At 42.7% G+C, this 112,827-nt stretch carries 126 protein-coding genes, 7 tRNA genes, 3 rRNA genes, 2 pseudogenes, 1 riboswitch and 2 other annotated features (1 of these 141 cut by a window edge); of the genes and pseudogenes, 117 read left to right on the forward strand and 21 right to left on the reverse strand.

Translation table 11 applies throughout. The features are described from left to right. The 63 genes and pseudogenes from gltX to NSU11_RS00925 form a co-directional block, all read left to right on the forward strand. Positions 1-595, forward strand: the end of a protein-coding gene (gene gltX, locus NSU11_RS00615) for a glutamate--tRNA ligase (RefSeq protein WP_342493749.1). It extends 857 nt beyond the left edge of the window; the window shows 595 of its 1,452 coding nt (coding positions 858-1,452); the start codon falls outside the window, past its left edge; its stop codon occupies positions 593-595. Continuing rightward, positions 595-825 (forward strand) — a binding site (T-box leader). Its footprint overlaps the gene before it by 1 nt. An 81-nt stretch (positions 826-906) precedes the next feature. Continuing rightward, the gene (gene cysE, locus NSU11_RS00620) at positions 907-1,560 is read left to right on the forward strand and encodes a serine O-acetyltransferase (RefSeq protein ID WP_024425585.1); all 654 of its coding nucleotides are present in this window, start codon (positions 907-909) and stop codon (positions 1,558-1,560) included. Further along, positions 1,557-2,957 (forward strand): cysteine--tRNA ligase, encoded by a 1,401-nt coding sequence (cysS, locus tag NSU11_RS00625; RefSeq protein WP_149126069.1) that lies wholly within the window; start codon positions 1,557-1,559, stop codon positions 2,955-2,957. The genes cysE and cysS overlap by 4 nt, the downstream gene beginning before the upstream one ends. 3 nt (positions 2,958-2,960) lie before the next feature. Next, positions 2,961-3,392: a Mini-ribonuclease 3 gene (locus tag NSU11_RS00630; protein WP_024425587.1), complete on the forward strand. Its 432-nt coding sequence runs from the start codon at positions 2,961-2,963 to the stop codon at positions 3,390-3,392. Then, positions 3,376-4,125 carry a 23S rRNA (guanosine(2251)-2'-O)-methyltransferase RlmB gene (gene rlmB / locus NSU11_RS00635; protein WP_024425588.1) on the forward strand — a complete coding sequence of 250 codons (750 nt, stop codon included), beginning with the start codon at positions 3,376-3,378 and terminating at the stop codon, positions 4,123-4,125. The genes NSU11_RS00630 and rlmB overlap by 17 nt, the downstream gene beginning before the upstream one ends. Positions 4,126-4,127: 2 nt before the next feature. Next, entirely contained in the window at positions 4,128-4,640 is a 513-nt protein-coding gene (rae1, locus tag NSU11_RS00640) for a ribosome-dependent mRNA decay endonuclease Rae1/YacP (RefSeq protein WP_024425589.1), read from the forward strand. 63 nt (positions 4,641-4,703) lie between these two features. Further along, positions 4,704-5,360 (forward strand): RNA polymerase sporulation sigma factor SigH, encoded by a 657-nt coding sequence (gene sigH / locus NSU11_RS00645; protein WP_008345424.1) that lies wholly within the window; start codon positions 4,704-4,706, stop codon positions 5,358-5,360. Between the two features lie 76 nt (positions 5,361-5,436). Next, a complete protein-coding gene (rpmG, locus tag NSU11_RS00650) occupies positions 5,437-5,586 on the forward strand; it encodes a 50S ribosomal protein L33 (protein WP_008356502.1) in 150 nt (49 codons plus the stop codon). A 34-nt stretch (positions 5,587-5,620) separates the two neighbouring features. Further along, entirely contained in the window at positions 5,621-5,797 is a 177-nt protein-coding gene (gene secE, locus NSU11_RS00655; protein ID WP_008345422.1) for a preprotein translocase subunit SecE, read from the forward strand. Positions 5,798-5,968: 171 nt separating this feature from the next. Further along, complete coding sequence (nusG, locus tag NSU11_RS00660; protein ID WP_003217197.1) at positions 5,969-6,502, forward strand: transcription termination/antitermination protein NusG; 534 nt, start codon at positions 5,969-5,971, stop codon at positions 6,500-6,502. Positions 6,503-6,673: 171 nt separating this feature from the next. Beyond that, positions 6,674-7,099 (forward strand): 50S ribosomal protein L11, encoded by a 426-nt coding sequence (gene rplK, locus NSU11_RS00665; RefSeq protein WP_003216956.1) that lies wholly within the window; start codon positions 6,674-6,676, stop codon positions 7,097-7,099. 99 nt (positions 7,100-7,198) lie between these two features. After that, entirely contained in the window at positions 7,199-7,897 is a 699-nt protein-coding gene (rplA, locus tag NSU11_RS00670; protein WP_017359164.1) for a 50S ribosomal protein L1, read from the forward strand. A gap of 49 nt (positions 7,898-7,946) precedes the next feature. Continuing rightward, positions 7,947-8,087 (forward strand) — a sequence feature (ribosomal protein L10 leader region). A gap of 69 nt (positions 8,088-8,156) precedes the next feature. Further along, complete coding sequence (gene rplJ / locus NSU11_RS00675) at positions 8,157-8,657, forward strand: 50S ribosomal protein L10 (protein WP_024425590.1); 501 nt, start codon at positions 8,157-8,159, stop codon at positions 8,655-8,657. A 48-nt stretch (positions 8,658-8,705) separates the two neighbouring features. After that, positions 8,706-9,071, forward strand: coding sequence for a 50S ribosomal protein L7/L12 (gene rplL / locus NSU11_RS00680; RefSeq protein WP_008345418.1), 366 nt, complete (start codon positions 8,706-8,708; stop codon positions 9,069-9,071). A 96-nt stretch (positions 9,072-9,167) separates the two neighbouring features. Further along, positions 9,168-9,773, forward strand: a complete 606-nt coding sequence (locus tag NSU11_RS00685) for a class I SAM-dependent methyltransferase (RefSeq protein WP_024425591.1) — start codon at positions 9,168-9,170, stop codon at positions 9,771-9,773. Positions 9,774-10,028: 255 nt separating this feature from the next. Continuing rightward, positions 10,029-13,610, forward strand: coding sequence for a DNA-directed RNA polymerase subunit beta (gene rpoB, locus NSU11_RS00690; protein ID WP_024425866.1), 3,582 nt, complete (start codon positions 10,029-10,031; stop codon positions 13,608-13,610). 61 nt (positions 13,611-13,671) lie between these two features. Then, on the forward strand, positions 13,672-17,271 hold the full coding sequence (gene rpoC / locus NSU11_RS00695) for a DNA-directed RNA polymerase subunit beta' (protein ID WP_024425592.1): 3,600 nt from the start codon (positions 13,672-13,674) through the stop codon (positions 17,269-17,271). 144 nt (positions 17,272-17,415) lie between these two features. Beyond that, positions 17,416-17,664, forward strand: a complete 249-nt coding sequence (locus NSU11_RS00700) for a 50S ribosomal protein L7ae-like protein (RefSeq protein WP_024425593.1) — start codon at positions 17,416-17,418, stop codon at positions 17,662-17,664. 113 nt (positions 17,665-17,777) lie between these two features. Then, complete coding sequence (gene rpsL / locus NSU11_RS00705) at positions 17,778-18,197, forward strand: 30S ribosomal protein S12 (protein ID WP_008356518.1); 420 nt, start codon at positions 17,778-17,780, stop codon at positions 18,195-18,197. A 121-nt stretch (positions 18,198-18,318) separates the two neighbouring features. Then, complete coding sequence (gene rpsG, locus NSU11_RS00710; RefSeq protein ID WP_008356520.1) at positions 18,319-18,789, forward strand: 30S ribosomal protein S7; 471 nt, start codon at positions 18,319-18,321, stop codon at positions 18,787-18,789. A gap of 54 nt (positions 18,790-18,843) precedes the next feature. Beyond that, the gene (gene fusA / locus NSU11_RS00715) at positions 18,844-20,922 is read left to right on the forward strand and encodes an elongation factor G (protein WP_024425594.1); all 2,079 of its coding nucleotides are present in this window, start codon (positions 18,844-18,846) and stop codon (positions 20,920-20,922) included. A gap of 118 nt (positions 20,923-21,040) precedes the next feature. Continuing rightward, positions 21,041-22,231 carry an elongation factor Tu gene (gene tuf, locus NSU11_RS00720; protein ID WP_024425595.1) on the forward strand — a complete coding sequence of 397 codons (1,191 nt, stop codon included), beginning with the start codon at positions 21,041-21,043 and terminating at the stop codon, positions 22,229-22,231. A 109-nt stretch (positions 22,232-22,340) separates the two neighbouring features. Then, positions 22,341-23,300 (forward strand): alpha/beta hydrolase, encoded by a 960-nt coding sequence (locus NSU11_RS00725; RefSeq protein ID WP_024425596.1) that lies wholly within the window; start codon positions 22,341-22,343, stop codon positions 23,298-23,300. 218 nt (positions 23,301-23,518) lie between these two features. Further along, entirely contained in the window at positions 23,519-23,827 is a 309-nt protein-coding gene (gene rpsJ / locus NSU11_RS00730; RefSeq protein WP_003156464.1) for a 30S ribosomal protein S10, read from the forward strand. A gap of 37 nt (positions 23,828-23,864) precedes the next feature. Next, positions 23,865-24,494, forward strand: a complete 630-nt coding sequence (rplC, locus tag NSU11_RS00735) for a 50S ribosomal protein L3 (protein ID WP_342493750.1) — start codon at positions 23,865-23,867, stop codon at positions 24,492-24,494. A 27-nt stretch (positions 24,495-24,521) separates the two neighbouring features. After that, positions 24,522-25,145, forward strand: a complete 624-nt coding sequence (rplD, locus tag NSU11_RS00740) for a 50S ribosomal protein L4 (protein WP_024425598.1) — start codon at positions 24,522-24,524, stop codon at positions 25,143-25,145. After that, positions 25,145-25,432 (forward strand): 50S ribosomal protein L23, encoded by a 288-nt coding sequence (rplW, locus tag NSU11_RS00745; protein ID WP_003217016.1) that lies wholly within the window; start codon positions 25,145-25,147, stop codon positions 25,430-25,432. Before rplD ends, rplW begins: the two co-directional genes overlap by 1 nt. A 28-nt stretch (positions 25,433-25,460) precedes the next feature. Further along, a complete protein-coding gene (gene rplB, locus NSU11_RS00750; protein WP_024425599.1) occupies positions 25,461-26,294 on the forward strand; it encodes a 50S ribosomal protein L2 in 834 nt (277 codons plus the stop codon). Between the two features lie 57 nt (positions 26,295-26,351). Next, positions 26,352-26,630, forward strand: a complete 279-nt coding sequence (gene rpsS, locus NSU11_RS00755) for a 30S ribosomal protein S19 (protein ID WP_003216920.1) — start codon at positions 26,352-26,354, stop codon at positions 26,628-26,630. 17 nt (positions 26,631-26,647) lie between these two features. Further along, positions 26,648-26,989 carry a 50S ribosomal protein L22 gene (rplV, locus tag NSU11_RS00760; RefSeq protein ID WP_007496316.1) on the forward strand — a complete coding sequence of 114 codons (342 nt, stop codon included), beginning with the start codon at positions 26,648-26,650 and terminating at the stop codon, positions 26,987-26,989. Between the two features lie 3 nt (positions 26,990-26,992). Further along, positions 26,993-27,649, forward strand: coding sequence for a 30S ribosomal protein S3 (rpsC, locus tag NSU11_RS00765; RefSeq protein ID WP_003217241.1), 657 nt, complete (start codon positions 26,993-26,995; stop codon positions 27,647-27,649). A gap of 1 nt (position 27,650) precedes the next feature. Next, a complete protein-coding gene (gene rplP / locus NSU11_RS00770; protein WP_003156478.1) occupies positions 27,651-28,085 on the forward strand; it encodes a 50S ribosomal protein L16 in 435 nt (144 codons plus the stop codon). Further along, positions 28,075-28,275: a 50S ribosomal protein L29 gene (rpmC, locus tag NSU11_RS00775; RefSeq protein WP_003217155.1), complete on the forward strand. Its 201-nt coding sequence runs from the start codon at positions 28,075-28,077 to the stop codon at positions 28,273-28,275. Before rplP ends, rpmC begins: the two co-directional genes overlap by 11 nt. Before the next feature lie 25 nt (positions 28,276-28,300). Then, positions 28,301-28,564: a 30S ribosomal protein S17 gene (rpsQ, locus tag NSU11_RS00780; protein ID WP_003216906.1), complete on the forward strand. Its 264-nt coding sequence runs from the start codon at positions 28,301-28,303 to the stop codon at positions 28,562-28,564. Between the two features lie 39 nt (positions 28,565-28,603). Continuing rightward, positions 28,604-28,972: a 50S ribosomal protein L14 gene (gene rplN / locus NSU11_RS00785; protein WP_003216882.1), complete on the forward strand. Its 369-nt coding sequence runs from the start codon at positions 28,604-28,606 to the stop codon at positions 28,970-28,972. Between the two features lie 35 nt (positions 28,973-29,007). Further along, positions 29,008-29,319, forward strand: a complete 312-nt coding sequence (rplX, locus tag NSU11_RS00790; RefSeq protein ID WP_008356538.1) for a 50S ribosomal protein L24 — start codon at positions 29,008-29,010, stop codon at positions 29,317-29,319. A gap of 25 nt (positions 29,320-29,344) precedes the next feature. Further along, positions 29,345-29,884, forward strand: a complete 540-nt coding sequence (gene rplE / locus NSU11_RS00795) for a 50S ribosomal protein L5 (protein WP_024425600.1) — start codon at positions 29,345-29,347, stop codon at positions 29,882-29,884. A gap of 22 nt (positions 29,885-29,906) precedes the next feature. Then, the gene (gene rpsN / locus NSU11_RS00800; protein WP_008356542.1) at positions 29,907-30,092 is read left to right on the forward strand and encodes a 30S ribosomal protein S14; all 186 of its coding nucleotides are present in this window, start codon (positions 29,907-29,909) and stop codon (positions 30,090-30,092) included. Between the two features lie 31 nt (positions 30,093-30,123). Further along, positions 30,124-30,522 (forward strand): 30S ribosomal protein S8, encoded by a 399-nt coding sequence (rpsH, locus tag NSU11_RS00805; protein ID WP_007496327.1) that lies wholly within the window; start codon positions 30,124-30,126, stop codon positions 30,520-30,522. A 31-nt stretch (positions 30,523-30,553) separates the two neighbouring features. Beyond that, positions 30,554-31,090 carry a 50S ribosomal protein L6 gene (gene rplF, locus NSU11_RS00810; RefSeq protein WP_024425602.1) on the forward strand — a complete coding sequence of 179 codons (537 nt, stop codon included), beginning with the start codon at positions 30,554-30,556 and terminating at the stop codon, positions 31,088-31,090. 32 nt (positions 31,091-31,122) lie between these two features. Further along, positions 31,123-31,485, forward strand: a complete 363-nt coding sequence (gene rplR / locus NSU11_RS00815; protein WP_008356544.1) for a 50S ribosomal protein L18 — start codon at positions 31,123-31,125, stop codon at positions 31,483-31,485. A 24-nt stretch (positions 31,486-31,509) separates the two neighbouring features. After that, positions 31,510-32,010 carry a 30S ribosomal protein S5 gene (gene rpsE / locus NSU11_RS00820; protein WP_007496332.1) on the forward strand — a complete coding sequence of 167 codons (501 nt, stop codon included), beginning with the start codon at positions 31,510-31,512 and terminating at the stop codon, positions 32,008-32,010. A gap of 13 nt (positions 32,011-32,023) precedes the next feature. Next, on the forward strand, positions 32,024-32,206 hold the full coding sequence (gene rpmD / locus NSU11_RS00825; RefSeq protein WP_003217067.1) for a 50S ribosomal protein L30: 183 nt from the start codon (positions 32,024-32,026) through the stop codon (positions 32,204-32,206). 30 nt (positions 32,207-32,236) lie between these two features. After that, positions 32,237-32,677, forward strand: coding sequence for a 50S ribosomal protein L15 (gene rplO / locus NSU11_RS00830; protein WP_003216888.1), 441 nt, complete (start codon positions 32,237-32,239; stop codon positions 32,675-32,677). A gap of 1 nt (position 32,678) precedes the next feature. Beyond that, complete coding sequence (gene secY, locus NSU11_RS00835) at positions 32,679-33,971, forward strand: preprotein translocase subunit SecY (protein ID WP_024425603.1); 1,293 nt, start codon at positions 32,679-32,681, stop codon at positions 33,969-33,971. A gap of 55 nt (positions 33,972-34,026) precedes the next feature. Further along, entirely contained in the window at positions 34,027-34,680 is a 654-nt protein-coding gene (locus tag NSU11_RS00840; RefSeq protein WP_024425604.1) for an adenylate kinase, read from the forward strand. Beyond that, the gene (map, locus tag NSU11_RS00845) at positions 34,677-35,423 is read left to right on the forward strand and encodes a type I methionyl aminopeptidase (RefSeq protein WP_003217210.1); all 747 of its coding nucleotides are present in this window, start codon (positions 34,677-34,679) and stop codon (positions 35,421-35,423) included. The genes NSU11_RS00840 and map overlap by 4 nt, the downstream gene beginning before the upstream one ends. A 45-nt stretch (positions 35,424-35,468) precedes the next feature. Further along, positions 35,469-35,757: pseudogene (locus NSU11_RS00850) on the forward strand (RNA-binding protein). Beyond that, entirely contained in the window at positions 35,735-35,953 is a 219-nt protein-coding gene (gene infA / locus NSU11_RS00855) for a translation initiation factor IF-1 (protein ID WP_003217190.1), read from the forward strand. The pseudogene NSU11_RS00850 and the gene infA overlap by 23 nt, the downstream one beginning before the upstream one ends. A 31-nt stretch (positions 35,954-35,984) precedes the next feature. Beyond that, on the forward strand, positions 35,985-36,098 hold the full coding sequence (rpmJ, locus tag NSU11_RS00860; protein ID WP_003156543.1) for a 50S ribosomal protein L36: 114 nt from the start codon (positions 35,985-35,987) through the stop codon (positions 36,096-36,098). A gap of 21 nt (positions 36,099-36,119) precedes the next feature. Then, positions 36,120-36,485, forward strand: coding sequence for a 30S ribosomal protein S13 (gene rpsM, locus NSU11_RS00865; RefSeq protein ID WP_003217023.1), 366 nt, complete (start codon positions 36,120-36,122; stop codon positions 36,483-36,485). 20 nt (positions 36,486-36,505) lie between these two features. After that, a complete protein-coding gene (gene rpsK, locus NSU11_RS00870) occupies positions 36,506-36,901 on the forward strand; it encodes a 30S ribosomal protein S11 (protein WP_003217231.1) in 396 nt (131 codons plus the stop codon). 175 nt (positions 36,902-37,076) lie between these two features. Next, positions 37,077-38,021 (forward strand): DNA-directed RNA polymerase subunit alpha, encoded by a 945-nt coding sequence (locus NSU11_RS00875; protein WP_003217009.1) that lies wholly within the window; start codon positions 37,077-37,079, stop codon positions 38,019-38,021. Between the two features lie 75 nt (positions 38,022-38,096). Beyond that, positions 38,097-38,459 carry a 50S ribosomal protein L17 gene (rplQ, locus tag NSU11_RS00880; protein ID WP_003216944.1) on the forward strand — a complete coding sequence of 121 codons (363 nt, stop codon included), beginning with the start codon at positions 38,097-38,099 and terminating at the stop codon, positions 38,457-38,459. Positions 38,460-38,585: 126 nt separating this feature from the next. After that, positions 38,586-39,428 carry an energy-coupling factor ABC transporter ATP-binding protein gene (locus tag NSU11_RS00885; RefSeq protein ID WP_024425605.1) on the forward strand — a complete coding sequence of 281 codons (843 nt, stop codon included), beginning with the start codon at positions 38,586-38,588 and terminating at the stop codon, positions 39,426-39,428. After that, positions 39,404-40,273 (forward strand): energy-coupling factor ABC transporter ATP-binding protein, encoded by an 870-nt coding sequence (locus NSU11_RS00890; protein WP_151863339.1) that lies wholly within the window; start codon positions 39,404-39,406, stop codon positions 40,271-40,273. Before NSU11_RS00885 ends, NSU11_RS00890 begins: the two co-directional genes overlap by 25 nt. Then, on the forward strand, positions 40,270-41,067 hold the full coding sequence (locus NSU11_RS00895; protein ID WP_024425607.1) for an energy-coupling factor transporter transmembrane protein EcfT: 798 nt from the start codon (positions 40,270-40,272) through the stop codon (positions 41,065-41,067). Before NSU11_RS00890 ends, NSU11_RS00895 begins: the two co-directional genes overlap by 4 nt. Positions 41,068-41,078: 11 nt before the next feature. Beyond that, positions 41,079-41,822 (forward strand): tRNA pseudouridine(38-40) synthase TruA, encoded by a 744-nt coding sequence (gene truA / locus NSU11_RS00900; protein WP_151863340.1) that lies wholly within the window; start codon positions 41,079-41,081, stop codon positions 41,820-41,822. Positions 41,823-41,987: 165 nt separating this feature from the next. After that, on the forward strand, positions 41,988-42,425 hold the full coding sequence (rplM, locus tag NSU11_RS00905; protein WP_003217042.1) for a 50S ribosomal protein L13: 438 nt from the start codon (positions 41,988-41,990) through the stop codon (positions 42,423-42,425). Positions 42,426-42,445: 20 nt separating this feature from the next. After that, positions 42,446-42,838, forward strand: coding sequence for a 30S ribosomal protein S9 (gene rpsI / locus NSU11_RS00910; protein ID WP_007496354.1), 393 nt, complete (start codon positions 42,446-42,448; stop codon positions 42,836-42,838). Between the two features lie 177 nt (positions 42,839-43,015). After that, complete coding sequence (locus tag NSU11_RS00915) at positions 43,016-43,540, forward strand: GNAT family N-acetyltransferase (protein ID WP_197172546.1); 525 nt, start codon at positions 43,016-43,018, stop codon at positions 43,538-43,540. A 126-nt stretch (positions 43,541-43,666) separates the two neighbouring features. Further along, positions 43,667-44,140, forward strand: a complete 474-nt coding sequence (locus tag NSU11_RS00920; RefSeq protein WP_151863347.1) for a GNAT family N-acetyltransferase — start codon at positions 43,667-43,669, stop codon at positions 44,138-44,140. A gap of 108 nt (positions 44,141-44,248) precedes the next feature. Beyond that, positions 44,249-45,328 carry a serine hydrolase gene (locus tag NSU11_RS00925; RefSeq protein WP_234107526.1) on the forward strand — a complete coding sequence of 360 codons (1,080 nt, stop codon included), beginning with the start codon at positions 44,249-44,251 and terminating at the stop codon, positions 45,326-45,328. Between the two features lie 37 nt (positions 45,329-45,365). On the opposite strand, the gene NSU11_RS00930 is transcribed toward NSU11_RS00925, so the two are convergent. Further along, positions 45,366-45,935, reverse strand: a complete 570-nt coding sequence (locus tag NSU11_RS00930) for a DUF4825 domain-containing protein (protein ID WP_151863348.1) — start codon at positions 45,933-45,935, stop codon at positions 45,366-45,368. A gap of 152 nt (positions 45,936-46,087) precedes the next feature. On the opposite strand from NSU11_RS00930, the gene NSU11_RS00935 reads away from it, so the two are divergent. From NSU11_RS00935 to NSU11_RS00945, 3 genes are all read left to right on the forward strand, one after another. Continuing rightward, a complete protein-coding gene (locus NSU11_RS00935) occupies positions 46,088-46,531 on the forward strand; it encodes a DUF2521 family protein (RefSeq protein ID WP_197172543.1) in 444 nt (147 codons plus the stop codon). 58 nt (positions 46,532-46,589) lie between these two features. Beyond that, a complete protein-coding gene (cwlD, locus tag NSU11_RS00940) occupies positions 46,590-47,303 on the forward strand; it encodes an N-acetylmuramoyl-L-alanine amidase CwlD (protein ID WP_311164987.1) in 714 nt (237 codons plus the stop codon). A gap of 103 nt (positions 47,304-47,406) precedes the next feature. Then, positions 47,407-48,465, forward strand: coding sequence for an Mrp/NBP35 family ATP-binding protein (locus tag NSU11_RS00945; protein WP_024425873.1), 1,059 nt, complete (start codon positions 47,407-47,409; stop codon positions 48,463-48,465). Between the two features lie 37 nt (positions 48,466-48,502). On the opposite strand, the gene gerD is transcribed toward NSU11_RS00945, so the two are convergent. Continuing rightward, positions 48,503-49,090 (reverse strand): spore germination lipoprotein GerD, encoded by a 588-nt coding sequence (gene gerD / locus NSU11_RS00950; protein ID WP_087975190.1) that lies wholly within the window; start codon positions 49,088-49,090, stop codon positions 48,503-48,505. A gap of 90 nt (positions 49,091-49,180) precedes the next feature. On the opposite strand from gerD, the gene NSU11_RS00955 reads away from it, so the two are divergent. Continuing rightward, on the forward strand, positions 49,181-49,783 hold the full coding sequence (locus NSU11_RS00955) for a KinB-signaling pathway activation protein (protein ID WP_125587474.1): 603 nt from the start codon (positions 49,181-49,183) through the stop codon (positions 49,781-49,783). On the opposite strand, the gene pdaB is transcribed toward NSU11_RS00955, so the two are convergent. After that, positions 49,776-50,540 carry a polysaccharide deacetylase family sporulation protein PdaB gene (pdaB, locus tag NSU11_RS00960; protein WP_024425619.1) on the reverse strand — a complete coding sequence of 255 codons (765 nt, stop codon included), beginning with the start codon at positions 50,538-50,540 and terminating at the stop codon, positions 49,776-49,778. The two genes, NSU11_RS00955 and pdaB, sit on opposite strands and share 8 nt — an antisense overlap. A 375-nt stretch (positions 50,541-50,915) precedes the next feature. On the opposite strand from pdaB, the gene NSU11_RS00965 reads away from it, so the two are divergent. The 7 genes from NSU11_RS00965 (at position 50,916) to NSU11_RS00995 (ending at position 58,770) form a co-directional block, all read left to right on the forward strand. Continuing rightward, a 16S ribosomal RNA gene (locus NSU11_RS00965) occupies positions 50,916-52,464 on the forward strand. 182 nt (positions 52,465-52,646) lie between these two features. After that, positions 52,647-55,577: ribosomal RNA gene (locus NSU11_RS00970) — 23S ribosomal RNA — on the forward strand. Between the two features lie 61 nt (positions 55,578-55,638). Beyond that, a 5S ribosomal RNA gene (rrf, locus tag NSU11_RS00975) occupies positions 55,639-55,754 on the forward strand. Together the 16S, 23S and 5S rRNA genes with 2 tRNA genes alongside form the textbook arrangement of a ribosomal RNA operon. 42 nt (positions 55,755-55,796) lie before the next feature. Next, positions 55,797-55,871, forward strand: a tRNA-Asn gene (locus tag NSU11_RS00980). Position 55,872: 1 nt separating this feature from the next. After that, positions 55,873-55,945 (forward strand) — tRNA-Thr (locus NSU11_RS00985). 357 nt (positions 55,946-56,302) lie between these two features. Then, on the forward strand, positions 56,303-57,742 hold the full coding sequence (locus tag NSU11_RS00990) for a SulP family inorganic anion transporter (protein ID WP_149126068.1): 1,440 nt from the start codon (positions 56,303-56,305) through the stop codon (positions 57,740-57,742). A 62-nt stretch (positions 57,743-57,804) separates the two neighbouring features. Beyond that, on the forward strand, positions 57,805-58,770 hold the full coding sequence (locus NSU11_RS00995) for a bile acid:sodium symporter family protein (RefSeq protein ID WP_024424456.1): 966 nt from the start codon (positions 57,805-57,807) through the stop codon (positions 58,768-58,770). Positions 58,771-58,813: 43 nt separating this feature from the next. On the opposite strand, the gene NSU11_RS01000 is transcribed toward NSU11_RS00995, so the two are convergent. From NSU11_RS01000 to murQ, 6 genes are read right to left on the reverse strand one after another with little or no spacing between them, the layout of a single operon-like run. Next, the gene (locus tag NSU11_RS01000; RefSeq protein WP_149126067.1) at positions 58,814-60,058 is read right to left on the reverse strand and encodes a DUF1343 domain-containing protein; all 1,245 of its coding nucleotides are present in this window, start codon (positions 60,056-60,058) and stop codon (positions 58,814-58,816) included. An 11-nt stretch (positions 60,059-60,069) separates the two neighbouring features. Continuing rightward, complete coding sequence (locus NSU11_RS01005; protein ID WP_197172526.1) at positions 60,070-61,989, reverse strand: glycoside hydrolase family 3 protein; 1,920 nt, start codon at positions 61,987-61,989, stop codon at positions 60,070-60,072. A gap of 13 nt (positions 61,990-62,002) precedes the next feature. Next, positions 62,003-63,358 carry a penicillin binding protein PBP4B gene (gene pbp4b, locus NSU11_RS01010; RefSeq protein WP_311164989.1) on the reverse strand — a complete coding sequence of 452 codons (1,356 nt, stop codon included), beginning with the start codon at positions 63,356-63,358 and terminating at the stop codon, positions 62,003-62,005. Positions 63,359-63,371: 13 nt separating this feature from the next. After that, entirely contained in the window at positions 63,372-64,751 is a 1,380-nt protein-coding gene (locus NSU11_RS01015) for a PTS transporter subunit EIIC (RefSeq protein WP_024424453.1), read from the reverse strand. Further along, positions 64,748-65,617: a MurR/RpiR family transcriptional regulator gene (locus NSU11_RS01020; protein ID WP_025093532.1), complete on the reverse strand. Its 870-nt coding sequence runs from the start codon at positions 65,615-65,617 to the stop codon at positions 64,748-64,750. Before NSU11_RS01020 ends, NSU11_RS01015 begins: the two co-directional genes overlap by 4 nt. A gap of 14 nt (positions 65,618-65,631) precedes the next feature. Further along, the gene (murQ, locus tag NSU11_RS01025; RefSeq protein ID WP_024424451.1) at positions 65,632-66,543 is read right to left on the reverse strand and encodes an N-acetylmuramic acid 6-phosphate etherase; all 912 of its coding nucleotides are present in this window, start codon (positions 66,541-66,543) and stop codon (positions 65,632-65,634) included. A 220-nt stretch (positions 66,544-66,763) separates the two neighbouring features. Here murQ and NSU11_RS01030 point away from each other — a divergent pair. The 26 genes from NSU11_RS01030 to NSU11_RS01155 all read left to right on the forward strand — a co-directional run bounded on the left by NSU11_RS01030 (position 66,764) and on the right by NSU11_RS01155 (position 87,186). After that, a tRNA-Glu gene (locus NSU11_RS01030) sits at positions 66,764-66,838 on the forward strand. A 6-nt stretch (positions 66,839-66,844) separates the two neighbouring features. Further along, positions 66,845-66,920 (forward strand) — tRNA-Val (locus tag NSU11_RS01035). 3 nt (positions 66,921-66,923) lie between these two features. Continuing rightward, positions 66,924-66,996, forward strand: a tRNA-Thr gene (locus tag NSU11_RS01040). Between the two features lie 28 nt (positions 66,997-67,024). After that, positions 67,025-67,109 (forward strand) — tRNA-Tyr (locus NSU11_RS01045). 4 nt (positions 67,110-67,113) lie between these two features. Next, positions 67,114-67,185, forward strand: a tRNA-Gln gene (locus tag NSU11_RS01050). Between the two features lie 137 nt (positions 67,186-67,322). Further along, the gene (gene rocF, locus NSU11_RS01055; RefSeq protein ID WP_024424450.1) at positions 67,323-68,234 is read left to right on the forward strand and encodes an arginase; all 912 of its coding nucleotides are present in this window, start codon (positions 67,323-67,325) and stop codon (positions 68,232-68,234) included. A 188-nt stretch (positions 68,235-68,422) separates the two neighbouring features. After that, positions 68,423-68,986, forward strand: a complete 564-nt coding sequence (gene sigW / locus NSU11_RS01060; RefSeq protein WP_024424449.1) for an RNA polymerase sigma factor SigW — start codon at positions 68,423-68,425, stop codon at positions 68,984-68,986. Between the two features lie 14 nt (positions 68,987-69,000). Further along, entirely contained in the window at positions 69,001-69,627 is a 627-nt protein-coding gene (gene rsiW, locus NSU11_RS01065) for an anti-sigma-W factor RsiW (protein ID WP_024424448.1), read from the forward strand. A gap of 217 nt (positions 69,628-69,844) precedes the next feature. Beyond that, positions 69,845-70,666 (forward strand): diadenylate cyclase CdaA, encoded by an 822-nt coding sequence (gene cdaA / locus NSU11_RS01070; RefSeq protein WP_342493751.1) that lies wholly within the window; start codon positions 69,845-69,847, stop codon positions 70,664-70,666. After that, a complete protein-coding gene (locus tag NSU11_RS01075; protein WP_197172518.1) occupies positions 70,659-72,086 on the forward strand; it encodes a YbbR-like domain-containing protein in 1,428 nt (475 codons plus the stop codon). The genes cdaA and NSU11_RS01075 overlap by 8 nt, the downstream gene beginning before the upstream one ends. A 25-nt stretch (positions 72,087-72,111) precedes the next feature. Beyond that, on the forward strand, positions 72,112-73,458 hold the full coding sequence (gene glmM / locus NSU11_RS01080; protein WP_034284242.1) for a phosphoglucosamine mutase: 1,347 nt from the start codon (positions 72,112-72,114) through the stop codon (positions 73,456-73,458). A gap of 575 nt (positions 73,459-74,033) precedes the next feature. Beyond that, positions 74,034-75,836, forward strand: a complete 1,803-nt coding sequence (gene glmS / locus NSU11_RS01085; RefSeq protein WP_024424445.1) for a glutamine--fructose-6-phosphate transaminase (isomerizing) — start codon at positions 74,034-74,036, stop codon at positions 75,834-75,836. Positions 75,837-76,053: 217 nt separating this feature from the next. Further along, the gene (locus NSU11_RS01090) at positions 76,054-76,410 is read left to right on the forward strand and encodes a DUF2200 domain-containing protein (RefSeq protein WP_024424444.1); all 357 of its coding nucleotides are present in this window, start codon (positions 76,054-76,056) and stop codon (positions 76,408-76,410) included. A gap of 161 nt (positions 76,411-76,571) precedes the next feature. Beyond that, entirely contained in the window at positions 76,572-76,763 is a 192-nt protein-coding gene (locus NSU11_RS01095; RefSeq protein ID WP_024424443.1) for a PLD nuclease N-terminal domain-containing protein, read from the forward strand. 15 nt (positions 76,764-76,778) lie between these two features. Further along, positions 76,779-77,696 (forward strand): ABC transporter ATP-binding protein, encoded by a 918-nt coding sequence (locus tag NSU11_RS01100; RefSeq protein WP_024424442.1) that lies wholly within the window; start codon positions 76,779-76,781, stop codon positions 77,694-77,696. Beyond that, positions 77,693-78,457 (forward strand): ABC transporter permease subunit, encoded by a 765-nt coding sequence (locus NSU11_RS01105; RefSeq protein WP_024424441.1) that lies wholly within the window; start codon positions 77,693-77,695, stop codon positions 78,455-78,457. Before NSU11_RS01100 ends, NSU11_RS01105 begins: the two co-directional genes overlap by 4 nt. Positions 78,458-78,572: 115 nt before the next feature. Further along, positions 78,573-78,965: a RidA family protein gene (locus NSU11_RS01110; protein WP_342493752.1), complete on the forward strand. Its 393-nt coding sequence runs from the start codon at positions 78,573-78,575 to the stop codon at positions 78,963-78,965. Positions 78,966-79,196: 231 nt separating this feature from the next. Then, positions 79,197-79,919 (forward strand): ABC transporter ATP-binding protein, encoded by a 723-nt coding sequence (locus NSU11_RS01115; RefSeq protein WP_024424439.1) that lies wholly within the window; start codon positions 79,197-79,199, stop codon positions 79,917-79,919. Beyond that, positions 79,912-81,333: a sporulation killing factor system integral membrane protein gene (skfF, locus tag NSU11_RS01120; protein ID WP_024424438.1), complete on the forward strand. Its 1,422-nt coding sequence runs from the start codon at positions 79,912-79,914 to the stop codon at positions 81,331-81,333. Before NSU11_RS01115 ends, skfF begins: the two co-directional genes overlap by 8 nt. 19 nt (positions 81,334-81,352) lie before the next feature. Further along, positions 81,353-81,868 carry a HEAT repeat domain-containing protein gene (locus tag NSU11_RS01125; RefSeq protein WP_024424437.1) on the forward strand — a complete coding sequence of 172 codons (516 nt, stop codon included), beginning with the start codon at positions 81,353-81,355 and terminating at the stop codon, positions 81,866-81,868. 154 nt (positions 81,869-82,022) lie between these two features. Then, the gene (locus tag NSU11_RS01130; protein ID WP_247721734.1) at positions 82,023-82,220 is read left to right on the forward strand and encodes a hypothetical protein; all 198 of its coding nucleotides are present in this window, start codon (positions 82,023-82,025) and stop codon (positions 82,218-82,220) included. 153 nt (positions 82,221-82,373) lie between these two features. After that, positions 82,374-83,501 (forward strand): DUF418 domain-containing protein, encoded by a 1,128-nt coding sequence (locus NSU11_RS01135; protein ID WP_024424435.1) that lies wholly within the window; start codon positions 82,374-82,376, stop codon positions 83,499-83,501. Between the two features lie 168 nt (positions 83,502-83,669). Next, on the forward strand, positions 83,670-84,041 hold the full coding sequence (locus NSU11_RS01140) for a GntR family transcriptional regulator (protein WP_003217079.1): 372 nt from the start codon (positions 83,670-83,672) through the stop codon (positions 84,039-84,041). A 5-nt stretch (positions 84,042-84,046) separates the two neighbouring features. Beyond that, complete coding sequence (locus tag NSU11_RS01145; RefSeq protein WP_306654691.1) at positions 84,047-84,922, forward strand: ABC transporter ATP-binding protein; 876 nt, start codon at positions 84,047-84,049, stop codon at positions 84,920-84,922. Further along, positions 84,906-85,511, forward strand: coding sequence for an ABC-2 transporter permease (locus tag NSU11_RS01150; RefSeq protein ID WP_149126059.1), 606 nt, complete (start codon positions 84,906-84,908; stop codon positions 85,509-85,511). The genes NSU11_RS01145 and NSU11_RS01150 overlap by 17 nt, the downstream gene beginning before the upstream one ends. A gap of 286 nt (positions 85,512-85,797) precedes the next feature. Next, the gene (locus NSU11_RS01155; RefSeq protein WP_034621697.1) at positions 85,798-87,186 is read left to right on the forward strand and encodes an amino acid permease; all 1,389 of its coding nucleotides are present in this window, start codon (positions 85,798-85,800) and stop codon (positions 87,184-87,186) included. A gap of 39 nt (positions 87,187-87,225) precedes the next feature. On the opposite strand, the gene NSU11_RS01160 is transcribed toward NSU11_RS01155, so the two are convergent. The 6 genes from NSU11_RS01160 to NSU11_RS01185 all read right to left on the reverse strand — a co-directional run bounded on the left by NSU11_RS01160 (position 87,226) and on the right by NSU11_RS01185 (position 93,813). Next, complete coding sequence (locus tag NSU11_RS01160; protein WP_311164990.1) at positions 87,226-88,107, reverse strand: glycerophosphodiester phosphodiesterase; 882 nt, start codon at positions 88,105-88,107, stop codon at positions 87,226-87,228. 92 nt (positions 88,108-88,199) lie between these two features. Further along, positions 88,200-89,534, reverse strand: a complete 1,335-nt coding sequence (glpT, locus tag NSU11_RS01165; RefSeq protein WP_024424430.1) for a glycerol-3-phosphate transporter — start codon at positions 89,532-89,534, stop codon at positions 88,200-88,202. A 224-nt stretch (positions 89,535-89,758) separates the two neighbouring features. Beyond that, positions 89,759-90,529, reverse strand: coding sequence for a SurA N-terminal domain-containing protein (locus NSU11_RS01170; protein WP_197172507.1), 771 nt, complete (start codon positions 90,527-90,529; stop codon positions 89,759-89,761). A 152-nt stretch (positions 90,530-90,681) separates the two neighbouring features. Next, positions 90,682-92,565, reverse strand: a complete 1,884-nt coding sequence (locus NSU11_RS01175) for a thioredoxin domain-containing protein (protein ID WP_197172504.1) — start codon at positions 92,563-92,565, stop codon at positions 90,682-90,684. A 29-nt stretch (positions 92,566-92,594) separates the two neighbouring features. Further along, entirely contained in the window at positions 92,595-92,756 is a 162-nt protein-coding gene (locus NSU11_RS01180) for a DUF255 domain-containing protein (RefSeq protein ID WP_082580814.1), read from the reverse strand. Between the two features lie 145 nt (positions 92,757-92,901). After that, positions 92,902-93,813 (reverse strand): EamA family transporter, encoded by a 912-nt coding sequence (locus NSU11_RS01185; RefSeq protein ID WP_197172501.1) that lies wholly within the window; start codon positions 93,811-93,813, stop codon positions 92,902-92,904. 135 nt (positions 93,814-93,948) lie between these two features. Between NSU11_RS01185 and NSU11_RS01190 the strand changes: the two genes are divergently transcribed. Further along, the gene (locus NSU11_RS01190; RefSeq protein ID WP_197172497.1) at positions 93,949-95,397 is read left to right on the forward strand and encodes a PLP-dependent aminotransferase family protein; all 1,449 of its coding nucleotides are present in this window, start codon (positions 93,949-93,951) and stop codon (positions 95,395-95,397) included. A 24-nt stretch (positions 95,398-95,421) separates the two neighbouring features. On the opposite strand, the pseudogene NSU11_RS01195 reads toward NSU11_RS01190, so the two are convergent. Next, positions 95,422-95,589, reverse strand: a pseudogene (locus NSU11_RS01195) (DUF255 domain-containing protein); the annotation flags it as partial. A gap of 139 nt (positions 95,590-95,728) precedes the next feature. Further along, positions 95,729-96,961 (reverse strand): beta-ketoacyl-ACP synthase II, encoded by a 1,233-nt coding sequence (gene fabF / locus NSU11_RS01200; protein WP_125587492.1) that lies wholly within the window; start codon positions 96,959-96,961, stop codon positions 95,729-95,731. Positions 96,962-97,064: 103 nt separating this feature from the next. On the opposite strand from fabF, the gene NSU11_RS01205 reads away from it, so the two are divergent. The 8 genes from NSU11_RS01205 to NSU11_RS01240 all read left to right on the forward strand — a co-directional run bounded on the left by NSU11_RS01205 (position 97,065) and on the right by NSU11_RS01240 (position 102,144). Continuing rightward, entirely contained in the window at positions 97,065-97,901 is an 837-nt protein-coding gene (locus NSU11_RS01205; RefSeq protein WP_254806270.1) for a helix-turn-helix transcriptional regulator, read from the forward strand. A 167-nt stretch (positions 97,902-98,068) separates the two neighbouring features. Then, entirely contained in the window at positions 98,069-98,329 is a 261-nt protein-coding gene (locus tag NSU11_RS01210; protein ID WP_003217059.1) for a metal-sensitive transcriptional regulator, read from the forward strand. A 123-nt stretch (positions 98,330-98,452) separates the two neighbouring features. Next, entirely contained in the window at positions 98,453-98,935 is a 483-nt protein-coding gene (locus NSU11_RS01215) for a DsrE/DsrF/DrsH-like family protein (protein WP_311164992.1), read from the forward strand. A 12-nt stretch (positions 98,936-98,947) separates the two neighbouring features. After that, a complete protein-coding gene (locus NSU11_RS01220) occupies positions 98,948-99,301 on the forward strand; it encodes a rhodanese-like domain-containing protein (RefSeq protein ID WP_311164993.1) in 354 nt (117 codons plus the stop codon). 47 nt (positions 99,302-99,348) lie between these two features. After that, positions 99,349-99,903: a sulfurtransferase TusA family protein gene (locus tag NSU11_RS01225; RefSeq protein ID WP_024424423.1), complete on the forward strand. Its 555-nt coding sequence runs from the start codon at positions 99,349-99,351 to the stop codon at positions 99,901-99,903. A gap of 14 nt (positions 99,904-99,917) precedes the next feature. Further along, the gene (locus NSU11_RS01230; RefSeq protein WP_311164994.1) at positions 99,918-101,045 is read left to right on the forward strand and encodes an MBL fold metallo-hydrolase; all 1,128 of its coding nucleotides are present in this window, start codon (positions 99,918-99,920) and stop codon (positions 101,043-101,045) included. Positions 101,046-101,078: 33 nt separating this feature from the next. Further along, on the forward strand, positions 101,079-101,309 hold the full coding sequence (locus NSU11_RS01235; protein WP_041106141.1) for a sulfurtransferase TusA family protein: 231 nt from the start codon (positions 101,079-101,081) through the stop codon (positions 101,307-101,309). A gap of 58 nt (positions 101,310-101,367) precedes the next feature. Then, positions 101,368-102,144, forward strand: a complete 777-nt coding sequence (locus NSU11_RS01240) for a sulfite exporter TauE/SafE family protein (RefSeq protein ID WP_133744691.1) — start codon at positions 101,368-101,370, stop codon at positions 102,142-102,144. 35 nt (positions 102,145-102,179) lie between these two features. Here the strand turns inward: NSU11_RS01240 and NSU11_RS01245 are convergent, their stop codons facing one another. Both NSU11_RS01245 and proS read right to left on the reverse strand, forming a co-directional pair. After that, positions 102,180-102,356: a hypothetical protein gene (locus NSU11_RS01245; RefSeq protein ID WP_162860209.1), complete on the reverse strand. Its 177-nt coding sequence runs from the start codon at positions 102,354-102,356 to the stop codon at positions 102,180-102,182. A gap of 144 nt (positions 102,357-102,500) precedes the next feature. Next, positions 102,501-103,934 carry a proline--tRNA ligase gene (proS, locus tag NSU11_RS01250; RefSeq protein ID WP_135033019.1) on the reverse strand — a complete coding sequence of 478 codons (1,434 nt, stop codon included), beginning with the start codon at positions 103,932-103,934 and terminating at the stop codon, positions 102,501-102,503. Positions 103,935-104,321: 387 nt separating this feature from the next. Then, a riboswitch (purine riboswitch) is annotated at positions 104,322-104,421 on the forward strand. A gap of 77 nt (positions 104,422-104,498) precedes the next feature. Between proS and NSU11_RS01255 the strand changes: the two genes are divergently transcribed. Beyond that, positions 104,499-105,686: an MFS transporter gene (locus NSU11_RS01255; RefSeq protein WP_197202809.1), complete on the forward strand. Its 1,188-nt coding sequence runs from the start codon at positions 104,499-104,501 to the stop codon at positions 105,684-105,686. A gap of 96 nt (positions 105,687-105,782) precedes the next feature. On the opposite strand, the gene NSU11_RS01260 is transcribed toward NSU11_RS01255, so the two are convergent. Continuing rightward, complete coding sequence (locus NSU11_RS01260; RefSeq protein WP_197202808.1) at positions 105,783-106,550, reverse strand: GNAT family N-acetyltransferase; 768 nt, start codon at positions 106,548-106,550, stop codon at positions 105,783-105,785. A 201-nt stretch (positions 106,551-106,751) separates the two neighbouring features. Here NSU11_RS01260 and NSU11_RS01265 point away from each other — a divergent pair, with 201 nt between their 5' ends. From NSU11_RS01265 to NSU11_RS01295, 7 genes are all read left to right on the forward strand, one after another. Then, positions 106,752-107,210: a MarR family transcriptional regulator gene (locus NSU11_RS01265; protein ID WP_197202807.1), complete on the forward strand. Its 459-nt coding sequence runs from the start codon at positions 106,752-106,754 to the stop codon at positions 107,208-107,210. Positions 107,211-107,320: 110 nt separating this feature from the next. Continuing rightward, positions 107,321-107,551 carry a hypothetical protein gene (locus NSU11_RS01270; protein WP_125587565.1) on the forward strand — a complete coding sequence of 77 codons (231 nt, stop codon included), beginning with the start codon at positions 107,321-107,323 and terminating at the stop codon, positions 107,549-107,551. Beyond that, positions 107,548-108,009, forward strand: coding sequence for a DUF523 domain-containing protein (locus NSU11_RS01275; protein ID WP_197202806.1), 462 nt, complete (start codon positions 107,548-107,550; stop codon positions 108,007-108,009). Before NSU11_RS01270 ends, NSU11_RS01275 begins: the two co-directional genes overlap by 4 nt. A gap of 29 nt (positions 108,010-108,038) precedes the next feature. Then, on the forward strand, positions 108,039-108,455 hold the full coding sequence (locus NSU11_RS01280) for a DUF5301 domain-containing protein (RefSeq protein ID WP_048238212.1): 417 nt from the start codon (positions 108,039-108,041) through the stop codon (positions 108,453-108,455). A gap of 81 nt (positions 108,456-108,536) precedes the next feature. After that, a complete protein-coding gene (locus tag NSU11_RS01285; RefSeq protein WP_024424414.1) occupies positions 108,537-109,364 on the forward strand; it encodes an aldo/keto reductase in 828 nt (275 codons plus the stop codon). Between the two features lie 248 nt (positions 109,365-109,612). Next, positions 109,613-110,581, forward strand: coding sequence for a rhodanese-related sulfurtransferase (locus NSU11_RS01290; RefSeq protein ID WP_024424412.1), 969 nt, complete (start codon positions 109,613-109,615; stop codon positions 110,579-110,581). 342 nt (positions 110,582-110,923) lie between these two features. Continuing rightward, positions 110,924-112,543 (forward strand): APC family permease, encoded by a 1,620-nt coding sequence (locus NSU11_RS01295; protein WP_342493753.1) that lies wholly within the window; start codon positions 110,924-110,926, stop codon positions 112,541-112,543. A gap of 35 nt (positions 112,544-112,578) precedes the next feature. Here the strand turns inward: NSU11_RS01295 and NSU11_RS01300 are convergent, their stop codons facing one another. Further along, on the reverse strand, positions 112,579-112,779 hold the full coding sequence (locus tag NSU11_RS01300) for a hypothetical protein (protein ID WP_024424410.1): 201 nt from the start codon (positions 112,777-112,779) through the stop codon (positions 112,579-112,581). Positions 112,780-112,827 lie beyond the last annotated feature (48 nt).

Consider the following 112,827-nt stretch of genomic DNA (forward strand, 5'->3'; position numbering starts at 1 on the left):
GTCTCCAGTGGGCGAAGAAGAACTGTTTACAAAAGAGCAATTCATCGACATTTTCGATGTGAATCGACTTTCTAAGTCACCAGCTCTATTTGATATGCATAAACTAAAATGGGTGAACAACCAATACGTGAAAGCACTTGATCTTGATCAGGTTGTGGCACTAACACTTCCGCATCTTCAAAAAGCAGGCAAGGTAAGTGAGCAGCTGACAGAAGAAGAAAACACATGGGTACGCAAGCTTATTTCTCTGTATCACGAACAATTAAGCTACGGAGCAGAAATTGTTGAGTTAACAGAGTTGTTCTTTAAGGAGCAAATTGAGTATAATCAAGAGGCAAAGGAAGTTCTAGCAGAGGAGCAAGTACCAGAAGTGATGGCATCTTTTGCAGGTCAGCTTGAACAGCTTGAGTCTTTCACACCTGATGAAATCAAGGCTGCCATTAAAGCGGTACAAAAAGAAACAGGGCATAAAGGCAAGAAACTATTCATGCCGATTCGTGTGGCTGTCACAGGACAAATGCATGGCCCAGAACTTCCGCAAAGTATTGAATTACTAGGTAAAGAAACGGTATTAAACCGCATTAAACAAATATAAGGAAATCGTTGCGAGGGAGAAGTACAATGTACTCGTCCATCACAGAAAGAGTCTCCACCGGCTGAAAGAGACTTATGGGCAGACATTGGAAATGCACCCTCAAGACCCTTGAGGAACACGTACGTTAGTATGCAAGGGCGGTACCCTCCGTTATGGGATTAAGTTGAGAAGGCTGAAAGATAAGTAGCTTTCTAAACAGAGTGGAACCGCGTTTTCAAAACGTCTCTGTCATTTAGCAGAGGCGTTTTTTATTTGTCCAAAAAAAGAGAGCAAGTCCTAAGAGAGATTCATGGGGGAAGAGGGGGGAGCATGTGTTTTTCAAAATGCTGAAAGAAGATATTGATACTGTGTTTGATCAAGATCCTGCTGCTAGAAGCTATATTGAAGTAGTGCTAACCTATTCAGGGCTTCATGCGATTTGGGCTCACCGTATTGCGCACGCATTTTATAAGCGGAAGCTGTATTTTATTGCGCGGATCATTTCTCAGGTCAGCCGCTTTTTCACAGGGGTGGAAATTCATCCGGCGGCAACCATTGGCAGGCGGTTCTTCATTGATCACGGCATGGGCGTCGTGATCGGGGAAACATGTGAAATTGGAGACAACGTCACTGTTTTCCAAGGCGTGACATTAGGGGGAACAGGGAAAGAAAAGGGAAAGCGGCATCCGACCATTTTAGATGATGCCCTCATTGCGACAGGTGCCAAGGTGCTTGGTTCTATCACGGTTGGAAAAGGGTCCAAGATTGGTGCAGGGTCGGTCGTGTTAAAAGACGTCCCAGACCATTCCACTGTTGTAGGTATACCTGGGCGAGTGGTCGTTCAAAATGGAAAGAAAATCAATCGTGATCTCAACCATCAAGATTTGCCAGATCCAGTTTCCGATCGTTTTAAAGAATTGGAACGAGAAATGGAAAAGCTAAAAGGTGAGCTGGCTTCATTGAGCAGAAAGGAAGAACAATCATGACAATCAATATTTATAATACATTGACACGTAAGAAGGAAGAATTTGTCCCGCTTGAGCCAGGAAAGGTCAAGATGTATGTGTGCGGACCAACCGTTTATAACTACATTCATATCGGAAATGCTAGACCTGCTATTGTTTATGACACTGTACGTAAGTATTTAGAATACAGCGGTTACGATGTGAACTTTGTATCAAACTTTACAGATGTGGATGATAAACTCATCAAGGCAGCCAATGAACTCGGAGAAGATGTGCCGACAATTGCTGATCGTTTTATCCAAGCCTACTTTGAAGACGTCAGTGCGCTCGGCTGCAAAAAAGCAGACCTTCACCCGCGAGTGACGGAAAACATGGATGATATCATTGCGTTTATTGCGACATTGATTGAAAAAGGCTACGCCTATGAAGCAGATGGTGACGTGTATTACAGCACACGCTCATTTGAAGGTTATGGAAAGCTTTCTCACCAATCAATTGATGAACTGAAGACGGGTGCTCGTATTCGTGTAGGTGAAAAGAAACGAGATGCGCTGGACTTTGCCCTTTGGAAGGCTGCAAAGGATCAGGAAATCTCTTGGGATAGCCCGTGGGGCAAAGGACGCCCAGGCTGGCACATCGAATGCTCGGCAATGGTCAAAAAATATTTAGGTGATACGATCGACATTCATGCTGGTGGACAGGATTTAACATTCCCTCACCATGAGAATGAAATTGCCCAATCTGAGGCTTTGACAGGGAAGCCTTTTGCGAAATATTGGATGCATAACGGGTATATTAATATTGATAATGAAAAAATGTCAAAATCACTTGGCAACTTTGTGCTCGTGCATGACATTGTGAAAGAACAAGATCCTGATGTGCTCCGCTTCTTTATGTTGTCGGTTCACTATCGCCACCCAATTAACTACTCAATGGATTTATTAGAAAGTACAAAGAGTGCGTTTAACCGACTCAAGACATCGTATGCGAATTTACATCACCGTCTTGAGAGCAGTACGAATATCACGGAAGACAATGCTGAATGGCTGGAAAAAATTGAAGAGCAGCGTGCGACATTTATTTCTGAAATGAATGATGACTTCAATACGGCAAATGCGATCTCTGTTTTATTCGAATTAGCGAAACAGGCGAATTATTATATGGAAAATGATCATACTTCGGAGGAAGTGATCAAGGCATTTATCGGCTTGTTCCAAGAAATTACGTCTGTTCTCGGCTTCTCATTAGAAGAAAAGCACACGCTTGACGAAGAGGTAGAAGCGTTAATTGAAAAACGCAATGAAGCTAGAAGAAATCGTGACTTTGCCCTATCTGATCAAATTCGTGATCAATTAAAGAACATGAATATTGTGTTGGAGGACACTCCTCAAGGTACTCGTTGGAAAAGAGGAGATTAGGCAATGTTGAATTTTGAAAAGCTGAAAGACGGTAAACAGCTGAACGGACTTGCGCTGGCTTATATGGGTGATGCCATTTTTGAAGTTTATGTGAGGCATCACCTCCTCCAAACGGGGGCGACAAAACCAAATGAGCTGCACAAACGAGCAAGCAAAATTGTTTCAGCTAAATCACAGGCTGCTATTTTATTTACGCTTCAGCAGCAAGGCTTTTTCACTGAAGCAGAAGAAGCGGTGCTGAAAAGAGGAAGAAACGCAAAATCAGGCACAGTGCCTAAAAACACAGACGTTCAAACGTATCGTTATAGTACAGCGTTTGAAGCGCTCATGGGGTATTTATTTATCGAAAAGCAGGACGAACGCTTAGAAGAGCTGATTGGTCAGGCGATTGAAATCGGAACGTCAGGGAGGAAGACAAATGAGTCAGCAACATGATTATGTCATTGGGAAAAATGCAGTGATTGAAACACTGAAGTCAGATCGGGAGTTATACAAGCTCTGGATGGCGGAAAACACTGTAAAAGGACAAGCCCAGCAGGTCATTGAACTCGCTAAAAAGCAAAATATCACCATTCAGTATGTTCCGAGGAAAAAGCTTGATCAAATGGTTACAGGTCAGCACCAGGGAATCGTTGCACAAGTAGCAGCATATGAATATGCAGAATTGGACGATCTGTATCAAATCGCTGAAAAGCGGAATGAACAGCCTTTCTTTCTGATTTTAGATGAAATTGAAGACCCGCATAATTTAGGATCTATTATGCGTACGGCAGATGCTGTAGGTGCACATGGGATTGTCATTCCGAAAAGGAGAGCGGTCGGTCTAACAACAACAGTTGCTAAGGCATCCACTGGAGCAATTGAGCATATTCCTGTTGCAAAAGTGACCAATCTTTCAAGAGCCCTTGATGAAATGAAAGAAAGAGGAATCTGGGTTGCGGGAACAGATGCGTCTGCTAAACAGGATTACAGACAATTTGATGGCACAATGCCGCTGGCTCTTGTGATTGGCAGTGAAGGAAAAGGAATTGGCCGATTGATTAAAGAAAAGTGTGATTTTCTGATTAAACTGCCTATGGCCGGGAAGGTTACTTCGTTAAACGCATCAGTTGCGGCTGGTCTATTGATGTATGAAGTGTATCGAAAACGTTATCCGTTAGGAGAATAGAGATGGATATCCTCTTAGTCGATGGATACAACATGATAGGTGCATGGCCTCAGCTGCAGCACTTAAAGGAAAACAGCTTTGAAGAAGCCAGAGACGTGCTGATTCAACATTTAGCAGAATATCAAGCCTACACAGGGTATCGAGTCATTGTCGTATTCGATGCCCATATGGTCAAAGGAATTGAAAAAAAGCGGACTAACCACCGAGTAGAGGTCATCTTTACGAGAGAGAATGAAACGGCGGATGAGCGGATTGAAAAGCTGGCGCAGGATTTGAATAATATCCGGACGCAAATTCATGTGGCAACCTCAGATTTTACGGAACAATGGGCTATTTTTGGACAAGGAGCTCTTCGGAAGTCGGCTCGTGAGCTTTTAAGAGAGATTGAAGTGATAGAACGAAAGATTGAAACGAGGGTCAAAAAGATTACTTCTGATAAACCGGCATCTAAGATTGAATTGTCAGAAGATGTATTGAAAACGTTTGAAAAATGGCGGCGCGGGAATCTGGAATAGCTTGACGATATTTCAACCATTAATGTATAATATTTCTATCTAGGTGCGGTCGGGGGGATCGAAGTGAATCTAAACAACAGCAAGGGTAAGTCCATCAGAGAGCAATTTTGCCAGTTGGAAGATGAACAAGTCATTGAAAGGGTTCATGTCGGAGATAGTGATGCGCTAGATTATTTAATAACGAAATACCGCAATTTTGTACGTGCGAAAGCAAGATCTTATTTCTTGATAGGAGCGGATCGAGAGGACATTGTCCAAGAGGGAATGATCGGACTTTATAAGTCTATCCGCGATTTCAGAGAGGACAAGCTTACTTCATTTAAGGCTTTTGCAGAATTATGTATTACCCGCCAAATTATCACCGCAATTAAAACAGCTACTCGCCAAAAACATATCCCGTTAAATTCCTATGTATCATTAGACAAGCCGATCTACGATGAAGAATCGGACAGAACATTATTGGATGTCATTTCCGGTGCTAAAGCGCTTAACCCAGAAGACTTAATCATTAGCAAAGAAGAATTTGATGATATCGAAATGAAGATGGGTGAACTGCTAAGCGAGCTGGAAAGAAAGGTACTTGTGCTGTATCTTGATGGCAGATCCTATCAGGAGATTTCGGAAGATTTAAACCGTCATGTGAAATCAATTGATAACGCACTCCAAAGAGTAAAGAGAAAATTAGAGAAATATTTAGAGCTTCGCGAGATTAGTCTCTAATCAAACCTATATTGACAGCTTTTTCGACACTGTGATAAGGTACTAATGAAATGATGTCGAGAAAATAGGTGTAAATATGAGGAAAAAGATTACTCTAGCCTGTAAAGACTGCGGAAGCCGCAATTATACGACAATGAAAAGTGTTGCTTCAGCAGCTGAAAGATTAGAAGTTAAGAAATATTGCAAGACTTGTAATTCACATAAAACACATTTAGAAACGAAGTAAGATTTGCGTTCTTTAATCTGTGGAGGTCTTTTACATGCGTATTATCAGTTTCTTAAAAAGTGTCGGAAAAGAAATGAAAAAGGTCAGCTGGCCAAAGAAGAACGAAATGGTCCGCTACACAATCACTGTTATTTTAACAGTCGTATTCTTTGCCATCTTTTTCTCTTTTCTTGATATAGGAATCTCACAATTAATCGAATTAATTCATTAATACTTGAATAATGGTCTGCTGAACGTGCTATAATAGATCATAATATGACTTGCCAAAAAACCCGTTTTACGGGTTTTTTCAATTGCTTGAAAATATTTACCGTTACTCGAGATTCGTCAAATAGACATTATGAAATGTGGGGAGGGAAGGACTAAATAGTCCTGAACGAAAATGGAAAAGAATTGGTATGTTGTGCATACGTACTCTGGCTATGAAAACAAAGTAAAAGCGAATTTGGAAAAGCGTGTTGAATCAATGGGCATGCAGGATAAAATCTTCCGCGTCGTCGTACCAGAAGAAGAAGAAACGGATATTAAAAATGGTAAGAAAAAAGTCGTCAAAAAGAAAGTATTCCCTGGCTATGTCCTAGTGGAAATCGTGATGACTGACGACTCTTGGTATGTTGTTCGTAATACACCAGGTGTCACTGGATTCGTTGGATCAGCTGGATCAGGCTCAAAGCCGACTGCACTGCTGCCAGGCGAAGCCGAAACCATTCTGAAGAGAATGGGACTTGAAGAACGCAAAACAGAAATCGACTTTGAACTGAAAGAAACAGTTAAGGTCATCGATGGACCATTTGCTAACTTCACTGGATCGATTGAAGAAATTGATTACGATAAAAGCAAAGTCAAAGTATTCGTTAATATGTTTGGTAGAGAAACACCTGTTGAACTTGAGTTCACGCAGATCGATAAATTGTAATTTAAAAGAGCTTGAAATGAGTGTATAGAAGTGGTAATATAGCAAAGGTACGTCTTGAGTTCACTCAAGATCGCTAGCTAGTTATTTCGTCATTCATATAAAGAATGAAGTTGTTGAGTGGGAGGGGGATTCCCCTATTACCACATCACGGACTTTAAGGAGGTGTGTCTCGTGGCTAAAAAAGTAGTTAAAGTTGTTAAATTGCAAATTCCTGCTGGAAAAGCTAACCCAGCTCCACCAGTTGGACCTGCACTAGGTCAAGCCGGTGTTAATATCATGGGATTCTGTAAGGAGTTTAACGCTCGTACAGCTGACCAAGCTGGTCTTATCATTCCTGTTGAAATTTCGGTTTTTGAAGACCGTTCATTTACATTTATTACTAAAACTCCACCTGCTGCAGTTTTACTTAAAAAAGCAGCTGGTATTGAGTCTGGTTCTGGTGAACCTAACCGTAATAAAGTGGCAACTGTTAAGCGTGATAAAGTACGCGAAATCGCGGAAACAAAAATGCCTGACTTAAACGCTGCTAGCGTTGAATCAGCTATGCGCATGGTTGAAGGTACTGCACGCAGTATGGGTATTGTCATCGAAGATTAATTTTTTGTCTTGTTGGGTTGCGAGTTTGGTTTTGACAAGTTCGCAACCCTTATTCGTGGGAGGTTATTCCGCTAAAACCACATAAGGAGGATTTTTATAATGGCTAAAAAAGGTAAAAAGTATGTAGAAGCTGCTAAGCTGATCGATCGTACAAAAGCGTATGATGTAGCTGAAGCTGTTTCTCTTACAAAAAAAGCAAATACAGCTAAATTTGATGCGACTGTAGAAGTTGCTTTTCGTTTGGGCGTAGACCCTCGTAAAAACGATCAACAAATCCGCGGTGCAGTTGTACTTCCTAACGGAACTGGTAAAACTCAACGCGTTCTTGTGTTCGCTAAAGGCGAAAAAGCAAAAGAAGCAGAAGCTGCTGGAGCAGACTACGTTGGAGATTCTGATTACATCACTAAAATCCAACAAGGCTGGTTCGAATTCGATGTAATCGTTGCGACACCTGACATGATGGGTGAAGTGGGTAAGATCGGTCGTGTACTTGGACCAAAAGGTCTTATGCCAAACCCTAAAACAGGAACTGTAACGTTCGAAGTTGAAAAAGCAATCAATGAAATCAAAGCTGGTAAAGTAGAATACCGCGTTGATAAAGCTGGTAACATCCACGCGCCAATCGGAAAGGTTTCTTTCGAGGACGAAAAGCTTGTTGAGAACTTTGCAACAATCTATGACACAATCCTTAAAGCAAAACCTGCAGCGGCTAAAGGTGTATACGTGAAAAACGTTTCTGTTACATCTACTATGGGCCCTGGCGTGAAAGTGGATCCATCTTCTTTCTCTGCAAAATAATTCTTGACTTATGACAACCATTTTGATAATATCAAAATGTTGTAAAATAGAATAATGTCCATTTATACCGTAGACAGCAGGGGCCTTATGGCTTAATTAACCCGCCGAGGTGTATATGTCACAGTCTTACGTTAACGTATGCTTGTATATACAGCCTCCATGTCTTAATGGAGGCTTTTTATATGGAGAACCGTTCGTTAGGAACGTGATGGCCTGATCGGTATAAGTGTTACACAAAGAATGTACAGGAGGTGTAACCATGAGCAATGCAATCGATACTAAAAAAGTTGTCGTTGATGAAATTACTTCTAAATTTAAAGATAGTATGTCTACTGTCATTGTAGATTACCGCGGTCTTTCAGTTTCTGAAGTGACTGAACTTCGTAAACAGCTTCGTGAAGCTGGCGTAGAATTCAAAGTTTACAAAAACACTTTGACTCGCCGTGCAGTTGAACAAGTTGAACTAACGGGTTTAAACGATTTCTTAACAGGTCCAAACGCTATCGCATTCAGTAACGAAGATGTTATCGCACCTGCGAAAATCATCAACGAATTTGCGAAAAGCCACGAAGCTTTAGAAATCAAAGCTGGTGTCATCGAAGGAAACGTAGCGACTGTAGAAGAAGTGAAGGCTCTTGCGGAACTTCCGTCTCGCGAAGGCTTACTTTCTATGTTGCTTAGCGTTCTTCAAGCTCCAGTTCGTAATCTTGCTCTTGCTACTAAAGCAGTTGCAGATCAAAAAGAAGAACAAGGCGCTTAATGCGTACTTTACGTTTACGTAAAAAAACTTAAAATGGAGGAATTACAAATGGCTTTAAATATCGAAGAAATCATTGCTTCAGTTAAAGAAGCAACTGTACTTGAGTTAAACGACTTAGTAAAAGCAATCGAAGAAGAATTTGGCGTAACTGCTGCTGCTCCTGTAGCTGTAGCTGCTGGTGGCGGTGCTGCTGCTGAAGAAAAAACTGATTTTGATCTAGTACTTGCTGGTGCTGGAGACCAAAAAATCAAAGTTATCAAAGTGGTTCGTGAAATCACTGGTCTTGGCTTGAAAGAAGCTAAAGAACTTGTTGACAACACTCCAAAACCACTTAAAGAAGGTATTGCTAAAGAAGAAGCTGAAGAACTTAAAGCTAAGCTTGAAGAAGTTGGCGCTTCTGTAGAAGTTAAGTAATCTTCGCCTAATCTTTTGGGAAAGCTCGCTTTTACTGGCGGGCTTTTTCTTTTCTAATCTCCTGAAACGATTGAATCCAGAGGAGGTCCATTCACCATGAGTGACCACTATTATACGGAAAAGCCATCAGTGAAAAGCAATAAACAGACATGGGACTTCACCTTGAGAAACCGTACCTTTACTTTTACAAGTGACAGTGGAGTGTTTTCTAAGAAAGAAGTCGACTTTGGTTCAAGGCTTTTAATTGAAGCTTTCGAAGAACCTGACTTGGATGGCGATGTCTTAGATGTCGGTTGCGGTTATGGACCGATCGGCTTATCGTTAGCAAACGAAATGACTAGCCGTACCATTCATATGATTGATGTGAACGAAAGAGCAGTCGAACTTTCAAAGGAAAACGCTAAACATAATCGCATTGATAATGTTCGCATCTATCAAAGTGATTTGTTCTCGAATGTTCATTCCTCAGCTGCTTTTGCCTCTATACTGACCAATCCCCCAATACGGGCAGGGAAGAAAGTTGTACATGCGATCTTTGAAAAAAGTGCTGATCATTTATTGCCGGAAGGTGAGTTGTGGGTGGTTATTCAGAAAAAGCAAGGTGGGCCATCTGCGATTGAAAAATTAGAGCAGCTCTTTGGAGAAGTCGAGGTTGTGCTGAAAAAAAAGGGCTACTATATCATCAAAGCTAAAAAAGTTTGACGCAGTTTCCTAGCTGTGTTAACATTATAAAATGCCAATGTGTATATTTTGCTTGATAGGCTTAAAAAACAACTATTTTGTATAAATTATGCATACTTGGGAAAACTAATAAAATCGGTATTTGTTTTTGGATGTGGTTTTCTTATTTTAGAAACCCTTTTTTCTTTTGTCTTGTAAAAGTATTTCTTTACTGACATTTGAAAGACAGAAATACTTTTTACACATATAATACGCATGATTTGAGGGGTGAATCAGTTGACAGGTCAACTAGTTCAGTATGGACGACACCGCCAGCGCAGAAGCTACGCACGCATAAGCGAAGTGTTAGAATTACCAAATCTCATTGAAATTCAAACCTCTTCTTATCAGTGGTTTCTTGATGAGGGTCTTAGAGAGATGTTTCAAGATATATCCCCAATTGAGGATTTTACTGGTAACCTTTCTCTTGAATTCATTGATTACAGCCTAGGGGATCCTAAGTATCCTGTAGCAGAATCAAAAGAACGTGATGTAACTTACTCTGCTCCACTAAGAGTAAAAGTTCGTTTAATTAACAAAGAAACTGGAGAAGTAAAAGACCAAGATGTGTTCATGGGTGATTTCCCAATCATGACAGACACAGGTACTTTTATCATTAATGGTGCGGAACGTGTAATCGTTTCTCAGTTAGTGCGTTCTCCAAGTGTATATTTCAGTGGTAAAGTAGACAAAAACGGTAAAAAAGGTTTTACTGCGACTGTCATTCCAAACCGTGGCGCATGGTTAGAATACGAAACTGATGCGAAGGATGTAGTCTATGTACGCATCGATCGCACACGTAAGTTGCCGGTTACGGTTCTTTTGCGTGCTCTCGGCTTCAGCTCTGATCAAGAGATTCTTGACCTCATTGGCGAGAATGAATACTTACGCAACACACTGGAAAAAGACAATACAGAGAATGCGGATAAAGCACTTCTCGAAATCTACGAGCGCCTCCGTCCTGGAGAACCGCCAACTGTTGAAAATGCGAAAAGCTTGCTAGACTCCCGCTTCTTCGATCCGAAGAGATATGACCTAGCAAATGTTGGACGCTACAAGATTAATAAGAAGCTTCATATTAAAAATAGACTGTTCAATCAAAAATTGGCTGAAACGCTAGTTGATCCTGAAACAGGTGAAATTCTAGCAGAAAAAGGTCAAATTTTAGACAGAAGAGTTCTTGATAAAGTTCTTCCATACTTAGAAAACGGCATCGGATTTAGAAAGCTTTATCCTAATGGTGGCGTAGTAGAAGATGAAGTAGAACTTCAATCTATTAAGATTTATGCACCGACTGATCAAGAAGGCGAGCAAGTGATCAACGTGATTGGAAATGCATATGTAGAGGAAGCTGTGAAAAACATCACGCCTTCTGACATCATTGCGTCAATCAGTTACTTCTTCAACCTTCTTCATGGTGTAGGTGACACAGATGATATCGACCACCTTGGTAACCGTCGTCTGCGTTCTGTAGGTGAACTTCTGCAAAACCAATTCCGTATTGGTTTAAGCAGAATGGAGCGTGTTGTCCGTGAAAGAATGTCAATTCAAGACACAAACACGATCACACCTCAGCAGCTGATCAACATTCGTCCTGTGATCGCTTCTATCAAAGAGTTCTTTGGTAGTTCTCAGCTTTCTCAGTTCATGGATCAAACAAACCCGCTTGCTGAATTGACGCACAAACGTCGTCTGTCAGCGCTTGGACCGGGTGGTTTGACACGTGAGCGTGCAGGAATGGAAGTTCGTGACGTTCACTACTCTCACTATGGACGTATGTGTCCGATTGAAACACCAGAGGGTCCAAACATTGGTTTGATCAACTCTCTATCTTCATTTGCAAAAGTGAATCGCTTCGGATTTATCGAAACACCTTACCGCCGGGTTGATCCTGAAACTGGTAAAGTGACACCGAGAATCGATTACTTAACTGCTGATGAAGAGGATAACTACGTAGTAGCACAAGCGAACGCTCAGTTAGCTGATGATGGTTCGTTTATCGATGATAATATCATTGCTCGTTTCAGAGGGGAAAACACCGTTGTTCCTCGAAACCGCGTTGACTACATGGACGTTTCGCCAAAGCAGGTTGTTTCTGCAGCGACAGCATGTATCCCATTCTTAGAAAACGATGACTCTAACCGTGCTCTAATGGGAGCGAACATGCAGCGTCAGGCTGTGCCTTTGATGCAGCCAGAATCACCGATTGTTGGTACAGGTATGGAGTACGTATCAGGTAAAGACTCTGGTGCTGCTGTCATCTGCCGATACCCAGGTGTTGTAGAACGTGTAGAAGCAAAAAATATTTGGGTTCGCCGTTATGAAGATGTTGATGGACAACAAGTCAAAGGAAACCTAGACAAATACAGCTTGCTGAAATTTGTCCGCTCTAACCAAGGGACTTGCTACAACCAGCGTCCTATCGTAAGTGTTGGAGATGAAGTCGTTAAAGGAGAAATCCTTGCAGACGGACCTTCTATGGAAAAAGGTGAATTGGCTCTAGGACGTAACGTTATGGTCGGCTTCATGACTTGGGACGGTTACAACTACGAGGATGCGATCATCATGAGTGAGCGCCTTGTAAAAGATGACGTCTACACGTCTATTCATATTGAAGAATATGAATCAGAAGCTCGTGATACAAAGCTTGGACCAGAAGAAATCACTCGTGATATCCCAAACGTTGGGGAAGATGCTTTACGCAACCTTGACGAGCGCGGAATCATCCGTATCGGTGCAGAAGTAAAAGACGGAGACCTTCTTGTAGGAAAAGTAACGCCTAAAGGTGTAACTGAACTAACAGCTGAAGAACGTCTATTACATGCAATCTTCGGTGAAAAGGCTCGTGAAGTTCGTGATACGTCACTACGTGTTCCACACGGCGGCGGCGGAATTATCCACGATGTAAAAGTCTTCAACCGTGAAGATGGAGATGAATTACCTCCAGGTGTAAACCAGTTAGTCCGCGTATACATCGTTCAGAAGCGTAAGATTTCTGAAGGTGACAAAATGGCCGGACGACATGGTAACAAAGGGGTTATCTCTAAAATCCTTCCAGAAGAAGATATGCCTTATCTTCCAGACGGAACACCGATCGATATCATGTTGAACCCTCTAGGGGTACCATCTCGTATGAACATCGGTCAGGTACTTGAGCTTCATATGGGTATGGCTGCACGTTACCTCGGCATCCACATTGCGTCACCAGTATTTGATGGTGCGCGCGAGGAAGATGTTTGGGAAACGCTTGAAGAAGCAGGTATGTCCCGTGATGCGAAAACAGTCCTTTATGACGGTCGAACTGGTGAACCATTCGACAACCGTGTATCTGTCGGAATCATGTACATGATCAAACTGGCTCACATGGTTGACGATAAACTTCACGCTCGTTCAACTGGACCATACTCACTTGTTACGCAGCAGCCACTTGGCGGTAAAGCACAGTTTGGTGGTCAGCGTTTCGGAGAGATGGAAGTATGGGCACTTGAAGCTTACGGTGCAGCATATACACTTCAAGAGATCTTAACAGTTAAATCGGATGACGTTGTGGGTCGTGTGAAAACATACGAAGCCATCGTCAAAGGGGATAACGTACCTGAACCAGGTGTCCCTGAATCATTCAAAGTGTTAATCAAAGAACTTCAAAGTTTAGGTATGGATGTGAAAATCCTATCTGGCGATGAAGAAGAGATAGAAATGAGAGATTTAGAAGACGATGAGGAAACGAAGAAAGCAGACGGATTAGCGTTATCTAATGACGAAGATGCTGCAGACCTCGCACCTGTCGATCTTGAACGTGACGCAGTCACAAAAGAATAGCAGAAACGATTAGAGCAAGTGACTAGGGTATAACCCGAAGATTAAAAGGGAGGTAGGCCCCTTGCTAGATGTGAACAATTTTGAGTATATGAACATCGGTCTCGCATCACCTGATAAAATCCGTTCTTGGTCTTTTGGTGAAGTGAAAAAGCCTGAAACGATTAACTATCGTACACTGAAACCTGAAAAAGATGGTCTCTTTTGTGAACGTATCTTCGGACCGCAAAAAGACTGGGAATGTCATTGTGGGAAGTATAAACGCGTTCGGTATAAGGGTGTTGTATGTGACCGTTGTGGTGTAGAAGTAACACGGGCAAAAGTCCGTCGTGAGAGAATGGGGCATATCGAACTGGCTGCCCCAGTTTCCCACATTTGGTATTTCAAAGGTATCCCAAGCCGTATGGGTCTTGTTCTTGATATGTCACCACGTGCGTTAGAAGAAGTGATCTACTTCGCTTCTTACGTCGTGACAGATCCGGGCAATACACCGCTTGAGAAGAAACAACTTCTTTCTGAGAAAGAATTCCGTGCTTATTTAGATAAATACGGTAATACATTCCAAGCAGCTATGGGTGCAGAAGCAATCAACAAACTTCTTCAAGATATCGATCTTGTAAAAGAAGTAGATACACTGAAAGAAGAGCTGAAAACTGCTCAAGGACAGCGCCGTACACGTGCGATCAAACGCCTTGAAGTGTTAGAAGCCTTCCGTAACTCAGGAAACAAACCATCTTGGATGATTCTTGATGTACTTCCGGTTATTCCGCCAGAATTACGTCCAATGGTTCAGCTTGATGGTGGACGTTTTGCTACTTCTGACTTGAACGACCTTTATCGTCGTGTCATCAACCGTAACAATCGTCTGAAGCGTTTATTAGATCTTGGCGCGCCAAGCATCATCGTTCAGAACGAGAAGCGTATGCTTCAAGAAGCTGTCGATGCCTTGATTGATAATGGACGTAGAGGCCGACCAGTAACAGGACCAGGAAATCGACCATTGAAATCTCTTTCTCACATGCTGAAAGGGAAACAAGGACGTTTCCGTCAAAACTTGCTTGGTAAACGTGTTGACTATTCTGGACGTTCCGTTATCGTCGTAGGACCACATTTGAAAATGTATCAGTGTGGACTTCCGAAAGAAATGGCTCTTGAATTATTCAAACCATTCGTGATGAAGGAGCTTGTTGAAAAAGGATTAGCTCACAACATCAAGAGTGCGAAGCGTAAAATTGAACGCGTGCAGCCGGAAGTATGGGATGTTTTAGAATCAGTTATTCGTGAGCATCCAGTCTTACTAAACCGTGCACCGACTCTTCACAGACTTGGTATTCAAGCGTTTGAACCTACACTTGTGGAAGGACGCGCAATTCGTCTGCATCCACTTGTATGTACAGCCTACAACGCTGACTTTGACGGTGACCAAATGGCGGTTCACGTACCATTGTCTGCTGAAGCTCAAGCTGAAGCTCGTATCTTAATGCTTGCTGCTCAAAACATTTTGAACCCGAAAGATGGAAAACCAGTTGTTACGCCATCTCAGGATATGGTGCTTGGTAACTACTACCTTACACTTGAGCGCAAAGGTGCTATCGGAGAAGGTATGGTCTTCAAAGATACTGACGAAGCCCTTCTAGCTTATCAAAATGGTTATGTGCATCTTCATACACGTGTAGCTGTTGCAGCTAGCTCGTTGAAGAATGTGACATTCACTGATGAACAGCGTTCTAAATTGTTGATTACAACAGTTGGAAAACTGATCTTTAACGAAATCTTACCGGAATCATTCCCATACATGAATGAGCCGACAAAGAGCAATATTGAAGAAAAAACGCCTGATCGTTTCTTCCTTGAAAAAGGTGAGGATGTAAAAGCTGCGATCGAGAAACAAGAAATCAATGCGCCGTTCAAAAAAGGTATTTTAGGTAAAATCATTGCAGAAATCTTTAAGAGATTCCATATCACTGAGACATCTAAAATGCTTGACCGCATGAAAAATCTTGGTTTCAGATACTCTACTAAAGCCGGTATTACGGTTGGTGTGTCTGATATCGTCGTATTAGATGATAAGCAGCAAATTCTTGAAGAAGCACAAGCAAAAGTAGATAACGTCATGAAGCAATTCAGACGTGGTTTGATTACTGAAGAAGAGCGTTATGAGAGAGTTATTTCAATCTGGAGTTCTTCTAAAGATGTGATCCAAGGTAAACTGATGAAGTCCCTTGATGAAGTCAACCCAATCTACATGATGAGTGACTCTGGAGCGCGTGGTAACGCATCTAACTTTACTCAGCTGGCTGGTATGCGTGGTCTGATGGCCAACCCGGCTGGACGTATCATCGAACTTCCGATTAAATCTAGTTTCCGTGAAGGTTTAACCGTATTGGAATACTTTATTTCCACTCACGGTGCGCGTAAAGGTCTTGCCGATACAGCCCTTAAAACAGCTGACTCAGGTTACCTCACGCGTCGTCTCGTTGACGTTGCACAGGATGTCATCATCCGTGAAACAGATTGCGGTACAGACCGTGGAATCTTGGCGAAGTCTATTAAAGAAGGAAATGAAATTATTGAGAAACTTGAAGAGCGTCTGATCGGACGTTTTGCAAGAAAACCAATTGTTCATCCTGAAACAGGCGAAGTCATTGTAGCCGAAAACGAACTAATTGATGAAGATAAAGCACTTGAAGTAGTTGAAGCAGGAATTGAGGAAGTATGGATCCGTTCTGCATTTACATGTAACACGCCTCATGGTGTATGTAAACGATGCTACGGCCGTAACCTTGCAACTGGTACTGACGTTGAAGTCGGTGAAGCAGTTGGAATCATCGCTGCACAATCAATCGGTGAGCCAGGAACACAGCTTACAATGCGTACGTTCCACACCGGTGGGGTAGCAGGAGACGATATCACTCAAGGTCTACCTCGTATCCAAGAGCTATTTGAAGCGCGTAATCCGAAAGGGCAAGCGACAATTTCTGAAATTGATGGTGTCGTTGCTGAAATTAACGATGTTCGTGACAAGCAGCAGGAAATTGTGGTTCAAGGCGAAGTTGAAACTCGCTCATACACAGCTCCTTACAATGCGCGTCTAAAAGTTGTTGAAGGTGACACAGTTACTCGTGGTCAAGTACTTACAGAAGGTTCGATCGATCCGAAAGAACTTCTTAAAGTGACTGACATGACAGCTGTTCAAGAATATCTGCTTCATGAAGTACAAAAAGTATACCGTATGCAAGGGGTAGAAATCGGAGATAAGCACGTAGAGGTAATGGTTCGCCAAATGCTTCGTAAAGTGCGTGTCGCTGATGCAGGGGATACAGACGTATTACCAGGCACACTTCTTGATGTACATCAATTCACTGAAGCGAACAAAAAAGTACTATTCGAAGGCAAACGTCCTGCAACAGGCCGTCCAGTTCTTCTTGGTATTACAAAAGCTTCGCTTGAAACAGACTCATTCTTGTCTGCGGCATCCTTCCAAGAAACGACTCGTGTCCTAACAGATGCGGCGATCAAAGGAAAACGTGATGAACTGCTTGGCTTGAAAGAGAATGTGATCATTGGTAAACTTGTTCCTGCTGGAACGGGAATGCCAAACTACCGTAAAGTTAAGCCGGTTTCGCAAGTGCAGCCGTCTGACGATATGGTTCCTGTAGAGTAATCTTTCTCGTGAGATTCCTATAAAATCATCAAAAATGGTGAAGGATGTCAAGATAATCTGTCATACGATATTGACATCCTTCTGCCATGATGATAATATAACCAAGGTGCTCAAAATAAAACCTGTTACTTTGGAGGATATTCGATGTCTTATGATAAAGTATCACAGGCTCAATCCATTATTATCGGTACGAAGCAAACAGTAAAAGCTCTGAAACGAGATTCAGTAAAGGAAGTCGTCGTAGCGAAAGATGCTGATCCTGCTTTAACTGCTAGTGTATTGAAACTAGCACAAGAGAAGGGTGTAGACATTTTAGTGGTAGATTCCATGAAAAAGCTCGGCAAGGCCTGCGGAATTGAAGTTGGGGCAGCAGCTGTTGCCATTATGTTATAACGTACTTGTTTTGTTTTTGCATGCTTAAAATGCAAAAGCATTGTTTTTTGCCTTTTGATGAACCACCTGGGTATGTGGGTTATAAAAAAAGTAATGAAGGGAGGAATAACAACATGCCTACAATTAATCAGCTAGTACGCAAAGGACGCGTGAGTAAAGTTGAAAACTCAAAGTCACCTGCACTTAACAAAGGATACAACAGTTTCAAAAAAGAGCACACTAACGTAACATCTCCACAGAAGCGCGGGGTTTGTACTCGTGTCGGTACAATGACACCGAAAAAACCAAACTCAGCACTACGTAAATATGCTCGTGTACGTTTGTCTAACCTGATTGAAGTAACAGCTTACATTCCTGGTATCGGACATAACCTACAAGAGCACAGTGTAGTACTTATCCGTGGCGGACGTGTAAAAGACTTACCGGGTGTACGTTACCACATCGTTCGTGGTGCGCTTGATACTGCCGGAGTTGACGGTCGTATGCAAGGACGTTCTAAATACGGAACAAAACGCCCTAAACAAAGCAAATAATACAAACAAACATAAGGGTTTTTAGAAGTTGATATCAGATCAGTGGAGTCAGATAACTGACAATGATATTGAGATGAGAGACAGATAGAAATCCTTTTAAAAGAGAAGGGAGGCTATTCAGATGCCACGTAAAGGTCCTGTAGCAAAAAGAGACGTATTGCCAGATCCAATTTACAATTCTAAACTTGTATCTCGTTTGATCAACAAAATGATGATCGACGGTAAAAGAGGAAAAGCACAAACAATTCTCTACAAGTCATTTGATATCATCAAAGAACGTACTGGTAATGAAGCGATGGAGGTTTTCGAACAAGCCTTGAAAAACATCATGCCAGTTCTTGAAGTTAAAGCACGTCGTGTAGGTGGAGCTAACTACCAAGTTCCTGTAGAAGTTCGCCCAGACCGTCGTACTACTTTAGGTCTTCGCTGGTTAGTAAACTACGCTCGTCTTCGTGGAGAAAAAACGATGGAAGAGCGTCTTGCTAACGAAATCCTTGATGCAGCTAACAACACTGGTGCTGCTGTTAAGAAACGTGAAGATACACACAAAATGGCAGAAGCGAACAAAGCATTCGCTCACTACCGCTGGTAGGATTTATACCAAACTAAAAAAACTATTCCCTAATGAGGAAGGAGAAATTACCCAATGGCAAGAGAGTTCTCCTTAGACAAAACTCGTAATATTGGTATCATGGCTCACATCGATGCCGGTAAAACGACAACGACTGAGCGTATCTTATACTACACTGGTCGTATCCATAAAATTGGTGAAACTCACGAAGGAGCTTCACAAATGGACTGGATGGAGCAGGAGCAAGAACGTGGTATTACAATCACTTCTGCTGCTACTACAGCACAATGGAAAGGTTACCGTGTAAACATCATCGATACACCAGGACACGTAGACTTCACTGTTGAAGTTGAACGTTCTTTACGTGTACTTGATGGTGCGGTTGCTGTTCTTGATGCACAATCAGGTGTAGAGCCACAAACTGAAACAGTTTGGCGCCAAGCAACAACTTACGGAGTACCTCGTATCGTATTCGTTAACAAAATGGATAAAACCGGTGCGGACTTCCTTTACTCTGTAAGCACATTAAGAGATCGTCTTCAAGCGAACGCTCATGCAATTCAATTGCCGATCGGCGCTGAAGATCAATTCGAAGGAATCATCGACCTTGTAGAAAACGTAGCATACTTCTACGAAGATGACCTTGGAACTCGCTCTGATGCTAAAGAAATCCCTGCTGAGTATAAAGACAAAGCTGAAGAGCTTCGCAGCAGCCTAATTGAAGCTGTCGCTGAGCTTGATGAAGAGCTTATGGAAAAATACCTTGAGGGTGAAGAAATCACAATTCCTGAATTGAAAGCTGCAATCCGTAAAGGAACATTGAATGTTGAATTCTACCCAGTTCTTGTTGGATCTGCTTTCAAAAACAAAGGTGTTCAGCTTGTACTTGACGCTGTGCTTGACTACCTTCCTGCACCAACTGATGTTGCTGCAATCAAAGGTATCCTGCCAGATTCAAATGAAGAGGTTGTTCGTGAGTCTACTGATGACGCACCATTCGCAGCTCTTGCATTTAAAGTTATGACTGACCCTTATGTTGGGAAACTAACTTTCTTCCGCGTATACTCTGGAACACTTGATTCTGGTTCATACGTGAAGAACTCTTCTAAGAACAAGCGTGAACGTGTTGGACGTATCCTTCAAATGCACGCAAACAGCCGTGAAGAAATCTCTACTGTATATGCAGGGGATATCGCAGCAGCTGTAGGTCTTAAAGATACTTCTACTGGTGACACTCTTTGTGACGAGAAAAATCTTGTTATCCTTGAGTCTATGGAATTCCCAGAGCCAGTAATCGATGTAGCTATCGAGCCTAAATCTAAGGCTGACCAAGATAAAATGAGTATCGCTTTAGCTAAACTAGCTGAAGAGGATCCAACATTCCGTACACAAACAAACCCTGAAACTGGTCAAACGATCATCTCTGGTATGGGTGAGCTTCACCTTGATATCATTGTTGACCGTATGAAGCGTGAGTTCAAGGTTGAAGCTAACGTAGGTGCTCCTCAGGTTGCGTACCGTGAAACATTCCGTTCTGGTGCAAAAGTTGAAGGTAAATTCGTACGTCAGTCTGGTGGACGCGGTCAGTTCGGACACGTTTGGATCGAGTTCGAACCAAACGAAGAAGGCGCAGGATTCGAGTTTGAAAATGCAATCGTCGGTGGGGTTGTTCCACGTGAATACATCCCAGCAATTCAAGCAGGTCTTGAAGATTCACTTGAAAATGGTGTATTAGCTGGATTCCCATTAATCGACATCAAAGCAAAATTATTTGATGGATCTTACCACGATGTTGACTCTAACGAAATGGCGTTCAAAATTGCTGCATCTATGGCATTGAAAAATGCTGTCAGCAAATGTAACCCAGTTCTACTTGAGCCAATGATGAAAGTGGAAGTTGTTATCCCAGAAGAATACATGGGAGACATCATGGGTGATATCACATCTCGTCGTGGACGTGTAGAAGGTATGGAAGCTCGCGGTAACGCTCAAGTTGTTCGCGCTATGGTTCCACTTTCTGAAATGTTCGGATATGCTACTGCACTCCGTTCTAACACACAAGGACGCGGTACTTTCACTATGCACATGGATCACTACGAAGAAGTGCCTAAGAGCATCAGTGAAGAAATCATCAAAAAAAATAAAGGTGAATAATTGATTTTGCCTTTAAACTAAAGTATAACTACTATTGAAGATCAGAAAGTGAGAGGTAACTCTTCACTTTCTATCACTCTATACCAAATACAATGAACCTTTAAGGAGGATTTTTAGAATGGCTAAAGAAAAATTCGACCGTTCCAAATCGCATGCTAACATTGGTACAATTGGACACGTTGACCATGGTAAAACAACTCTAACTGCTGCTATCTCAACAGTTCTTCATAAGAAATCTGGTAAAGGTACAGCTATGGCTTATGACCAAATCGATGGTGCTCCAGAAGAGCGCGAGCGTGGAATCACAATCTCAACTGCACACGTTGAGTATGAAACTGAAACTCGTCACTATGCACACGTAGACTGCCCAGGACACGCTGACTATGTTAAAAACATGATCACTGGTGCTGCTCAAATGGACGGCGCGATCTTAGTAGTATCTGCTGCTGATGGTCCAATGCCACAAACACGTGAGCACATCCTACTTTCTCGTAACGTAGGTGTACCATACATCGTAGTATTCCTTAACAAATGTGACATGGTTGACGATGAAGAGTTACTTGAACTTGTTGAAATGGAAGTTCGTGACCTTCTTTCTGACTATGACTTCCCTGGTGACGATGTACCAGTTATCAAAGGTTCTGCTCTTAAAGCTCTTGAAGGAGATGCTGATTACGAAGCAAAAATCTTTGAACTTATGGATGCGGTTGATGAGTACATCCCAACTCCAGAGCGTGACACTGAGAAGCCATTCATGATGCCAGTTGAGGACGTATTCTCAATCACTGGTCGTGGAACAGTTGCTACTGGTCGTGTTGAGCGTGGACAAGTTAAAGTCGGTGACGAAGTTGAAATCATCGGTCTTCAAGAAGAAAACGGTAAAACAACTGTTACAGGTGTTGAAATGTTCCGTAAACTTCTTGACTATGCTGAAGCTGGTGACAACATCGGTGCACTACTTCGTGGTGTATCTCGTGAAGATATCCAACGTGGTCAAGTACTTGCTAAACCAGGTACAATCACTCCACACAGCCGTTTCAAAGCTGAAGTTTATGTACTTTCTAAAGAAGAGGGTGGACGTCATACTCCATTCTTCGCTAACTACCGTCCGCAGTTCTACTTCCGTACAACTGACGTAACTGGTATCGTACATCTTCCAGAAGGTACTGAAATGGTAATGCCTGGCGATAACACTGAGATGGAAGTTGAACTTATCTCTACTATCGCTATCGAAGAAGGAACTCGTTTCTCTATCCGTGAGGGTGGACGTACTGTAGGTTCTGGTGTCGTTTCAACTATCGTTAAGTAATAAATATACAAAAGAGACTCCTTGCAAAAGGGTCTCTTTTTTTGCTTTTCCAGATCAGAACGGCTACTATAAGCTATAGAATCTAAATGGAACCGAGAGGATCGCTGGAATGGCAAAGACATATTTGAAAAAATGGTCGATCGGCGGAATTGACCAATGGATTAGGATGAAAGAAGATCAGACGAGTGAAACGAAGCCTGTACTTTTATTTTTACACGGTGGGCCTGGCTCAGCTCAAATCAGTTATATTGATTCCTTTCTCGAGGAACTTGATCAAGACTTTACAGTTGTCCATTGGGATCAGCGTGGCGCAGGACTTTCCTATCAAGAGAATCTTCCCGATGCATCGATGACCATTCAACAATTTATTGAAGACACGATTGAATTGACAGAGAAGATCCTATCTTATCTAGGTCATTCAAAATTGTATATCGCAGGATACTCGTGGGGATCATTAATTGCCATACAAGCAGTACATAAGCGTCCGGATCTTTATCATGCTTATTATGGGATTAGTCAGGTAGTAGATGTGTTAAAGGAAGATATCGTATCGTACGAGCTTCTTTTGAAGAAATACCATCGCAATCGGCTGTTTACTGGGTGTCTGCGATTACTGACGCCTCCTCCATGGAAACGGACATCAGCTCATGCCTTGTTTTCTCTATATAAAGAGTTTGCGAGCGTAGGTCTCACACATAGATGGAAGCCGGTTTTTCAAATACTAAAAGGGTTTCTTTTTAGTAAGCAATATCAGCTGAAAGATAAATGGAAGTTCATAAAAGGGCAGAAGTTTAGTCAAGACAAGTTATGGGATCAGCTCATGAATGAGAGTATTCAATACCGAGTTTCTACTATATTAATACCGTGCTACTTTCTCATTGGCGATCACGACATGATTACACCAGCTGCTGTATCAAAACCATATGTTGATCAATTAAAAGCACCAATCAAAGAATGGTTTACCTTTAAAGACTCTGCACATTCTCCGCATATCGAAGAGCCAGATGAATTTATACGTATCATAAGAAAGACTGCTATACATCATCTTCAGGGAAAGCTTGATTTATAGGCTGAATCCCTGTATAATATGAAAAGTGTGCAAATCATAAATTTATCCGATTTATTATTGCAACACGCAGGCCAATTTGGTACAATAGTGCATGTTGGTCTTTGACTGCGATGAAGTGAGAGGTTGCTGACACACCCGGCCGCTTTGCCATGGCGAGGTGATCAGGTTTTTCTCACGGAGAACTGTCTAACGTAAGTAGGCGAAAAGGAGGGAAAATAATGGCAAAACAAAAAATTCGTATTCGTTTAAAAGCATATGATCACAGAATTCTTGATCAATCTGCTGAGAAGATTGTTGAAACGGCTAAGCGTTCTGGTGCTAGTGTATCTGGTCCAATCCCGCTTCCAACTGAAAAATCAGTTTACACAATCCTTCGTGCGGTGCATAAGTACAAAGATTCTCGTGAGCAATTCGAGATGCGTACTCACAAACGTCTAATCGACATCGTGAATCCAACTCCGCAAACAGTTGATGCACTTATGCGTTTAGATTTACCATCTGGTGTAGATATCGAAATCAAACTTTAATTCAAATAGAAAACACATATTATAGGAGGTGTGACTAATGACCAAAGGAATCTTAGGTAGAAAAATTGGTATGACGCAAGTATTCGCAGAAAACGGTGATCTTATCCCTGTAACTGTTGTTGAGGCTGCTGCTAACGTTGTTCTTCAAAAGAAGACTGTTGACACGGATGGCTATGAAGCAATCCAAATCGGTTTTGATGATAAACGTGAAAAGCTTTCTAACAAACCAGAGAAAGGCCACGCTGCTAAAGCGGAAACTGCTCCTAAGCGCTTCGTAAAAGAATTACGCGGTGCGGAGTTAGATGCGTATGAAGTTGGTCAGGAAGTCAAAGTTGATATTTTCGCAAATGGAGATATCGTAGATGTAACAGGAACATCAAAAGGTAAAGGATTCCAAGGGGCTATCAAACGCCACGGACAATCACGCGGACCAATGACTCACGGTTCACGTTACCACCGTCGTCCTGGTTCAATGGGACCTGTTGATCCAAACCGTGTATTCAAAGGTAAACTTCTTCCAGGTCGTATGGGCGGAGAGCAAATCACTGTCCAAAACCTTGAGATCGTTAAAGTTGATGCAGAACGCAATCTTCTATTGATCAAAGGAAACGTACCAGGAGCTAAAAAATCTCTAGTAACTGTAAAGAGTGCAGTTAAATCTAAATAACTCTCTTAGGAAAGGAGGAAACAAGTCATGCCAAAAGTAGCATTATATAACCAAAACGGTTCTACTAACGGTGAAATCGAATTAAACGCTTCTGTGTTTGGAATTGAGCCAAACGAAAGCGTAGTATTCGATGCTATTCTTATGCAAAGAGCTTCCTTACGTCAAGGAACTCATAAAGTAAAAACTCGTTCTGAAGTACGTGGCGGAGGTCGTAAGCCTTGGAGACAGAAGGGTACAGGTCGTGCTCGTCAAGGTTCTATCCGTTCACCACAATGGCGCGGAGGCGGTATCGTATTCGGTCCAACACCACGCAGTTATTCTTATAAATTACCTAAAAAAGTTCGCCGCTTGGCTATCAAGTCAGTATTGTCTTCTAAAGTAATCGACAACAACATCATCGTTCTTGAAGATCTGACTCTTGATGCAGTGAAAACGAAAGAATTCGCAGGCATCCTTAAAGGATTATCTGTTGAGAAGAAAGCGTTGATCGTCACTGCGGATGCAAACGAAACAGTTGCTTTATCTGCTCGTAACATCCCTGGAGTAACAGTTGTTGAAGCTAACGGTATCAACGTTCTTGACGTTGTCAACCACGACAAACTTCTGATCACTAAAGCAGCGGTTGAAAAAGTAGAGGAGGGACTTGCATAATGAAAGATCCTCGTGATGTTCTAAAGCGCCCTATCATTACTGAACGTTCTGCTGATCTAATGACAGAGAAGAAGTACACGTTCGAAGTTGATGTCAGAGCTAACAAAACAGAAGTGAAAGACGCTGTTGAAGAAATCTTTGGAGTGAAAGTTGAGAAAGTCAACGTTCAAAACTACAAAGGAAAATCAAAACGCGTTGGACGCTACACTGGTATGACTAGCCGTCGCAGAAAAGCGATCGTGAAATTAACTGCTGACAGCAAAGAAATCGAAATTTTTGAAGCGTAAATCTTAAAAAGAAGGAGGGAAATTCAAAATGGCGATTAAAAAGTATAAACCAACCAGTAATGGTCGTCGTGGCATGACTACTTCAGATTTTGCTGAAATCACGACTGACAAACCAGAAAAATCGTTGCTTGCACCGCTACACAAAAAAGGCGGACGTAACAACCAAGGTAGATTGACTGTTCGTCATCAAGGTGGCGGTCACAAACGTCAATACCGTATCATCGACTTTAAGCGTGATAAAGACGGTATACCTGGACGCGTTGCTACAATCGAGTATGATCCAAACCGTTCAGCTAACATCGCTCTTGTAAACTATGCAGATGGTGAGAAACGTTACATTCTTGCTCCGAAAGGAATCCAAGTCGGTACTGAAGTTACTTCTGGACCAGAAGCTGACATCAAACCAGGTAATGCTCTTCCACTTATCAACATCCCAGTTGGTACAGTTGTGCATAACATTGAATTAAAACCAGGTAAAGGTGGACAATTAGTTCGTTCTGCTGGTACTTCTGCTCAAGTTCTAGGTAAAGAAGGTAAATACGTTCTTGTACGTTTGAACTCAGGAGAAGTTCGCATGATTCTTTCTGCTTGCCGTGCGACTATCGGTCAAGTTGGAAACGAGCAACACGAATTAATCAACATCGGTAAAGCTGGACGTTCTCGCTGGAAAGGCGTACGCCCAACAGTTCGTGGTTCTGTAATGAACCCTAACGATCACCCACACGGTGGTGGTGAAGGACGCGCTCCAATCGGACGTAAATCACCAATGTCTCCATGGGGTAAACCGACTCTTGGATTCAAGACTCGTAAGAAAACCAACAAGTCTGATAAATTCATTGTACGTCGTCGTAAAAACAAGTAACGGGGTTGTCTACGGTTCATTTAGGACCGTAGTTCAATCACGAAGGGAGGTTCCACAATGGCTCGCAGCTTAAAAAAAGGACCATTTGTTGATGATCATTTGATGGCTAAAGTCGAGAAATTGAATGAAACTGACAAAAAGCAAGTCGTAAAAACTTGGTCTCGTCGTTCTACAATTTTCCCACAATTCATCGGTCACACAATCGCTGTCTATGACGGACGCAAACATGTACCTGTTTTCATTTCTGAAGATATGGTAGGTCACAAATTGGGCGAATTCGCACCAAGCCGTACTTACAAAGGTCATGCTAGTGACGATAAAAAAACAAGACGCTAATGAGAGGAGGCTTTTAAATGCAAGCTAAAGCTGTCGCAAGAACAGTCCGTATTGCTCCTCGTAAAGCACGTCTAGTAATGGACCTGATCCGAGGTAAGCAAGTAGGAGAAGCAGTTTCTATCTTAAACCTTACACCTAAGGCTGCTTCACCAATTATTGAAAAAGTATTAAAATCTGCTATCGCAAACGCTGAGCACAACTACGAGTTGGACGCTAACAGCCTAGTGATTACTCAAGCATTCGTTGACGAAGGTCCAACACTTAAGAGATTCCGTCCACGTGCTATGGGTCGTGCGAGCGCAATTAACAAACGTACTAGCCACATTACAATCGTTGTATCAGAAAAGAAGGAGGGATAATCCGTGGGTCAAAAGGTAAATCCAGTAGGTCTTCGTATTGGCGTCATTCGTGATTGGGAATCTAAATGGTTCGCAGGAAAAGATTACGCTGACTTCTTACATGAAGACTTGAAAATCCGTGAATTCATCAGCAAGCGTTTGTCTGACGCGTCTGTTTCTAAAGTAGAAATCGAACGTGCTGCAAACCGCGTAAATATCACAATCCACACGGCTAAACCAGGTATGGTAATTGGTAAAGGCGGATCTGAAGTTGAAGCACTTCGTAAAGCTCTTAACAGCCTAACTGGCAAACGTGTACACATCAACATTCTTGAAATCAAGAGAGCAGATCTTGATGCTCAGCTAGTTGCTGAAAACATCGCTCGTCAACTTGAAAACCGTATTTCATTCCGTCGTGCACAAAAACAAACAATCCAACGCACAATGCGTGCTGGAGCACAAGGAATCAAAACAATGGTTTCTGGTCGTCTTGGCGGTGCAGATATTGCTCGTTCTGAATATTACAGTGAAGGTACTGTTCCATTGCACACACTTCGTGCTGACATCGACTATGCTACTGCTGAAGCTGACACTACTTATGGTAAGCTTGGCGTAAAAGTATGGATCTATCGTGGAGAAGTCCTTCCAACTAAGAAGAATACTGCGGAAGGAGGAAAATAATATGTTATTGCCAAAACGCGTGAAGTATCGCAGAGAACATCGTGGAAAAATGCGTGGTCGTGCAAAAGGCGGTACTGAAGTACATTTCGGTGAGTATGGTATCCAGGCTCTTGAAGCTTCTTGGATCACAAACCGTCAAATCGAAGCTGCTCGTATTGCTATGACTCGTTACATGAAACGTGGCGGTAAAGTTTGGATTAAAATTTTCCCTTCTAAGCCATACACAGCTAAACCTCTAGAGGTCCGCATGGGTTCCGGTAAAGGTGCTCCAGAAGGATGGGTAGCTGTAGTAAAACCGGGCAAAGTTTTATTTGAAATTTCTGGTGTGTCTGAAGAAGTTGCTCGTGAAGCTCTTCGTCTTGCATCTCACAAATTACCAATTAAAACGAAGTTCGTAAAACGTGAAGAAATTGGTGGTGAATCAAATGAAAGCTAATGAAATTCGTGACCTTACCACTGCTGAAATTGAACAAAAAGTAAAGTCTCTTAAAGAAGAACTTTTCAATCTTCGTTTCCAATTAGCGACTGGGCAGCTTGAAAACACTGCTCGCATTCGTGAAGTGCGTAAATCAATCGCACGCATGAAAACTGTGATTCGTCAAAGAGAAATCGCTGCTAATAAATAATAATTAGAGGGGAGGCCCCGCAAACATGAGCGAACGTAACCAACGTAAAGTGTATCAAGGTCGTGTTGTTTCTGACAAAATGGATAAAACCATCACTGTTGTAGTTGAAACATACAAAAAGCATTCACTTTATGGCAAACGTGTAAGATACTCTAAAAAGTTCAAAGCACATGATGAAAACAACCAAGCAAAAATCGGAGACATCGTAAAGGTCATGGAAACTCGTCCTTTATCTGCGACTAAACGCTTTCGTCTAGTTGAAGTTGTCGAAGAAGCCGTTATTATCTAATAAAGTTCGGATTTCTTTTTCCGAAAGGAGGTAACATTAATGATTCAACAGGAGACTCGTTTAAAAGTAGCTGACAACTCTGGCGCACGCGAAGTACTAACGATTAAAGTTCTTGGTGGCTCTGGACGTAAAACGGCTAACATCGGTGATGTCATTGTTTGTACGGTTAAACAAGCAACACCTGGAGGCGTTGTCAAAAAAGGTGAAGTTGTGAAAGCAGTTATCGTTCGTACTAAGAGCGGAGCTCGCAGAAACGATGGATCTTACATCAGTTTCGATGAAAATGCATGTGTCATCATCCGTGACGACAAGAGCCCACGTGGAACTCGTATCTTCGGACCAGTAGCACGTGAACTTCGTGAAAACAACTATATGAAAATTGTTTCTCTAGCACCAGAAGTACTTTAATGAATACAATCCGCGACTCAAGGAGGTGCGATTAAATGCATGTTAAAAAGGGCGATAAAGTAGTGGTTATCTCTGGTAAAGATAAAGGTAAACAAGGTGTCATCCTTGCTGCTTTCCCTAAAAAGGAACGTGTTTTAGTAGAAGGTATTAACCTTGTGAAAAAACACTCTAAACCAACCCAAGCTAACCCTCAAGGCGGAATTTCTGAACAAGAAGCGCCGATCCACGTATCAAACGTAATGCCGCTTGATCCTAAAACGGGTGAAGTGACACGTGTTGGGTATAAAGTTGAGGACGGAAAGAAAGTCCGTGTAGCGAAAAAATCTGGGCAAGTTCTAGATAAATAGTAAATAAGGAAGGGAGGTCTTTCTCATGAACCGCCTTAAAGAAAAGTATGTAAAAGAAATTACACCTGCATTAGTTTCTAAATTTGAATACACTTCAGTAATGCAAGTGCCAAAAATCGAAAAAATCGTGATCAACATGGGTGTTGGTGACGCTGTTCAAAACGCTAAAGCAATCGATACTGCTGTTGAAGAATTAACGTTTATCGCTGGTCAAAAACCTGTCGTTACTCGTGCGAAGAAGTCTATTGCTGGATTCCGTCTACGTGAAGGAATGCCAATCGGTGCGAAAGTAACACTTCGCGGAGAGCGCATGTATGATTTCCTTGATAAACTTATTTCTGTGTCTTTACCACGTGTACGTGACTTCCGCGGGATTTCTAAGAAATCTTTCGACGGTCGTGGAAACTACACGCTTGGTATTAAAGAACAGTTAATCTTCCCAGAAATTGATTACGATAAAGTAACAAAGGTCCGCGGTATGGATATCGTTATCGTTACTACTGCCAATACGGACGAAGAAGCACGTGAGTTATTAACTCAAGTAGGTATGCCGTTCCAGAAATAATCAATGAAAGGGAGGCGAAATCGTGGCTAAAAAGTCTATGATTGCGAAACAACAACGCAAACAAAAGTTTAAAGTTCAAGAGTATACGCGCTGCGAACGTTGTGGACGTCCACATTCAGTTATTCGTAAGTTTAAACTTTGCCGTATTTGTTTCCGCGAACTTGCATATAAAGGACAAATTCCTGGCGTTAAAAAAGCCAGCTGGTAATCCCCATAAATGGGAAGGAGGTTATTAAATAATGGTTATGACAGATCCGATTGCAGATTTGCTGACTCGTATTCGCAATGCGAACATGGTACGTCATGAGAAGCTAGAAGTACCGGCTTCAAAAATCAAAAGAGAAATTGCTGAAATTTTAAAGCGTGAAGGTTTTATCCGTGACGTTGAGTACGTCGAAGACAGCAAACAAGGAATTATCCGTTTGTTCCTTAAATACGGCCAAAACAACGAACGTGTTATCACTGGTCTTAAAAGAATCAGTAAACCTGGTTTACGCGTATATGCGAAATCAAATGAAGTACCACGTGTACTTAACGGACTTGGAATCGCAATTATTTCTACATCACAAGGTGTTTTATCGGACAAAGAAGCCCGTGCTAAACAAGCTGGTGGAGAAGTACTTGCTTACGTATGGTAAAAAAAGTTTAAGATGAATGGAGGTGCTTGGTATGTCTCGTATAGGTAAAAAACTAATCGAGATCCCTTCAGGAGTAACTGTGACAAACAACGATAACACAGTGACAGTAAAGGGACCAAAAGGTGAACTAACTCGTGCATTTCACCCTGATATGGAAATTAAAATTGAGGACAACGTCTTAACTGTAAGCCGTCCGTCTGAAAATAAAGAACACCGTGCATTACATGGTACAACACGTAGCTTGATTGCAAACATGGTTGAAGGTGTATCTAAAGGTTTCGAAAGAGGTTTAGAACTTATCGGTGTCGGTTACCGTGCAGCTAAATCTGGAAACAAACTTGTTCTTAACGTTGGATACTCTCATCCAGTTGAAATCGTTCCTGAGGCTGGAGTTGAAATCGAAGTTCCATCTCAAACGAAAGTAATCATTAAAGGTATCGATAAAGAGCGTGTAGGAGCTCTAGCTTCTAACATCCGCGCTGTCCGTGCTCCAGAGCCTTACAAAGGTAAAGGAATTCGTTACGAAGGTGAATTCGTTCGCCGTAAAGAAGGAAAAACTGGTAAGTAAGATCGCTTAAAGTGAAGAAAGGAGTGACTCGGATGATTACGAAAACTAGCAAAAACGCTACTCGTCTTAAAAGACATGCTCGTGTTCGTGCGAAACTTTCAGGTACTGCTGAAAGACCTCGCCTTAACGTTTTCCGTTCTAACAAGAATATCTACGCTCAAGTAATTGATGATGTTAACGGTGTAACACTTGTAAGTGCTTCTACTCTTGATAAAGAGTTAAAGATCGAGAATAGTTCTGACACTGCAGCTGCTACGAAAGTTGGCGAACTTGTTGCAAAACGTGCTGTTGAAAAAGGAATCTCTAACGTGGTATTTGACCGCGGAGGATACCTATATCATGGACGTGTAAAAGCTCTAGCTGAAGCTGCTCGTGAGGCTGGACTTAAATTTTAATAAAAGAAGGAGGGACACATCCGAATGAGTCGTATTGACCCAAGCAAATTAGAGTTAGAAGAACGCTTAGTTACGGTTAACCGCGTAGCGAAAGTTGTTAAAGGTGGACGTCGTTTCCGTTTTGCAGCTTTAGTTGTTGTCGGTGACAAAAACGGTCATGTAGGTTTCGGTACTGGTAAAGCACAAGAAGTACCAGAAGCGATCCGCAAAGCTGTTGAAGATGCGAAAAAGAATTTAATTGAAGTACCAATGGTTGGAACTACAATTCCACATGAAATCATCGGTCGATTCGGTGCAGGAAACGTTCTATTGAAGCCTGCTTCAGAAGGTACAGGAGTTATCGCTGGAGGCCCAGTGCGTGCGGTACTTGAGCTTGCTGGTCTAGCTGATATCCTTTCTAAATCTCTAGGTTCTAATACACCGATCAACATGATCCGCGCAACACTTCAAGGTTTAAGTGAGCTTAAACGTGCTGAAGATGTAGCGAAGCTTCGTGGAAAATCTGTAGAAGACCTGTTAGGATAAGGAGGGAACAATAATGGCAAATAAATTAGAAATTACCCTCAAACGCAGTGTAATCGGTCGCCCTGAAGATCAGCGTGTCACTGTTCGTACTCTTGGTCTTAAGAAAACAAACCAAACAGTCGTACATGAAGACAATGCAGCGATCCGCGGCATGATTAACAAGGTGTCTCATTTAGTTTCTGTTAAAGAACAATAAAACATTTTTAATCGATAAGGAGGTGCCCAAATGAAACTTCATGAATTGAAGCCTTCAGAAGGTTCACGTAAAGTACGCAACCGTGTTGGTCGTGGTATTGGATCAGGTAACGGTAAAACTTCTGGTAAAGGTCATAAAGGTCAAAACGCTCGTTCTGGCGGCGGTGTACGCCCTGGTTTCGAAGGTGGTCAGATGCCTTTATTCCAACGCCTTCCAAAACGTGGTTTTACAAACATCAACCGTAAAGATTACGCGGTAATCAACTTAGACAGATTAAACAGTTTTGACGAAGGAACGGAAGTAACTCCTGAACTTCTTCTAGAGACTGGTGCAATAAGCAAGTTAAAAGCAGGAGTAAAAATTCTTGGCAACGGTAAATTAGAAAAAAAATTAACTGTAAAAGCCAATAAATTCTCTGCTTCTGCGAAAGAAGCGATTGAAGCTGCTGGCGGTACAGCCGAGGTGATCTAACTTGTTTAAGACAATCTCCAATTTTATGCGCGTGAAAGATATACGGAATAAGATTATATTCACACTTTTAATGTTAGTCGTCTTTCGTATAGGTGCTTTCATCCCTGTGCCTAATGTGAACGCCGATGTTCTCCAGGCACAGGATCAAATGAGTGTTTTCGGAATCCTCAACACGTTTGGGGGCGGGGCACTTTTCCAATTCTCCATTCTTGCAATGGGGATTATGCCGTATATCACTGCTTCGATCATCATTCAGCTCTTGCAGATGGATGTTGTGCCGAAGTTTACTGAGTGGTCAAAGCAAGGAGAGGTTGGCCGCCGAAAATTAGCACAATTCACAAGGTATTTTACAATTGTTCTAGGATTTATCCAGGCGCTGGGAATGTCATATGGATTCAACAATATGGCAGGAGGCATGCTGATTGAAAACCCTGGTGTTTCAACGTATCTCTTAATTGCGGTCGTACTCACTGCGGGAACAGCATTTTTAATGTGGCTGGGTGAGCAGATTACTGCTCACGGTGTTGGTAATGGTATTTCGATTATTATCTTTGCCGGTATCATCGCTGGTATCCCTCAAACATTAAAACAAGTGTACGCTCAACAATTTGTAGGTGGAGATGGACAGCTGTTCATGCAAATCCTTAAAATTGCCCTTATTGTCATTGCCATTCTTGTCATTGTTATCGGTGTTATTTACATTCAAATGGCAGTGAGAAAGATTGCAATTCAATATTCAAAGGGAACTGGCCGTGCACAAATGTCTGCTAGTCAAGCAACGCACCTTCCATTGAAAGTGAATCCAGCAGGGGTGATTCCAGTCATCTTTGCCGTTTCTTTCATTATTACTCCGCAGACGATCGCATCGTTCTTCGGAACCAATAATGTGACAACTTGGATAACCAACAACTTTGACTATACTAAGCCAATCGGTATGACGATTTATGTAGCACTGATTGTTGCTTTCACATATTTTTATGCCTTTGTCCAAGTCAATCCTGAACAAATGGCTGAAAATCTGCAAAAGCAGGGTGGCTATATCCCGGGAGTTCGTCCAGGGAAAATGACTCAAGATAGAATTACGAGCATTTTGTACCGACTCACGTTTGTGGGCGCCATTTTCTTAGCCGTGATTTCAATACTTCCTATCTTTTTCATTCAATTCGCTGGATTACCTTCCGCTGCACAAATTGGCGGCACAAGTCTTCTCATTGTTGTAGGTGTTGCACTTGAAACAATGAAACAGCTTGAAAGCCAATTAGTGAAACGAAATTACCGTGGATTTATGAAATAAAACAGAGGGCTGGGCTGCTGCCCAACCTCTCTAAGTAAGGAAGGGGAAATCCGAAATGAACTTAGTCTTAATGGGGCTTCCGGGTGCTGGTAAAGGCACTCAGGCAGAACGAATTGTTGATGATTATGGGATCCCTCATATCTCAACAGGAGATATGTTCCGCGCTGCTATGAAAGAGGAGACACAACTTGGGCTCGAAGCAAAATCCTTTATCGATAAAGGAGAGCTTGTTCCTGATGAGGTCACAATCGGTATTGTTAGAGAAAGACTTGGCAAAAATGATTGTGAACAAGGTTTTCTTCTGGACGGATTTCCGCGAACAGTCGCTCAGGCTGAAGCTTTAGAAGAAATTCTAAAGGACCTTGGCAGAACGATTGATTATGTCATTAATATTAAAGTCGATAAAGATGCTTTGATGGAGCGTCTGACTGGCCGAAGAATTTGCAAAAATTGCGGAGCAACATATCATTTAGTATTCAATCCACCTGCGAAAGAAAATGTTTGCGACAAGTGCGGAGGCGAGCTTTATCAACGTGCAGATGATAATGCAGAAACCGTTTCGACTAGACTTGAAGTAAACTTAAAGCAGACTGAACCTTTACTGAACTTCTATTCAGAAAAAGGATATCTTGCAAACATTGATGGTGCGAAGCACATTAACGATGTATATGCAGATATCAAGGACCTGCTTGGAGGATTAAATAAATGATTATCTGTAAAACTCCTCGCGAGCTTGAGATTATGAGAGAAGCTGGACGTATTGTCGCACTGACTCATGAAGAGCTGAAGAAACACATAAAACCAGGTATTTCGACAAAAGAATTGGATCAAATTGCCGAACGTTTTATTACAAAGCAGGGTGCAATCCCATCTTTTAAAGGGTATAATGGTTTTCGCGGGAGCATTTGCGTTTCGGTGAATGAAGAACTCGTTCACGGTATTCCTGGTAAACGGGTTTTACGTGATGGTGACATCATTAGTATCGATATTGGCGCAAAGTTAAATGGCTATCATGGTGACTCTGCTTGGACTTATCCAGTTGGGGTAATCAGTGATGAAGACCGCAAACTACTGGAAGTCACAGAGGAATCTCTATATAAAGGCTTACAGGAAGCAAAGCCAGGCGAACGTCTGTCGAACATTTCCCATGCCATACAAACGTATGTTGAAAATGAGAATTTTTCAGTTGTTAGAGAATATGTTGGACATGGGGTCGGACAGGATCTTCATGAGGACCCTCAAATTCCTCATTATGGTCCGCCCAACAAAGGCCCGCGGCTAAAACCTGGAATGGTGTTGGCCATCGAACCGATGGTGAACGCAGGCAGCCGATATGTGAAAACATTGGCTGATAACTGGACGGTTGTAACGGTTGATGGGAAAAAGTGTGCTCACTTTGAGCATACGATTGCGATTACAGATACAGGTTTTGATATACTGACTAAGATTTAGGTCTTCACTGAAGCCTTTCAGGCCCAAATCGGGCAGGTTGTCTGTATAGTCCAAAGAAAGAACAAGATCAGTATACAGGTGTCATCGGCATATTCGTTGACTGCCATGTACTAATCGCAGACGGAGAAAAGCGTAAATTTCATTCTCCTAAGAAAAAATATCAATCATATAACCTTTTATGATTGCGTATCTCCGGAAGTTCAGAACAGTATATTCAAAACAGGTCGGGTGATAGATGAACAATTGAGAGATTCTCATTTGGACATTTGTCAGAGAGCAAGTTACTGATTTGAAGAAGGGAGAACACTTGAATGGCGAAAGACGATGTAATTGAAGTGGAAGGTACTGTAGCAGAAACTTTGCCAAACGCAATGTTCAAAGTTGAACTAGAGAATGGTCATACAGTTTTGGCTCATGTATCAGGAAAAATCCGTATGCACTTCATTCGCATTTTACCTGGAGACAAAGTTACGGTAGAATTATCTCCATATGACTTAACTCGTGGTAGAATTACGTACCGTTACAAATAAAGCAACTCCGGAAGAAGGAGGTTGGAAACACATGAAAGTGAGACCATCTGTTAAACCTATCTGTGAAAAATGTAAAGTGATTCGCAGAAAAGGAAAAGTAATGGTGATCTGTGAAAACCCAAAACATAAACAAAAACAAGGCTAATAACAAGGAGGTGCCCAAATCATGGCTCGTATTGCTGGTGTAGATATTCCACGTGATAAGCGTGTTGTCATTTCTTTAACATATGTTTTTGGAATTGGTCGTACGACTGCGCAACAAGTCCTTAAAGAAGCAGGTGTTTCTGAAGACACTCGCGTTCGCGATCTAACTGAAGACGAACTTGGTAAAATCCGTGATATCATTGACAAACTTAAAGTAGAAGGTGACCTTCGTCGTGAAGTTTCACTTAACATTAAGCGTCTAATTGAAATCGGAAGCTACCGCGGAATCCGTCATCGTAGAGGACTTCCTGTTCGTGGACAAAACACAAAAAACAACGCGCGTACTCGTAAAGGTCCGCGTCGTACTGTAGCTAACAAGAAAAAATAAGTAAAGGAGGTAGTTAAAGAATGGCTGCTGCTCGTAAACAAAATACGCGTAAACGTCGCGTGAAAAAGAATATTGAAGCTGGAATCGCTCATATCCGTTCCACTTTCAACAACACGATTGTAACGATTACTGATGTTCATGGAAACGCAATTTCTTGGTCAAGTGCTGGTGCATTAGGATTCAGAGGTTCTCGTAAATCTACTCCTTTCGCTGCACAAATGGCTGCTGAAACAGCTGCTAAAGGTTCTATCGAACACGGTCTTAAAACACTTGAAGTAACTGTTAAAGGTCCTGGTTCTGGTCGTGAAGCTGCAATTCGTGCACTTCAAGCTGCAGGTCTTGAAGTTACTGCAATTAGAGACGTAACTCCAGTTCCTCATAACGGATGCCGTCCACCAAAACGTCGCCGCGTGTAATTTGTTTGTATAGATTTTGTGTCCCTGTCAATAATGGGTTATGATACAGTTATTTATGAGACGAATACACGACTCGTTGCCTGAGCACATACGGGACTAAACAATGAGGAATTTCGGATGGAATCTCATATGATTCTATTCGAGGTTTCGACGTTTTGAAGGAGGGTTTTATTAGATGATCGAAATTGAAAAACCAAAAATCGAAACGGTTGAAATCAGCGACGATGCCAAGTATGGCAAGTTTGTCGTAGAGCCACTTGAGCGTGGATATGGTACCACTTTAGGGAACTCCCTTCGTCGTATCCTTTTATCCTCACTTCCTGGTGCAGCTGTAACATCGATCCAGATAGATGGTGTCTTACACGAATTCTCAACGATCGAAGGCGTGGTTGAAGATGTTACAACGATTATCTTAAACATTAAAAAGCTTGCACTCAAAATCTACTCTGAAGAAGAGAAGACGCTTGAAATTGATGTACAAGATGAAGGTACTGTAACAGCTGCTGATATTACACACGACAGCGATATTGAAATCTTAAATCCAGATCTTCACATCGCAACTCTTGGCAAGAATGCGAGCTTCCGTGTTCGCTTAACTGCACAAAGAGGTCGCGGGTATAATCCTGCTGATGCAAACAAAAGAGACGATCAGCCAATCGGTGTGATTCCGATCGACTCAATCTATACACCTGTATCTCGTGTGACTTATCAAGTGGAGAACACCCGTGTTGGGCAAATCACAAACTATGATAAATTAACACTAGATGTATGGACTGATGGAAGCACAGGACCGAAAGAAGCGATCGCTCTAGGTTCTAAGATTTTAACTGAACACCTGAATATTTTCGTTGGGTTAACTGACGAAGCTCAGCATGCTGAAATCATGGTTGAGAAAGAAGAAGACCAAAAAGAAAAAGTGCTTGAAATGACAATTGAAGAGCTTGATCTTTCTGTTCGTTCTTACAACTGTTTGAAGCGTGCGGGTATTAACACTGTTCAAGAGCTTGCTAACAAGACAGAAGAGGATATGATGAAAGTTCGTAACCTTGGACGTAAATCTCTTGAAGAAGTGAAAGCGAAACTAGAAGAACTTGGACTGGGTCTTCGTAAAGACGATTGACTAGTTTCATTGTGAACTAGGATTTTCGTGTGTTTTTTATTCATACAGCATCTCTAATTAAGGAGGGGACATCACATGGCATACAGAAAGCTAGGACGCACTAGTGCACAACGTAAAGCAATGCTTCGTGACCTAACGACTGATTTGATCATCAACGAACGCATCGAAACAACTGAAACACGTGCGAAAGAACTTCGCTCTGTAGTTGAAAAAATGATCACTCTTGGCAAACGCGGAGATCTTCATGCTCGCCGTCAAGCTGCAGCTTACATTCGTAATGAAGTAGCTAACGCTGAAACAAACCAAGATGCACTTCAAAAATTATTCGCTGACGTTGCAACTCGCTACGAAGATCGCCAAGGTGGATACACTCGTATCATGAAGCTTGGACCTCGTCGCGGCGATGGCGCACCAATGGCTGTCATTGAATTAGTTTAATCACATATCGTGTATCTAAGAAAGGGCGGGACAGTTCATAACTGGATCTATGCCCTTTTTTAGGTACTACGGCTTTTTTTAGGAATAAGCAAAGAAGAGGTTGAGCTGAGAGGAGGTCCGGTAGAGATGGGGAAGACATTAATTGACGTAAAGGACATTGTATTTCGTTATCACAAGGATGCGGACAAGCCCGCTTTAGATCAAGTGTCACTGCATGTGAATCAAAATGAATGGCTCGCCATTGTTGGTCATAACGGTTCAGGTAAATCCACACTTGCCCGTGTGCTGAATGGGCTCATTTTACCGGATGCTGGTACGGTCAAGGTTGGAGAGATTGAGCTCAAAGAAGAAAGTGTTTGGGATATTCGCAGAAAGGTCGGAATGGTCTTTCAAAACCCAGATAACCAATTTGTGGGCTCAACGGTTCGTGATGATGTGGCTTTTGGTTTAGAAAATAACGGGGTTGAGCGGGAATTGATGATAGAACGTGTAGATTGGGCTGTCAAACAGGTCAATATGCAGGAGTTTCTTGATCAAGAGCCGCACCATCTATCAGGCGGGCAGAAGCAGAGAGTCGCTATTGCAGGTGTGCTTGCCGCAAGCCCTGACATCATGATCTTGGATGAAGCAACATCAATGCTTGATCCGATTGGCCGTGAAGAAGTGTTAGAGACTGTTAGACTTCTGAAGGAACAAGGTACAGTCACAGTCATTTCCATCACACATGATTTAGACGAGGCTGCCAAGGCAGACCGCGTCATTGTGATGAATGGCGGGAAGAAATTTGCCGAGGGAACGCCAGAGGAAGTATTTGAACTAGATGAACAACTGGTTCAGATTGGACTTGATCTGCCATTCTCCTATCGCTTGAGCAAGCAATTGAAGCAGCAAGGTGTGCCGCTTGCAAATGCCCATTTGACACAAGAAGGATTGGTGAAAGAGCTATGGACATTACGATCAAAGAATTAGAGCATCGTTATCAAATGAAAACGCCGTTTGAGCGTCTCGCTTTGTATGATGTCAATGCTTCCATCAAAGAGGGCAGCTATGTCGCTGTCATTGGTCATACGGGCTCTGGCAAGTCTACATTGCTGCAGCATTTAAATGGATTGCTCAAACCAACGAAGGGGAGCATTGCGCTTGGAGAGACCATTTTACAAGCCAATAAAAAGCAGAAGGATATGAAACCCCTCCGGAAAAAGGTAGGCATCGTGTTTCAGTTTCCTGAGCATCAGCTCTTTGAGGAAACCATCCTCAAGGATATCTGCTTTGGTCCAATGAACTTCGGTGTCCCTCAAGAGAAGGCAGAAGCGAAAGCGAAGGAGATGCTGAAACTGGTCGGTCTTCCTGAATCCCTATTATCTCGATCTCCCTTTGAACTAAGCGGTGGTCAAATGAGACGTGTGGCGATTGCAGGCGTTTTAGCGATGGAGCCAGAAGTGCTTGTGCTTGATGAGCCGACTGCTGGGCTGGATCCACGCGGACGGAAGGAAATCATGGACATGTTCTATGACCTTCATCAAAAGGCAAACCTTACTACGATCCTGGTCACACACAGTATGGAGGATGCCGCTCATTATGCGGATCAAATGATTGTGATGCATAAAGGGACAGTGAAGGCGACAGGCACGCCGAGAGAGTTGTTTGCCAATCGTACAGACATGTCTTCGTTTGGTCTCGACCTCCCAGAAACGATTAAATTCCAGCAGACTGTAGAAGAAAAGCTTGGAATTACGTTTCCAAGGCCGCTTCTGACCCTGGATGAGATGGCAGAAGCCTTAACAGCTCTTTATCAGGAGGACACGACATCATGATGGATAGTATGATTATCGGCAAATATGTGCCAGGCTCATCCTTTGTCCATCGTCTTGATCCAAGGACAAAGCTGTTATCAATTTTCTTTTTTGTCTTTATTGTCTTTTTTGCTAATAATTACATCACTTACGGGCTGTTAGGTGTCTTTACCATTCTTGTGGTGATGGTTTCTCAGGTGCCGCTATACTTTATTCTCAAGGGAATGAAGCCGATCCTATGGATTGTCCTGTTTACCTTTATTCTGCATATTTTCATGACAAAGGATGGCGCCTTGCTATTCCACTTTGGTTTTCTGAATATTTATGAAGAAGGTCTTAAACAGGGGATCTTCATTTCACTCCGTTTTGTCTATCTCATTATGATGACGACACTTCTTACGTTAACCACAACGCCTATAGAAGTGACAGACGGGATGGAAAAACTGCTGCACCCATTCCGTAAAATCAAACTGCCTGTTCATGAGCTTGCTCTCATGATGTCCATCTCTCTTCGGTTTATTCCGACGTTATTAGAAGAGACAGACAAAATCATGAAGGCACAAATGGCAAGAGGCGTTGATTTTACAAGCGGACCTTTAAAGGATCGTCTGAAAGCTATCGTTCCTTTGCTTGTTCCGCTTTTCGTCAGTGCGTTTAAGCGTGCAGAGGAACTGGCGACCGCGATGGAAGCGAGAGGCTACCGCGGGGGAGAAGGACGGACGAAATACCGTCAGCTTGTCTGGGGCATGAAGGACACGTTCACGCTGCTTCTATTCATCCTGTTAACAGCACTCCTTGTGCTGCTTAGAAATTAGGTGATTCCTAGATGAAGGTCAAATGTACCGTATCCTACGATGGGACACATTTTAAAGGCTATCAGGTGCAGCCAGGGCAGCGAACCGTTCAGACGGAGATTGAGTCGGCCCTTGCAAGAATGCACAAACAGGATGAACTGGTTCCGATTGTGGCTTCCGGCCGGACAGACAGCGGTGTCCATGCAAAGGGACAGGTCATCCATTTTGAGACCCCGCTCTCGATCCCGATGGAGAGATGGTCTTTTGCCCTCAACAGCCTGCTGCCGGATGATATCCGTGTTCTAAAGGCTGAGGAGGTCGATGATTCGTTTCATGCCAGATTTGGTGTTGTTTCGAAGGAGTACCGTTATAAGGTCTCAACAGAAACACACCAAAATGTGTTCACGAGACAGTATGCCTGCCACTATCCTTACCGGCTGGACATCGATAAAATGAGAGAAGCCGCAGAGCACCTGATTGGGACACATGACTTTACAAGCTTTTGTGCGGCCAATACAGAGGTTCAGGACAAGGTGAGGGTTATTTATGCCCTTGAGTGGAAAAACGTCTCAGACGGCCTTGAAATGCGTGTGAGAGGGAATGGTTTTTTATACAACATGGTGCGGATTATCGCTGGAACGTTGCTTGAAATCGGTTCTGGTAAATTTCACCCTGATGAGATAAAAGCCATGCTTGCCGCCCGAAATCGCGAAGCGGCAGGCAAGACTGCGCCTAGTCACGGACTGTATTTATGGGAAGTTTTCTATGACAACTAAACCAGGTGTAACATGTTCTTGACACAGGAAGCAGAAAGTTATAAGATATCATATGGTATGTATTTCAACCCCACAAATAAGCCCCGGAAGACTTATCTGTGTTTTGAAATAGAACGTAGCATTTGATTCAAGGAAAATTCATTGATTTATTTAGGAGGGAAACTCATGCGTACAACACCAATGGCGAACGCAAGCACAATTGAGCGCAAATGGCTAGTTGTTGATGCGGCAGGCAAGACTCTAGGTCGTCTTTCTACTGAAGTAGCATCACTTTTGCGCGGTAAGCACAAACCAACTTATACACCACACGTTGATACAGGTGATCATGTGATCATCATCAATGCTGAGAAAATCGAATTAACTGGTAAGAAATTGACGGACAAAATTTACTACCGTCACACGATGCACCCAGGTGGTTTGAAACAAAGAACTGCTCTTGAGATGCGTACAAACTACCCTGAAAAAATGTTGGAGCTTGCTATCAAAGGTATGCTTCCAAAGGGTCCACTAGGTCGTCAAATGTTCAAAAAATTAAATGTGTACCGTGGTTCTGAGCATCCACATCAAGCACAACAACCTGAAGTTTACGAACTTCGCGGTTAATTATAAGGGAGGTTAACAATTTGGCACAGGTTCAATATTACGGTACAGGTCGTCGTAAAAGTTCTGTAGCGCGCGTTCGCTTAGTTCCAGGTGAAGGCCGTATCGTCGTTAATAATCGTGAAATTACTGAATACATTCCATTCGCTGCTTTAATCGAAGACGTGAAACAGCCTTTGAACATCACAGAAACAGCTAACAGCTACGATGTTCTTGTAAATGTTCACGGTGGTGGATTCTCTGGTCAAGCTGGAGCAATTCGTCACGGTATCTCTCGTGCTCTTCTAGAAGTAGATCCTGAGTACCGTACACCACTTAAACGTGCTGGACTTCTTACTCGTGACTCTCGTATGAAAGAGCGTAAGAAATACGGTCTTAAAGGCGCACGTCGCGCACCTCAGTTCTCAAAACGTTAATCAATTTTATATTGTATGGACGTTTTACAAAGGTTTGTTACAGACAAACCATATATGAAAAGCATCAGCATCCTGCTGATGCTTTTTTTATTTGTGCTTTTTTTGTATGGAAACATATAAAATAGGATCATAGCAAGGTTTCTGTTTAAAAAACGAAGTCTATGGAGGGGGTGTCATATGAATCTAACAACAGAAAGGTGTATCATTCGCTCATTTGCTGAAGATGATTGGCAGGATGTCTATGCATATACTTCTGATCCGGAAGTGATGAAGTATATTCCGGAAGGTGTTTTTTCTAAAGAAAATGCGCAGGAATTTGTTAAAAATAATCGTCTTAAAACAGCCAAGAATTTTGCTGTTCTATTAAAAGAAAACCAGATTTGCATCGGGCATATCGTGTTTCATTCTTACTTTGGTGAGCACACATATGAAATTGGCTGGGTTTTCAATCCTGCCTATCAAAACAAGGGCTATGCATCAGAAGCGGCGTATGCTGTCTTACGTCATGGTTTTCACACTCTGAACTTACATCGAATCATTTCGACTTGTCAGCCTGAAAATGTGCCATCGTGGAGAGTGATGGAGAAAATGGGGATGAGGAGAGAGGGGTATTTTAAAAAATGTATACCACAAGGAAATGAGTGGTGGGATGAGTTTTACTATGCCATCTTACAAGAGGAATGGTTCGTGAAGAGGGCTTGATCAGTTTTCATGATATGAAGTACTTTGATGAAAAAGCAGCTGATCAAATTTTTATATGAGAACGCTCTTAACTGGTATTTTAGTAAGTGAAAAACAGTCTTCCCTCTATCATAGGAGGTGCTTTCATTGAATTTAAATCAATTGACATTTAGAGAAGCTGTGCAAGAAGATCTCGACAAAATCGTCTTCATGCTTTCAGATGATAAGTTAGGTCAAAAGAGAGAGCGTTACACTCGCCCATTATTAGAAAGTTATATCAAAGCCTTTCGTTCAATCGATGCTGATCCAAATATTGAACTCATTGTTGCGTGTGACCAGGAAGAAGCAGTTGGTGTTCTTCAGTTAACCATGACGCCATTTCTTACTTATCAAGGAGGATGGAGAGCATCCATCGAAGGAGTTCGTACGGCTTCGAGTCATAGAGGAAAAGGAGTCGGTTCGCTGCTTATAAAGTGGGCCATTCAACGCGCAAGCGACCGCGGCTGTCATATGATTCAGCTGACAACAGATAAACAGAGGCCAGAAGCACGCCATTTTTATGAGAAATTAGGGTTTGAAGCCACTCATGAAGGAATGAAGCTGCATTTGCCTCATGAATAAGGATATCAAGAAGCGGAGGATTCACGTACCTCTGCCTTTTTTGTGCCTTTATTAGAAATATTTGCTATATTTAATATGTAAATCCTCTGTTATTTGGAAAGGAGAAACATGTTACTCAAAATCGGTCTAGTTGTTGTAGGTGTGGTCGTACTTTACGTAGGGGTTCAAGTCTTGTTGTATAAAAGAGATATGAAAAAAACAAAGGAAGATCTTTTGACATTTGTCGCAAAAAACAAAAAGGACGTTTCAGTGACAATCATTGAAAATGATGATGTGATGTTAGAGTGGAATGCTGATCAAAAAACGCCACTTGCAAGTACGGTGAAATTAGTGGTTTTATTTCATTTTGTTAAAGCTGTATCGAGCGGCGGCATCAAGCTAGAGGAAAAAGTGGCATTGCCTGATATAGAGCGGTTTTATATTGATAGAACAGACGGTGGTGCGCACGCGTACTGGCTGGAGGTCAATGATTTTTCTGAGCATGCGACTTTATTAGATGTTGCCAAAGGGATGATGCAATTCAGTTCGAATGCTTGTACGGATTATTTGATTGACCGGCTGGGCTTAGAAAAGATCAATGATCAGATGAAACAAGCAGGTCTTACAGAACATGATGAACTCATGCCGCTGACGCCAATGATTTTGTGGTCCGCTTATGTATCTGATCGTCGGCGGGATGCATTCAAGAAAATGAGCGGTGTATCCGAAGAACAATACAAATCTCTAATGAATGAGATTTTTAATATCATGAAAAATGACCCAGAGTATAAAAAGGCGTTAGAAGAAAAAATGAAAAAAAAGAACTTATTAGGCTGGCGTATACAATCATTACTGACGCAAAAGCTGACAAAGTCTACAACCAATCAATATGCACAATTTATGAAACGTCTTCATGACGAGCTGTTAACAACAGAAGAAAAGGGTCTTTTTAGCCAAATCGTACTGGGAGAAACATTGAAAAAGGAAACAGATCAATATTTTTGGTATAAAGGTGGAGCAACATTGTTTGTTTTCACAAGTGCTTTATATCGAAGAACAGATACATCCTCTATCTCCATCTCTCTTTTTATCAATGATCCAAAAGCGAACAATTCTCACTGGATTGGGGAAGTATTCAACGAATTTATGCTTACTACAGCAGTGGATCAAAACTTTCGCCAACGATTGATTCAGGCTTTTACTAAATAATCATCAAAAAAACAGAGGGGAGTCTCCCTCTGTTTTATTATTTCTCCATGGGAAACGTTTTGTATACATCTTGGCGTTTCTCTTTTGACTTCACAACTCCATCAACCAGTTCCTTTTGCCAAAGTGTTGTATCGTCTTTGTACTTTTTAAAAGGGTGAGGGAGTTTTTTTTCTAGCTGTTTTCTTTTAAACGTGACGGACGGCTCGTCTTTAGAGCTCATGTTAAGTGTCACTTGCTCTACGTTATCGACAAGAATAAAAAGTGCGATGGCGTTGTATAAATACGTTTTTTCGATCGTATCCTTTTGATCAAACCAGAAGGCGTCAAACTGTTCTTCTGTATAGCCTGCATTTTCTTTTACTCCATACGTGACGTCTAATGCTTTCCCATCGATGATTTCAAATTCACGTATTACGCCTCCAGGAAGATCTGATAAGATTTCACGAATGGCTGAATTGTCACCGAGATACGTGTTTTTGTGTGTTGAAAGTTGTTTTAAGGATATGTCTTCTATTCCTTTTATATCGCTCTTTTTCTCTGTGGCTTGACTGCTGCATGCAGATAGGACGACTGTTAATAGCAGCAGGATATACATCCATTTCTTCATTGATTTTGCCCCTTTATCATTCTTTCTATATTTAAATGTCTATTTTATCACAATTTTCCATTCCGATCGTTCACTGACCGCCATTTCCATTTACTGAACTGCATGTTTTGTTCAAACCAACGAACAATACAAAGAAAAAAGGAGTTCAGTCCATGGCAGAAGTGCTTTCATTTTATCAATTGAAAACAAAACGAGATGTCACGCTTGAAAAGAAGCTTTTGCGTACATTGTCTCTTCAACAAGTAACGGCCGCTTCTGAGAAATTCACAAAGAAGCTGTTTCCATTTGCAGATGATCCAGCTGGGATTATGAGTGATGGCTGCATCGATTTCGCCATTGAAGCTTTTTTAGCTGGCGGGAGATACGGTGAGTCGAGTAAATACGGGGAATCGTTCGAAGATATCAAAAAACGGTCCTCTCAGGAGGAAGCTGAGCTGATTGAAGAGCTGGCAGGATGCTTGCAATCGTGGGGGAATATGTTCCGTATGGAGCGAAAGATGTCATGTTTATATCCATTTGCGAAGGAATTTTTAAGCATATGGTGGCAGGAAGGCTTTCGGGAATCAGAAAAAAGGCATAAGCTTCGACTGCACTAAGCATATTTCCAGCCCTTGTCCCATATCTATAAAATAATGGTGTATGGGAGGGACAGGGATGAAAAGAAAGCTGAAGTGGACAGGGTTTTTAATCGGGTTTATTGTCCTCTTATTCTTATTCAGGTTTCAATTTCTAAATGATGATTCTTGGAAATCGTGGAATTTGCCTCTAAGCGGGAAGATCATCTATTTGGATCCGGGTCACGGCGGTCCAGATGGAGGGGCTGTAGGAGGAGAGCTGCTTGAGAAAGAGATTGCACTGGATGTATCCATGAAGATACGTGACTATTTGCAGGAGCAGGGAGCACTTGTTCTCATGACCCGAGAGGATGATTCTGATTTATCATCAAAGAATACAAAGGGTTATGCCCGGAAGAAAGCGGAGGATTTAAGGAACCGCGTTAAAGTTATCAATGAATCTGAAGCGGACCTCTATTTAAGCATTCATTTAAATGCGATACCATCGAACAAATGGAGCGGGGCTCAGACGTTTTTTTACGGAATGTATGAAGAAAATGAAAAGGCAGCGAAGTTCATTCAAGATGAATTGCGCAGAAACCTTGAAAACACAGATCGAAAGGCGAAGCGGATTAATGGCATTTATTTAATGCAAAATGTCACAAAGCCAGGAGCTCTTGTGGAAATTGGATTTCTCTCCAATCCAAAAGAGGCTGGCCAGCTGGCAACACCTAAATATCAGGATCAAATTGCCGCCTCTATTTATAAAGGGATTTTAAGATATTTAACAGAGCAAAAAGAGCCGCCTGAATAAGGGGCTTTTTCCTTTTGATCGCAGGCAAACAGGACAGACATTGTAAGGATATGTATGATATACTTGGATTGTAAACGAATTCAATAAAGGGTGAGGTTCTGCTATGATCGGACAAGATGATGTGAGAAAACTAGTTGGGAAGATGGACGAACCTTTCCTTCATATACCGCTTGGTGAGCTGGATGCCATCAAGGAAATCAGCCTAAAGCCTGAGAAAGAGCATGTGAGCTTAAAAGTGGCGATTGCCAAAACAGGCACTGCTGAGCAGATGAAGCTGCAGCAAGACATCGTACAAGCCTTGAAAGCAGCTGGCGCTAACACAGTAGGACTTCGTTTTGAAGAACTTCCTCAGGAAACACTTGAAAAGTTTATGCCATCACAAGATGAGGAAGAAACCCTGCTTAACTCTAAAAATCCGCCTGAGTTCTTAGCGATTGCGAGTGGAAAGGGCGGCGTTGGTAAATCGACGGTTTCTGTTAACCTTGCTGTAGCGCTCGCTCGTCTAGGGAAAAAAGTCGGGCTGATTGATGCTGATATTTATGGCTTTAGTGTACCGGATATGATGGGAATCACTGTCAGACCAACAGTTAAAGGGGAAAAAATTATTCCTGTGGAGCGCTTTGGTGTCAAAGTGATTTCAATGGGCTTTTTTGTTGAAGAAAATGCACCGGTTATTTGGAGAGGACCGATGCTTGGAAAAATGTTAAATAACTTCTTCCACGAAGTTGAGTGGGGAGAATTAGATTACTTACTATTAGACCTTCCGCCTGGAACGGGAGATGTAGCGCTTGATATTCATACAATGCTGCCTAGCTGTAAAGAAATCATTGTCACTACACCGCATCCAACGGCTGCCTTCGTTGCAGCAAGAGCAGGCGCAATGGCACTGCAAACAGACCATGAGGTGCTCGGGGTCGTTGAGAATATGAGCTATTATGAAAGCAAAAAAACAGGTGAAAAGGAATACGTCTTTGGAAAAGGCGGCGGGGACAAGCTGGCTGAAGAGCTGCGTGTATCAGTCCTTGGCCAAATTCCTTTAAGACAGCCTGATTGGAATGAGGATGATTTCGCGCCTTCTGTCTATGATGCAAGTCATCCGACAGGAGAAGTGTATCAACACATTGCGAATAAAGTCATTGAACAATTAGCAGTGAAAGCATAATGAAAGCCCGAGTGGATGAATGCCACTCGGGTGATGTTTAACTGTCGCTTCCTTCGCTTCCTTGCGAGCCGGAATCACTGCCGCTCTCAGATGCTGCCTTTTTGAGCTCATCTTCGAATTTCTTCTTATAAAGAGGGCTGCTTAATGTTTCCGTAATGACTTTTTCTAAGTGCTTTCTAAACTCTTTACTTTTTACCAGTTCACCGTATTTCTTTTCCATCTCAGGATCCTTGAGAATATCCATCATCAGCTGTTGATAGTCAGGATCCTTCATTAACTGTTTTAACATTCTTTCATGCTGTTGCTGCATGGATTTTGCGAAAGTCTCGGCAAATTTAGAATCCTCAAAGACCTTCTTCCAGAACTCTTTGCCTTTATCAGAAGTCAGTGTTTTCTCTATCGTTTTTTTCACAGTTTGTTCATCCATTACCAAAGCTTCATTCATTGCCTCGTCATTTAATAACTGTTGAATGGCCTTTTTACCGTCATCTGTCTTTAATATATCGACGACCATTTTTTTTGTTTCGTCATAGTCCATATTAGATGAGGATTGGGTTTTGGGAGCACAAGCTGTTAGAGATAAAAGAAGAAAACAGCTCATTATACGCAAGATGCCTTTTGACATACTGTGGCTCCTTTCGTTACATGTCTTACTTTTAATATGAATGTTTCACGTAAATTTATACATAACAAAAATAGGGGTTGGATCAATTCAATGAAAAGTCGGGATTTAGTTCGTTTTTTCTTCTCTGTGCTAGCTGTTGGAGCGGTCATTACAAGCGTGGTAGGCTTTGCGCTGGAGTGGGGGAAATATCAGAAGCTTTTTATATCGTTTGAAATTCTAGAGATCGCATCTGTGTTGTTTTGGTTCATTGGTGTAGGGATGATCTTTAGTGTCATTAGCCAGATGGGGTTTGTTGTCTTTTTGACGGTGCACCGGTTTGCGTTAGAGATTTTCCGGTCACATTCTTTATGGAATACCATTCAGCTGTTTCTTGTGATTTTTGTGCTGTTTGATTTAGCTTACTTGCGATTTTTGTTTTTCGGGGAAAATGAATCGTTTTTTCCATACTTGTGGCTGCCTTTATTTATCGGTGTGTTTGCATTGATCGTGGCTTACTTTAAACAGCAGCAGTCCTCTAAGAAAACATTTGTTTCTGCAATGTTTCTCATGGTCGTCATCACGTCGTTAGAATGGTTCCCGGCGCTCAGAGTCAATGAAGAGGACTGGCTGTATTTAATGCTATTCCCGCTATTAGGCTGTAATGCGTTTCAGCTGTTAGCGATGCCGCGGTTTTCAAAAACGAAAGCTACTTAACTTCAGATGACTTTGTTTTCGTATTGGAGATCAGTTCGCCAACCGTCACATTTTTTAAATGCTTTTCTTTTATTTGTTTCAAAATAGCGGGTAAGGCTTGAGCGGTTTGGGTTGCTGAATCTGAGGCGTGAAGGAGAACAATGTCTCCGCTTTTCATTCGATCATTTACATTCTGAACAATCTGGTCGACACCCGGATTCAGCCAATCCTGTGAATTGATGCTGTAATGAACAACGGTATAACCGTACTGTGTGGCAATTTTCAGTGCTGTTTCGTTAAACTGTCCAGTTGGCGGTCTTAATAGTTGAATGTCATCTAGTCCAAGCTTTTGAAATGTATTTTGTGCACGGACAAGATCTTGCTTGATCTCACTATCCTCAAGCTGGCTATAATTTTTATAAGCATAGCCGAGGCTTCCAATTTGATGGCCGTCCTCCCTAATTTGTTTCACGATATCAGGATGACGCTCAGCCCAAGAAGCAGACAGAAAGAAGGTGGCGTTCTTTATACCGTACTCTCGAAGGACATTTAAAATAGGAACAGCCTTCTCATCTCCCCAGCCAATATTAAAAGTGAGAGAGACATGCTTTGATGAAGTCTCGCCTTTATAAATGGCTCGGGGTCCATGTTCAGTTTTAAATACCGACAGCGGCGGTGCCTTTTGTACATAAAAAAAGGTTGCAGCTGCAAGGGCTGCTACAAGAATAATGACAACTTGCTTCAGCCGTTTAATAGGCAACACATATAATCGACTCAATTCAAACACTCCTGCCTTGTCCAAGATTGTTACTTGATTGTATGCAGGACAAGGGTTTAAGATGCTTAATAAAACTATTTCAAAAAAAGTTTTGAAAAGACGTTGACCAATAGAATGTTTTCGTGATATATTATTAATCGTCGCTGACACACAGTGACAAACACAAAACGCTTCGGGAAATAAACTTGAAAAAAGTTGTTGACATAAGATGAAGCGAAATGTTATATTATTAAAGCCGCTAAGAACGGCGGAGATGATCTTTGAAAACTAAACAAGACAAAACGTACCTGTTAATTCGAGTTTTTATAAAAAATCCTATGATACTTCATAGGTAGTCAGTCAAACTGGCGAAAAGCAAAACTTCGGTTTTGTACTTTTTCGGAGAGTTTGATCCTGGCTCAGGACGAACGCTGGCGGCGTGCCTAATACATGCAAGTCGAGCGGACAGAAGGGAGCTTGCTCCCGGATGTTAGCGGCGGACGGGTGAGTAACACGTGGGTAACCTGCCTGTAAGACTGGGATAACTCCGGGAAACCGGAGCTAATACCGGATAGTTCCTTGAACCGCATGGTTCAAGGATGAAAGACGGTTTCGGCTGTCACTTACAGATGGACCCGCGGCGCATTAGCTAGTTGGTGGGGTAATGGCTCACCAAGGCGACGATGCGTAGCCGACCTGAGAGGGTGATCGGCCACACTGGGACTGAGACACGGCCCAGACTCCTACGGGAGGCAGCAGTAGGGAATCTTCCGCAATGGACGAAAGTCTGACGGAGCAACGCCGCGTGAGTGATGAAGGTTTTCGGATCGTAAAGCTCTGTTGTTAGGGAAGAACAAGTGCGAGAGTAACTGCTCGCACCTTGACGGTACCTAACCAGAAAGCCACGGCTAACTACGTGCCAGCAGCCGCGGTAATACGTAGGTGGCAAGCGTTGTCCGGAATTATTGGGCGTAAAGGGCTCGCAGGCGGTTTCTTAAGTCTGATGTGAAAGCCCCCGGCTCAACCGGGGAGGGTCATTGGAAACTGGGAAACTTGAGTGCAGAAGAGGAGAGTGGAATTCCACGTGTAGCGGTGAAATGCGTAGAGATGTGGAGGAACACCAGTGGCGAAGGCGACTCTCTGGTCTGTAACTGACGCTGAGGAGCGAAAGCGTGGGGAGCGAACAGGATTAGATACCCTGGTAGTCCACGCCGTAAACGATGAGTGCTAAGTGTTAGGGGGTTTCCGCCCCTTAGTGCTGCAGCTAACGCATTAAGCACTCCGCCTGGGGAGTACGGTCGCAAGACTGAAACTCAAAGGAATTGACGGGGGCCCGCACAAGCGGTGGAGCATGTGGTTTAATTCGAAGCAACGCGAAGAACCTTACCAGGTCTTGACATCCTCTGACAACCCTAGAGATAGGGCTTTCCCTTCGGGGACAGAGTGACAGGTGGTGCATGGTTGTCGTCAGCTCGTGTCGTGAGATGTTGGGTTAAGTCCCGCAACGAGCGCAACCCTTGATCTTAGTTGCCAGCATTCAGTTGGGCACTCTAAGGTGACTGCCGGTGACAAACCGGAGGAAGGTGGGGATGACGTCAAATCATCATGCCCCTTATGACCTGGGCTACACACGTGCTACAATGGACAGAACAAAGGGCTGCAAGACCGCAAGGTTTAGCCAATCCCATAAATCTGTTCTCAGTTCGGATCGCAGTCTGCAACTCGACTGCGTGAAGCTGGAATCGCTAGTAATCGCGGATCAGCATGCCGCGGTGAATACGTTCCCGGGCCTTGTACACACCGCCCGTCACACCACGAGAGTTTGCAACACCCGAAGTCGGTGAGGTAACCTTTATGGAGCCAGCCGCCGAAGGTGGGGCAGATGATTGGGGTGAAGTCGTAACAAGGTAGCCGTATCGGAAGGTGCGGCTGGATCACCTCCTTTCTAAGGATATATGGAGCAGCGTACGTTTTCGTCTTGTTTAGTTTTGAAGGATCATTCCTTCAAAACATGTCTCTAGCGAGACAGGATTGTTCTTTGAAAACTAGATAACAATAAGTAATACATTCACATTGAATGCAATGCAAAGTTCATCACACATAGTGATTCTTTCTAAAGTAAGAAATGGTTAAGTTAGAAAGGGCGCACGGTGGATGCCTTGGCACTAGGAGCCGATGAAGGACGGGACGAACACCGATATGCTTCGGGGAGCTGTAAGCAAGCTTTGATCCGGAGATTTCCGAATGGGGAAACCCACTGCTCGTAATGGAGTAGTATCCATACTTGAATACATAGAGTATGAGAAGGCATACCCGGGGAACTGAAACATCTAAGTACCCGGAGGAAGAGAAAGCAAATGCGATTCCCTGAGTAGCGGCGAGCGAAACGGGAACAGCCCAAACCAAGAGGCTTGCCTCTTGGGGTTGTAGGACACTCTATACGGAGTTACAAAGGAATGATATAAGCGAAGAGGTCTGGAAAGGCCCGCCAAAGAAGGTAACAGCCCTGTAACTGAAATGTCATTCTCTCCAGAGTGGATCCTGAGTACGGCGGAACACGTGAAATTCCGTCGGAATCCGGGAGGACCATCTCCCAAGGCTAAATACTCCCTAGTGACCGATAGTGAACCAGTACCGTGAGGGAAAGGTGAAAAGCACCCCGGAAGGGGAGTGAAATAGATCCTGAAACCGTGTGCCTACAAGTAGTCAGAGCCCGTTAACGGGTGATGGCGTGCCTTTTGTAGAATGAACCGGCGAGTTACGATCCCGTGCAAGGTTAAGCAGAAGATGCGGAGCCGCAGCGAAAGCGAGTCTGAATAGGGCGCATGAGTACGTGGTCGTAGACCCGAAACCAGGTGATCTACCCATGTCCAGGGTGAAGTTCAGGTAACACTGAATGGAGGCCCGAACCCACGCACGTTGAAAAGTGCGGGGATGAGGTGTGGGTAGGGGTGAAATGCCAATCGAACCTGGAGATAGCTGGTTCTCTCCGAAATAGCTTTAGGGCTAGCCTCAAGGTAAGAGTCTCGGAGGTAGAGCACTGATTGGACTAGGGGCCCCTACCGGGTTACCGAATTCAGTCAAACTCCGAATGCCGATGACTTATCCTTGGGAGTCAGACTGCGAGTGATAAGATCCGTAGTCGAAAGGGAAACAGCCCAGACCGCCAGCTAAGGTCCCAAAGTATACGTTAAGTGGAAAAGGATGTGGAGTTGCTTAGACAACCAGGATGTTGGCTTAGAAGCAGCCACCATTTAAAGAGTGCGTAATAGCTCACTGGTCGAGTGACTCTGCGCCGAAAATGTACCGGGGCTAAACGTATCACCGAAGCTGCGGACTGTTCTTACGAACAGTGGTAGGAGAGCGTTCTAAGGGCTGTGAAGCCAGACCGGAAGGACTGGTGGAGCGCTTAGAAGTGAGAATGCCGGTATGAGTAGCGAAAGACGGGTGAGAATCCCGTCCACCGAATGCCTAAGGTTTCCTGAGGAAGGCTCGTCCGCTCAGGGTTAGTCGGGACCTAAGCCGAGGCCGAAAGGCGTAGGCGATGGACAACAGGTTGATATTCCTGTACCACCTCCTCACCATTTGAGCAATGGGGGGACGCAGGAGGATAGGGTAAGCGCGGTATTGGATATCCGCGTCCAAGCAGTTAGGCTGGGAAATAGGCAAATCCGTTTCCCGTGAAGGCTGAGCTGTGATGGCGAGCGAAATTTAGTAGCGAAGTTCCTGATTCCACACTGCCAAGAAAAGCCTCTAGCGAGGTGAGAGGTGCCCGTACCGCAAACCGACACAGGTAGGCGAGGAGAGAATCCTAAGGTGATCGAGAGAACTCTCGTTAAGGAACTCGGCAAAATGACCCCGTAACTTCGGGAGAAGGGGTGCTTCTTAGGGTGTTAAAGCCCCGAGAAGCCGCAGTGAATAGGCCCAGGCGACTGTTTAGCAAAAACACAGGTCTCTGCGAAGCCGTAAGGCGAAGTATAGGGGCTGACGCCTGCCCGGTGCTGGAAGGTTAAGAGGAGCGCTTAGCGTAAGCGAAGGTGCGAATTGAAGCCCCAGTAAACGGCGGCCGTAACTATAACGGTCCTAAGGTAGCGAAATTCCTTGTCGGGTAAGTTCCGACCCGCACGAAAGGCGCAACGATCTGGGCACTGTCTCAACGAGAGACTCGGTGAAATTATAGTACCTGTGAAGATGCAGGTTACCCGCGACAGGACGGAAAGACCCCGTGGAGCTTTACTGCAGCCTGATATTGAATGTTGGTACAGCTTGTACAGGATAGGTAGGAGCCTTGGAAACCGGAGCGCTAGCTTCGGTGGAGGCATCGGTGGGATACTACCCTGGCTGTATTGACCTTCTAACCCGCTGCCCTTATCGGGCAGGGAGACAGTGTCAGGTGGGCAGTTTGACTGGGGCGGTCGCCTCCTAAAATGTAACGGAGGCGCCCAAAGGTTCCCTCAGAATGGTTGGAAATCATTCGCAGAGTGTAAAGGCACAAGGGAGCTTGACTGCGAGACCTACAAGTCGAGCAGGGACGAAAGTCGGGCTTAGTGATCCGGTGGTTCCGCATGGAAGGGCCATCGCTCAACGGATAAAAGCTACCCCGGGGATAACAGGCTTATCTCCCCCAAGAGTCCACATCGACGGGGAGGTTTGGCACCTCGATGTCGGCTCATCGCATCCTGGGGCTGTAGTCGGTCCCAAGGGTTGGGCTGTTCGCCCATTAAAGCGGTACGCGAGCTGGGTTCAGAACGTCGTGAGACAGTTCGGTCCCTATCCGTCGCGGGCGCAGGAAATTTGAGAGGAGCTGTCCTTAGTACGAGAGGACCGGGATGGACGCACCGCTGGTGTACCAGTTGTTCTGCCAAGGGCATCGCTGGGTAGCTATGTGCGGACGGGATAAGTGCTGAAAGCATCTAAGCATGAAGCCCCCCTCAAGATGAGATTTCCCATTCCGCAAGGAAGTAAGATCCCTGAAAGATGATCAGGTTGATAGGTCTGAGGTGGAAGCGTGGTGACACGTGGAGCTGACAGATACTAATAGATCGAGGACTTAACCTATATTCTATTGTGAAGCATGAACATTGTTATCTAGTTTTGAGAGAACATTCTCTCCATCAGGTTTGGTGGCGATAGCGAAGAGGTCACACCCGTTCCCATACCGAACACGGAAGTTAAGCTCTTCAGCGCCGATGGTAGTTGGGGGTTTCCCCCTGTGAGAGTAGGACGCCGCCAAGCTTTTTGTTTATATCCTTCCAATGGAAGAAGTTACTTTATCATTCCGCAGTAGCTCAGTGGTAGAGCTATCGGCTGTTAACCGATCGGTCGTAGGTTCGAGTCCTACCTGCGGAGCCATGCTTCCATAGCTCAGTAGGTAGAGCACTTCCATGGTAAGGAAGAGGTCAGCGGTTCGAGCCCGCTTGGAAGCTTTCCTCTATATGTTGATATGACAAGGTTTCTCGATGATGAGAAGGCTTTTTTTGTTTGTTTACATATATATATTGAACTGCTCGATGATCAGTAGACTGATGACATTAGGAAAGAGAATAAAACGGCTTGCACAGAAGTGTTGCATCGATTTTTTACTTATCTCCTTCTTTTTGTTCTTGATTCTTCATTCTCTTTCTTTTATTCTTACTAAAGTGATATCCTCTATATTAAAAGACTCTGTACGTTCCTCTTTTCCCCCGAAAGTGAAGTATCGTTTGTTTTTCCTTTCTTTATCTCCAGGTATAGTTGATCTTCTTTTTCCATGTACGGTATGTATATAAAAAGGAGTAGATGGTTTGAAAGATTTATTTGTAAAGCAAGAATGGTTTGGACATGTACGTCAGGACGTGCTTGCGGGTATATTAGTCGCACTGGCTTTAATTCCTGAGGCAATTGCATTTTCGATTATTGCGGGCGTTGATCCGAAGGTCGGCTTGTATGCATCATTTTGTATCGCGATTGTGATTTCGTTTGTTGGTGGACGCCCAGGCATGATTTCGGCTGCAACAGGGGCTATGGCTCTCGTCATGGTTAACTTGGTCGCTGATCATGGGTTGCAATATTTGTTTGCAGCTACGATTTTGACGGGTTTGATTCAAATTATGTTTGGATTGTGCCGAGTGTCTCGTTTGATGAAATTTATTCCGAGGTCCGTCATGGTTGGCTTTGTCAATGCGTTGGCTATTATGATCTTCATGGCTCAGCTTCCACATTTCGTTGGGGAATCAATGGCTATGTATATGATGACAGGGGGCGCCTTGCTGATCATTTATTTATTGCCTATGGTGATAAAGGTGATACCTTCCCCACTCATTGCCATTATTGTAATGACGATATTGGCCGTATTTGGACATATTGATGTTAGAACAGTTGGAGATATGGGAGAGCTTCCTAGTTCTTTGCCTGTTTTTCTGATACCTCAAGTTCCGTTTAACTGGGAAACACTTGCTATCATTTTTCCTTATTCTTTAGCACTTGCGATGGTTGGTTTACTTGAGTCTCTTTTAACCGCACAGATTGTCGATGATATGACAGAGACGTCTAGTAATAAGAACAAGGAAGCGAGAGGTCAAGGGATTGCCAATGTGGTTGCGGGATTCTTTGGTGGTATGGCTGGCTGTGCGATGATTGGCCAATCTGTGATTAATACGAAGGCAGGAGGACGAGGCCGGCTTTCTACCTTTGTAGCGGGTGCTTTTTTAATGGTGCTGATTTTTGTACTAGGTGATGTCGTGGTTCAAATTCCGATGGCTGCTCTAGTGGCTGTGATGTTCATGGTTTCCATTGGCACATTTGATTGGAGTTCCTTTCAGCAGCTAAAAAAGAATCCGAAAACAGATTCTATTGTGATGGTTGTCACGGTCGTGACGGTGGTGTTGACTCATGATTTATCAAAAGGCGTTTTTGCAGGTGTACTGCTTAGTGCGGTATTCTTTGTCGCAAAGATATCGAAGCTTCATATTACGTCTAAAGAAAGCCAGGCAGGTACTTGGGAATATCGAGTTAAAGGACAAATTTTCTTTGCTTCTGTCACTGATTTGATCCAAGCTTTCCATCAGGGGAAAGAACTTCAATCTGTTGTGATTGATTTGTCTGAAGCACGTATATGGGATGAATCAGGCGTAGCAGCGATAGAACGTATAAAGGAAAGGTATCAAGCAAATGGCGTCCAGGTGGACGTAGTTGGAATGGATACATCAAGTCAAAAGCTTGTGAAACAAGTGAATGGTTCTTAAAAAGGCCTTTCTGTCTGTTACAATAGAAAAGGTAAGAAAGTGAAGGGATGGAGGTGGCCGGCATGCTTGTGCGTTTGAATCAAGTGCTCGGCCGGATGATGCCGCTCATTACACCTTTTAGTGTGTTACTCGGTGTTTTGTTGGCGGCCTATTTAAAGGATTTTACGTTTTTGGTGCCATGGGTATTTGCTGTGATGACCTTTGCAGGGAGTTTGTCTTCTACTTTTTCGGCTTTAAAGCATACGGTGATGCACCCATTGCCTTTGATTTTATCGTTTATGATTTTACACGTGTTGATGCCTCTTTATGCTTGGTCAGCGGGACATCTCATATTTGCGGGTGATGCCATGACGATCACCGGTTTGACACTGGCAATGGTGATTCCCACAGGAGTTTCTAGTTTAATATGGGCGGCAATGTATAAGGGGAATGTTGGGTTAACGTTATCGATTATTTTAATTGATACATTGCTTTCGCCATTGATTGTGCCAGCCAGTTTGTCACTTTTAGCCGGTACACAGGTTCATATGGACATGGTCGCGATCATGAAAGGGCTGTTTGGGATGGTGGTGCTTCCATCTATTTTAGGGATGCTCGTTCGTCACTATGCAAAGCCTGCTGTGACGAAAATGATCAGTCAGACACTGTCACCTTTTTCAAAGATAGGCTTGTTTGTAGTGGTGTCGATTAACAGTTCTGTTGTTGCGCCATACTTGCGTGAACTGGATGCCGCATTTTTTAGCAAGGCAGCGACTGTGTTTCTCATTGCGATGAGCGGATATGCGTTTGCATGGTTGATTGGAAAGACGATGAAATGTACTCAAGGAGAGATTGTGGCCATCGTGTATACGGGCGGTATGAGAAACATTAGTGCGGGGGCTGTGCTTGCCATTAGCTTTTTCCCGCCTGCTGTCGCTGTTCCTGTGGTGATTGGCATGCTGTTTCAGCAAGTGCTTGCTGCCTTGTTTGGTTTCTTACTCAATCGTTTTGAGCTGAAAGCACCTGCTGTGACCAAATCTTTCTCATGAACAAAACCTCCATCCTTTGATAGATGGAGGTTTTTTCTGTGATTTAATAGATGAGGTATTTTTTTCGCTTCTTTTCGAATGTTTTAAGGTCGTGATGATAGCGTTTCATAATTTGTTTGACGGAAGTCCCTTTATTGATTTCTTCTTTCATCCAGCCATTCCCGATGAGTTTGTCAAAGCTGCCTGTTTGAAGGAACTGAAAGTCATTAGGGTATAAATCATGTATTGCTTTGATAATGGATAACCCCGTTTTCACTGCTTCGAAGGATGAGCGGTCTGTGACGTATAACTGCACACCATGAGATAGTGTACCGGCATGTTTAGAAAATGTGGGGGTGAATGACACAGGTCTAAATTGAACGCCTTTTAGTTTTAGCTGATTTAAGTGATCTGCCAGCTCGCTGCTATTGATATATGGTGCACCAATGAGCTCGAATGGTTTTGTCGTTCCTCTGCCTTCAGAGACATTTGTGCCTTCAATTAATCCTGTGGCAGGATATACAAAGGTACTATCCACTGTTGGCATGTTAGGAGAAGGAAGGACGAACGGCAGCTTTGTGTCATCAAATGTCATGGACCGCTTCCAATTTTTCATTTTGATGACTGTTACATCAGCATTGATATGAAACTCTTTGTTAAACAGTTTTGCAAGCTCACCAGTGGTCATTCCATGTCTTAATGGGATTGGATAGAGCCCTACAAATGAGGCGTGTTCAGGCTCTAAAACAGGTCCTTCTACTTTTAGTCCGCCAATGGGATTTGGGCGGTCTAGGACAACAAAGGGAATGTTGTTTTCCTTAGCAGCTTCCATCGCATAGGCCATTGTGTAAATATAGGTGTAATAACGAGCACCAACGTCTTGAATATCAAACAGCAGGATATCTACATTTTTCAGCATTTCAGGAGTTGGCTTTCTTGTTTTTCCATAAAGAGAGTAAACAGGAAGACCTGTTTTTTCATCGGTATAGGATTCGACGCCTTCTCCTGCTTGTGCATCGCCGCGTACGCCGTGTTCAGGTCCATATAAAGCAGTGAGCTTGATATTTGGATGTTCAAATAGGAGATCGACACTGCTTTTCATATTTGCATCAATGCCAGTCGGGTTGGTAATGAGACCAACTCTTTTCCCTTTTAGCCATGAAAGGTTGCTTGAGAGAAGTGTTTCGATCCCTGTTTTGACTGTTGCTTTTTTTCCTTTTGTATCTGTTCGTTCTTCTGCGGGAGAGGCGGCGGTCAATGTGCTCATCATGAGAAAGCTTGCGAGTATGAAACTGACTGTTTTCTTCAAGAGAATCCCTCCTATTTGATCTGTTTCCCTTTCAAGTTGAGGCCATAGCCGAATGGGTAAAGGGTTTGATTTGGATGAGTGACAGATGGGATATCAACTGGCAGTTTCCCTTTAGGTGATGCAGCTCCAAATATCACTTCTAGTCCAGCAGGAATATTTGGCTGATTGAATTGTCCGTTTGAGTAGCCTTTAAAACCGTACACAGCTAGTAAGGCATCGGCTTCTTCAAAATTTGCCGCATCATAAGGATTTCTAAGGCTCATGATGACCATTTTTTTGTTTTGTGCTGCTGCTTCTTTCATGACAGCACGAGGGAAGGCAGTAGCCCATTTTTTCGGATCCTGGACATTGTCATCAATTACGCCATCATTCACAGCTGGATCATTTTGGACAACGTAAGAGCCAGTGATGACATAGTCAGCTTCTTGAATCAGTTTGGCTGTATCTTTGGTGAACGTTTTATCCGCAAAAGCATATGACTGGATGCGTACAGGCTTGATCTTTTTTTGTTTCATGAGAGATTCGACTGTGACAGACATTGCTTTTGTCTGATCTTCATAAGGTGCCATGACCACGATTTTGTCATTCTTTTTAGGCTTGAAAGGTAAGGTCTTTTTGTTGTTTTTAAGCAGGGTGATTCCTTCACGTGCCATTTTTTGTTCTGCTTTAAGGTGCGACTTTTTCCCGACGACTTGAGTGGCTTTTTTGATTTTTTTCTCAAGACTGATTGGTTTTTTGGAGGAAATAATGCCGCGTTTGATTTTCAATTGAAGAATTTTTTCGACAGATTCGTTAATCTGAGATATCGGAATCTCTTTCTTTAAAATCGCTTGTTTGACAGCATTGAATACATTCTCTAGGTTTTTCTCTGTTTTTAATGAGGTGACTGGTGCTGGCATGAGAGCGATGTCGACACCTGCTTTAATGGCCATCACTACGGCTTCTTCCTGTCCGAAATTATCTGCAATCGCTTTCATATTTAGAGCGTCTGTCACAACAACACCGTGAAAGCCCATCTCTTCTTTTAATAAGTTTGTGATGACTTTTTTTGATAAGGTTGCTGGAACCATGATGTCCTCGCCATCTTTTTTGCTTCGATACGTTGTGTCATCAATGGCAGGAAATTGCACATGAGCGGTCATGACCATATCTGCACCAGCATTGATCGCTTGTTGGAACGGATACAGCTCAACCCTTTTTAAACGATCTAGGTCATGCTCTACGAGCGGCAAGCCGTAGTGACTATCGACGGCTGTATCACCATGTCCCGGGAAATGTTTTAGTGTGGAAATGGTCTTTTCCTTTTGAAGTCCTTTCATGGTTTGAAGACCAAGTCTAGAGACAAGAGCAGGATCAGAGCTAAAGGAACGGACACCAATGACGGGGTTGTTTGGGTTATTATTCACATCAAGCACAGGAGAGAAGTTTGTATTGATGCCTAAGGCGTTTAATTCTTTTCCGATGATTTTTCCTGTGTCATATGCATTTTTTTTGCTTCTAGAGGCACCAATCGACATATTTCCTGGGAAATGTGTTCCCTTTTGTAACCTTGTGACGATTCCGCCTTCTTGATCAATGGAAATGAGTAAAGGAATGTTTGGTGATGCTTTTTGAAATTCATGGGTGAGTTTCACGGTTTGTTTTGTATCAACCACATTCTCGGCAAATAAGATGACACCGCCTAGATGATATTTTTCTACAAGATGAGATACTTCGTTATTCATCTTTGTGAAGCCTGTAGGTGTGGATTCATCTTTTGTTTGCCAATTGCGAAAGTCCGGCATGAGCATTTGACCTATCTTTTCATCCAGTGACATGTCTTGAACCATTTGTTTAGCGGTTGGCAGAGAGGCAGAGCTAACCTTTTCCGTTGGAATGGAAGAGGTTAGCAGGGCTAAAACCAGTGCAGCGGGGAAGAGAGCTTTCAACATCGAATTCCTCCTTTTACTGAAAAGATTCGTAGATTGCGGTCATGATGCTTCCATAAGTACCAGTTGGGAACAGGTCGCCTTCAAATTGATTAGGATTTGTTTCTGGTGAAACAACGGGTGAATGTTTCTTATTCGTCAGCAACACGACACCTAAATTGTGTTTAGGATCAATCAATGTCATTGTGCCGGTCCAGCCAGTATGCCCATAGGCTTCGTTACTTGCATATTTTCCAAACATCCATTCCATGTCAGTATGACCGTTTTTTCGCCAGCCTAGCCCGTAAGTTGGGTTCGTATCAGATGAGGCTGTAAAGAGATCGATAGAAGCCTGATCAAAAATGGTTGTTTTTCCATAGCCGCCTTTATTAAGCATCAGCTGAAGCAGCACGGCCATATCTGAGGTGTTCGAGAAAAGTCCAGCGTGGCCGGAGATACCTGCCATTGAGTAATATGCTTTCTCGTCGTGTACTTCACCTAGCAGGGTGTACCGTCGGATGTTTTCAAAATCGATGACACCGTCTCGTGAATTGCCTAAACCTTCAGTTGCTGCAAAATGCTTCGGCTTGAACCCTTTTTGCAGCGGATTGAACATGGTATGTTTGAGACCTAGCGGCCGATAAATTGTTGACTCGACATATTGATCAAGAGGCATGCCTGTTTTCTTCTCGATGATCATGCCTAGCAGCATGTAATCAATGTCACTATAAATGTGCTGGGTACCTGGCTTGTATTGCAGCGGTACCTTTGGCAGCCATTTCATCGTTGTTTTTCTGTCTTGAGAATAAAAAGAGCCAGCTGATTCTTTGCTATAAAATAAGACACTGGAAGGGAGACCCGCAGAATGGGTGAGAAGATCTTTTACCCGAAGCTGGTCTTTACCGGTTACCTTTGCATCAGGTTCATCCTGAAAATCTGGAAGGATGGTCTGTATTTTTTCGTTGACATCAAGTTTTTTCTCGTAGACAAGCTTTTGCAGGGCATAGTTGGTCGCATACATTTTTGTATTGGATGCCAAATCGAATAGTGTATCTTTTTTCATTTTTTTATACGATTTGAGTTCTGTTGTGCCATCATATTTTTGCCGGTAGCCATAGGCTTTTTGATGGACGATCTTTCCGTCCTTGATAATGATGAGAGCGGCTCCTGGAAATCCTGCTTTGATGTCATTTTGAATCATTTGATCAACCTTCCTCAGCTGCCTGGAAGAAACACCTACTTGTTCCGGTCGTTTTGCTTTTTTTAAGACGGGATATTCTTCAGGTGCTGTTTTAGACAAAGACGATACAGGATGGGAGCTAGCTGCAAATGTTTGTACTGGTAACCCAAGGAGCATGAGCAGACATGTGATCAAAAGAAAACATTTCTTCAAGGTCTAGACCTCCTTATTGATTGTGATCCTCGAATTCAACAGCCATATCATCATGAAACCCAAATAAGTATGTGAAGAAAAATCCAGCAACATATGCGATAAATAGTCCAATTAAGTAAAGAAGCATTTGATGTGTGTGAACAATAAAGGTTAATGGAAGACCGGATACCCCGATGGCTTTCGTCGCAATTTGGAAGTAGGCTTGAAATGCGCCGCCGATTCCTGCACCAAGACAAGCGGTGAGAAATGGTCGTCCCAGCGGGAGTGTGACACCAAAAATGAGTGGTTCGCCAATGCCCAGCATCCCTGAAGGAAGTCCACCAGCAATGGCTCTTTTGAGCTTTTTCTTTTTTGTTTTCATATAAATGGCGAATGCAGCGCCGACCTGTCCTGCACCGCCCATAGCGAGAATTGGCAGAAGCGGGTCATCTCCAATTGAATTGATGAGTTCCATATGAATCGGTGTCAGCCCTTGGTGAAGTCCTGTTACAACAAGTGGGAGGAAGGTAGCACCAAGAACAAATCCTGCGAAAATTCCGCCCATATTCAATAGATAAGTCAGTCCTGAGGTGATGGCATCAGATATAAATCCGCCGACTGGCATGAAGACAACGTACGTGAAAATGCCTGTAATGAGTAGTGTGATGGTTGGTGTGACGATGATATCAAGTGATTGCGGGACGAAGCGTCTAATTCGGGTTTCCACAAGTGCCATAAAGATGGCGGCTAGAAGAACACCGATGAGTCCGCCTCTGCCTGGTAGAATATTTGTGCCAAATAACATAATGTCTGCGGAGGCTGGGTTAATAATGAGAATACCAGCTAATGCGCCTAATGCAGGAGAGCCTCCAAATTCCTTTGCTGCATTTGTTCCGACTAATATCCCGAGATAAGCGAAAAGTCCAGAACCGATAACCGTTAAAATAATCGCCGCTTGAGATTTTTCGTCAAGCCAGCCTGCTTGCACGATTGCTTTTGTTATCCCGGTAATCAGACCTGAGGCAACTAGTGCCGGAATAATTGGAATGAAAATGCTGGCAATCCGCCGTAAGAACAGCTTGAATGGTGTGCGGTTCTTTTGTGAAATGGCTTGCTTGTTTTTTTGTGCTTCGTTGTTTAAATCATAAGAGCCAGAGGCATTTAGCAGCTCTTCAAACGCACTGGATACTTGGTTGACAACGCCAGTGCCTAAAATGATTTGAAGCGTTTCTGCTTCGACGACGCCAATGACGCCATCGAGTTCTTTGATTGCTGTGACGTGAACTTTTTCATTGTCCATCGGTGTAATTCGGAGCCTTGTCATACAATGTGTATGGGAAGAGATATTTTCAGAACCACCACAGAGTGAAAGAATGTCTTTCGCCAACTGCTGATATTTCTTTTGATGACTCATGTTGAATCCCCCTTTGATTTTCGTTTCATGGAGCGGATGGCATGTCTTGTTTTGTCAATATATTGGGCTGTCTCTTCATATTGACGAGAAGCTAAACTGAGGAACAAGACATCAATTAAGTAGAGCTGTGCCATTCTAGAGGAAGTGGCAGCACTGCGAAAAGGTGCTTCATTGGAACCGGATGTCGATAGGTGAACATCACATAAGGCAGAAACGCTTGTATGACCTGGATGTGTTAAAGCAATGGTTTTCACCTGATTGTCTTTTGCGAGCTGAAGGGCTTGAATGATGTCTAACGTTTCTCCTGAAAAGGAGATCCCAAACACAATGTCATTCTCTCCTGCATTTGCGATGACGGTGGAGGCGATGTGCATGTCAGTGAAGGCTGTCGCTGCATAGTTAATTCTGAGAAATTTCTGCTGGGCATCAGCTGCGACGATGCCAGATGCACCAACACCGATAAAATGAATTTGGTTTGCATGCAGCAGTAATTGAACAGCCTTTTCTAAAGCATCTGCATTTAAAATAGAAGCGGTGTCCTTAATCGATTGAATCGAGTTTCCTGCTGTTTTTTGAATAATGGATTGAAGCGGTTCATCTTGTTCGATATCTCTGTAGCCTTGTTTATCGTCATGCATCAAGTCTCCAGCGATCCGCATTTTTAAATCTTGATAGCCATCCAGCCCGAGAGATTTACAAAGGCGGATGACTGCAGAGCTGCTTGCGCCAGCTGCCTGACTAATTTCATGTACTGTGCTTTTAATGACTTTGTCAGGATGGGCAAGGATATAGTCTGCAATGATTTTTTCAGATTGGGGAAGCTTTGATTTGATTGTGTGTAGTAGGGTAAGTCCACCTGCTGACATGAGCTCTGCCTCCTTTAGGACTGATAACGTGAGATCGCTTTGTCAATATGGCCATTCGTTTTGTTAAGTAAATCTTTGGCTGTTTTCTTATCTGTATTTGTTTGGAGCATGACGATGGCCGTTTTGACTTCTAAGTCTGCTGCTTCAAGAGTCTTCACGGCTTGTTCGTAGGAAGCATTTGTCACATGTTGAATGATGGTGATGGCGCGTTCTTTTAATTTATGATTGCTGACTTTTACATCAACCATCAAGTTTTCATATACTTTGCCTTGTCTGATCATGACTGAGGTGGAAAGCATATTTAAAATCATTTTATGAGCGGATGCTGCTTTCATTCTTGTTGACCCAGTGATGGCTTCTGGTCCTACAATAACCTCAATGGCGCAATCTGCAAGCTCGCTAATTTCTGCTTGTTCATTGCAGCTGAGTGCTACTGTTTTAGCTCCAATTGACTTTGCGTAGTTTAAAGCGCCGATGATATAAGGTGTCCTGCCGCTTGCGGCAATACCGACGACTGTATCTTTTGATGTCAGGTGGATGTGTACTAAATCCTGTTTGCCGGCATCTTCACTGTCTTCCACATCTTCGGCAGCTTGAGAAAAAGCGGAGTCTCCGCCTGCCATGATGCCAACAATGACATCAGGTGAGACGCTATAGGTTGGCGGACATTCGACAGCATCCATTACGCCAATTCTGCCGCTTGTTCCGGCGCCTAAATAAACGAGTCGGCCTCCATTTGAGATGGATTCATAAGCAAAGTCACTTGCTGTTTTGACATGTGGAAGTACAAGGTTGACTGCTTGAGCGACCTTCATATCTTCTTCATTGATCATCTGGAGTATTTCAAGCGGATCTGCTTGAGAAATTCCCATTGTGTTTGGGTTTCTTGATTCTGTTGTCAAAGAACGCAGTTGAGATGGCTGCATGTGACATACCTCCTTATTTCTTCATTTTCAGTATATTGAGTATGATATGAAATTTCAATATTATATTTGAATATTGAAATTATATTTCAGTCAAATTGTTGAACGAATAGGGAGTAAATAGTTAGAAAATAAAAAAAATAAAAATCCCCTTTACAAAAGGGGGACAACCTGTATATAATAACTTTTGTCAGCTTCACGGAAACAACAAACTTGACAAACTGGCCCGTTGGTCAAGCGGTTAAGACACCGCCCTTTCACGGCGGTAACACGGGTTCGAATCCCGTACGGGTCACCATGATGTGGAGGATTAGCTCAGCTGGGAGAGCATCTGCCTTACAAGCAGAGGGTCGGCGGTTCGAGCCCGTCATCCTCCACCATATGCCGGTGTAGCTCAACTGGTAGAGCAACTGACTTGTAATCAGTAGGTTGGGGGTTCAAGTCCTCTTGCCGGCACTGTTTTTTCTTTATCAATTCCATATGTGGAGGGGTAGCGAAGTGGCTAAACGCGGCGGACTGTAAATCCGCTCCCTCCGGGTTCGGCGGTTCGAATCCGTCCCCCTCCACCATTTTTGGGCTATAGCCAAGCGGTAAGGCAACGGACTTTGACTCCGTCATGCGTTGGTTCGAATCCAGCTAGCCCAGTTAAGACACCTTTTTGAAAAAGGTGTCTTTTTTTTATGTTGGCAGAGGGACTGTATAACTATTCAAAATGTTGTCGAGTTGAGTCAGAAGGCATTAAGAAAGTAAAATATAAGCATGAACGGAAAGGGGATGTACATATGGGAGAGCAAAAGAAGGTCACGATTATTGGAGTTCCAATGGACTTGGGTCAAACGAGAAGGGGCGTCGATATGGGCCCGAGTGCGATTCGTTGTGCAGGCGTAAAAGAAAAATTGGAAACGCTCTCATTTGATGTAGAGGATCTTGGAGATATTCCAGTTGAACAAAGAGATGATGAGAAAGGTTTATATACAAGTGAAAAGCTGAAAAATTTGACGGAGAATGCTGGGGCAAATCAGCTGCTTGCTGAGAAGGTTGACAGTATTGTGCAATCTGGTTCGTTTCCGCTCATTTTAGGCGGTGATCACAGCATTGCGATTGGCACACTTGCTGGGGTAGCCAAGCATTATGAAAACTTAGGGGTCATTTGGTATGATGCACACGGGGATTTGAATACGGAGGAAACCTCTCCTTCTGGAAATATTCATGGCATGCCGCTTGCTGTCAGTCTCGGTTTTGGGCATGCTGATTTAACGAACATTGGCGGTTATTCGCCTAAATTGAAGCCTGAAAATGTCGTTATAATTGGTGCTCGATCTTTAGATGAAGGAGAGCGGGCATTGATTCGAGAGAAAGGCATTAAAGTGTATACGATGCATGAAATTGATCGTTTAGGGATGACGAGGGTGATGGAGGAAGCGATTGCGTATCTAAAGGAGAGAACAGATGGTGTCCATCTGTCGCTTGATTTAGATGGATTAGATCCAGCGGAATGCCCTGGTGTAGGTACTCCGGTAGCAGGGGGCATTAGTTACCGGGAGAGTCATCTCGCAATGGAGCTTTTAGAGGAGGCGGGTATTTTAACGTCTGCTGAATTTGTTGAAGTAAATCCGGTTTTAGATGAGAAAAACAAAACCGCAGAAGCGGCAGTTGCGTTAATTGGTTCATTAATGGGTGAAAAGCTATTGTAGGTAGAGCGGGACTTGTTCCCGTTCTTTTTTTGTTTTGGGAAAATTTAAGGATATGTTAAGGTTTTTACCGGTTGATAAGCGTAACACACTGTCAAAAATTTGTTACACTATTTTTTAGAGGAGAATGAAACCTTTTGGAAAGAGGTTCGTATACATAAAGACCGGTGAAGGCAGAGGTTGAATATACTATGGACACAATGATTAAAAAGAGAATTAAGCAAGTGAAAAAAGGCGACCAGAACGCATTTGCAGACATCGTAGACCTGTATAAAGACAAAATTTATCAGCTGTGCTACCGTATGCTTGGGAATGCACATGAAGCGGAGGATATTGCGCAGGAGGCGTTTATTCGTGCTTATGTGAATATCGAAAGCTTTGATGTGAACCGTAAGTTTTCCACGTGGCTGTACCGCATTGCAACCAACCTGACCATCGACCGTATTCGCAAAAAAAAGCCGGATTATTATTTAGATGCAGAGGTGGCAGGAACAGAAGGATTAAATATGTATTCTCAAATTGCTGCTGATGGCATTTTGCCAGAGGATGAGGTGGTGTCTCTTGAATTATCGAGTACCATTCAGCAAAAAATTCTAAGATTACCCGACAAATATCGTTCGGTCATCGTATTAAAGTATATTGATGAACTCTCGTTAAAAGAAATTAGTGAGATTCTGAATATACCAGTTGGTACGGTGAAAACGAGAATACACAGGGGTAGAGAGGCTCTCCGGAAACAGTTGAGAGACCTTTGAGTGAGGTGATTTTGATGAGCTGTCAGGATAGAATCGTCCAGCTTATGCATCAGTATTTAGACGGGGACATTGAGCCCCAAGACGAAAAAGAATTAAAAAGCCATCTGCAATCGTGTGAGGAGTGCCGTACTCATTTTCAACAAATTGAGAAATCCATCGCGCTAGTGCAGAGTACATCTCATATAGAAGCACCATCTGATTTCACTGCAAAGGTGATGGCAGGTCTTCCAAAGGAGAAAAAGCGTGTGTCGGTTCAAAGATGGATCAAAGCTCACCCGCTGATGGTAGCCGCTGCCCTCTTTCTCATTTTAATGGGAGGCAGTCTGTTTACGAGCTGGAATACCGATCATAATTTCAGTGTGTCAAAGCAGCCGAATCTCGTCGTTGAAAATGATACAGTGACCGTACCTAAAGGGGAAACCGTAAAGGGTGATGTCACTGTCAAAAATGGCAAGCTGATTGTAGAAGGCAAGGTTGATGGAAATGTCACCGTCGTCAATGGGGAACAGCTGACTGCTTCTGCCGGACAAGTCACTGGTCAAATTAATGAAATTAATGAAGTATTTGATTGGATCTGGTACAAAATGAAATCAACAGCACAAAACGTAATGCGGGTCATTGGGCCAGAGGAGCAAAAGTAACTCAATCAGCTTAAAGAGCAGTCTCTAAGGGGGCTGCTCTTTTTCTATACATTGGCGGGATTCACGCATACTAGCAACTCAGCCAGATATGGCAACTATTTTCCTTGCTGAAACAAAATGTGGTATAATAGCCACGCTATGTATTGATACATAGGCTATTTTTATATTAAAAAATGCATCAAACGAAGAATAACTGAAAATTCTGGAGGACGAGGAAATGGCTTTAGGGGATATTCCTTTTTTGCAGTACCTCGGTAATGCTGTTGATATTCTCGTTGTTTGGTATGTGATATATAAATTAATGATGGTCATCCGCGGAACAAAAGCGGTTCAGCTTTTAAAGGGAATTGTGGTCATTGTTCTCGTCAGGATGGGAAGTGCGTATCTCGGTCTTAACACACTTCAATGGCTGATGGATCAAGCGATTACGTGGGGATTCCTTGCGATCATTATTATTTTTCAGCCAGAGCTAAGGAGAGCGCTTGAGCAGCTTGGGCGCGGCCGTTTCTTCTCAAGAAGCGGGACACCTGTAGAGGAACAGCAGCAGAAAACGATCGAGGCAATTACAAAAGCAATTAACTATATGGCGAAACGCAGAATCGGCGCGCTGCTGACAATTGAGCGCGATACCGGAATGAATGATTACATAGAGACAGGAATTTCTTTGAATGCAAAGGTGAGTTCAGAGCTGCTCATTAATATTTTCATTCCGAATACACCGCTTCATGACGGTGCTGTCATTATGAAGCGGGATGAGATTGCAGCTGCAGCTTGCTATTTACCGCTGTCAGAAAGCCCTTTTATCTCTAAGGAGCTGGGGACGCGTCATAGGGCGGCAGTCGGAATTAGTGAAGTGACAGACAGCTTAACTGTCATCGTTTCTGAGGAAACTGGCGGTATTTCTGTTGCAAGGAATGGTGATCTCCACCGAGAATTGACAGAAGAAGCGCTTGAAGAAATGCTGATTGCTGAATTTAGTAAGAACAGCAAAGATGCTTCCTCGACCAAATGGTATTGGAGGGGCAAGAAAAATGGATAAGATTTTGAATAATCGCTGGGCCGTTAAGCTTCTTGCATTGGTCTTCGCTTTATTGCTGTATGGTGCAGTCAATTCAGCGCAAGCGCCCACGCCGAAAAAAATCGGTGAATCCTTTTTCCCAACATCGACGACAGATGAAGCAACTTTAACCGACATTCCTGTTAAAGCGTATTATGATGACGAGAAGTACGTCGTCACTGGTGTGCCGCAGACAGTCAATGTCACGATTAAAGGATCAACTAGTGCTGTGAAAACAGCAAGACAAACAAAGAATTTTGAAATTTACGCAGACATGCAGAACTTATCGACAGGTACACATAAAGTGGAGCTGAAGGCAAGAGATGTATCGAAGGGACTCACACTATCGATTAATCCATCTGTGACGACTGTGACGATACAAGAAAAAACGACAGCTGAATTTCCTGTTGAAACCGAGTTTTATAATCAAAATAAAATCAAAGACGGCTATTCACCTGAACAGCCCATTGTGAATCCGAAAAAGGTCACAGTTACTGGATCAAAGGACGTCATCGACAAAATTTCTGTCATTAAAGCTTTTGTGAACTTAGAAGATGTCGATCAGCAAATTGAAAAAGAAGCGAAGCTCACTGTGTATGATAGCAGCGGGAATGAGCTGCCAGTTGAAGTAAGTCCGTCCGTGGTGGATATTACGGTCCCAATCTCGAGTCCAAGCAAAAAGGTCCCGTTTAAAATTGAGCGGACGGGCAGCTTGCCAGAAGGGATCAGCATCTCAAGCATTGAGACAAGCCCGAGTGAGGTCACAGTGTACGGCTCTCAAAAGGTGCTGGATGCCCTTGATTTTATTGATGGCGTCAAGCTGGACCTAAGCAAGATCAAAGATGATACGGAGATTGATGCCGATATTCCCCTGCCAGATGGTGTGAAAAAGGTATCACCCGAAACCGTTAAGATCAAAGTGAAGGTTGCAACAGCTGAAGAAAAAAAGATCGATAATGTACCGATTTCTGTCGTGGGTTTGAGCAAGGATCTCACTTCTGATTTTGTGAGCCCCTCTTCTGGACGGCTCACGTTAACAGCAAAGGGATCAAAGAGTGCGATTGATAAACTAAAGGCTTCAGATGTTGAAGCCTATATCAATGCAGGGGACTTGAACGAAGGAACCCATGAGGTCAAAGTTCAAGTAAATGGTCCTCAAAATGTGACTTGGACATTATCGAGATCAAAGGTCAAAGTGAAACTCACTTCTACTGATACAGAGGATCAGCCGGCTTCGACGAATGATCGGAAGGATCAAAAAGATCAACAAGATCCATCAACTGATGACGATGATCAGGGTGAGAAGAGTAAAGAAGAATCCACGCAAGATAAAGCAAAGAAAGAATCGAGTCAAAGACAGCGGGTCAAAGAAGATAAAAAAGAGGACGATGCGTCCTCTTGAATGGTAAAAAAGGAGCGATTGAAACATGGGCAAGTACTTTGGAACTGATGGTGTAAGGGGTGTAGCGAATAGCGAATTAACGCCAGAGCTCGCATTTAAAGTTGGGAGATTTGGCGGCTATGTGCTCACGAAGGATAAAGAACGTCCAAAGGTACTCGTTGGTCGAGACACACGTGTATCTGGTCATATGTTAGAAGGAGCGCTTGTTGCAGGCTTACTTTCAATTGGAGCTGAAGTGATGCGTCTAGGTGTGATCTCAACACCTGGTGTGTCTTATTTAACGAAGGCAATGGATGCTGAAGCGGGTGTCATGATTTCTGCTTCACACAATCCAGTTCAAGACAACGGCATTAAATTCTTTGGCGGTGACGGCTTTAAGCTGTCAGATGAACAGGAAAACGAAATTGAACAGCTGATGGATCAGCCAGTCGATCAATTACCACGCCCAGTTGGAGCCGATCTTGGAACGGTGAACGACTACTTTGAAGGCGGTCAGAAATACCTGCAATTCTTAAAGCAGACAGCGGACGAGGATTTTACAGGTATTCACGTGGCGCTTGACTGTGCACACGGTGCAACCTCTTCTCTAGCGACACATTTATTTGCAGATTTAGATGCTGATGTGTCTACAATGGGAACATCTCCAAACGGATTGAATATCAATGATGGTGTAGGCTCCACTCATCCAGAAGCACTTTCTGCTTTTGTGAAGGAGAAGGGTGCAGATATTGGTCTTGCGTTTGATGGTGACGGTGACCGTTTAATTGCAGTCGATGAAAAAGGTGATATCGTAGACGGCGATCAAATTATGTACATATGTGCACGTTATTTGAAGGATGAAGGCCGATTAAAGGATGACACCGTCGTGTCAACGGTTATGAGTAACCTTGGTTTCTATAAAGCGCTTGAGAAGCAAGGCATTAAGAGCATTCAAACAGCTGTTGGTGACCGCTATGTGGTCGAAGCGATGAAAAAAGACGGCTATAATGTCGGCGGCGAACAGTCAGGTCATTTGATTTTCCTTGATTATAATACGACAGGTGATGGCATGCTTTCTGCGATCATGCTTGTGAATACGCTCAAAGCGACAGGAAAAACATTATCAGAGCTTGCAGCGGAAATGGAAAAGTTCCCGCAGCTTTTAGTGAATGTGAAAGTGTCTGATAAATATAAAGTAGAAGAAAATGAAAAAGTAAAAGCGGTGATCCAAGAGGTCGAAAAAGAGATGAATGGTGACGGCCGTATCCTAGTTCGTCCATCGGGGACAGAGCCGCTTGTACGTGTCATGGCAGAAGCGAAAACAAAAGAGCTGTGTAATGAATATGTGGCTCGAATTACGGCTGTTGTGAAAGAAGAAATGGGTATTGAGTAATAGGTGAAGGCAAACCGCTGGCAGCGGTTTGCTTTTTTTTGAATAAACGACATAATTGGATGGATCTATACGAATGATATAAGCGAGGGCAACTTGAAGCTGCCTTCATACATAGGAGAGCACATCGAAGGTAGAACGTGACAAGCCTCATCGCATATAGTGTATGGAGGTCTCACTTTCTCAAATGAAGGGGATCACCCGCTAAATTGTGATTGACGGAGGTCAGACCTTATAGTACAATCATCCTTGTGTTACTGGATTTTTATTCTATGAGGAAAGGCAGGGTAGATGTTCAGAAACTCTCTTATAATTATAGCGCCCGAACTAAGCGATCGGACGAAAGATGCTTAGTTGACGAGGATGGAGGTTATCGAATTTTCGGCGGATGCCTCCCGGCTGATCAAAAAAAGAGATCACAGCCGTAAGTGTTTCTTTAAACCAAAGAGGTGACTCTTTGTACAAAGGGAATACACATGATCTCCCAAAATAAACATGTAGAGAGGGACGAAGAAATGTCCCTTCTATTTTAGTAGGCTTTCTTTGTCCCTTTCGCATGATCGGGAGGAAGAATATTTATGTGTGGAATCGTAGGTTATATTGGTCAGAATGATGCGAAGGAAATCTTATTAAAAGGTTTAGAGAAGCTTGAGTACCGCGGGTATGATTCAGCAGGTATCGCTGTGGCAAACGAAGATGGCGTGCATGTGTTCAAAGAAAAAGGACGTATCGCTGAGCTTCGCGAAGTCGTGGATGCAAACGTAGCATCTTCAGCAGGAATCGGACATACACGCTGGGCAACACACGGTGTACCAAGCCATCTAAATGCGCATCCGCATCAAAGTGCTTCTGGCCGTTTTACGCTTGTTCATAACGGTGTCATTGAGAACTATGTACAATTGACACGCGAATATTTACAAGACGTCACACTAAAAAGCGACACAGATACAGAGGTTGTTGTTCAAGTCATCGAACAATTTGTCAGCAGAGGTCTTGATACAGAGGAAGCTTTCCGCCAAACGCTTCTTCAACTAAAAGGCTCTTACGCGATTGCCCTTTTCGATAACGAAAACAAAGAAACAATCTATGTGGCGAAAAACAAAAGCCCATTATTGGTTGGTTTCGGCGAAGATTTCAACGTTGTGGCTTCTGACGCAATGGCGATGCTTCAAGTAACAAACGAATATGCGGAATTAATGGATAAAGAAATGGTCATTGTCACAAAAGACGAGGTTATTATTAAAAACCTTGACGGTGATATCATGACACGTCCTTCTTATATCGCTGAGCTTGATGCAAGCGACATTGAGAAAGGCACATATCCTCACTACATGTTAAAAGAAACGGATGAACAGCCGCTTGTTATGCGCAAAATCATCCAGGAATATCAAGACGAAAACGGCAAACTGTCAGTCGCTGGCGATATCGCAAGCGCGGTAGCAGAAGCAGACCGCATTTACATTGTGGCTTGCGGAACGAGCTACCATGCTGGACTTGTCGGTAAACAATACATTGAAGACTGGGCAAAAGTACCTGTAGAAGTCCATGTAGCAAGTGAATTCTCTTACAACATGCCGCTTCTATCGAAAAAGCCGCTGTTCATCTTCCTTTCTCAATCTGGAGAGACTGCGGACAGCCGTGCTGTACTTGTTCAAGTCAAAGAGCTTGGTCATAAAGCATTAACGATCACAAACGTACCAGGATCTACGCTTTCTCGTGAAGCGGACTTCACATTGCTTCTTCATGCCGGACCAGAAATCGCAGTGGCTTCAACAAAAGCCTACACAGCACAAATCGCTGTACTTGCAATCCTTGCATCCGTTGCAGCTGAATTAAATGGTCAATCTCTTGACTTTGATCTTGTGAAAGAGCTTGGGATTGTAGCAAACGCAATGGAAGCCCTAGTCGATCAAAAGGATGAAATGGAACAAATCGCTCGTGACTTCTTCACAGTGACACGTAACGCATTCTTTATCGGAAGAGGACTTGACTACTATGTGTGCCTTGAAGGTTCACTAAAACTAAAAGAGATCTCTTACATCCAAGCAGAAGGCTTTGCTGGCGGAGAACTCAAACACGGCACAATTGCTTTAATTGAAGAAGGCACACCGGTCATTGCCCTTGCAACGCAAGAGCACGTGAACCTCAGTATTCGCGGTAACGTCAAAGAAGTCGTTGCACGCGGAGCAAACCCATGTGTCATCTCACTAAAAGGCCTAGAAGACGAAGGCGACCGTTTCGTCCTTCCAGCTGTACACCCAGCACTTGCACCACTTGCATCTGTTGTCCCATTACAGCTGATTGCTTACTACGCAGCCCTTCACCGCGGGTGTGATGTGGATAAACCACGTAACCTTGCGAAGAGTGTGACGGTGGAGTAGGGATTAAATAAAAACAGCTGTTATACCCCTTTAGATATCGTTTTCTAAAGGGGTATTTTTGTTTCATTAGAACTGGAACGTACGAAGATTTTTGATTAAGGGTACAATATTAGAAGATTTACATGGGTTATAATGTGCTAAGTACATTATAAATAGAATGCCAAATGCACCTTGCGCAGGTAATACAGGTTAAATAATAAAGAAAGAGAGCAGACACATGACCAAACCTAAAATTTACACAATGAGCTTTGCAAAAGTCTATCCTCTCTACATCGCAAAGGCAGAGAGAAAAGGACGAACAAAGGCTGAAGTCGATACGATTATTTGTTGGTTAACAGGGTACAGTCCAGAAGAGTTGCAGGAACAGGTGGATAAAAATACAGGTATAGAAACATTTTTTGCCGAGGCTCCTGAGCTTCATCCTTCCCGCAGTTTAATCAAAGGAGTCATCTGTGGTGTACGGGTAGAGGACATTGAGGAAGAAACCATGAAGAACATTCGGTATATGGATAAGCTGATTGATGAGTTAGCGAAAGGAAAGAAGATGGAAAAGATTTTGCGAGGTTCATCATGAGAATAACAAGCAAGCCCAGTGAACTAACCTTCACTGGGCTTTTTTATATTTATAGATCATTCGACCAATAAAAATAAAATCCATTTGAACGAATTCACTCTTCATGTCGTCAAAAGAAGTAATACCAAAACGAATTGGCGTTTGAAAAGGGAGTGGCGTGGATGGATATGAAGATGATATTACCTCTTATTTTGCTGCAAGCGATGTTGATGGTGATTGGTTTGTTTGATTTGCTGAAAAGAGATCCATCGAGGATCAGAGGAGAGGTGAAGTGGATTTGGGCGTTGGTGATCGTGTTTGTGGCGAGTGTCGGTCCTATTGTGTATTTGATTTTTGGTCGTAAATCATCTTAAAAGGGGGGGATTTGCTTGAATATGCTGGAGTGTCATGGGCTGACGAAATCGTATGGTCCGAATGAAGTTTTAAAAAATGTTTCGTTTTCTGTTGGGGAGGTTGGATGTGTTGGCTTTTTAGGAGCCAATGGAGCGGGGAAGACAACGACGATCCGGATTTTGACGGGGCTTGCTCGTCCTACTTCTGGGGTCGTGAAGGTGGCAGGTTTGGATGTCACAAAGGAGATGGATCAAATCAGTCATGTGATAGGGTATTGTCCGCAGCATCCTGCATTTTATCAGGATATGACGGGGCAGGAGTGGATGCATTGGGTTGGCGGGTTATTTCATTTAGAGAAAAAAATCATTCGCTCCAAAACAGAGGAGCTGTTGAAGCTTTGCCGCATATATGAGGCGAAGGATCGTGCCATTGGCAGCTATAGCGGGGGAATGAAGCAAAGCCTTGCCATTGCGCAAGCGCTTATCAACAGCCCGAAGGTTCTCATCTTGGATGAACCTGTGTCTGCACTTGATCCCATGGGGAGAAAAGACGTTCTGACATTGATTGAGCGTCTGAAACAAGAGATGTTGATCTTTATGTCTACCCATATTTTAGATGACATTGAACGAGTGGCGGACTATATTATCATGATCAATAGTGGCAAAATTGAGATGTCTTCTTCCATGAAACAGATCAAAGAAGACTATATCCAGCCAGTGATTGAATTTCAATTAGAACAACAGAATACGAAATTAGTGGCTTTGTTAAAAGAGCGGCATTGGGTGGAGGAATGTATTGAGACAGAAAACGCTTATCAGGTGCGAGTGAACGATCAACAAATAGCATTGAAGGAGCTGCCTTGTCTCATCACTGAATCTGGCGGTGTTCTCCTCCATTATCAACTATCTAAGCTGACGCTTGAAGATATTTTCATGAAGGTTGTGAATGCATGATGATGTTGAAAAAGGAATTTAGGGAGTTATTTACTAGCTATAAAATCTTATTTGTTCCTATCATTTTTACGATTTTAATGATCACACAGCCTATTACGCTCAAAATGCTGCCGGATCTTCTATCGAAATCAGCTAATTTACCTGAAGGATCTACATTTTACATACCAGAGCCTAGTGCAGGAGAGGCTTTGGCGAGTGCATTGAGTAAATTTGATTCGCTAGGTGTGTTTATCCTGATTATGATCGTGATGGGGACGATCGCTGGAGAGCGTGCCTCTGGAGTTACCGCGATGATTATGGTGAAACCGATCAGTCGAACGAGTTACTATGTCTCGAAAATATGCGCCTATGCCTGTTTGACTTTGTTTAGTTTGGTGGTGGCGGTGCTTGTCTCTGTTTATTATGTGGACATTCAATTTGGGCATGTGGATTGGGTCAATGTGTTAAAAGGAACACTTCTTTATTATCCAAATTTATTGCTGATTGTGGTATCGACCATTTGTGCTTCGGCGTTCTTTCAACGTTCTGTCACAGCTGGCGGTGTGTCGCTTTTAATCAACCTTATTCTGTTTACCGTACCTTCATTTTATGAAGAGACATTAGGGAAGTTTGCGCCTAAAGGCGTGACAAGTGCAGCCGAAGAGATGATTCATAAAGGGACTTATTCGGATCAGGCACTTACAAGTTTTCTAGGTGTATCGGTATTGATTGTTTTCTTTTTTCTCATCGGATGTTTTCTTTTTAGAAAACAAGAATTATAGCAGCCTGTTGCGATTGTTTCTGAAAGTTTACTATGAGCATAAAAATCTGAATACGGTTGAAAATTTGATATGATGAGAAAAATTGACTGTATTTTCAGAAAAGGGGTTTTTATTCATGAGAACATCACGTAATCCTGAGGCCATTCACCCGCCACTTGCACCATATACCCATCAAATAGAAACAACTGGACCACAGCGGTGGTTAACTCTATCAGGTCAAGTGGGGATGGAGGCGGATGGAACAATTCCTGAGAGCCCGTTGGAGCAGCTAGAGCTAGCGTTAGAGAATGTGAAACGAAATGTAGAAGCGGCAGATATGGCTGTGGAAGATATAACGAAACTAGTATTTTATCTCGTTGGAGAGTTCGACGCTGAGAGCAGGAAACAAATTATGGGGCAGTTTTTAGGCGATCATCTGCCTTGTATGACGATGATTTATGTGGTGGCTTTGGCTTCACCTGCTTTAAAGGTTGAGGTGGATGCTTGGGCGTGTCAGGAGATGGTATAGGGTTAATAGATAAAAGATTGGGATGCTGCAGCCCAATCTTTTTTTATTTTGTACATAATATAATTTCTTTTTCCGTTGTTTATAGAATAGATTATCTCATTCCTATTACCTTGTTATTCTCTATATGGTAATATTAGGTTAAGAGATTAGTGGGTCTATTGACATTCGTTTTTTGATTTTATGACACACCATAGATAAGCATACATCACTCTAATCAAAGGGAGAGATTTGATGCCGTTCATGGAGGTTCAGAATGTAAGCAAGCGATATAGCAATGGTGATGGGATAGAGGATCTGTCATTTTCCATCGAACCAGGGGAGGTTGTGGCGCTGCTTGGGCCTAATGGTGCTGGGAAGACGACAACGATTCGATGTTTAACGGGTCTATATAAACCAGATGGAGGGGAAATTCTCATAGAGGGTTTCCCGCCTGGTCATGCCCATGTCCAAAAACAAGTAGCTCTTATTCCTGATCAGCCGTATTTGTATCCAGACTTAACGGCTGCTGAACATGTTCAATTCCGTGCACGTGGATATCATAAAGGCTTAAAACAGATCAAGGAAAAGGTATATGAAGCGTTGAAAGAAGTACATATGGAAAAGAAGATGAATGAACTGTGCGGAAGGCTGTCAAGAGGCCAAAAGCAGCGTGTCGTCTTAGCAGGAGCCATTGTTCAAGATGCCTCCCTTTTTATATTAGATGAACCGACTGTCGGGTTAGATATTCCGTCTAAACAGTGGCTGTCTAATTGGCTGAGACAAAAAAGCAGTCAAGGTGGGTCGGTCTTTGTGTCGACTCATAGTCTGGAGTTCGTTCTCGATACAGCCAGCAGGGTGGTATTGATTCGAGACGGTGCCATCATGAAGAGTATGGATGTTCCTCAAATAAAGGAAGAACAGGTTGAGTGGAGGGCAGAAGTCATTCAACTTCTGGGGGAGTGGTCAAGTGAATAACACACTCTCCCTTTTATGGATGAAATCTCAAAGGCGCTTGATCAGTAAAAATCAAGAAAAGAAAATGCCTTTTCTGATCTTACTTCTTTTCATAGCGGCAATTGGTTTTCAGCTAAGCGCAGTTTCAAGTATGGGTGATTGGGATACAAGTGCAGCAGGATGGATTATTGTCTGTTTGTTTGTTCTTTATACGGGTTTTGGTTTGTTTACAAATCGGCTGCCTAGTCAGATGAACGATATCATTTGGTTATATGGAAATGGCGCTTCTTTATGGACGGTTGTTATCAGTGTGTGGATGTATCACATTTTCTGGCGAGGGGCTCTTTTCATTATCTCTGCTTTGGCTGCGGACCTTCTTCTGTTTTTTATGACGCATCAGTACCCGTTTCTGCTTGGAAAATCACTCATCCTGACAGGGCTGTTATGTTTGGTTGAAACTTGGATGATTGCGGTTTCTTGTGCTAGAACCATTCGAGTATACAAGCGTTTGCTCTTACTCAGTTTTGTCTTGATGTTTTTCAGCTTTGCACTACTTGTTTTGAATCAATTGGTGATGAAACAGCCTTCATTGATGAACATTGCTGATTCTTTGATGTTTCAAGCTGGGCGTATGATCGAAGAGTTCTCCATTCTTTCTGTCTTCATTTTTATTGGAGTGATGTTCCTATCTTTCATGATGATGTACAGGGCTAGTCATCATTTAGAGATGAAGGAGTCTTTAGTCAAAGAGGCAGTATTTTGGGAGGAATTTGAGGGGAAACAAATTCAATCAAGTCCAATCGTTCAAAAAAAGGGCAATACGTGGTGGGGACTTCCGGCATTAACGGGCATTTGGGCTTTTCTTTGGATTGAATTATTGCTGATAAAAAAGTATATGATTTTCCATGTACTATCTACTATGCTGTTAATTGGTACTTACTATGTCGTCTTTACTTATTTTTCAGATTGGCTGAATCTATTCTTGATCGTCATCGCTGCATCCGTTCTTTTTAGTTCATATTATGCAGGGATTGTAAGACACGCACAAACAGGAGTGCTCTACCTTTTTCCAGGTGCTTTATATCAAAAAATCATTCTGTTAGAAGTGTTTCAAACCTTTTGGCTGTATGCTTTCTACTTGCTTTCTCTTTATTTGGTTGAGATTCAGGATGTATTGTATTGGACCTTATTTGGTGGAGGAGTTTATATATGGTTTTTGGCCATACGGCTCTTTGCCTTTATGCAGCCTCTGAGAAGAGAAAGGAGTTTTGCTTTGGCCGCCTATTATCGATCATTGCTATTTGCGTTTGTGATCAGTGCGATGGTCATGATTAGCATTCATCTCATCACTGATGGCTTGTTGACTACAATTGTATCCCTAGCGGCTGGGGCTGGATTTTATGTGTTTTGTTATCGATACCGTGCGGTTCATTAAAAAGAGGAGTTGATTGTAAATGAAACCAGAAAATAAGCTGTCTCAATCAGTTCAACAATTGGCCAATACAAATGAAGTAACGATCGTTCAAGCAATAGGGGAATTGAGAAAATCAGGAAAAGATGCAGTGCCCGTCCTTGTTGAAGCTTTAAAAGAAAAAGGTTCTCTTCGGAACATTGCAGCAGCTGTACTTGGTGAATTTGGAGCAGATGCGGGGGACGCAGCTGAACCGCTAGCACAGCTATTAGAAAGTGACGAAGAGGATACAAGAATGGCAGCTGCCATGTCACTCATGAGGATTGGTCAGCCTAGTCTGCCATTTCTTCTGCCATTAGCGAAACGTTATGAGGGACCTACTTGTTTCTGGGCATCATGGTGTATCTCTTGGATTGATCCATCAAAAATTGAAAAAAACATGTACGAGTGCTTAAAACAAGAACAAGAAAATCCAACAGGCAACGTAGCGCCTTTTGCTGCTGAGGAAGCATTAGGAAAAATCATCGCCTTTCAGTTAAAAGATAAGGGGGATGTATAGTGGGAACGCAGAAACTCAACTGGCCTGAGCATCTTCCTTGGATTTGCCCTTAAGATCAAAGGAGTTTTTAGGGTCAATGAATAGCTTGGAAAATGGGAGATACCGGCTGGTTAGAAAAACATTCATTTGGTTAGTAAGTATCAAGGAGGAGAGAGTGTTGTTTCAATCAAACAAAGAATTAAAAAGAAACGTCATTTTTTTCGCAGGTGTTGGAGCGGTTTTGCTGATTTTAATGATGCTGAAATGGTTGCCGATTTCTGCAGACTTGGAAATGGCATTGATTTTATTCGGTTTGGGAATTTTGTTTTATTTGAAGCGTGTGCTGCGGGAAGAAGAAATTCATAAGTCATAAGTATTTAGTATGATACCTAGAATATAGATTCTAGGTTTTTTTATTAAATTTACCTTAAAACACACTTTTTCACATGGGGATGGAAACCATTTTTTTAAAAGTGTGGTAGGATAAATATGCTTTATCTTTATATTGTCCGAAGGAGCTGTCGAGTTGAAGGGATCTAGGGTTGAGTTAATTGATAGTTTACGTGGTTTTAGTTTATTAGGTATTTTGATTGTGAATATGCTTAATTTCCAATATGATTATGATTTTGAGAAAATGTTTGATTCGAGTTTTTGGGGACAGGAATTCGGTGTATATGTGACGGAAATTTTGTTCCAAGGGTCTTTTTATCCGATTTTTTCTTTTTTGTTTGGGTATTCTTTTATCAAGCTGATTGAATCGACGAAGGCCAAGGGGCTGAATACGAATGCCATTGTCGTTCGCCGAGGTTTTGGTTTGATTGTGCTTGGGATGCTGCATCTAATCTTCATTTGGAGTGGCGACATTCTTCTCTATTATGGAGCTTGTACGTTTTTCCTAATGATGTTTATAAACAGTCGAATCAAAACAGTGTTTATATGGTCGGGTATTTTAGGTGCCTTATCATTAGTGATTTATCCATCTCTAATGAATTTTATTTACGGAAATTCTGATTTATTAACGAATGTATATGGGAATGGTACATATGGTGATATTGTATTGAGCCGGATTACAATTGAAGATGATATGGTAATCGTCTCCATCATTATGGCAATTGTAACACTTACTCTGACACCAATTTTAAGTCTTCTCTATGCTCCTATCATAATCGGTCCGTTTGCACTGCTTGGCATGGCGATCGGGAAAAAGGGTCATTTGACAGAAGAAGATCGAGGCATGGCTTATCGTAAAGGCTGGGTTTGGATGATTATCATCGGGCTCGTTTTAAAATGTGCGACGTTCATTGATGCTCCTTGGAGTGAATTGGTGATTACGCTGGGTGCCTATGTGCTGACGATTGGGTATATTCAAGCCTTTATTGTTTTCTACTATTCGAAGGCAGCCCAAGGTTTCAAACGCCTGCTTGCAGGGCTTGGCCGTTTGTCTCTCTCAAACTATTTGGCGCAGTCGATTATTTGTACAACGATTTTCTATTCTTATGGACTTGGTCTATTTGGACAATTGGGGTCAATGTTTGGGCTGCTGCTTGCTGTCGGACTGTACACAGCACAGCTGTTCATCAGCTATCTCTATTTGAAAAAATGGAGAAGAGGTCCTGTGGAGTGGCTTATGGGAAAATGGGTATATTGGAAATAAAGCATTTTGTTAAAGAACCGCATGGCTTAAGGGCTGTGCGGTTCTTTATTTTAAAAAAATAAGGAGAACATTTTTAAAATGGTTGAATATTCTTTCAGTGTGTATATAATGTATATATAGTGTATATACAATATTTTGTTCCAACTATCTGAAAAAAGAGGTTTTTATATGCAAATTACGATTTCAAACCATTCTAAGGAGCCTATCTATGAGCAAATTACGAATCAAATCAAATCGATGATTTTAACGGGTGAGCTTGCGGAAGGTGCAGCGCTGCCGTCTATTCGAAAACTGGCGAAGGATCTACAAATTAGCGTGATTACAACAAAGCGAGCGTATGAAGAGTTAGAGAAGGCGGGATTTATTTATTCGATTGTCGGCAAGGGTTCATTTGTTGCGGAACAAAACCTAGAAGTGATGAGAGAGAAAAAATTGAAGGTGATCGAGGAACAGCTTGGAGCGGTTGTTACAAACGGGAAAGAATTAGGCTTATCTTTTGATGAATTGCAGCAGTTATTAAAGTTCTTATATGAGGAGTGAGATGAGTGGAGCATGTGATTGAATTCAAAGGAGTATCGAAACGATTCAAGGATTTCTCCGTTCAGGAGCTTGATTTACAGGTTAAGAAAGGCTTTGTCACAGGGTTTATTGGAGAGAATGGAGCGGGTAAGTCGACCACCATTAAAATGATCATGAATTTGTTAAAGCCCGATTCAGGTGACATCAAGGTTTTTGGATTGGATTATCATACTCATGAAAAAGAAATTAAAGAACGAATCGGATTTGTTTACGATGCCAATGTTTTTTTCCCAGGGTTGAATTTAAAGGACATCAAACGGATTGTGGCTCCTGCCTATAAACGCTGGGATGACCAGCTTTTTAATCAATATATTGAACAGTTTGGTCTGCCGCTGAATAAAGCGATCAAAACATTTTCAAAAGGGATGCAAATGAAGGCTTCACTAGCGATTGCGCTGTCTCATCATGCAGAGCTGATTATCATGGATGAACCAACTGCTGGTTTAGATCCGGTTTTTAGAAGAGAGCTGCTCAGCACGTTACAAGAATTGATGATTGATGGAAATCGGACGATCTTTTTCTCGACGCATGTGACGACTGATTTAGACCGGATCGCGGATTATATTGCGTTTATACAAAATGGAAGATTGGTCTTTCAACAGTCGATTCATGAAGTGGCAGAAAGTTATGCGCTTGTGAGAGGGAGCCTAGAGTTGTTGGATCGAGACACAGAAAAGGCGTTTATCCATATTCAGCGTACATCAGCAGGTTTTGAAGCATTATCAGATCGGATTGATGAGGTGAAACTTATTTTTGGGGATGCTGTTGTGATTGAACCGGCGTCGCTTGAGGATATCATGTTTTATTTGAAAGGCGGGGCTGCGCATGTTTCATTTAATTAAGCGTGATGTGATTTTGCAAAAGAAGCAGTTACTTATTTTTATTCCGTTTATCTTATTTTTTATTTTCATGGATGTCCATCCAGTATTGACGTTTATAGTCGCTAGTGTCTTCATTCCATTTAACACATATGCGTATGATGAAAAGGCAGAAACGAATATCCTATTAAATTCTTTGCCTTATACCCGGAATGAAATTATTGCCTCCCGTTATCTTGGTGCCGTTTTTTATATGGTCATTGCGATCGGGCTGACAAGTGCTGCATTACTTGTGTTTGGGAAGCTGTTTTCGCTGTCAGATATTGCGATTGGCAGCGGGTTGTTTTTATTGTTCGCGGCGTGTACGTTTCCATTGTTTTATATCTTAAAGCCTGGTTATATCACAACGGCAGTGATCATTGGCTTTATCGTATTATCTGCTATGGGACCGCCTGTTGTCCTCTATTTAGCAGAGCAATTTAGTGGGCTCACTAATTTTATCATGAATGTATCGATCCCTGTTTTATATACGGGGTCAGCTGTGCTGATTATGCTCTTCTACTTGTTGTCTTGGGGACTTTCTACTGTGATTTACCAGAGGAAAGTGTTTTAGGAAAGCAATTACCGAAGTTCCTATAAATTTACAGTTTGAGCTTAGAAGACCGTGTGAGCGGTCTTTTTTTGAAGATTTTTCTGGTTATTGATTATATCAATATAAAATAATTTGAACTTACTTTTATGTCAGAATATTTTGTTAATAGTGTTTTCCTCAAAAAAACAATTGTTTTTTAAGGGTAGATTTATTATGATAATATACATCGAAAGATTGATGTTTCTCAATCAGAATGAAAATTCTGATTTTTATTTTTTATGTTGTTTGTTGATGAGGGGGAAGAAAAGTGGCTCAAAAGGAATTAAAGAGAGGGTTAAGTGCCCGCCATATTCAAATGATCGCTCTTGGCGGCACAATCGGTGTTGGCTTATTTATGGGGTCAGCGAAGGCCATTCAGTGGACAGGTCCATCCGTTCTTCTAGCGTACGCAGTGTGTGGTATTTTTATCTTTTTTATTATGCGTGCGATGGGAGAAATGTTATATCTTGAGCCGAGTACAGGGTCATTTGCTACATTCGGGCATCAATATATTCATCCGCTTGCAGGGTATATGACGGCTTGGAGTAACTGGTTCCAGTGGGTCATTGTCGGAATGTCTGAAATCATTGCGGTTGGGGCTTATATGAAATATTGGTTCCCAGAGCTGCCTGCGTGGATTCCAGGATTAATTGCGATGATCATTTTAGGAGCGGCCAATTTGATTTCGGTTAAGTCGTTCGGTGAATTTGAATTTTGGTTTGCGATGATCAAAATTGTGACGATTATCTTGATGATTGTTGCAGGTTTAGGCATTATTTTCTTCGGTTTTGGAAATGGCGGAACGCCTATTGGGCTGTCTAACCTTTGGGCGCATGGCGGGTTCTTTACAGGTGGGTTTAGCGGATTCCTGTTTGCATTGTCTCTAGTTATTGCTGCTTATCAAGGTGTCGAGCTCATTGGGATTACAGCGGGTGAGGCGCAAAATCCGCAAAAGACGCTGACAAATGCCATCAAAAGTATCATCTGGCGTATTTTGATTTTCTATATCGGTGCGATCTTTGTCATTGTGACGGTGTATCCTTGGGATCAGCTGAATACCCTTGGCAGTCCATTTGTAGCGACATTTGCGAAAATCGGGATTACAGCAGCGGCTGGTATTATTAACTTTGTTGTCATTACAGCAGCGATGTCCGGCTGTAATAGTGGTATTTTCAGTGCGGGCCGTATGCTTTATACATTAGGTGTGAATGGTCAGGCGCCTGCTTTCTTTACAAAAATTTCGAAGAACGGTGTACCGTATTTTGGGACATTCGCTGTGCTGATTGGTTTAGCGATAGGAGTGGTCCTGAATTATGTTTCTCCGCCAAACATTTTCGTCTATGTGTATAGTGCGAGTGTCCTTCCTGGGATGGTGCCTTGGTTTGTCATTTTGATTAGTCATATCGGCTTCAGAAAGGCGAAGGGGGCAGCGCTTGATCAGCACCCGTTCAAGATGCCGCTAGCACCGTTTTCTAACTATCTTACAATCGGATTTTTATTGATGGTTCTTGTGTTTATGCTCATTAATCAGGATACGCGTATTTCTCTTATTGTAGCAATTGGGTTCTTGATTTTAGTAGCACTTAGCTTTTTTGTATTTGGGATTGGAAAACGGAAGCCGATTGAAACAGCTTCTTCTGATCAAACGGTGAAATAATCAAAGGCCTTGCGGGATGGACCGCAAGGCTTTTTATATTTAGAGTGAAGCTTTTACACGGTTAAAGACATCTGGAAAGTTGGTGAAAAGACCGGTGACGCCGTATTGCAGAAGACGTGTCATGTCTGCTTCGCTGTTTACCGTATATGGATGAAGGAGGAGTCCGTGGCTTCTGACCTGCTGGACGTTTTCAGGTGTTAATGCTCTAAAATTCGGTCCGACCCCTACAGCGTACGTTTTGATGAAGTTGAGCTGATCGTCTGTGATGGATGTCATTTGGTTTCTGTCTAATAGCTGTACTTTTGGCAGGCGTGGGGCTAATTTCTGCAGCTTTAGCAGGCTGTCTTCACTAAATGATTGTATGATAACCTGCCCTTTTCTTGTGTGTTTCCCAAGAAGGTGATGTTTCTTTAAGGCGGCCAATAGTTTTTCTTCCATTTGCGGATAAAGGTCTGGTTTTTTTGTTTCAATATAATAATTCTCTCGTTTGCCGAAATAGCGCAGCACCTCATCTAATGTAAGGACTCTCTGTCCGATATAGTTGGCATTTTGTCTGTCGGGATTTGCTTCGTTAAACCATGTACCAGCATCAAGCTGTTTGATTTCAGCAAGTGTTAGGTCTTTGACCCAGCCTGTTCCGTTTGTGGTTCGGTCAACGGTTTCATCATGCATCACGATGAGATGTCCATCCTTTGTCATTTGAAGGTCGAGTTCGAGGTAATCTGCATTCATCTTTGTGGCGAGCTTGTAGGAAGCCAGGGTATGCTCTGGTGCATACCCTGATGCTCCGCGGTGTGCAACGGTTAAGATGCGATCTGGAGATAAAAGGTTTTCATGTGCCGATACGGTGGCCGGCACCCACACAAAAGACAGTAAAGCAAAAGAGAGCAACACGAAAGCGAGTAATCTACTTTTCTTCATATTTTATCCTCCTCTTACGGTAACTGCCTCCATCATAAGAAATAGATGTAAAGAGCATGTTGGGCGGATATGAATCTTTTATGTGATTTTCATTAAGCTTGCTCTACGCGTTTTCCTGTATTCCATGTCATCGCGAGGAAAACAATCGCAAGCACACAAGAACCAACCAGTAAAATGAAGCCTCCTGTCCAGTCATAGTGATCGACGACGACACCCATCATGGCATTGGCAAAGGCAGAGCCGCCAATGTAGCCGAAGAAGCCTGTCAGTCCGGCAGCAGTGCCAGCCGCTTTTTTTGGAGCGAGATCAATGGCTTGAAGTCCAATGAGCATGACCGGTCCGTAAATCAAAAAGCCGATGCTGATGAGGGCAATGTTATCGACCATTGGATTGCCTGCAGGGTTTAGCCAGTAAACAAGAACGGCAATTAACACCCCGGCCATAAAGATGACGCCTGCTGGTGCGCGGCGGCTTCTAAAGAAGCGGTCACTGATCCATCCGCACAATAATGTACCAGGAATGCCTGCATATTCATAAAGAAAATAAGACCAGCGTGAATGCTCTGGTGAAAAGCCCTTTGCTTCTGTTAAGTAGGTCGGCGCCCAGTCAACGACACCGTAACGGACAAAGTACACAAACACGTTGGCAATGGCGATATACCATAGGAATTTATTGTTGAGTACATATTTAAATAAAATCTCTTTCACTGTTAATTCTTTTTCTTGATCCTCATAGTTTTGTGCCGGATAGTCATTTCGATATTCCTCGATTGGCGGAAGACCAGTGGATTGCGGGGTATCCCGTACGAGAAGAATGATCACGAAGGAGACGATAATGGCAATGATGGCAGGGAAGAAAAAGATACTTTTCCACGTCGCAAACAGTACAATTCCTAATGTGATAAGCGGTGCAAGAATCCCCCCGCCGATATTGTGAGCGACGTTCCAAATGGACATTTTCGTACCACGTTCACTAACTGAAAACCAGTGCGCCATCGTACGTCCGCATGGCGGCCAACCCATGCCTTGAAACCAGCCGTTTAAGAACATGAATAAAAACATGATCCATACACTGGATGTGACCCATGGAAATGAGACAAATAGGATATTGATAAGAGCTGATAAAAAGAGTCCGGCAGCTAAAAAGTATCTAGGGTTACAGCGGTCTGAGATCATCCCCATGATGAATTTACTAAAGCCATAAGCGATAGATACAGCTGCGAGCACAAAGCCTAATTCACTTTTCGTGAACCCCTCTTCCTGTAGATATGGAATGGCAAAAGCGAAATTTTTGCGCAGCAAATAGTAGCCCGCATACCCGATAAAGATGCCTAGAAAGACTTGCAGCCGCAGCCGCTTATACGTCTCGTCTGTTTTGGCATCATCAAGCCTGTCGATATGCGGAGCAGGTTTAAACCATTTGAACATAAAGATCCTCCTTTTGTAGATGTCCGATTGACTGAAGCAAAAGTACGAGAATGGCTTTTGATCCTGTACCTTTTCAGAGACAAAAGAATTGTTAGCGCTTTCTTTTGTACTCCCATCATATCGGATGGAAGAGACGTTTATGATGAGGCTTTTGTCATAAATTTGGAAAAATGGGTCGTGAAGCAACAAAAAAATCCGCACAATGGCGGATTTTTTCTTATCGGTTATAGAGACACATTAATTTTCGCAGATTTCTTTAGCTTTTCAATTTCTTTTTGTACTTCTTTTTGCTTTTCTTGAGATTCTAGCTGTTTTTTAATTTGTGATTTAACCTCTTTGTATTCTGGTGCTTTTTGCTTTTGTTTTTTCATTTGGTCTGCGTATTGATCATAGTACGCTTTGACGTCTTTCTCAGAGACGGAGGCTGATTTGATTTCTTTGTCGACATATTGGCTGTATTTGATGCTGTCGGCAATGTCACTTTTCAGCTGATCCAATGTGAGTCCGCTCTTTTTCAGTGCTTCTTCGAATTGAGCGTTGTCTTTAAACTGTTTCTTTTCTTCCTTTAGCTGCTTATCTACCTCTTTGTCAGTGGCTTTGAAGCCCTTCTTCTCAGCATCTTGCAGGATGAGCTCTTGGCCTACGAGCGCATCAATGGTTTGTTTCTTGACTGCTTTTTCGCCTTCTTTAGAAGTTGGGTCTTGTCCGGACTGCTGAAGCTGGCCTTGGATGGTAGATAAGGCGCTATTGTATTCACTGCCTGTGATTTTGTCTTTGTTGACGGTCGCGACGACCTTTTGATCATCGATTTTTTGTGCGTCTAATTTCTTTTGCATTTCTTCCATTTGCTTTTGCTGCTCTTTTTGATCAGCCTGTGTTGTTTCCTTGTTTTTGGCTGAATCGTTTTGCTTATCTTGTTTGGCATCGTTTGATGAGCAGGCTGCAAGCCCAACAGATAACAAACAAGCGATGAGTGTATATGATACCTTTTTCATCATTTTCTCTCCCTTCGGTATGAGAACGTCTAGTGCGCATTCTAACCGTTTTTTAGGAAAAATAAAACCGTACAGACAATTTGTTAGCGGATTGACATGTTTTTTATCTGTTTGTCCTCATTTTGTCTTCTCATAGTCATCTCATGACAAACTCAATTGTGGAATAATTGTTCCATCGCTTCGTCGATATCGGTGATTGGCTGGCGGCAGCTGTAGTTTTCACAAATATACACGGTGGTTTTGCCATCGATTGTTTTGTAATCTTTTGTAAAGGGCGCGAGCTTCGCTAATTCTTCCCCTGTTTCGGCAGTCAATATGATATCAAATGGCACGAAGCGTTTTTGAAGCGCCTGTAAAAGCTGTTCTTTTTGAGGGTCGCCGTTTTTTCCAAGAATGATGATTTCTCTTTTCGTTGCATATTGACTTAGGAGCCCTTGCAGAAACGCTGTGTGTCCGCTTGGGTAGGAAGAGACATCAACATAAAAGGCTTGGAACATCTGCTGTAATGTGTCTAGCCAATTCTGGCGTCCGGTCAGTCTGCTTAGCATGAGAAGGTGCTTGAGTGCAGTGCTGTTGCCAGAAGGCATGGCACCGTCGTACACTTCTTTTTCTCGAACGATGAGCGCTTCCGCGTCTGATCCTGAGAAGAAAAAGCCCCCTTTTTCCTTGTCCCAAAACAGCTCAAACATGTCCTCGGCAATGGCTGTGGCTTTTTCCAGCCAATCTAATTCAAAGGTCGCTTCGTATAAAGACATATAGGCTTTTAACATATGTGCATAATCCTCGATAAAGCCGAGATGCTTCACGTCACCTTCTCTGTAGCGGACCATGAGCCGCTCATGTTGAACAAGATGTGTTTCTAGAAAAGACATCGCTTGCTTCGCCATATGGATCGCGTCCTCTTCATCAAAGACCCTTCCTGCTTTGGCGAGAGCTGCGATCATCAGCGCATTCCAAGATGTAAGCACCTTGTCATCGACAAGCGGCGCGGGTCGCTGCTGTCTGACTGATTGTAAAATATGCCGGGCTTCTTGCAGCTTAGACTGAAGGGTTTTATCGTCGATCGAAAAAGAGGCTTTGATGTCCTCAAAAGAGGTAGAAATGGTGTGAGGGATGTTCTCCCCTTCAAAGTTCCCCTCTTCTGTGATGTGATAGACGTCGCAAAATAAAGCGCCAAGTTCCTCCCCTAAATGGGTGATGATCTCATCTTTTGACCAGACGTAATATTGCCCTTCTTTCCCTTCAGAATCTGCATCTATCGCTGAATAAAATGAGCCGCCCGGATGCATCATATCTTGTTTGATAAATTGGATCAGGTGTTGGACAAGCTTTTTATACTCAGGTTTTGAGGTGAGCTGATACGCTTCTGTGTAAGCTTCCATCAGCAGCGCGTTATCATACAGCATTTTTTCAAAATGCGGCACAAGCCATTTTTCATCCGTCGAATAACGAGAAAAACCTGAACCAACATGGTCGTATATACCGCCATTTGCCATTCCATCTAACGTTTTCGTGACTGCATACAGCGCATTCTCCTGTCCAGTCCATTCGTAATAGCGCATTAGAAATGAGAGCATATGAGGTGCAGGAAATTTTGGTGCAGAGCCGAATCCGCCATACAGCGTATCAAAGCTGCTCATGAGCTGGTAATAGGCTTTGTGAACTGCCTCTTGAGACAGCATTTTTTCTGTCTGCCCTGCTGCTTTAATCCGCAAGTTATTTGTCGCTTTCTCAGCCAATGATTCAATATGATCCCGGTCGTTATGGTACGCATCCAGCAGTTGTGTCAGTGCCTCGATGAAGCCAGGACGCCCGTATGCACTTCTCTTTGGGAAATATGTCCCCGCATAAAAAGGCTTTTGATCCGGCGTGACAAACACGTTGAGCGGCCAGCCGCCTTGCCCCGTCATCATCTGACAAACAGACATATACATAGAGTCGATGTCTGGACGCTCTTCACGATCGACTTTAATCGAAATAAAATGCTCATTTAAGATGTCAGCGACTTGTTGATCTTCAAAGCTTTCGTGTGCCATGACGTGGCACCAGTGACATGTTCCTTTGGTTATCCATACCCAATAGATACGAGAACAGGCTTGTTTTCGCGTTTCGCTTTTTGAAAAGCTTCTTCTCCCCAAGGGAACCAGTCCACAGGGTTATGAGCATGTTGAAGTAAATAAGGAGACTTCTCAGCGATTAATCTATTGGGTTTACTTTTGTTTGGCATGGGATCACCTGCTTTCTATTAATTTGTACGTTTAACATACCATAATTCCCTAAAAAAATTCATACACTCCATTTTGTGAACCAAACCCAAGTTATTAAAAAGGAGAACTGCTTATGACTCTATTTTCAGGGTTAACTTCATCACCTTATTGCTTTTTAGATAAGAAATAAGGAATTAAAATCTTTATCTTTTTATTTACTGTTAGATAGGAGAAACACACCCCGATGACTGTAACCATCCCGCCTGTCAGTGCAATAAACGTAGGTACTTCACCTAACCATACCCAAGAAATGGCCAAGGCTACGGCTGGTGTTAAATAAAGTGAAATTGTTGCTTCTGAAGCACCGACAAGTGAAGTTACATACGCAAGTGCAAAGTAAGGCACAACCGTTGGTAATAAACCTAAATAAACGATAGACAAAGTTGAGTTCATTGAAGCGTTCAAAAACTCTTCCCCTAAGCCAGGCAGAAATACAAGCATAGGTATTGTCCCGCCCCAAATAGTGAATGTAACGAATGGAATAAATCCATATTTTTTTATATAGCGAGCTTGAAAAACGAAATAAATACTCTCTGAAAATGCTGCCAGCAGGATTAACAAAATGCCGTTCACTGAATTTGTATAGTTTCCCGCCCCAAATGAAATGATCGACACACCCAATAAACTTATAATAGAGCCGATCCATTTATAAGAACCAAAATGTTCACCAAAAAACAGACGAGATAACATTGCAGAAAAAATAGGTGTCATGGTCACGAGTAAGCTTGCTACCCCTGCGCTGACTGTTTTTTCTCCGATATTCAGCAAAATGTGATATAGTGTAAAACCTAAAAATCCTAAAGATAAAATAGCAGGGATATCCTTCATGTCGGGTAAATGCATATGAGTCAAAACAGCAAAAACCAACAATGCCATTGACCCAATCAACAAGCGAAACAAAGCGAGGTGTTCCGGCGTATAACTCTCCAAACCCGCGCGAATTCCCGGGAAAGCTGATGCCCACAACCCAATCATCAGACTGTAAGATATGCCGATTCGAACTGTTTTCTTTCGCATCTTTCTCACTCCTCTTTACAAAAACCAACCAGTTATTTAATGTGTTTCTATATTAATAAAGATTTGATGATATGACTTCAACCAGTTAAATAGATTTTGACCCAACCACTTTAGTTTTTAAGGAGGATACTTTTTATGAGCGCTTCAGAAGAAAGAAGGATGAGAAAGCTTCCTAAGTACATACAAATCATTCAATTTATAAAAGATAAAATAGGAAATGGAGAATGGCCGATTGGAAGTAAGATTCCAAGCCAGCGCACGCTTGCCAAACACTTTGAGGTGAATAGGAGCACAGTAATTACAGCTTTAGAGGAATTGATGGCGGACGGATTAATCGAAGGCAGAATGGGAAAAGGGACGGTTGTTACGAACAATACATGGACACTTTTGGCTAAGAATTCCGCCCCCGATTGGGATCAGTATGTAACCTCTGGAATCCAGCGGCCAAGCCAAAAAATCGTTCAAGAGATCAATAAATCAGAATCAAATTCTGATCTTATACAGCTCAGTAAAGGAGAACTTTCAAAGGAGATTTTTCCTTTAACTGCTATGAAAGAGATGATGGGAAAGGTATCTCAAAACATAGAGGCATTCGGATATGAGGAACCAAAAGGATATTTACCTTTGAGAGAGGCATTAAGTGGCTATTTAAGAACAATCGGAATTCAAGGCTCATCCTCTTCCATTCTTATTGTTTCGGGTGCGCTGCAAGCCTTACAGCTAATATCAATGGGGCTTTTACAAAGGGGATCGACCGTTTATCTTGACCAGCCGTCCTATCTTTATTCATTACACGTATTTCAATCAGCCGGTATGAAGCTGACTGGAGTTCCTATGGATAATGATGGACTTTTGCCGGAACATATCCACGTGGCAAGGGGGGAGCAGGGGAGGGCTATATTATATACAAATCCCTGTTTTCATAATCCAACCGGTATCTCAATGTCAGAACGGCGACGGGAAGAAATACTTGCGGCAAGTGAGAATGCACAGCTTCCCATTATTGAAGATGACATATATCGTGAGTTATGGATCGATGCGATTCCTCCAAATCCTATTAAAACAAGAGATAAAAATGGGCATGTTCTTTACATAGGAAGTTTATCTAAGACATTAAGCCCCGGCTTAAGAATTGGATGGATCGTCGGTCCAGAATCAGTGATTGAACGTTTATCCGACATAAAAATGCAAACAGATTACGGCTCCAGTTCGTTATCCCAAAGAGTAGCGGCAGAGTGGTTTACATCCGGTGAATACCAACAACATCTAGAACAGGTGAGAAGTCAATTAAAGGTGAGAAGGCAATTGGTCATGAGTCTTTTAGAAACCAATTTGAAGAATGTTGCTACATGGAATATTCCGAAGGGAGGATTCTTTGTCTGGGTAAAAATATTGCCTTCACTATCTATGAAATCACTTTATACAAAAGCTTTGACAAAAGGGATACTTCTCAATCTCGGCAGTATCTATGCTCAAGAAAAGGGGAACTATATTCGCTTATCATATGCTTATGCATCTCTTGAAGACCTACAAAAGGGAATTTATGAATTGGGTTTAATGATTAAGGAATTGGCAAGCAGATAAATATATAATGAATACTAAAAGACAGTGACAAGTGGCGTAGCCAATGCTGACAAGCACTGGTTTATTTTCACGTTTGGCTTTATCGAAGGCTTCTTGCCCCCACGGGTACCAGTGAACTGGGTTGTGGGCATGCTGAAGGAGATATGGTGATCTTTCATTGATGAGTGGGTTGGATGTTTCGTTGTTTGACATGGGTCACCTGCTTTCTAAATGTTTTTAGTATTCTCTTTTCTCCATTTAATATATCAGATTGCTGAGGCTCGTCATCATTTGTCTGTGAGGTGTTCCCAAAATGAAAAAAATCAAGGGCTATAAACCCTTGATAGCTACATCAATCGTAATGCTTTAACAAGATGGCTGAATTATGTCCTCCAAAACCAAAAGAATTGGATAGCCCATATTTCAATGGAAGCTGTCTCGCTTCTAATACAACATCTAAGTTGCAGTCTGGATCTTGATTCTCTACATTAATAGTTGGCGGAATCATTCCTCGTCTCAAACTTTCCACTAAAGCAATGGCTTCGACTCCGCCGGCAGCACCAAACATATGCCCTGTCATTGATTTGTTTGCCGTTGTTGGAATTTCACCTGAACGTTCACCAAATAATTTCTTAATAGCTAGAACTTCTGAACGATCACCTACTTGTGTACTTGTTGCATGTGCACTAATAACATCAATATCATCTGTTGATATATTTGCACTTCTCAACGCCTTTTTCATGGCTAAGTAGGCACCTTTACCTTCTGGGTGGGATGCTACCATATGATGAGCGTCTGAACTAGCTCCGTACCCAACTACTTCACATAATATCGGCGCATCTCTAAGAATCGCGTTTTCTAATGATTCTAATACTAAGATACCTGCGCCTTCACTCATCACAAAGCCATCTCTATCTGTATCGAATGGACGGCTGGCCCGGCTTGGGTCTTGGTTTCTAGTAGATAGTGCGTGTGCGTTTCCAAAACTGGCCAAAGATATCTGTGAAACAGCAGCTTCTGCTCCTCCGGCAAATATAATATCTGCATCATCATTTCGGATCGCATTGAAAGCTTCACCAATAGCGGTGTTCCCAATAGAACAAGCTGTGACTGGTGACAATGATGGCCCTTGTGCCCCTAATCTAATGCTGATTTGGGCCGCAGCTGCATTTGAAATCATCATGGGGACAAGGCTGGGGCTTACTCTTGAGGGACCTCGTTTATCTAATACATTGACATGATCAACAAGCGATTGGATTCCCCCGATTCCTGAACCAACATATACGCCTAAACGTTCAAGATCAACTTGATCTAACTGTAATTGCGAATTTTCTAATGCTTGTTCGGCTGCTGCTAAGGCAAACTGACTAAAACGGTCTAATCGTTTTGCTTCTTTTCTTCCCAATATTTCATCTGCATCGAAATCACGAACGATTCCAGCTATTTTTGTTTTATAATCAGTTGTATCAAAAGAATCAATGAGAGATATTCCCGATTGTCCTTTGATTAGTTGATTCCAAAAGCTATTTACATCATTTCCAAGTGGAGAAATAATTCCCATTCCAGTAATGACAACTCTTTTCATGATCATTCCCTCCTTGTTTTTATTAACTTTAGCCATTGTGTTATCCTATTACAAGTTGTTGTTTATCCTAGTATAATTAATAATATTTTAAAGGGAGATCTTCATGAAACCTGAAACAAGACTTCAAGCATTATCAGAATTTCTAAAAAACCAACGTTCGAAAATTACGCCTCAAATGGTTGGTCTACCTGTAGGCACCCGCAGAAGAACACCAGGACTAAGAAGAGAAGAAGTGGCTCAACTAGCCGGTGTGAGTCTTACTTGGTATACATGGTTAGAGCAAGGAAGAGATATAAAGGTATCGACTTCGGTATTAGATGCGATTTCTCGTGCATTACAATTAAATAACGATGAAAGGAGATATTTGTACGCTTTAGCGTTAGAGGAAGGAGTGAAACAATCCTTTATCATTGAGAATGAGAAGGAAATCAGTCCGGCTTTAGTGAAAATTTTGCAGGAACTTCGTTATTGCCCGACGATTGTATCTGATAGAAGAAGTCAGATTGTTGGGTGGAATCAAGCAGCAGCTAACGTATTTTTGGACTTTGAACAAATCGTCCCGGCAGAAAGGAATATCATACGCTTGCTATTCGCAAGAAAGGAATTTAAAAGTTTAGCGGTGAATTGGGAGCATTTTGTTAGAGGATATATTGCCATATTTAGAACGTATTATGGACAATATGTGGCTGATGACTGGTATGAGCAATTTATTGAAGAAATGGAGCAGGCATATCCCGAGTTTCGTAAAATCTGGAATGAAAATGAGATCAGCTATGCGCCTGAAGTATTAATTGAATTTCGTCATGCTAAGGCAGGTAAAATGTTGTTTAATCTCACTTCATTACAAGTGTATGGGGATACTGATTTAAGATGCAGTGTCTATACTCCAGTGGAGGATACTGAAACGGAGCTTAAGTTAAAACGTTTGATTGAAGGCTAGCTATCTTCAATGATTTCTCGTTGGTTGTTAATCTTCTTGATAAATGGTGGAATGTGCAATTCTTTTCACATACGTTCTCTACAAAAGAGAAGGACAAGTCGTTTGACTAAATACCTCTTAGGGTATACTATCTGTTCATAGAAAGAATAGAAAGGGGGTACTTGTGCATGGAATATAATCAACAGATGAAGAACCGTCTTCGCCGGATTGAGGGGCAGATTAAAGGGGTTCTTGCGATGATGGAGCAGGGAAAGGATTGCCGCGAGGTGGTGACGCAGCTGTCTGCATCACGCAATGCCATTGATCGTGCAATGGGTGTGATTGTGAGTACAAATCTTGAACAATGTGTCCGTGAAAGCCTTGAACAAGGCAAGGATACGGAGGGTCTTGTGAAAGAAGCGGTTGAGCTATTGGTGAAAAGCCGGTAAGAAATTCATCAGCCTTTGAAGGTTGACGGATTTTTTTACTTGTTATAATATACCCTTACCGGTATGTGTATATATTTTTTATTTTCTATATACCCCCATGGGTAATAGTGAAGGAGGAGCAAGATGGCAGAACAGAAAAAACGCACGACGATTGTGCTATTTAGTGGAGATTATGATAAAGCGATGGCGGCTTACATTATTGCAAATGGTGCATCAGCCTATGATCATGAAGTGACGATTTTTCATACCTTTTGGGGGCTGAATGCCTTGCGCAAGGATGAAATGGTGCCAATGAAAAAGGGTTTTTTAGCAAAAATGTTTGGCAAGATGATGCCGCGCGGGGCTGATCGAATGGGCATTTCAAAGATGAATTTTGCTGGAATGGGCCCAAAGATGATTAAGCACGTCATCAAAAAGCACAATGCCATGACCTTGCCGCAGCTTATTGATATGGCAAAGGAACAGGAGATCAACCTCGTAGCATGTACAATGACGATGGATCTTTTAGGGCTGCAGGAGAAAGAATTATTAGATGATATTCAATATGCTGGTGTCGCCGCTTATTTAGCAGAGGCTGAAATCGGACATGTGAATTTATTTATTTAGTGAGGTGATGAAATGATTCAAACGATTTTGTTCATCCTGGTGATTGGCTTACTTGTGAGCCGTTTCCTGCCGGTTCGAGGTGTGAACCAAATGGATGCAGCTGATATGAAGAAAAAACTGAAAAACCAAGGTCAACAGCTCATTGACGTACGATCTCCAGTAGAATTTCAAACAAACCATATTAAAGGGTTTCGAAACATTCCTTTACCTCAGCTAAAAGAACGAGCAAATCAGCTTGCGAAAGACAAAGAGGTCTATGTGATATGCCAAAGCGGAATGAGAAGTATGCAGGCAGCGAAAATATTGAAGAAGCAAGGATTTACTCATATTACAAACATCAAGGGTGGTATGAATGCTTGGCATTAAGCACGTATAAAAATATACCCCCACCCCTATATAAAGGAGGACATCACATGCAGCAACCAACAGTCATTTTAGATGCAAAAGGATTGGCATGCCCGATGCCGATTGTGAAAACAAAAAAACAAATGAATGAGCTTTTGCCAGGAGATGTACTTGAAGTGCAAGCTACCGATAAAGGATCAGCAGCGGATTTAGCAGCTTGGTCAAAAAGTGCCGGCCATGAGTTTTTAGGAACAAAAGTAGAAGGTCAGGTGCTCCATCATTTGATTCGTAAGGGCGGAGCGCAAGAGGAAGAGCCTATGATTTCGGAAATATCTTTGAATGCCTTTCAACAGAAGGTAAAAGAAGATCAATCTCTGTTTATTTTGGATGTACGAGAGCTGGATGAATACGAAGCGGGGCATATCCCAGGAGCTGTTCATATCCCGCTTGGAGAGGTGGAAGATCGTGCAGAGGAGTTAACAAGAGAATCAGACATTTATCTCATCTGTCATTCGGGCAGAAGAAGTGAATTAGCTGCGCAAAAGCTAAAAGAGAAAGGATTTCAACAATTAATCAATGTGGTGCCAGGCATGAATAGCTGGACAGGAGCCATTGAAAAATAGGAGCTGAATAAAACATGACAGTAAAAGCCATGACTGCAGAGCAGTTAACAAAAAAGATCGTGGGCGAAGAGCCGCTCTTTTTGCTAGATGTGCGAAATCAAGCAGATGTGCAGGACTGGCAGATTGAAGGGGAAGCAATCGTTGATATGAATGTGCCTTATTTTGATCTGCTTGACGGAGTAGAGGATCTTTTACAGCACATTCCTAGTGACCGTGAAGTGTTGGTGGTTTGTGCCAAGGAAGGTTCTTCTATCCTTGTGGCGGAGATGCTGTCAGAAGCTGGTGTGCCTGTTCATTATTTGCAGGGCGGCATGAAGGCATGGAGTGAGCATCTAGAGCCAGTGAAAATAGGTAATTTAAGCGGCGGCGGAGAGCTGTATCAATTTGTACGAATGGGCAAAGGGTGTCTCTCCTATATGATCATGTCCAATGGAGAAGCCGCAGTTGTGGATGCAGCTCGAATGACGGAGGTCTATATCGATTTTGCGAAAAAGCATGATGTCTCTGTGACGCATGTGATGGATACTCACCTTCATGCGGATCATATTTCTGGTGGGAAAAAGCTGGCTGAACTAACGGGTGCTACCTACTGGCTGCCGCCAAAAGATGCAGAAGAGGTAACCTTTGAATATAAACGTCTTGAAGAAGGACAGCAGATAACGATTGGAACAGCTTCTATTGATATTCAACCCATTTATTCCCCGGGACATACAATCGGCTCAACATCTTTTATCGTAGACAATCAATATCTTCTTTCAGGTGATATTTTGTTTATTGATTCAATTGGAAGACCTGATCTTGCTGGAATGGCGGAGGACTGGGTAGATGATTTGAGAGAGACGCTTTATGAACGGTATATGGCGTTTTCAAAGGAATACATCGTTCTGCCTGCGCACTTCATGACCATCGAAGAAATGAATGAAGACGGCAGTGTTTGGAAGGAGCTCGGCTCACTTTTAAAAGAAAATCATGGGCTCCATATTGAAGATCAACATGTGTTTAGAAAGATGGTGACGGAAGGTCTGCCTGCACAGCCGCATGCCTTCCAAGAGATTCGTCAAGCCAATATGGGGAAGCTGAACCCAGATGTGGAAGAGCAACGTGAAATGGAAATGGGTCCAAACCGTTGTGCGATTCGATAATGTCCAATAAAATAAGAAAAGAGGAACGATCAAATGACATCAGATCAAATTTTAGACGTAACAGGGCTCGCTTGCCCAATGCCGATTATTCGAACGAAGAAAAAAATGAACGACTTGGCGGAAGGTCAAGTTTTAGAAATACATGCAACAGATAAAGGGGCTAAAGCTGACTTGGCCGCATGGGCGAAGTCAAGCGGACATGAATTGATCACGCAGACAGAAGAAGGTCACGTGCTGAAGTTCTGGATGAGAAAAGGGTCCTAAAGGATGTAGGGGTATCTGCTGAAGATCCCCTTTTCCTTTTGCAAAGGAGGAGACCGGCGTGGATTTTGCATTTTTGATTACTCTTTTTATCATCGGATGTATTGGTTCCTTCTTATCAGGAATGGTGGGGATCGGTGGATCTGTGATCAACTATCCCATGCTGCTTTATATCCCGCCTCTTTTCGGTGTGATGGCACTATCAGCACACGAGGTATCAGGGATTGGCGCCATTCAAGTGCTTTTTTCGACACTGGGTGGTGTACTTGCTTATCGGAAAAGCGGATTTTTACATCGCTCGCTGATTTTATATATGGGAAGCAGTATATTAGCGGGCAGCTTATTAGGCAGTTATGTATCACATTTTATGCCGGAGAAAGGGATGAATCTCGTCTATGGATTACTCGCCATTGTGGCGGTTATTCTCATGCTGATTCCGAAAAAAGGACAGCGTCCAGACGCAGAGGGAGAAGTCACTTTTCATAAAGGACTGGCATCAGGTATTGCCTTTGTGATTGGCAGTGTTTCCGGGGTATTAGGTGCAGGCGGAGCATTTATTTTAGTGCCTGTGATGCTGTCTATTTTAAAAATTCCTGTACGGATGACGATTGCGTCGTCACTTGCGATTACGTTTCTTTCTGCGATAGGCGCATCGACTGGAAAGGTATTGACGGGTCAGGTCATGCTTCTTCCTGCTGTTGTGCTGATGGCGGCAAGTTTGATGGCAGCTCCGATTGGTGCGAAGGTCGGTCAGAAAATCAACGCCGTCTACTTGCAATGGGCACTTGCTGTGATGATTACGGCGACAGCGGTCAAAATTTGGCTGGATATTTTATAAAGAAAAGACCAACAAAGCAAGCATGTTGGTCTTTTTTATTGGACGTCATCGTGCTCGATATACGTTTCTAGTGCTGGGTGGTACTCTTTTTGATAATGAAGGTTGGGACATGTTTTCACGACTTTGCCTTGCAGGGCATTGGACTTTGAGACTTCTAATGCTGATTTACATTTAGGACAGCGTTCGGCAAAGAATGAGGGCCAGCGTTTCATGTATCACCACTCCAGTTAAAGTCTTAAAAACCGATTATATTAATATGAATTATAGGGGATCATGCAGGTGAGGTCAATGGGTGTTTGGGTCTTTTTAACAAAAAAAGAAGCATCATGAGGGATGCTTCTTTATCGTTCATATTCTTAATAGGCTTTCGCCCAGAACACCATATCAGATGCAGGCTTTCCGCAGCAGACACATGTGTCAGAAATGGTTTCCTGTTCGAATGGAATACAGCGTGAGGTCGCACCTGTTCTTTCTTTAATGTCGTTTTCACAGGCCTCATCACCGCACCACATGGCTTTAATCAATCGGTTTTCTTCCGCAAGAATTTGCTCGATGTCTTCGATTGTGTGGGCGTGTGATGTCTTTTCATGTAATCGTTCTTTCGCTTTTTCGTACATCGTCCGCTGGATGTCTTCAAGCATTGCTGTGATGGTTTGTTCAAGGGCATCTAACGTGACAGCTTGCTTTTCACCAGTGTCTCGTCTTGCAAGCATCACCTGTCCTTTTTCGATGTCCTTTGGTCCTACATCTACACGTAGCGGAATACCCTGCATTTCACACTCGTTGAATTTCCAGCCTGGCTGTTTATCGCTTGCGTCGATGTCAGCACGTGCGATGCGGGCGAGTCGATCCTTCAATTCGTAGGCATGATCCAGCACCCCTTCTTTATGAGAAGCGATTGGCACGATACGCACTTGGGTTGGCGCAATATTTGGCGGGAGGACGAGCCCTCTGTCATCGCCATGAACCATGATCATCGCGCCAATGATTCTTGTTGTGAAACCCCAAGAGGTTTGCTGGACGTGCTCTAGTTTTCCTTCACGGTTTAAGAATTCGATGCCAAATGCTTTGGCAAATCCGTTCCCGAAGAAATGAGAAGTGGCAGTTTGCAGCGCTTTTCCATCATGCATCAAGCTTTCAACCGTATAGGTGAAGCGAGCGCCGGCGAATTTTTCCTTCTCTGTTTTTCTCCCTTTAATGACAGGAATGGCAAGGAGATCTTCGCAAAGAGAAGCGTAAATGTGAAGCATTCTTTCTGTTTCTTCAATCGCTTCTTGCTCAGTTTCATGGCACGTGTGCCCTTCCTGCCATAGGAATTCAAGGGTTCTGAGGAAGGGACGTGTAGTCTTTTCCCAGCGGACGACATTGGCCCATTGGTTATATAACTTTGGTAAATCGCGGTAGGAATGAATAATGTTTTTATAATGCTCAGCGAACAACACTTCAGAGGTCGGTCTGACGCAGAGCCTTTCTTGTAATTCGGATTCACCGCCGTGTGTCACCCACGCCACTTCAGGAGCAAAGCCTTCAATATGATCTTTTTCCTGCTGAAGCAGGCTCTCTGGGATAAAGAGCGGCATATAGACATTCTCATGACCCGTTTCTTTAATCTGGCGGTCAAGTTCGTCGCGAATATTCTCCCAAATTTTAAAGCCGTACGGCTGAATGATCATACTGCCTCTCACGCTTGAATAATCGACGAGCCGCGCCTTTGTGACAACATCTGTATACCACTGGGCAAAGTCGTCTTCCATGCTTGTAATTTTCTCAACAAATTGTTTCTTTGACATTGCAGGTTCCTCCTTTTTTAAAACAAAAAAGCTGTACTTTAAGTTAGGGACCATTCCTGGTGGTACCACCCTAATTTAAAGCACAGCTTTACACTCAATCATGATAACGGTATGAACCGCTGTATGAAACAGAACTAAATCGGCAGGTTCACTTGAAGATGTCAGTAGGAACTTCTCAGCACCGTTCCCTCTCTGTTAAAGATCGATTCAAGCTACTATTCCAGATCTACGTTGATCCTCGTTCGTTGATTTTTCATCAGTTTACCTGTAAATGGAGGAGAAAGCAAGCTGTTCTGATTCCTTTTACGGCGCCTTTTGTTTAGGTAACGGAATGGCAGTATTTTTCTATTTTTACAGCTTGCGAGTTATGAAAGGCTATGCTAATATATTTGAAGAAAAAAATAGACTTGTATAACCTCAATAATATGGTTTGAGGGTTTCTACCAGGATCCGATAAATCCTGATTACAAAAGCGCGCTTTCCTTTTTTGTAATCAGGGTTTTTTTGTTTGTCTGCACCCTGTATCAAAAGTGAAAGCGATGATATACAGAAGGGATGTTAGACATGAACTGGAGAGTATATTTATTAGCCGTTTCTACTTTTGCAGTTGGATTAGTTGAGCTTGTGGTCGGGGGCATTCTGCCAAGTCTTGCAGAGGATTTGAATGTGTCTCTTGCAACAGCCGGACAGCTCATTACGGTATTTGCGATTGTGTATGCCATTTCAGCACCCGTGCTGCTGACCGCTACAGCCAAAATCGAACGAAAGCGCCTTTATTTAATCGCGTTATTGGTGTTTACATTAGGGAATGTGTTCACTTATTTTAGTTCGACCTTTGCCCTTGTCATGATATCAAGGGTGTTGATTGCGATGAGTACAGCGCTTGTTGTGGTGCTATCTTTGACGATTACCGCCAAATTAGTGGAACCAGCGCATCGTGCGAAGGCTTTAGGGCTGATCTTTATAGGAATTAGCTCCTCACTTGTTCTCGGTGTACCGATCGGTATTTTTATTACAGAGAGCTTTGGCTGGAGAGTGATGTTTTTAGGAATAAGTATTCTTTCTGCCATATCGATGGTTCTGATCTATTTTCTATTGGAAAAAATGCCTGTTGAAAAAGTGACTCCTCTTAGAGAGCAGATTCGTTCTTTAGGGCATCCGAAAATTTTTAGTGCACACTTGATCAGTTTGTTTATGCTTGCAGGCCATTATATGCTTTATTCTTATTTCACTCCATTTCTGATGGAAGTTCTGCATATGACCCCGTTTTGGATTAGTATTTGTTATTTAATCTTCGGACTTGCGTCGATAGGCGGGAATGGATTTGGTGGCTGGCTGAGTGACAAACTGGGTTCAGGGAAAGCCATTTTGCTTGTGACAATCGCGTTTGCGGTTGTCTTGTTTACCATTCCTTATACAGCGGGGGTGTTCGCGCTCTTTATGGTGATGGTTGTCCTTTGGGGTGCGCTCAGCTGGGCACTGACGCCTGCTTTGCAGAGTTATTTGATTCAAACAGATCCTGTCACGTCTGATATTCAGCAGAGCTTAAATACATCGGCATTGCAAATCGGTATTTCGATTGGATCTGCGGTTGGCGGAGTCATGTTTACGATGACCGGTTCATCTGTTGATCTGGCTAAATTCGGTGCTGTGTTTGTACTGATTGCCTTTAGCTGTGCGGTGATTTCGCTGAAGAGACCGCCGCTTTATATGGATCGTCAGCATCATGCTGAAATGAAGACAAAGAGCTAAAATAAAGATTATTTTAGCCCTTTGTCAACAATCTGTAGCTGCCTAACATTAGGCAGCTTTTTTATGTTCATTTCAAATTCACACGAAAAGCCCTTTCTATTCAAAGACGGCCATTTCGCCGATTGGTTGGAAGCCGGCACGTTGATAAATGTTTTTGCCGTCAGCTGAAGCTTGTAGGATGACACACTTTTGTTTATTCTCTGTCTGGGTCAGAAGGTAATGGAACATTTCACTGCCAATTCCTTTGCCGCGGTGTTCTGCCCTTGTCATGACATCATAAATACCGTAGCTGGCGTTTGTCTCGAATAATAAGCCTGTTGTGACCGGCTTGTGGTGTTCATACCCCACGAACATGCGAGCTTTTGAGTGCAATGCTTCAATCGAAAAACGCTGGAAATAGTCTTCTAAGGCGGCGGCCTCAGTCGATCCTTTGAATAGTTCTATAAAGATATGTTTGTAATCAAAGAGTGTCTGCTCATCAAGTACTTCCTTGATTGTAAGTGATGAGGATGTGACTGGATCAATGTCACCTGTATGCCCAAGCATCATGATGGTATTGCGTTCGACCTCTTGAAGCTGATATTCCTTTAATAAATCAGCCCAATCAGGATGGAGTAAACGGTGATCGACCCATGTGCTGAATATGAGTTTCTGTGACCGCATGTGTTCAATGGCTGCTTTCACTTTATTTGGATCTTGGATTTGAGCTGATGTTGGTAAGAGCAAATTGAACGTGTCAGTCGATATATGAGTATTTGATAGAACGAAATCGTCCGATGCAAGGAAGGCTCCGTTCACAGCAGAGGAAAACAGATGTATCTTTTCTTCTAACTGGTGAATGGCCATTTGTTGTTCAGGATTCATTTAGATCACCTTTTCATTATGATAAATTGGATGACATCCCCATGATTATAGCATGTGACAGGATGAGGAGAATCTAGTAAAAAAGTGCATAAGCAATTTTCAGGTCTGATGTCCTATTATTTTACTCACATCGACATTTCTTTTGACTCCTTTCTTCATTATTAGTACCATTTTATTAACCAGTTAAGAGTGGAGGTTCAGATGGAAACAAAAGAGCAGATTGTATTAAAAGCGATTCAAGATCTGATTATGCATAGGGAAAAGAGACGGAATGATCCAACAGATCCACTGATTACCACGACTGATACACTCAAACAAGAATGGACACTCACACAGCTTCACATTTTATCGATGATTCAAGCCAATCCAAACGAATCAAATAATACATTTCTATCTCAACAGCTAAAACTATCAAAGCCAGCTATTACAAAGGCTGTGAAAAAACTAATTGAAAAAGGCATGGTCGACTATTGCCACCGGCAAGGTGATAAGAAAGCTGTCTATTATTCTTTGACAGAGGAAGGCAAGCAATTGGCGGCGCTGCATGATGAACTACATGATAAAGCAGTCATGTCCTATTTAGAATTTCTCCACCAGTTTCATGAGGATGAATTACAAGTGATTGAGCGCTTCTTAAAGGCTTGGAAAGAAAAGATATAGTTAAAAAACCGAAACCATCGCACAAAGGGAGATGATGGTTTCGGTTTTTTTATGGTAAAATTAACATATATTGACGTTGTTCTTAGCCATGATGAAAGGGAGGGAGCTCATTGGAGAAAGAAATGATAGAAAATTATAAAAAATACGCATTCATCATGCCATTCGTGGGATTGTTTGTCAGCTTGCTATTATTTGTTTATTTTTTTGGTATTGCAGGACCTGGAGAACCAATTTGGGCTGCTGCTTTGTATTGTGCTCTGCCCTTTTTGGTGAATACGATATGTTTCTTGCCTGTATGTATTTATTTTAAAGTCAGCAAAAAAAGTGAGGAACATACATGATTGTCGTCAGTGCTTGTCTTGCTGGGGTGAAGGTTCGTTATAATGGCAGCCATCGATTAGATCAGCGAATTGAGGAGCTTGTTCAGGAGGGAAAGGCGGTCACAGTTTGTCCTGAGCTGCTTGGCGGCCTTTCCACGCCAAGGCCTCCCGCAGAAATCATTGGCGGAGACGGACATGATGTATTACAGGGCCTCGCCTCTGTGATCGATGTACATGGAAATGATGTCACGGAGATGTATGTAAAAGGCGCGAAGGCCGCGCTGGAACAGGTTCAGTCTCTGAAAGCGACGGCGGTTGTGTTAAAAGAGTACAGCCCTTCCTGCGGCAGCCGGATGATTTATCGCGGAGATTTTAACGGGGGGACAAAAGCTGGAGATGGAGTGACATCCGCCTTGCTTAAACAGCACGGAATTCAGGTATTTTCTGAGGAGGATGATTGGACTTCACTGTTTTTATAGGTGTGGTGTGAATAGAAGGAGGAGTTAGGTTGAAAAAGTGGATGATTGGTTTAGTCGTCATTATTTTATTAGGAATTGGTATTTATTTTCTAATCAATGCAAAAACATACTCTTTTGATGATGTGGCCTCAATTGATCAAAATAAGGTGACTTCGATTCAAATTGAGCATGATAATGAGCGTGTTATGGTGGAAAAGAAAGCGGATATTCAAAAGCTGCTGAAGGAATTTTCGGGTATGAAATTAAAGAAGGTGAATGACTCTAAAAAAGACACAAAAGAGTCTTATTGGATCAGGGTGTTAGAGGATGGCAAAGCGACATACGGATTCATCTTTTACGATCAAGCTTATTTGGAAACATATGATGGTTCTAAAACAAAAAATCGGATCAGCGAATATCAAATCGTTGACACCAATCAAGTTGATATAGGAAAATATATCAAATAGCTCAGCCAGAATTTCATGCATGATCAATTGAAAATTAGGGTATAGTGCTTGGTAATTAAAAAGGAAGCGGAGGTTTGTTTGATGAGTGGATTAACAGATACAGTCACATTAGCAAACGGAGTAAAAATGCCGAAGCTAGGCTTTGGTGTATGGCAGGTAAAAGATGGGGATGAGGCTGTAAATGCCGTCAAAGACGCTCTTGAAGCGGGCTACCGCAGCATTGATACAGCAGCCGCCTATCAAAATGAAGAAGGGGTAGGCAAAGCCATTCAGCAATCAGGCATCTCTCGCGATGATCTATTCATTACGACAAAGGTCTGGAATAATGATCAAGGCTATGAATCAACACTCGAAGCCTTTGAAACAAGTATGGACAAGCTGGGGCTAGATGTATTAGACCTTTATTTAATTCATTGGCCAGTTGAAGGCAAATATAAAGAAACATGGAAAGCGCTAGAGAAACTATATAAGGATGGACGCGTTCGAGCGATCGGAGTGTGTAATTTCCATCAGCATCATTTAGAGGATTTATTGGAAGAGGCAGAAGTTGTGCCAATGGTGAATCAAATCGAGCTGCATCCGAAGCTGACGCAGGAGCCTTTACGAGACTACTGCAAATCGAAAGGAATTCATGTTGAAGCGTGGTCGCCATTAGGAAGCGGGAAGCTTCTAAACCATCCTGTTCTTCAGGATATCGCGAAAAAACATGACAAGTCAGTAGCGCAAGTGATCCTTCGCTGGGACTTGCAGCATGGCATTATCACCATTCCAAAATCTGTGACAAAGAGCCGAATCATCGAAAACACACAAGTCTTCGATTTCGAGCTGTCCGCACGTGAGATGGGTGTCATTGATCAGCTCAATGAAGATGAGCGCACAGGTCCAGATCCAGATAACTTTGATTTTTAATCGAAAGAAAAGCACAGGTGCGATGCCTGTGCTTTTTTTGTGCAGTTTTTTGATGTTGAAAGGCCTCAATGATTTGAATGGCGTCGATAATCTTTTCTTTACATAGTCTCCAATCAAACAATCGAATATATGAGAAGAAAGGCCCTTCCGTTTTATGGAATTGAGCCGCCGACATTGCCTTTAGGTATGTATTTCCTGTATGATAAAGAATGGTATGTTTTGATTAAATTTAAGAGGTGTTTATATAGATGGAAAAACAATATCGCGTTTTACTTTACTATCAATATGTCCCCATTGAGGACCCAGAGACGTTTACAGCAGAGCATTTAGCATTCTGTAAGGAGCTTGGTTTGTTAGGCCGTATCCTCGTATCAGCAGAAGGCTTGAACGGAACGGTTTCTGGAACCATTGAGCAAACGGACAAGTACATGCAAGCGTTAAAAGAAGATCCGCGCTTTGCGTCTATGCCGATCAAAATTGACGAAGCAGATGGACATGCGTTTAAGAAAATGCACGTCCGCCACCGGAAGGAACTCGTGAACCTCAGCCTTGAGGATGACGTGAATCCGTTAGAATTAACGGGGAAACATCTTAGCCCGGTCGAATTTTACGAGCAAATGCAATCACCTGATACGGTTGTGATTGACGCCCGTAATGATTACGAGTTTGATGTTGGTCACTTTAGAGGGGCAGTCCGTCCTGATATTGAGACATTCCGTGAATTACCTGAGTGGATTCGTGACAATAAAGAGATTCTTGAAGGGAAAAAAATCCTGACTTATTGCACAGGCGGTGTACGCTGTGAGAAATTCTCAGGCTGGTTAAAGCGTGAAGGCTTTGAAGATGTCTCTCAGCTTGACGGCGGAATTGTCACTTACGGAAAAGACCCAGAAGTGCAAGGGAAGCTATGGGACGGTCAATGCTATGTGTTTGATAATCGCTTAACAGTACCAGTGAATCAAACAGAGCATGTGGTTGTCGGAAAAGATTTCTTCACTGGTGAGCCTTGCGAGCGTTATGTGAACTGTGCGAACCCTGCATGTAACCGTAAGATGATTGCCACTGAAGAGAGTGAGCATAAGTATATGCGCAGCTGCAGTCATGAATGCCGCACAAGCGAACGGAATCTGTATGTGAAACAGCACAATTTATCTGAAGAAGAAGTACAAGAAAGACTAGCTGTCATTGAAAAAGAACAAGCGATATCACAAGGGTAGAGGGAATCCCCTCTATCCTTTTTTTCTATACATGACGGGGGTTAGAAGATAGAGGAAGTCATTTCCTCTATCTTTTTTGTTTTGTTTTTTTCAAAATAAGGGTAAAGGTAGTTATTCAGTCTAATAGATTGAACAGGTGAAAAAGCGCTTTCTTTTGAAATAAGCATGTTCGACTATTTCAGAAAATGAAGAATTGAGAGATAATATAACAGGCGAAAAAATGAACAAAGGTAAAGGTTCATTAGAAGAAATATTTGCCAGTAAAATGAACAGTGAGCTGCTTTGAAAGAAAGACGCTTGCTTGACACATGCTCTGTATTTTAATCGAAAGGTGTTATGAACATGAATCATTTGCATCGTAGGATGGGAACTTTCGCTTTAATGATGGTAGGTCTTGGCTCAATCATTGGTTCAGGATGGCTCTTCGGTGCTTGGCGTGCAGCTCAAATCGCCGGTCCTGCTGCTATTTTATCCTGGTTGATTGGGATGGTTGTGATTTTATTTATCGCTTTGTCTTATAGTGAACTCGGATCGATGTTTCCTGAGGCAGGCGGAATGGTGAAATATACGCAATATTCACACGGATCTTTTATTGGGTTTATTGCAGCTTGGGCGAACTGGATCGCCATTGTCTCCGTGATACCAGTTGAGGCGGTTGCTTCCGTCCAGTACATGAGCTCTTGGCCTTGGGAGTGGGCAAAGTGGACATCTCATTTGGTCACAAAAGGGGTATTGACGACAGAAGGTCTTATGGTTGCCAGTGTGCTTCTTGTGATTTACTTTCTGCTTAATTATTGGACAGTTGGGTTATTTTCAAAAGCAAATACATTCATTACCGTATTTAAAATTGTCATTCCAGGATTAACAATTGCTGCGCTCTTATTCGTAGGTTTTCATAGTGAGAATTTTACTTCTGGAACAAGTATTGCCCCTAACGGCTGGGCGAGTGTGCTGACAGCTGTTGCGACATCTGGGATTGTGTTTGCCTTCAATGGCTTCCAAAGCCCGATTAATATGGCCGGTGAGGCAAAAAATCCAGGCCGGTCGATTCCAATTGCCATTGTCGGATCGATTTTCATTGCAACTGTGATTTATGTCCTTTTACAAGTCGCCTTTATCGGTGCTGTTGATCCATCTATGATTGTGAACGGATGGGGTCATTTGAATTTCAACTCGCCATTTGCGGACCTTGCCATTGCGCTTGGGATTAACTGGCTTGTTCTGATTTTATATGCGGATGCGTTTGTGTCACCTTCTGGTACAGGAATTACGTATACCGCAACGACGTCTCGTATGATTTATGGAATGGAAAAAAACAAATACATGCCAAGTGTGCTTGGCCGTCTGCACCCTATTTACGGCGTGCCTCGTCCAGCAATGTTTTTTAACTTAGCCGTATCGTTTATTTTTCTGTTTTTATTTAGAGGCTGGGGTGTACTTGCTGAAATTATCTCTGTCGCAACACTTATTTCGTATCTGACGGGACCAGTGACAGTCATGACGCTGAGAAAGACAGGGACAGATTTATATCGTCCGCTTCGAATAAAAGGACTCAGCATCATTGCTCCTCTCGGTTTTGTCTTTGCCTCATTGACACTGTATTGGGCAAGATGGCCGTTAACAGGTCAGGTGCTGTTCATTATTCTCATCGGTCTCCCTATCTATTTTTACTATCAAGCAAAAGCGAAGTGGAAAGGCTTCGGCCGCAACTTTAAGGCGGGTGCTTGGATGGTTGTGTACCTGCTTGTCATGATGACGATTTCCTGTCTTGGCAGTGACAAATTTGGCGGTTATAACATCATTCATTATGGCTGGGACATGGCACTGATTACAGTGGTAGCTCTGCTATTTTATATGTGGGCACTCAAAAGTGGATATGAAACAGAGTTTTTAGAGAATGCGAAAAAAATCAATGATGAGCTGCGTGCTTCTCAGAAAGAAGCTGCAGCAACCAAAGAATAAAGAAACGGCTGCCTGAACACTCGGGGCAGCCGTTTTTATTTGGATGAAAGGTGCATCACATGCCGTTTCAGCCAAGTGGTGACGCCGCGCAAAACGGCCGCTGTGACAAGTGAAATGAGCACATATCTCCAAAGCTGGCCTAAGCCTTGTCCACTCAGCCAGAACACGATGCCTAGGATGATGAGGGTGAACATGAGCAAGAATAAAAATGATGCAGACCAGAAAAAAGCTTTCACAGAAGGCCACCTCCTCAGGAGTATTGTATGCAGGCTGATGCACGATCA

The sequence above is a fragment of the Bacillus sp. FSL R5-0712 genome (genome assembly GCF_038593285.1).
Taxonomy (GTDB): Bacteria; Bacillota; Bacilli; order Bacillales; family Bacillaceae; genus Bacillus; species Bacillus safensis.

What these genes read in the sequence shown, in the direction of transcription:
- cysS (WP_149126069.1), top strand. Translation starts at nt 1,557, where the DNA reads ATGACAATCAATATTTATAATACATTGACACGTAAGAAGGAAGAATTT.
- NSU11_RS00630 (WP_024425587.1), top strand. Translation starts at nt 2,961, where the DNA reads ATGTTGAATTTTGAAAAGCTGAAAGACGGTAAACAGCTGAACGGACTT.
- rlmB (WP_024425588.1), top strand. Translation starts at nt 3,376, where the DNA reads ATGAGTCAGCAACATGATTATGTCATTGGGAAAAATGCAGTGATTGAA.
- rae1 (WP_024425589.1), top strand. Translation starts at nt 4,128, where the DNA reads ATGGATATCCTCTTAGTCGATGGATACAACATGATAGGTGCATGGCCT.
- rpmG (WP_008356502.1), top strand. Translation starts at nt 5,437, where the DNA reads ATGAGGAAAAAGATTACTCTAGCCTGTAAAGACTGCGGAAGCCGCAAT.
- secE (WP_008345422.1), top strand. Translation starts at nt 5,621, where the DNA reads ATGCGTATTATCAGTTTCTTAAAAAGTGTCGGAAAAGAAATGAAAAAG.
- nusG (WP_003217197.1), top strand. Translation starts at nt 5,969, where the DNA reads ATGGAAAAGAATTGGTATGTTGTGCATACGTACTCTGGCTATGAAAAC.
- rplA (WP_017359164.1), top strand. Translation starts at nt 7,199, where the DNA reads ATGGCTAAAAAAGGTAAAAAGTATGTAGAAGCTGCTAAGCTGATCGAT.
- rplJ (WP_024425590.1), top strand. Translation starts at nt 8,157, where the DNA reads ATGAGCAATGCAATCGATACTAAAAAAGTTGTCGTTGATGAAATTACT.
- rplL (WP_008345418.1), top strand. Translation starts at nt 8,706, where the DNA reads ATGGCTTTAAATATCGAAGAAATCATTGCTTCAGTTAAAGAAGCAACT.
- NSU11_RS00685 (WP_024425591.1), top strand. Translation starts at nt 9,168, where the DNA reads ATGAGTGACCACTATTATACGGAAAAGCCATCAGTGAAAAGCAATAAA.
- NSU11_RS00700 (WP_024425593.1), top strand. Translation starts at nt 17,416, where the DNA reads ATGTCTTATGATAAAGTATCACAGGCTCAATCCATTATTATCGGTACG.
- rpsL (WP_008356518.1), top strand. Translation starts at nt 17,778, where the DNA reads ATGCCTACAATTAATCAGCTAGTACGCAAAGGACGCGTGAGTAAAGTT.
- rpsG (WP_008356520.1), top strand. Translation starts at nt 18,319, where the DNA reads ATGCCACGTAAAGGTCCTGTAGCAAAAAGAGACGTATTGCCAGATCCA.
- fusA (WP_024425594.1), top strand. Translation starts at nt 18,844, where the DNA reads ATGGCAAGAGAGTTCTCCTTAGACAAAACTCGTAATATTGGTATCATG.
- tuf (WP_024425595.1), top strand. Translation starts at nt 21,041, where the DNA reads ATGGCTAAAGAAAAATTCGACCGTTCCAAATCGCATGCTAACATTGGT.
- NSU11_RS00725 (WP_024425596.1), top strand. Translation starts at nt 22,341, where the DNA reads ATGGCAAAGACATATTTGAAAAAATGGTCGATCGGCGGAATTGACCAA.
- rpsJ (WP_003156464.1), top strand. Translation starts at nt 23,519, where the DNA reads ATGGCAAAACAAAAAATTCGTATTCGTTTAAAAGCATATGATCACAGA.
- rplC (WP_342493750.1), top strand. Translation starts at nt 23,865, where the DNA reads ATGACCAAAGGAATCTTAGGTAGAAAAATTGGTATGACGCAAGTATTC.
- rplD (WP_024425598.1), top strand. Translation starts at nt 24,522, where the DNA reads ATGCCAAAAGTAGCATTATATAACCAAAACGGTTCTACTAACGGTGAA.
- rplW (WP_003217016.1), top strand. Translation starts at nt 25,145, where the DNA reads ATGAAAGATCCTCGTGATGTTCTAAAGCGCCCTATCATTACTGAACGT.
- rplB (WP_024425599.1), top strand. Translation starts at nt 25,461, where the DNA reads ATGGCGATTAAAAAGTATAAACCAACCAGTAATGGTCGTCGTGGCATG.
- rpsS (WP_003216920.1), top strand. Translation starts at nt 26,352, where the DNA reads ATGGCTCGCAGCTTAAAAAAAGGACCATTTGTTGATGATCATTTGATG.
- rplV (WP_007496316.1), top strand. Translation starts at nt 26,648, where the DNA reads ATGCAAGCTAAAGCTGTCGCAAGAACAGTCCGTATTGCTCCTCGTAAA.
- rplP (WP_003156478.1), top strand. Translation starts at nt 27,651, where the DNA reads ATGTTATTGCCAAAACGCGTGAAGTATCGCAGAGAACATCGTGGAAAA.
- rpmC (WP_003217155.1), top strand. Translation starts at nt 28,075, where the DNA reads ATGAAAGCTAATGAAATTCGTGACCTTACCACTGCTGAAATTGAACAA.
- rpsQ (WP_003216906.1), top strand. Translation starts at nt 28,301, where the DNA reads ATGAGCGAACGTAACCAACGTAAAGTGTATCAAGGTCGTGTTGTTTCT.
- rplN (WP_003216882.1), top strand. Translation starts at nt 28,604, where the DNA reads ATGATTCAACAGGAGACTCGTTTAAAAGTAGCTGACAACTCTGGCGCA.
- rplX (WP_008356538.1), top strand. Translation starts at nt 29,008, where the DNA reads ATGCATGTTAAAAAGGGCGATAAAGTAGTGGTTATCTCTGGTAAAGAT.
- rplE (WP_024425600.1), top strand. Translation starts at nt 29,345, where the DNA reads ATGAACCGCCTTAAAGAAAAGTATGTAAAAGAAATTACACCTGCATTA.
- rpsH (WP_007496327.1), top strand. Translation starts at nt 30,124, where the DNA reads ATGGTTATGACAGATCCGATTGCAGATTTGCTGACTCGTATTCGCAAT.
- rplF (WP_024425602.1), top strand. Translation starts at nt 30,554, where the DNA reads ATGTCTCGTATAGGTAAAAAACTAATCGAGATCCCTTCAGGAGTAACT.
- rplR (WP_008356544.1), top strand. Translation starts at nt 31,123, where the DNA reads ATGATTACGAAAACTAGCAAAAACGCTACTCGTCTTAAAAGACATGCT.
- rpsE (WP_007496332.1), top strand. Translation starts at nt 31,510, where the DNA reads ATGAGTCGTATTGACCCAAGCAAATTAGAGTTAGAAGAACGCTTAGTT.
- rpmD (WP_003217067.1), top strand. Translation starts at nt 32,024, where the DNA reads ATGGCAAATAAATTAGAAATTACCCTCAAACGCAGTGTAATCGGTCGC.
- rplO (WP_003216888.1), top strand. Translation starts at nt 32,237, where the DNA reads ATGAAACTTCATGAATTGAAGCCTTCAGAAGGTTCACGTAAAGTACGC.
- NSU11_RS00840 (WP_024425604.1), top strand. Translation starts at nt 34,027, where the DNA reads ATGAACTTAGTCTTAATGGGGCTTCCGGGTGCTGGTAAAGGCACTCAG.
- map (WP_003217210.1), top strand. Translation starts at nt 34,677, where the DNA reads ATGATTATCTGTAAAACTCCTCGCGAGCTTGAGATTATGAGAGAAGCT.
- infA (WP_003217190.1), top strand. Translation starts at nt 35,735, where the DNA reads ATGGCGAAAGACGATGTAATTGAAGTGGAAGGTACTGTAGCAGAAACT.
- rpmJ (WP_003156543.1), top strand. Translation starts at nt 35,985, where the DNA reads ATGAAAGTGAGACCATCTGTTAAACCTATCTGTGAAAAATGTAAAGTG.
- rpsM (WP_003217023.1), top strand. Translation starts at nt 36,120, where the DNA reads ATGGCTCGTATTGCTGGTGTAGATATTCCACGTGATAAGCGTGTTGTC.
- rpsK (WP_003217231.1), top strand. Translation starts at nt 36,506, where the DNA reads ATGGCTGCTGCTCGTAAACAAAATACGCGTAAACGTCGCGTGAAAAAG.
- NSU11_RS00875 (WP_003217009.1), top strand. Translation starts at nt 37,077, where the DNA reads ATGATCGAAATTGAAAAACCAAAAATCGAAACGGTTGAAATCAGCGAC.
- rplQ (WP_003216944.1), top strand. Translation starts at nt 38,097, where the DNA reads ATGGCATACAGAAAGCTAGGACGCACTAGTGCACAACGTAAAGCAATG.
- NSU11_RS00885 (WP_024425605.1), top strand. Translation starts at nt 38,586, where the DNA reads ATGGGGAAGACATTAATTGACGTAAAGGACATTGTATTTCGTTATCAC.
- NSU11_RS00890 (WP_151863339.1), top strand. Translation starts at nt 39,404, where the DNA reads ATGGACATTACGATCAAAGAATTAGAGCATCGTTATCAAATGAAAACG.
- NSU11_RS00895 (WP_024425607.1), top strand. Translation starts at nt 40,270, where the DNA reads ATGATGGATAGTATGATTATCGGCAAATATGTGCCAGGCTCATCCTTT.
- truA (WP_151863340.1), top strand. Translation starts at nt 41,079, where the DNA reads ATGAAGGTCAAATGTACCGTATCCTACGATGGGACACATTTTAAAGGC.
- rplM (WP_003217042.1), top strand. Translation starts at nt 41,988, where the DNA reads ATGCGTACAACACCAATGGCGAACGCAAGCACAATTGAGCGCAAATGG.
- NSU11_RS00915 (WP_197172546.1), top strand. Translation starts at nt 43,016, where the DNA reads ATGAATCTAACAACAGAAAGGTGTATCATTCGCTCATTTGCTGAAGAT.
- NSU11_RS00925 (WP_234107526.1), top strand. Translation starts at nt 44,249, where the DNA reads ATGTTACTCAAAATCGGTCTAGTTGTTGTAGGTGTGGTCGTACTTTAC.
- NSU11_RS00930 (WP_151863348.1), bottom strand. Translation starts at nt 45,935, where the DNA reads ATGAAGAAATGGATGTATATCCTGCTGCTATTAACAGTCGTCCTATCT.
- NSU11_RS00935 (WP_197172543.1), top strand. Translation starts at nt 46,088, where the DNA reads ATGGCAGAAGTGCTTTCATTTTATCAATTGAAAACAAAACGAGATGTC.
- cwlD (WP_311164987.1), top strand. Translation starts at nt 46,590, where the DNA reads ATGAAAAGAAAGCTGAAGTGGACAGGGTTTTTAATCGGGTTTATTGTC.
- NSU11_RS00945 (WP_024425873.1), top strand. Translation starts at nt 47,407, where the DNA reads ATGATCGGACAAGATGATGTGAGAAAACTAGTTGGGAAGATGGACGAA.
- gerD (WP_087975190.1), bottom strand. Translation starts at nt 49,090, where the DNA reads ATGTCAAAAGGCATCTTGCGTATAATGAGCTGTTTTCTTCTTTTATCT.
- NSU11_RS00955 (WP_125587474.1), top strand. Translation starts at nt 49,181, where the DNA reads ATGAAAAGTCGGGATTTAGTTCGTTTTTTCTTCTCTGTGCTAGCTGTT.
- NSU11_RS00995 (WP_024424456.1), top strand. Translation starts at nt 57,805, where the DNA reads ATGCTTGTGCGTTTGAATCAAGTGCTCGGCCGGATGATGCCGCTCATT.
- NSU11_RS01005 (WP_197172526.1), bottom strand. Translation starts at nt 61,989, where the DNA reads ATGTTGAAAGCTCTCTTCCCCGCTGCACTGGTTTTAGCCCTGCTAACC.
- NSU11_RS01015 (WP_024424453.1), bottom strand. Translation starts at nt 64,751, where the DNA reads ATGAGTCATCAAAAGAAATATCAGCAGTTGGCGAAAGACATTCTTTCA.
- NSU11_RS01020 (WP_025093532.1), bottom strand. Translation starts at nt 65,617, where the DNA reads ATGTCAGCAGGTGGACTTACCCTACTACACACAATCAAATCAAAGCTT.
- murQ (WP_024424451.1), bottom strand. Translation starts at nt 66,543, where the DNA reads ATGCAGCCATCTCAACTGCGTTCTTTGACAACAGAATCAAGAAACCCA.
- rocF (WP_024424450.1), top strand. Translation starts at nt 67,323, where the DNA reads ATGGGAGAGCAAAAGAAGGTCACGATTATTGGAGTTCCAATGGACTTG.
- sigW (WP_024424449.1), top strand. Translation starts at nt 68,423, where the DNA reads ATGGACACAATGATTAAAAAGAGAATTAAGCAAGTGAAAAAAGGCGAC.
- rsiW (WP_024424448.1), top strand. Translation starts at nt 69,001, where the DNA reads ATGAGCTGTCAGGATAGAATCGTCCAGCTTATGCATCAGTATTTAGAC.
- cdaA (WP_342493751.1), top strand. Translation starts at nt 69,845, where the DNA reads ATGGCTTTAGGGGATATTCCTTTTTTGCAGTACCTCGGTAATGCTGTT.
- NSU11_RS01075 (WP_197172518.1), top strand. Translation starts at nt 70,659, where the DNA reads ATGGATAAGATTTTGAATAATCGCTGGGCCGTTAAGCTTCTTGCATTG.
- glmM (WP_034284242.1), top strand. Translation starts at nt 72,112, where the DNA reads ATGGGCAAGTACTTTGGAACTGATGGTGTAAGGGGTGTAGCGAATAGC.
- glmS (WP_024424445.1), top strand. Translation starts at nt 74,034, where the DNA reads ATGTGTGGAATCGTAGGTTATATTGGTCAGAATGATGCGAAGGAAATC.
- NSU11_RS01090 (WP_024424444.1), top strand. Translation starts at nt 76,054, where the DNA reads ATGACCAAACCTAAAATTTACACAATGAGCTTTGCAAAAGTCTATCCT.
- NSU11_RS01095 (WP_024424443.1), top strand. Translation starts at nt 76,572, where the DNA reads ATGGATATGAAGATGATATTACCTCTTATTTTGCTGCAAGCGATGTTG.
- NSU11_RS01105 (WP_024424441.1), top strand. Translation starts at nt 77,693, where the DNA reads ATGATGATGTTGAAAAAGGAATTTAGGGAGTTATTTACTAGCTATAAA.
- NSU11_RS01110 (WP_342493752.1), top strand. Translation starts at nt 78,573, where the DNA reads ATGAGAACATCACGTAATCCTGAGGCCATTCACCCGCCACTTGCACCA.
- NSU11_RS01115 (WP_024424439.1), top strand. Translation starts at nt 79,197, where the DNA reads ATGCCGTTCATGGAGGTTCAGAATGTAAGCAAGCGATATAGCAATGGT.
- NSU11_RS01125 (WP_024424437.1), top strand. Translation starts at nt 81,353, where the DNA reads ATGAAACCAGAAAATAAGCTGTCTCAATCAGTTCAACAATTGGCCAAT.
- NSU11_RS01140 (WP_003217079.1), top strand. Translation starts at nt 83,670, where the DNA reads ATGCAAATTACGATTTCAAACCATTCTAAGGAGCCTATCTATGAGCAA.
- NSU11_RS01150 (WP_149126059.1), top strand. Translation starts at nt 84,906, where the DNA reads ATGTTTCATTTAATTAAGCGTGATGTGATTTTGCAAAAGAAGCAGTTA.
- NSU11_RS01160 (WP_311164990.1), bottom strand. Translation starts at nt 88,107, where the DNA reads ATGAAGAAAAGTAGATTACTCGCTTTCGTGTTGCTCTCTTTTGCTTTA.
- glpT (WP_024424430.1), bottom strand. Translation starts at nt 89,534, where the DNA reads ATGTTCAAATGGTTTAAACCTGCTCCGCATATCGACAGGCTTGATGAT.
- NSU11_RS01170 (WP_197172507.1), bottom strand. Translation starts at nt 90,529, where the DNA reads ATGAAAAAGGTATCATATACACTCATCGCTTGTTTGTTATCTGTTGGG.
- NSU11_RS01175 (WP_197172504.1), bottom strand. Translation starts at nt 92,565, where the DNA reads ATGGCACACGAAAGCTTTGAAGATCAACAAGTCGCTGACATCTTAAAT.
- NSU11_RS01180 (WP_082580814.1), bottom strand. Translation starts at nt 92,756, where the DNA reads ATGCCAAACAAAAGTAAACCCAATAGATTAATCGCTGAGAAGTCTCCT.
- NSU11_RS01185 (WP_197172501.1), bottom strand. Translation starts at nt 93,813, where the DNA reads ATGCGAAAGAAAACAGTTCGAATCGGCATATCTTACAGTCTGATGATT.
- NSU11_RS01190 (WP_197172497.1), top strand. Translation starts at nt 93,949, where the DNA reads ATGAGCGCTTCAGAAGAAAGAAGGATGAGAAAGCTTCCTAAGTACATA.
- fabF (WP_125587492.1), bottom strand. Translation starts at nt 96,961, where the DNA reads ATGAAAAGAGTTGTCATTACTGGAATGGGAATTATTTCTCCACTTGGA.
- NSU11_RS01205 (WP_254806270.1), top strand. Translation starts at nt 97,065, where the DNA reads ATGAAACCTGAAACAAGACTTCAAGCATTATCAGAATTTCTAAAAAAC.
- NSU11_RS01210 (WP_003217059.1), top strand. Translation starts at nt 98,069, where the DNA reads ATGGAATATAATCAACAGATGAAGAACCGTCTTCGCCGGATTGAGGGG.
- NSU11_RS01215 (WP_311164992.1), top strand. Translation starts at nt 98,453, where the DNA reads ATGGCAGAACAGAAAAAACGCACGACGATTGTGCTATTTAGTGGAGAT.
- NSU11_RS01220 (WP_311164993.1), top strand. Translation starts at nt 98,948, where the DNA reads ATGATTCAAACGATTTTGTTCATCCTGGTGATTGGCTTACTTGTGAGC.
- NSU11_RS01225 (WP_024424423.1), top strand. Translation starts at nt 99,349, where the DNA reads ATGCAGCAACCAACAGTCATTTTAGATGCAAAAGGATTGGCATGCCCG.
- NSU11_RS01230 (WP_311164994.1), top strand. Translation starts at nt 99,918, where the DNA reads ATGACAGTAAAAGCCATGACTGCAGAGCAGTTAACAAAAAAGATCGTG.
- NSU11_RS01235 (WP_041106141.1), top strand. Translation starts at nt 101,079, where the DNA reads ATGACATCAGATCAAATTTTAGACGTAACAGGGCTCGCTTGCCCAATG.
- NSU11_RS01245 (WP_162860209.1), bottom strand. Translation starts at nt 102,356, where the DNA reads ATGAAACGCTGGCCCTCATTCTTTGCCGAACGCTGTCCTAAATGTAAA.
- proS (WP_135033019.1), bottom strand. Translation starts at nt 103,934, where the DNA reads ATGTCAAAGAAACAATTTGTTGAGAAAATTACAAGCATGGAAGACGAC.
- NSU11_RS01255 (WP_197202809.1), top strand. Translation starts at nt 104,499, where the DNA reads ATGAACTGGAGAGTATATTTATTAGCCGTTTCTACTTTTGCAGTTGGA.
- NSU11_RS01260 (WP_197202808.1), bottom strand. Translation starts at nt 106,550, where the DNA reads ATGAATCCTGAACAACAAATGGCCATTCACCAGTTAGAAGAAAAGATA.
- NSU11_RS01265 (WP_197202807.1), top strand. Translation starts at nt 106,752, where the DNA reads ATGGAAACAAAAGAGCAGATTGTATTAAAAGCGATTCAAGATCTGATT.
- NSU11_RS01275 (WP_197202806.1), top strand. Translation starts at nt 107,548, where the DNA reads ATGATTGTCGTCAGTGCTTGTCTTGCTGGGGTGAAGGTTCGTTATAAT.
- NSU11_RS01285 (WP_024424414.1), top strand. Translation starts at nt 108,537, where the DNA reads ATGAGTGGATTAACAGATACAGTCACATTAGCAAACGGAGTAAAAATG.
- NSU11_RS01290 (WP_024424412.1), top strand. Translation starts at nt 109,613, where the DNA reads ATGGAAAAACAATATCGCGTTTTACTTTACTATCAATATGTCCCCATT.
- NSU11_RS01295 (WP_342493753.1), top strand. Translation starts at nt 110,924, where the DNA reads ATGAATCATTTGCATCGTAGGATGGGAACTTTCGCTTTAATGATGGTA.